Here is a 113,892-nt window from a genome sequence, read left to right as displayed (position 1 = left end):
CCGAGCATCTGGCGCTGGTCATGGGCGATGTCACCGGGCCGCAGTCGGTGCTGACGCGCCTGCATTCCGAGTGCCTGACGGGCGACGTGTTCGGCTCCTACCGATGCGATTGCGGTGAACAGCTCGACCTCGCGCTGCGCTACATCGCCGCCGAGGGGCGGGGCGTGCTGCTGTATCTGCGCGGTCATGAAGGGCGCGGGATCGGCCTGAGCAACAAGATCCGCGCCTACGCGCTGCAGGAGCAGGGGCGCGACACGGTCGAGGCGAATCTCGATCTCGGCCTGCCGGACGACGCGCGCGAATACGATTCCGCCGCCGCGATTCTGCGGATCCTGAAGGTCGAGTCAGTGCGGCTGATGAGCAATAATCCGAAGAAATTCGACACGCTCGCGCAGCACGGCATTCCGGTGTGCGAGCGGGTCGCGCTGGCGGTGCCTGTGCGCGAGGAAAACGAGCGCTATATCCGCACCAAGCAGCTCAAGTTCGGCCACTACTATTTCGACGAGAACGAGTAAGCCGGTTCGCCGCCGCTGCCCGCCCGGTGCAACTGGTACGACCCGAAGCGCTCCTGGGCGATCGGCAGGTCGAAGCGGCGCAGCATCTCCGTTTCGATCCAGTCGCACGCTTGCCGGGCGCAGTCGGTGAGCATGTCGCGGTCGGCGTGGCCGTCGATGTCGTACACGAAGCGCACCCCGACCTCGTCGCCCGTCAACCGGCGTTCCAGCTGGTTCAGGTGCAGGCGAGGCGATTTCTGTTGCGCGAGCGCGCGTAGTTCATCGAAGTGATATTCGAGCCAGTCGGCGAAGAACAGTGCATCGCTGCGATCCGCCAGCCGGAACGCGGCCGTGCGCGACAGGCGCATGCCGATCTCGGCGGGGCGCGCCGGCATGCCATCCGCCGCGGGCAAAGCAGGTACCGCGCCGCCGCAACCGGCGAGCGCGAGAGGCCAATCGGCGGGGCGCTGCTGGCGATGGTTGCGCAACGCATGCCAGAACAGCGCGTCGCCGTCGGCGGCCGACGGCTGCATCGTCAGGTCGCGCTGGCCGTCGGACAGTACGTCGATCCGGCGGATCACGAGTCGCAGCGTACACAGCGGCGCGTCGTCCGCGAACAGCGTCGCGGGCCGCGGCAGACCGTACGCCGGCGGCAACGCATCATGCGCGCGGAACACCAGGCCGCGCCGGTCAAGGCGCACGAGCGGCAGACGGCCGGCAAAATCCGGATGCGCGACGGCGATCCGGGCGGCCGGATCGCCGTCGCGTCCGGGCATCATCGCGCGGAACACCGATGAATGGTCCATCCTGTTACTCCTTCATAGACAATCTCGCCCGGCCGGGCAGCCGGCGCTCAGGCCGCCTCGACCTGATGCGGGGAGCACAGGTCCGGATCGAGATCCAGCGCGGCGAGCGTCTGGCGATCCAGGTCGATCCAGCACGCGACCACCATGCGACCGTCGATCGACTGCGCGGGCCCGGCCCGGTGGGCGTGAACGCCGATGCGGCGGAACAGACGCTCCATGCTCATGAACGTCACGCCGATCAATTGCCGCGCACCACGGCGCGCCGCGCACTCGACGACGGCGGCCAGCATCGGCTTGACAGCCCAGGCCAGATCGCCCGCGTGCGCGGGATCGTCCGTATTCGCGGCAAATCGCGACAATTCCCACACTTCGGTAGATTGCGGCGGGGGCATGTCGTCGGCGAGCAGGGTCGGAAACAGCTCCTTCAGAAGATAGGGGCGGGTCGTCGGCAGCAGGCGCGCGCACCCGCAGATGCCGTCGCGGTCGTCTCTTGCAAACACGTAAACGGTGTCGTCGCGATCGTATTGATCGCGTTCGAATCCTTCGCTCGCCGACGGCAGCTTCCAGCCCAGTTGCTCGACAAAAACGCGGTGCCGATAAAGGCCCAGATCAGCCGCCAGCCCGCTTGGCAGGCGGCCATCGCCGTGAACGAAAGTCCGCATGGTGTCCTCTGTTTATGCTTTGAATGCGCGCATTACATCGTGCGCCCAGAGGACAGGTAACTGTTAACCCTTACAGGGTGGGGTGCGCGCAGAGATACATAGGACCAGAACGAACCTATGCAAGATTCAGATTGAAAAGATCTGCTAATTTGCTTATAAATCAGCAATGTTTCAAATGATTGGACACGACGAGCCGGACGCGTGTTACTGAAGGGTGGGACCGGCCTGATAAAGCATGCTTTGACCGAGGGCGGCAGCGGCGACAGCCGTTGGCCAATTCAGTTGAGCGAGGCGGCGCAGCAGCGCCGTCGCGGTGGGCTCCATCCCGATGTCGGCGCCGTAGCGGTCGACTCCCATGACGTTGCTGCGTACGTCGCCCCAGGCGATGACGATTGCGCCGGTGGCCTTGTCGAGGTACCAATCCCAGCCGACTGTGATGTGCGCCGCGCCCGCTCGCAGCGCGCGTTCCCATTCGGTGTAGCCGGCGAGACGCGCGTCGACCGCGCAGGTGCGCAGTTCGACCAGGAGGGACGCGTCGAGTCCGGACGACACGTGGACGAGCGCAAGTTCGGCCAGCGCATGCTCGGGCATGCGCACATAGCCGTCGGCGGACGGGCCGCAGAAGCGATGAAGCAATGGCGAATTCATGCGCGGAATGTATCAGTCCGCGAGCGGGCTGAAACCTAGCAAGTATGACAGCGTGAAGTTGTCGGAGATCAAATGGAACTGCGGTGGCAAGATGCCTATCAACAATTTAGCGCTGCAGAGAACGAGCAGCAGCTGTTTCAACTCATCGCCGCCTATACGCGACGGCTCGGCTTCGAGTATTGCTGTTACGGCATCAGGGTGCCGCTGCCGGTCTCGAAGCCCGCGGTCGCGATCTTCGATACGTATCCGGACGGGTGGATGCAGCATTATCAGGAGATGGATTACCTGAGCATCGATTCGACGGTTCGCGACGGCGCGCGCAGCCCCAACATGATCGTGTGGCCGGACACCAGCAGCGCGGATGCGTCGCAGCTGTGGCGCGACGCGCGCGAGCACGGGCTCGCGGTCGGCGTGGCGCAATCGAGCTGGGCGGCGCGCGGCGTATTCGGCTTGTTGACGATTGCGCGGCATGCGGACCAGCTGACGCCCGCCGAGATCAACATGCTGACCCTGCAGACCAACTGGCTGGCGAACCTGTCGCATTCGCTGATGAGCCGCTTCATGGTGCCCAAGCTCGCACCCGAGGCGAACGTTACGCTCACGCAACGCGAGCGCGAGGTGCTGTGCTGGACGGGAGAAGGCAAGACCGCCTGCGAGATCGGCCAGATCCTCAGCATCTCCGAGCGCACGGTGAACTTCCACGTCAACAACATTCTCGACAAGCTCGCGGCCACCAACAAGGTGCAGGCGGTCGTGAAAGCCATCTCGATGGGGCTGATCGAGACGCCGTGACCCGTCGGGCCGGTGCGCGGCATCGCGCCCGGGCCCGAAACCGACCTCATTCCATCATCGGCTCGGCTTCCTTCGCGGTCCAGCTGACGCTCGAAATGCTTTTCTCCATGCTCATCCGGCTCGCGATCTGCTCGAGCTTCTGCTGATCCTTCGGATGCAGCTTGAGCGTCGCCGTCACCTTGATGCGCTCGGGCTGCTCGGGTACGTCCTCGCTCGTCAGGCTCTGGAACGACAGCGGCTTCGCGTACATCGAGTTCGACAGCAGCGTGCGGATGTGTACCTCCTCGGATGCGAGGCAGATCACCGTGACCTGGTATTCGCGCACGAGATCGGCGTTCGACACGGGCGTCGAATTGATCGCCTGGCTCACGTAGCGCAGCAGCGTGTTGGTGAGCAGGATCACGGCCGTGCCTGCGATCGCGGGCAGATAGTGGCCGGAGCCCGACAGCACGCCGACCGCGGCGGAGCACCACAGCGTCGCCGCGGTATTGATGCCCTGGATCGAGCCTTTGTCGCGCATGATCACGCCGCCGCCGAGGAAGCCGACACCCGAGACCACATAGGCCGCGATCTGCGTGACCCCGGCGACGCCGTTGCCGGTCAGTACGCCGAGGGTGACGAACAGGCACGCGCCGCTCGTCACGAGCGTGATCGTGCGCAGGCCGGCCGTGCGCTGACGCATCTGCCGTTCGATGCCGATGGCGACCCCGCAGGCAAACGCGGTGAAAAGACGAAGTGCGAATTCGAAAGTCATGTAAGTCCTGCCGTGCATGTCACGCGGCCGTGCCGGATAGGCGGCCGCGCGGCGGCCCGTTCGGGCTCGCGCGTCTTGCGTCCGCGCGGTACTTTACCGCGCGGACGGGAACGTTTGTGTGAAATGGTGAGGGCACGCGCCGCCCGCTCGAACGCGGGCGACGGCGCAGCGGGCGCTGCGGCAGGCGGGCGTTCAGGCAGCGAGGCGTGCAGGCATGGCGCTGCTACTGTCCACGACGATTCCTGATCGATTGAATGGGCGGCATTCTAGGGGCGAGACATCGGGCGCGTCAACCCGGGCCGCAGCAGGGGTGCTGACGGCCCGGCGCGGCCTGCCGCGATTCGGGGGGCGTCAGAACGTGACGGCGATCCCGAGCATGCCGACGAACTGCGAGCGGGTCGACGACGGCGTCAGCTGCTGCGAGTCGCCGACGACGGGCGCCGCGTCGATCACGTCGCCGGCTCCGTTCGCGCCGAGCGTTTCGCCGCTCGCGCGGGTGAACGCCTGCAGCGCGTAGAGGGTCGTGCGTTTCGACAGGCTGTACGACTCCTTCAGCGAATACTGCTGGTAGCGCGCCGCGCTCGAGATGCCGTTGGCCTTCGTCGCCATCGTGTACGCGACGGCGCCCGCGATCGCGAAAGCCGGTGTGAAGCGGTAGGCCGCCAGTGCGCCGTAGGTGTTGAAGATTGCCGTATCGGTGAACACCGAGTGCGCGCCGGGCAGATATTCGACGTTCGAGTAGTTGAGGCCGAGCGTCAGGTCGCCGAGCGTGTAGTTGCCGGCGGCCGCGACCTGCTGCACCGCGCGCGCGGTGATGTAACCCTGGTTGACGACCGAGACCGCGAAGCTGCCGCTTGCCGGCACGGCGGTGCTCTGGAAGCCGTTCGGCTGGCCGGAGCTGTTGATCCGCAGATAGCCGGCCGCGATGCCGAGCGGCCCGTTGAGGTAGCGCAGCGCGGCGCTGTAGGTGTTGCCCTTGCCGGCGCTGCCGGGAATGCCGCTGAAGCCGTACATCGCGCTCGCGCTCAGGCCCGCGTAGGTCGGCGACGTGTAGGTAACCGAATTATTGATGCGCACCGTCGTGTCGAGCCCGTCGATGTCGCCGGGGTGGGCGCCCGTCGCGCCGGTCAGCCAGTTGCTCGGTCCGTACTGGCCGACGAACAGATAGTACGGCGTGTACTGGCGGCCGGCGGTCAGCGCGCCGTAACGGTCGTTCTGCAGTCCGACATACGCCTGCCGGTTGAAGATCGTGCCGGACAACGCCTGCGCGCCGGTATTGAGATTGAAACCCGCCTGCAGATCGAAGATCGCCTTGGTGCCGCCGCCGAGATCCTCGCTGCCTTTGAGGCCGAACTTCGATGCGTACAGGTTGCCGTCGCGCAGATAGACGTTCGAGTGGCCCTGCTGATTGTTCACGTAGCTGATAGCGTCGTCGACGACGCCGTAGAGCGTCACGCTGCTCTGCGCCCACAGGGGGCCGGAGAACAGGGCGGTCGACGCGGCGAACAATGTGTGCCGAAGCGGGATGCGGGTCTTCATTGACTATCTCCTTGGGTTATTGTCATCCGGGGCGGTGCGGCGCCCCGGTCTGCGGGAAACGGCTTGCCGCGCGCGGCGCGGGTGGGTCATGCGCCGGCGGGATCGAGCTGCAGCGTCAGCGTGCGCCATCCGTGCTCCGTCGAATCGCCGACGATGCGGGCGCCGTCGGCGTCGAACGGGCGCGGCTCCGACGCGGGCACGCGGATCTCGAGCCGGTCGAACGGCCGGCGATATCCGCCGCTCCACCCGATCGACGCCACGAGCCGCCCGGCCGCGTTCGCGCGCGTCGCGATCTTCCAGATGCCGAACGCGCCGTCTCGCCAGGCTTCCGATTCGCCGTCGTCCTCCACGCATTCGCCCTCGGCGCAGCCGTCGTCGGCGCGGGGCACGACGACGAACGTGCGCGCGTCGCCGCGCGACCCGAAGTGCTGTTCGGCGCTGTTGAGCGGCAACGCGTGACCTTCGCGCACCAGCATGACCGGCCGGTCGAGCGGTGCGTCGAGCGTGACGGCGGCGCCGCCGTCGAAACGTTCGCCGCTCCAGTAGCAGACCCAACGCGCGCCGTCCGGCAGGTAGACAGTGCGCGCCACGCGGCCCGGCTCGACGACGGGCGCGACCAGCAGCGCGCGGCCGAGCAGCAGGTCGTCGCTCGGCGCGTGGCAGCGGCGGTCGCGCGGGAATTCGGCGAAGGTCGGGCGCAGCACCGGTTCGTAGCGGGTCGTCGATTCCCACAGCAGATGGTAGAGATAGGGCAGAAGCCGGCAGCGCAGCTTGATGAGATCGGCGATCCGGCGCGTCGCGTCCGGATACATCCACGGCTCGTTGACGGTGCCGTCGTCGTTCCAGGAATGGATGCTGAAGCGCGGCATGAACACGCCGAACTGCACCCAGCGCAGCAGCAGCTCGGGGCCGGGAGCCGGTCCGGAGAAGCCGCCGATGTCGTGGCCGAGATTCGACACGCCCGACAGCGCCAGTCCCAGACCCATCTTCAGGTTGTAGCGCAGCGTCTCCCACGACGTGGCGTTGTCGCCCGACCAGGTCTGCACGTAGCGCTGCATCCCGGCGCCGCCCGAGCGCGACACCAGGAACGGCCGCCGCTCGGGTGCATGCGCGCGCTGCGCGTCACGGGACGCGCGCATCATCAGCATCGTCTGCAGCACCTTGGCCTCGCGCACCGGATACGGCGAGCCGAACCCGTGCGCGAAGGCGTCGGGCGACCACACCTCGTATTCGTTGTTGTCGTTCCACGTCGACGCGATGCCGTGACGCAGCAGCGCATCGGTCACGTGTTCGCGCCACCAGCGCTGCGTGTCGGGATTCGTGAAGTCGAGATAGGCGCCGACTTCATCCCAGAACTGGACCCACGCAGGCTCGCCGGCCCGGGTGCGGATCAGCAGGCCGCGGCGCTGCGCGTCGTCGAATTCGGGGTGATCGCGCAGCAGGCAGGGCTTGATGTTCGCGCACAGGCGGATGCCGTGCGCGAGGTAATCGGCGACGAAGCCGTCGACGTCGGGAAACTTGTCGCGGTTCCAGTTGAACACGTAGCGCTTCGCGCCGATCGACGTATAGCCCGACGACAGATGGAACGAATCGCACAGGATGTCGTGTTCCCGGCAGCGCTCGATGAATTCGTTCATCCGCTGCTGCGCGTCGGGCGCGTCGGTGTAGCTCATCGTCGAGCCGGAATAGCCGAGCCCCCAGCGCGGCATCCGGGCGGGGCGGCCGGTAAGCCAGGTGAAGCGGCGCGTCGCGGCGAGCGGGCTGCCGGGTGACGCGATGAAGTAGTAGTCGAGGTCGCCGTGCTGCGCGCGGAAGTAGCGATAGTGGCCGTGGTAGTTGTCGAGCTCGCGGCCCATGTCGAACGTGCAGTCGGCGAGCGTATCGTAGAACAGACCGAAGCCGAGCGCGTCGTCGGGGCGCCAGGCGATGTAGAACGGGATGTGCTTGTAGAGCGGGTCGGTGTGCCGCGCGCTGTAGCCCATCGCGTCGACGTTCACCATGTCGTAGCGTCCGCCGCTGCGGTCGAGCTCTCCCGCGCGTTCGCCGAGGCCGAGCAGCATCTCGCCCGGCTGGCGGGCGACATAGTGGTAGACGCGCTCGTCCCACCAGCGGAAGTTGTACGCCTGCGTCGCGCGGTCCGCCAGCACGGTGCGCCATGCGCCGCTGTCGTCGCGCAGTTGCCAGGTGAAACGGCCGCCTTCCGGCGCGATGTCGACGCGAATACCGGCGGTTTCCACGCGAATCCGTCCGGCGTCGGTCGTCACCGCATAGCGGGGCAGCGCGAAGCCGCTCAGGTCGAGCCGGTCGCGGCCCTCGGGTTCGACGTCGTCGCCGCCCGGCGCGATCGACCAGGTGCGCGGGGTGGTCGCCTGGCCGTCGGGCAGCACGCGCACGCGGATCACGTCGTCCTCCAGCACGAACAGGTCGATGCGCGCGCCGTCGTCGCTTTGCAGTTGCACGCGATTGTGCGTGTCGGCCGCGAGCCGGAATGAAGGAGGGGAAAGCAGCGAAGCCATGAATACCAGTCCTCTGAGACGGCGAAGTAATGGGGAGCGTCAGGCGGCGGCGAGCGCGCGCTCGTCTCTCGACTGGCCGCGAATCAGCAGCGCGAGCAGCGTGACGCCGATCAGGTCGAATACGCCGAGGCACGCGAACAGCGGCCCGTAGCCCACCTTGTCGGCCAGCGCGCCGACCACGAGCGAAAAGCCGAGGCCGCCGGTCCACGCCGCCATGCCGGCGAACCCGCTGGCGGTGCCGACTTCCTCCGGGTCGAACACGTCGGCCGCGAGCGTGTTGACGAGCGCGGAGATCATCTGGTGCGCGAAGCCGCCGACGCAGAACAGCGCGATCGCCTGATACGGCGACGCGACGAGCCCGATCGCGGCCGGCCCGATCATCATCACCGCGCCGAGCGCGACGCCCGCGACGCGGGAGCGCACGAGCGGCATCCGGAACCGCTTCATCAGGAACGGCGACAGGTAGCCGCCCGCGATGCCGCCCAGATCGGCGGCGAGAAACGGCATCCACGCGAAGATCGCGATGTGCGCGAGATCCATCTTGCGTTCGGTGGCGAGGTAGAGCGGAATCCAGAAGCTGAAGGTCTGCCAGGCGGGCTCGGCGAAAAAGCGCGGCAGCGCGATCGCCCAGAAGCGCCGCGCGCCCAGCACGTCGCGCACGCGGCGCTTGCCGCGCGGCGGAAAGACAGTCTGGCCGTCGCGGATCAGGTCGAGTTCGCCGCGACCGATCCTCGGATGGCCGGCCGGCGAGCGGTAGAACGCAAGCCACAGCGTGGCCCACACCAGGCCGATCGCGCCGGTGGCGACGAACGCCGCCTGCCAGCCGAAGCGCATCGACAGGAACACGACCACGGGCGGCGCCAGTGCCGCGCCGAGCGACGTGCCGGCGTTGAAATAACCGACCGCGACCGATTTCTCGCGGTCCGGAAACCATTCGGCGACCGCCTTCATGCCGGCCGGAATGGCGGCGGCTTCGAACAGCCCGAGCAGGCCGCGCAGGATGCCGAACGACAGCCAGCTCGTGGCGAGGCCGTGCGCCATTCCGACAATCGACCAGAGCGCGGCGAAGATGGCGAAACCGATCCGCAGCCCGATCACGTCCATCACGATGCCGCATACGGGCTGCATCAGCGTGTAGCCGATCTGGAACGCGGCGACGATATACGAATACTGCTGGGTGCTGAGCGAGAACAGGTGCTTGAGCTCGGGCGCGAGCACCGCGAGCGAGTTGCGCGCGAGATAGTTCATGATCGTGCCGGTGCATACGAGCACGATGATCCACCAGCGCAGGCCTTTGATCGTCTTCAACGTTGTCTCCACCATGATCGTCCGCCGCATCGCTGGATTGGCAGGACTTATTTTGTCAGTCGTCAGACAAGACAATTTAAAAATCGGCTGCCCATTGCCGCATTTTCGGAATTCGTCTGATTATTTCAAGAGAATTTCCGATTGAGCGGCGGCTTTGTTATCTGATGACTGACTTCAATCGAGTGGGGGAATCGTATGTTCGCAAACGAGCGCGGTCAAGCGGAAATTGCGTTCGTTCGAACGCAATCGCGGGAGGAGGGGCGGCGGGCGGCTTACTCGCCGGGACGTCGGACGAGCCTTACCCGGGTAATCTCGGACGGCGCGCCGAACCGCTTCGGCGGTCCCCAGTAGCCGGTTCCGCGGCTGGTGTAGACCCACAGCCCGTTCAGCCGCGCGAGGCCGGCGGTGAACGGCTGCTGCAGTCGCACGAAGAAATTCCACGGGAAGAACTGCCCGCCGTGGGTATGGCCGGACAGCTGTAGCGTGAAGCCCGCGTCGGCCGCCGCGCTCGCGCTGCGCGGCTGGTGCGCGAGCAGCACCCGGATCCGGACGTCGGCGGGCGCGCCCGCGAGCGCGCCGCTCGGATCGCTTCGGTGGGCGGGATCGAAGCCCGCCGCCGAGTAATCGGTGACGCCGGCGATCACGAGCCGGCCGTCGCCGTGCGCGAGCGTGCGGTGCTCGTTGAGCAGCACTTGCAGGCCGAGCCGGCGGAATTCGGCGATCCACGCGTCGGCGCCCGAGTAGTACTCGTGGTTGCCGGTGACGACGTACACGCCGTGCCGCGCCCGCAACGCGCCGAGCGGCGCGGCGTGCCCGGCGAGCTGCTCGACCTTGCCGTCGACGACGTCGCCCGTCACCGCGACGAGGTCGGGCTGCAGCGCGTTCACCGCGTCGACGATCGCTTCGACGTAGCCGCGCTTGATGGTCGGGCCCACGTGGATGTCGCTGATCTGGACGATCGTGAAGCCGTCGAGCGCGGCGGGCAGGTCGTCGATCGGCACGTCGACGGTCACGACGCGCGCCCGGCGGCGCGCATTGACGAAACCGATCGCGCTGACCGCGAGCGCGAGCAGCGGCACGCCGGCGGCCGTGAGCATGCGCCAGCGGGCAAGCGACAGCGCGCCGGGCGCGAGCGCGTCGACGGTCAGCAGCGACGCGAGCAGCACGTCGCGCGCGAGCGTCAGGACGAGCAGCGACGAGAAGAAGCCCATCGCGAGCAGGCCGACCCATGCGACGCGGTCGCCGAGCGGCTGTTGTTCGAAAGTGCGCGACAGCATGCCCAGCGGGATCAGGAAACACGACGCGACGAGCCATATCGCGGCGGCCCAGCGCGCGGCGGGCGCGGCGAGATCGGGCGCGATCCGGAAGCCGACATAGAGATGGAGCAGCACGCCGATCAGCGTGAGGCGCAGCAGGAAGGCGGAAATGCGTCGCATGGGCGAACCGGGGGCAGGCTGGCGTGGGGCAGCGCGTCCGCTGCGCGGCGTGCGCAACGAACGCGTCGAGGAGGCGCGTTACTCGATGCGGGCGAATTCGTCGAATTCGAAACGCGGGCTGCGCGGGAACAAGCCCTTTTCGTCGCCGTAGCCGAGATTGACGAGGAAGTTGCTCTTGATCGACGTGCCGGCGAAGAACGCCGCGTCGACCAGGGCCGGATCGAAGCCGGACATCGGGCCGGTGTCGAGGCCGAGCGCGCGCGCCGCCAGGATCAGGTACGCGCCCTGCAGCGACGAGTTGCGGAACGCGGTGGCTTCGATCAGCGCCGGGTTGCCGGCGAACCAGCTGCGGGCATCGGCGTGCGGGAACAGCTTCGGCAGATGGTCGTGGAACGCCAGGTCCATGCCGACGATCACGGTGACGGGCGCGGCGAGCGTTTTCTCGAGGTTGCCTTCGGACAGCGCGGGCTTGAGCTTCGCCTTCGCTTCCGGCGATGTCACGAACACGAAGCGCGCGGGACTGGAGTTGGCCGAGGTCGGGCCGAACTTGGCGAGATCGGCGAGCTGGCGCAGCAGCGCATCGTCGACCGGCTTCGGCAGCCAGGCGTTGTGCGTGCGTGCCGTGCGGAACAGCTGATCGAGGGCGGAATCGGAGAGGGGCATGTCGAGGTCCGGTTGCGCGCGCGAACGGACGGGCCGTCGCGCGACTAGAATTTCGAAAGAAGCGGCATCGGACGCGGGGCGAGCCCGGCGGATGCCATGCCGCGATGATAGCCGGATGTAGGGATTTTCACCGATGACGCTCGATTTGTTCGATGACCGGCCCGCGCCCGACGTCGACTGGCACCCCGACTGGCTGCCGCCCGACGAAGCCGACCGGCTGCTCGCGCGGCTCGTCGACGAGGTCGCGTGGCGGCAGGATGCGATCCGCACGCCGCGCGGGTTGCTGCCGCTGCCGCGTCTCACGGCCTGGCAAGGCGAACCGGACGCGGTCTACGTGTATTCGGGCATCCGCAACGTGCCGGCGGCCTGGACGCCCGCGGTGCGGCAGCTCGCGCTGGCGGCCGAGGCTGTCTGCGGCGCGCGCTTCAACAGCGTGCTGCTCAATCGCTACCGGAGCGGCGCCGACGGGATGGGCTGGCATGCCGACAACGAGCCGGAGCTGGGCGCCGAGCCGGTGATCGCGTCGGTGAGCCTCGGCGCGACCCGGGTGTTCGACCTGCGCCACACCGCGACGGGCACGACGCACGCATACCGGCTGACGCACGGCAGCCTGCTCGTGATGCGCGGACGCACCCAGGACGACTGGCGGCACCGGGTGGCGAAGGAGCCGGGCGTGCAGCGCGAACGGATCAACCTGACGTTTCGCTGGGTGACGCCGAGGACCGGCGACGCGCGGCCGCCGCGCTAGCGCGCGGGATGCGCGCCGGCCGGCGGGCGCCGGAACGGGGTGTCCTTCGCGCTATGATTCGGTTTCTTTTCCGCTCAACCGTAGCCGACATGGCCAAGACAACCACCACCGACACAGCGAAACGCGCCGCCGCGTCCGCGGGCGCGCCGCAACCGGGCGCGGACGCGGGCATGGCGGGGGACGACGAGGCCGCGGGCGCGTCGTCGTATCTGGTGCCGGGGCTCGAGCGCGGGCTGCGGATCCTGGCCGAATTCTCCGCGCGCGAGCCGGTGCTGGGCGCGCCCGAGCTGTCGAAGCGCATCGGCATCCCGCGCACGACGACTTTCCGGCTCCTGCAGACGCTCGAAGCGCTGGGCTTTCTCGAACGCGTCAACGGCGACCGCCATTTCCGGCTGAGCGTCGGCGTGCTGCGGCTCGGCTTCGAATACCTGAATTCGCTCGAATTGACCGATCTCGGCGGCGCGGTGCTCGAGCGCCTGCGCGACGCAACCGGCCTGACGACGCACCTGCTGATCCGCGACCAGCGCGATGTGGTGTTCGTCGCGAAGGCACAGAGCCAAGGATCGATGTTCGGTTCGGTGAAGGTGCACGTCGGCACGCGGCTGCCCGCGCATGCCACGGTGCACGGCCATGTCCTGATGGGCGACCTGACGCGCGACGCGATGCGCCAGCTCTATCCGGAGAAGCGGCTCGAAGCCTTCACCGAGCACACGCCCGCGACCGTCGACGCGCTGTACGAGCGGGTTCGCCAATACGCGCGGCTAGGCTATGCGGTGAGCGAAGGCGCGTTCGAAAGCGGCATCTCCGCCGTGACCGCGCCGGTGCGCGACCAGTCCGGCTCGATCGTCGCCGCGATCACGGCGACCGTGCCGCGCTCGGAGATCGGCGAAGCCGGCGAGAAGGAGCGGCTCGTCGAGACGGTATGCGGCGCGGCGGTCGACCTGTCGCTGCGCCTCAACTACCGGCCGCTCGACAGCGATCCGACCGTCGCGCACGCGCGGCACAGGGTGGCGATGTTCTGAGCGGCGTCCGCGAGCGCGCTGCTTCTGGCGTTATCGCGCGCCCCTGGCCCGCCGTTCGTCCAGCTCAGAACGAGTGATGGATGCCCGTCAGCAGGATCAACTGGTTCGCCGAACTCGACACGCCCGCGGTGAAGAACGCCGCCTGCGCGCCGCCGTTCGCATGCTGGTACAGCACGTTCGCATAGAGCTGCGTGCGCTTCGACAGCGCGAAGATGTCGCCCAGTTCGAACTGGGTCCAGCGACGCCCCGCGAGCGTCGAGGTGGCCGCGCCGCCCGCCACCGTATTGGCCGCCGTCGTCCGGTAGTTCACGCCGGCGTCGTAGCTCTGGAACGTGTCGGAGAAGCCGTTCGACTGCATTTTCGTCCGCGTGTAAAGCGCGTGCACGAGCAGCGCGCCGAATTCGTACGATGCACCGGCGCCCATGTTCTCCACCTTGTCGGCCAGATAGCCGTTCGCCGTGTTCTGCCCCTGGAAGCTGGCGATGCCGGTCTGGCTGATCAGCAGCGACCGGTTGTGCTCGGACGAATACACCGCGGAGGCCTTGAACGGCCCGTTCACGTATTGCAGGCCGAAGCCCAGTGACTTGCCGGTCGAGAAGTCGGTCGTATTGCCCAGCGCGATCGTCGCGGCGGCGGTGAAGCCCGCATAGGTCGGCGAGCGGTACTTGACCGCGTTGTTGTACGGCACGTTGCCGGTGGCGGCGAGGCCGTCGATGTTGCCCGGGTGGAACGCATACCAGCTCATCGCCAGATAAGCGGTGCTGAGCGGATCGAGCCAGTCGAAGCTGAGCGGCGTCTGGCGTCCGAGCGTCAGCGTGCCGTAGCGCTCGGAACTGAGGCCGACGTAGGCGGCACGGTTCCACAGCGTATTCGCGGTGGCGAACTGGCCGTTGTTCGTATAGAAGCCGTTTTCGAGCTGAAAGATCGCCGACAGCCCGCCACCCAGGTCCTCCCTGCCTTTCAGTCCCCAGCGATCCGGCTGGGTATTGCCCTGAATCATCAACCACTTCGCGCTGCCGCCGACGTTGTTCACGTAGGCCACGCCGGCGTCGACGCTGCCGTACAGCGTGACGCTGCTTTGCGCGCAGGCGCTCGTGATGGCGCCTGCGCCCAGTAATGCCGCCAATGCTTGCTTGACCATCGGATCTCCTTACTTTCGTTTTGAATGTGAAAACGGGCGGTGGCGGCGCGCGAAAAAAGTGGCCACGCGCATTTCCACAGCAAAAACAGGCGTCTTATTTGTTCCATATATGGAACCTTGTACCTTTGGTGGAATGGAGTATAGGGGCGTCGGTCCAGTGGAAAAAAATAAATCTGACGGGTGATTCGGCTGACGAATCCGTTGAGCGAGTCTGTGTGCAACACATTGAAAGTTCTGGGAAAAACGTGACATATCGAGGCGTTGCGTCGACGATGGGGCGCAGCCATTTGGCTGCTCGACAGCCGGTCGGTGTTTTCCCTAGGACACGCCGCTTTTTATTTTTCTTCTCGAAAGTCGCTCCTATAATCACCATACATAAACTGACGTTCCTTATGTGGAACATTCAACGTGTCGATCTGAAGGAAGGGTGTGAGATGTCTGAACAATGGGTTTGCGCCGGACACGCCGGCGCGTTGTCCGAGGATTCGCCGATCGAGTTCAAGCGCACCGACGGCGTCGAGATCGGGATCTATCGCATCGGCGCCGACGTCTACGCGCTCGAAAACGTATGTCCGCATGCGTATGCGCTGCTGACGCAGGGCTTCGTCGACGAGGGCACGGTCGAATGCCCGCTGCACGAAGCGGTGTTCGATCTGCGTACCGGCGAGTGCCTGAAGGGGCCGGGCGGCCGCGCGCTCAAAACCTATCCGGTGCGGCTTGCCGGGGACGACATCCAGATCAAGGTGGACTGACATGCAAGAAAAGACCGTGAACTTCAACCCGCACCTGAAGCCGTGGCGGGCGCCCGAGCCGAACAATGTCGCCGGCAAGGGGCAGATCGAGATCCCGGGGCAGATGCCGAACCAGGTGTGGCAAACCCGCAAGGCCGAACCGACCCAGTACGAGAACGATCTCGGCGACGCGCTCGAGCGCGTGTTCGACACCGGAGCGACCGAGTTGTCCGACGTGGTCGACGGCTTGAATCGTCTCGGTTTTCGTACGCCCGACGGCACGGCCTGGACCGCCGAACGCTTCCGCGCGGAGCTGGCCGCGCTCGCCGAATAACGCCGCCGAACCCAACCGCATCCGGAGTACACAGATGACGTCCCCCACCCGGTCGACCGCCCACGGCGACCCGATTCGCGATTATCTCGATCGCGGCCTTTGCAATTACTGGTATCCCGTCGCGCCCAGCTGGCAGGTGTCGAATGCACCCGTCGGCATCACGCGGCTGTCCGAGCAGATCGTGCTGTGGCGCGACCAGGCCGGCCGCGTCCACGCGCTCGAGGATCGTTGCCCGCACCGCGGCGCGCGCCTGTCGCTCGGCTGGAATCTGGGCGACCACGTCGCCTGCTGGTATCACGGCGTCGAGGTGAACGGCGGCGGCACGGTCACGAAAGTGCCGGCCGTGTCGAACTGTCCGCTCGAAGGGCAGACCTGCGTGAAGTCGTATCCGGTCGAGGAACGGGCGGGCGCGATCTTCCTGTGGTTCGGCGACGACGCGCATCGCGAGCCCGAGCCGCTGCGGCTCCCGGACGAACTGGTCGCGCCGGAGTACGCGCAGTTCGTCTGCGTGTCGAACTGGACCTGCAACTACCAGTACGCGATCGACAACGTGATGGATCCGATGCACGGCGCATACCTGCACGCGACCTCGCATTCGATGGCGGACGGCGACAAGCAGGCCGACATGCGCGTGCGCAAGACCGACACCGGTCTGATGTTCGAGAAGGTCAACCAGCGCGACGTGAATTTCGACTGGGTCGAACTGGGTGAAACCGGCTGTCTGTGGCTGCGTCTCGCGATTCCGTACAAGCAGAAATTCGGCCCCGGCGGCAACTTCGGCATCGTCGGCTTCGCGACGCCGATCGATCAAGAGCACTGCCAGGTGTATTTCTGGCGCACCCGCAAGGTCGAGGGCTGGCAGCGCGACGTGTGGCGCTTCATGTACCGCAACCGCCTCGAGGGGCTGCACTGGGCCGTGCTCGAGCAGGATCGCTACGTGCTCGAAAGCCTGGCGCCGAACGCGCGCGATCACGAATACCTGTACCAGCACGACGTCGGCATCACGCGCGTGCGCCGCCTGCTGCGCCAGCGCGCGCAGGAGCACGTCGCCGCGCTCGACGCGCACCGCGCCGCGCGGGCGGCCGCGACGGAGCACGCCCATGACTGAGCGCACGCAGCCCGTGGCGCTGGACGGCCGCCGCGTGCTCGTGACGGGCGGCGCGCGCGGTCTTGGCGCGGCTTTCGTCGAGGCGCTGACGGCCGCCGGCGCGCGCGTCGTGTTCGGCGATCGGCTCGAAGCGGAAGGGCGCGCGCTCGCGCAGCGACTGGGCGCCGGCGGCCGCGATGCGCACTTCGTCGCGCTCGATCTCGCGGATCCCGCGAGCATCGAGGCGTTCGTCGCCGAAGGCGCGCGGCGGCTGGGCGGTATCGACGGGCTGATCAACAACGCGGCCATCACGAATTCGGGCGGACGGCTCGCGACCGAACTGGATATCGGCACCTGGGACGCGGTGATGAACGTCAACGTGCGCGGCCTGTGGCTCGCGTGCGGCGCGGCGCTGCCGCATCTCGCATCGTCCGGCCGCGGTGCGATCGTCAACCTCGCGTCCGACACGGCGCTGTGGGGCGCGCCGAAATTGCTCGCGTACGTCGCGAGCAAGGGCGCGGTGATCGCGATGACGCATGCGCTCGCCCGCGAATTCGGCGGCGCGGGCGTGACGGTCAATGCGATCGCGCCCGGGCTCACCGAGGTGGAGGCGACCGCGTATGTGCCGGCCGCGCGTCACGAGTTCTACCTGCAGGGCCGTGCTTTGCCGCGCGCGCAGGTGCCGGGCGATGTGACGGGCCCCGTGCTGTTCCTGCTGTCCGACGCGGCGCGTTTCGTCACGGGCCAGCTGCTGCCGGTCAACGGCGGCTTCGTAATGAATTGATGCTTGCTTCGACTCACAAGGAGATGACGATGGCGGATGCAGATATCGAGCGCAAATCGTGGGATCAGCCCGCGGAAGCGAGTTTCGGCGACTGGATGGAGGGCCGCGTCGCGCGCCTGCAGACCCGGCGCTACGACTGGGATGCGCTCAAGTTCCAGGCCGATTTCGATCCGAAGTACCGCCGCGCGCAGATGCGCTATGTCGGCACGGGCGGCACCGGGGTGGCGAAAGACGTGAACACGGTGCCGGCGGGCGGCTTCACGTTTTCGACGATGGTGATTCCGGCCGGCAACATCGGGCCGAGCCACATCCATCGGGATGTCGAGGAAATCTTCTTCGTGCTGCGCGGCAGGATCAAGGTGATCTGCGAGCGCGACGGCGAAAGCTGGGAGGCGACGCTCGGCGAGCGCGATCTGATCTCGGTGCCGCCCGGCGTGTACCGGACGGAGATCAACATCGGCGAGGAGGATGCGCTGATGTGCGTGATGCTCGGTTCGCCGAAGCCTGTCACGCCGACCTATCCGCCCGATTCGCCGCTGGCGAACATCAAGCGCTGAGCGGATGGCCGAAGCGATGAACGCGATCGATACACCGAAGCGGGAGACCGGCGCCGCGCCGTTCGCCGCGCTGCTCGACACGTATCCCGAGCAGCGCGCGGCGACGGGTGCCGCCGGAGTCGTCGGCTACCGCGAGGCGGGCGGCGGGCGGGCCGGTACCGAGTATCCCGTCGTGCTGCTGCACGGGATCGGTTCGGGCGCGGCGTCGTGGATCGGCCTGCTCGATACGCTCGGCACCGCGCGGCGCGTGCTCGCGTGGGATGCGCCGGGGTACGGCGCGTCCACGCCCGTGTCCGGCGCGTCGCCCGGCGCCGCCGACTACGCGGCCGCGCTCGCCGCATGGCTCGACGCGCTCGGGATCGGGCGCTGCGTGCTGGTCGGTCATTCGCTGGGCGCGCTCGTCGCGGGCGCCTGCGCGCGCCGCGCGCCCCGACGGGTGGCCGGACTGCTGCTGATTTCCCCGGCGGGCGGCTACGGCGGCGCGTCTGACGAGATCCGCGCCGCGCGCCGCGACACGCGGCTCGCGATGCTGGCCGAACTCGGTCCGCGGGGGCTGGCCGAGCAGCGCAGCGCAAACATGCTGTCCGCGCACGCGAGCGACGCCGCGCGGGACTGGGTCCGCTGGAACATGGCCCGCATCGTGCCCGCCGGTTATGCGCAAGCGACGCACCTGCTGGCGAATGCCGATCTGGCCGCCGATCTGGCCGCGTTTCGCGGCCGGATCGCGGTCGCGGTCGGCGCCCTCGACGCGATCACTCCGCCGGAGGCCTGCGAGCGGATCGCGGCGGCCGCCGGGGTCGGCCTGCAGGTCATGCCGCAAGCCGGACACGCCGGCTACGTCGAGGCGCCGGGCGCCTATGCCGGCCTGATCGATGCGTTCTGCCGCCAATGCGACACCCAACGGGAAGCCGGATGAACTCACCGATGCACAACGATAGGGATGACCCGAAAAACGACGCCAGCTACGTGGTGCCCGGGCTCGAACGCGGGCTGCGGGTGCTCGCGGAATTCTCGCCGCGCGAGCCGGTGCTGGGCGCGCCGGAGCTGTCGAAGCGGCTCGGCATTCCACGCACCACGGTGTTTCGTCTGCTGCAGACGCTCGAATCGCTCGGCTTTCTCGAGCGGGCGGACAAGGACCGCAACTACCGGCTCGGCGTCGCGGTGCTGCGGCTCGGCTTCGAGTACCTCAGCTCGCTGGAGCTGACGGATCTCGGCTTGCCGGTGATCGAGGGGCTGCGCGACGTGACCGGCTTCACGACCCACATCGTGATCCGCGACGGCCGCGATGTCGTCTTCGTCGCGAAGGCGCAAAGCCAGTCGCCGGTGTTCAGCTCGGTGCGGGTCAACGTCGGCACCCGGCTGCCCGCGCACGCGACCACGCACGGCCACGTGCTGATGGGCGACCTGTCGCTGCAGGCGCTGCGCGCGCTGTATCCGGAGGCGCGTCTCGAACGCACGGCGAAAGCCACGCCCGAGACGGTCGAGGCGCTGTATGCGCTGATCCGCGACGACGTGGAGCGTGGCTACGGCATCAGCAACGGCTCGTTCGAGCGCGGCATCTCGGTGGTCACCGCGCCGGTGCGCAACGACACCCGGAAGATCGTCGCCGTCATCACGGTGACGGTGCCGCGCGCCGAAATCGACGCGACGCTGATCGCCGGCGGCCTGATCGACAAGGTCGTGCGGGCGGCGGCCGAGCTGTCGCGGCGGCTGAACTACCGCTCGGCCGAAGAAAACACTTATTTGAAGTCATTGGGACTGCGATGATCCAGATCGATTTGACCGGCCAGGTCGCCGTCGTGACGGGCGGCTCGTCCGGCATCGGCCTCGCGACGGCCGCGCTGTTCCTGCAGGCGGGCGCGTCGGTGGCGATCTGCGGCCGCGACGCCGAGCGCCTGGCGCGCGCGAACGCGCTGCTCGGCGAGCGTTTTCCGCGCGGCGAACTGCTGGCCGCGCAATGCGACGTGCTCGACGAAGCCGCCGTGACGGCGTTCGCCGATGCGGTCGCCGGCCGCTTCGGCGGCGCGGGGATGCTGGTCAACAACGCCGGCCAGGGGCGCGTGTCGACCTTCGCGGATACGAGCGACGACGCATGGCGCGACGAACTGGAACTCAAGTATTTCAGCATCATCCGGCCGACCCGCGCGTTCCTGCCGCTGCTGCGCGCCGCCGCCGCGCCGTCCGTGACCTGCGTCAATTCGCTGCTCGCGCTGCAGCCCGAGCCGCATATGGTCGCGACGTCGTCGGCGCGAGCCGGGGTGCTGAGCCTCGTGAAATCGCTGGCGACCGAACTGGCGCCGCAGCGCATCCGCGTCAACTCGATCCTGATCGGCATCGTCGAGTCGGGGCAGTGGCGGCGCCGCTACGAAGCGCAGGCGCAGCCCGGCGAAACCTGGGACGCATGGACCGCCGCGCTCGCCGCGAAGAAACACATTCCGCTCAACCGCTTCGGCCGGCCCGATGAAGCCGCCTGGGCGCTTTTCCACCTTGCCACCCATCTGTCGTCGTATACGACGGGCAGCCATATCGACGTATCCGGAGGCTTTGCGCGCCATGTCTAATCAAACCAGAACCACGGTGGGCGAACTGATTGCCGCCTTCCTCGAACAATGCGGCGTCCAGACCGCGTTCGGCGTGATCTCGATTCACAACATGCCGATCCTCGACGCGATCCATACGCGCGGCCGCATCCGCTATGTCGGTGCGCGCGGCGAAGCGGGCGCCGTCAACATGGCGGACGGGCTCGCCCGCGTGTCGGGCGGCCTCGGCGTCGCGTTCACCAGCACCGGCACCGCGGCGGGCAACGCGGCGGGCGCGATGGTCGAGGCGCTGACGGCGGGCACCGCGCTGCTGCACATCACCGGCCAGATCGAAACGCCGTATCTCGACCAGGATCTCGCCTACATCCACGAGGCGCCCGACCAGTTGTCGATGCTCGGCGCGATCTCGAAGGCCGCGTACCGGGTGCGCACCGTGGAGACCGTGCTGCCGACGATCCGCGAGGCCGTGCGCGTCGCGCACACCGCGCCGAGCGGGCCGGTGTCGGTCGAAATCCCGATCGACATCCAGGCCGCCGAAATCGATTGGCCGGACGATCTGGCGCCGCCGCACGTGTCCGTCTGCGGGCATGACGGCGCGCGCGTCGAACGCCTCGCCGATCAATTGGCGCAAGCCCGCCGGCCGCTGCTGTGGCTGGGCGGCGGCGCGCGCCACGCGCGCGCCGAGGTCGAACGGCTGGTCGCGCTGGGCTTCGGCGTGGTGACGAGCGTGCAGGGGCGCGGCGTGCTGCCCGAGGATCATCCGGCGACGCTCGGCGCATTCAACGTGCATGCGGCGGTGGAGGATTTCTATCGGACCTGCGATGCGCTCGTCGTGGTCGGTTCGCGGCTGCGCGGCAACGAGACGCTGAAATACCAGCTCGCGCTGCCGCGGCCGATGTTCCGGATCGACGCCGACGCGCTCGCCGACAATCGCGGCTATCGCAACGACCTGTTCGTGCATGGCGACGCGAAGCGCGTGCTGGGTGAACTGGCCGACCGGCTCGAAGGGCGGCTGAAGATCGATCCGGCGTTCGCCGGCGATCTCGCGGCGGCGCGCGAGTGCGCGGTCGCCGACGTCGCGAAAGGGCTCGGTCCGTACCAGCACCTCGTCGAAGCCCTGCAGCAGTCGGTCGGCCGCGACTACAACTGGGTACGCGACGTCACGATCTCGAACAGCACGTGGGGCAATCGCCTGCTGAAGATCTTCGAGCCGCGCGCGGGCGTGCATGCGCTCGGCGGCGGCATCGGCCAGGGCATGCAGATGGCGATCGGCGCGGCGCTGGCGGACGTGGCGGCCAAGACCGTGTGCCTGGTCGGCGACGGCGGCCTGATGGTCAATGTCGGGGAACTCGCGACGGCCGTCCAGGAAAACGCGAACGTGATGATCGTGCTGATGAACGACCAGTGCTACGGCGTGATCCGCAATATCCAGGATGCGCAGTACGGCGGCCGGCGCTGCTACGTCGATCTGCATCAGCCGGATTTCGCGCAGTTCTGCGGGAGTCTCGGCCTCGCGCACCACCGGATCACGTCGATCGACCAGATGGATGCCGTCGTGCGCGAGGGCATCGCACAGGACGGGCCGGTGCTCGTCGAGGTCGACATGCTGTCGGTCGGCGCGTTCGCCGCCGCGTTCGCCGGGCCGCCCGTCAAGAAGGACGAGCCCGAGGAGCGTCAGTATGCGTAACGACCGGCCGGCCGGGCACGCGCCCGTCGACGTCGCGATGATCGGCTTCGGCGCGATCGGCGCGGCCGTCTATCACGCGGTCGAGCACGATGCGGCGCTGCGCGTCGCGCACGTGATCGTGCCGGCGCACCAGTGCGACGCGGTGCGCGACGTGCTGGGCGCGGGCGTCGAGGTGGTGTCGTCGGTGGCGGCGCTCGCGCGTCGTCCGCAGTTCGCGCTCGAATGCGCGGGTCACAGCGCGCTCGTCGATCACGTCGTGCCGCTGCTGCGGGCGGGCACGGATTGCGCGGTGGCGTCGATCGGCGCGCTGTCCGATCTCGCGCTGCTCGACGCGCTCTCGCAGGCCGCCGACGCGGGCGACGCGACGCTCACGCTGCTGTCCGGCGCGATCGGCGGCATCGATGCGCTCGCGGCGGCGCGGCAAGGCGGCCTCGACGAGGTCCTGTACGTCGGCCGCAAGCCGCCGCTCGGCTGGCTCGGCACGTCGGCGGAAGCGCTATGCGACCTGCGCGCGCTGAGCGCCGAGCGCGTCATTTTCGAAGGCAGCGCGCGCGATGCGGCCCGGCTCTATCCGAAGAACGCGAACGTGGCGGCGACGGTCGCGCTCGCGGGACTCGGCCTGGACGAAACCCGCGTGCGATTGATCGCCGACCCCGCGACGACGCGCAACGTGCATCGGATCACCGCGCGCGGCGCGTTCGGCGAGATGTCGCTCGAAATGAGCGGCAAGCCGCTGCCCGACAACCCGAAAACCTCCGCATTGACGGCGTTCAGCGCGATCCGCGCGCTACGCAACCGTGCGGCGCGCTGTGTGATCTGAACCGGCCACGGACTTCCCCATCATGACTGCATTCGATTCCTCCCTCGTCCCGACGGGCGACATCCTGATCGGCGGCGAGTGGCGCCACGGGCGCGGCGCGGTCACGCCGAGCCGCTATCCGGCCGATCAGACGCTCAACGCGGAAATCCACATGGCCGACGCGGCCGACGCGCACGACGCGGTGGCCGCCGCCGATGCCGCGTGGCGCCGCGCCGACTGGGCCGGGTTGAAACCGCACCAGCGCGCGGGCGTGCTGTACCGGATCGCGGAACTGGTCAATGCGAACCACGAGGCGCTTGCGCAACTGCAGCGGCGCGACAACGGCAAGCCGATCAACGAAACGCGCGCGCTGGTGACGAGCGCCGCGAACACGTTCCGCTATTTCGCGGCGTGCGCGGAAACGCTCGACGACGAATTGACGCCGCCGCGCGGCGACTACCTGACGATGAGCGTCCACGAGCCGCTCGGCGTGGTGGCGGCGATCACGCCGTGGAATTCGCCGATCGCGTCGGATGCGCAGAAGCTCGGGCCGGCGCTCGCGGCCGGCAACGCGGTGGTGCTGAAGCCCGCCGAGGCGACGCCGCTCGCGTCGCTGGCGCTCGCGCGGCTGTGCGAGCGGGCCGGCGTGCCGCGCGGCGTGCTGTCGGTGATCCCCGGCAAGGGTTCGGTGATCGGCGACGCGCTGGTGCGCCACCCGCTCGTGAAGAAAGTGTCGTTCACCGGCGGCACCGACGTCGGCCGGGGGATCGCCCGGCTCGCCGCCGACAAGCTGATGCCAGTGTCGCTCGAACTGGGCGGCAAGTCGCCGACGATCGTGTTCGACGACGCCGATCTCGATCACGCGGTCAACGGCGTGCTGTTCGGCATCTTCAGCTCGTCGGGCGAATCGTGCATCGCGGGCTCGCGGCTGTTCGTGCAGCGGTCGATCTACGACACGTTCGTCGCGCGGCTCGTGGAAGGCGCGCGACGGCTGCGGGTCGGCGATCCGGCGAGCGAGCGCACGCAGATGGGGCCGCTCATCAGCGGAGCGCACCGCGAATCGATCGAGCGCTATGTCGCGCTCGGCCGCGACGAAGGCGGCCGCGTGCTGTGCGGCGGCGAACGGCCGGTGGGCGAAGACCGCGAACGCGGGTTCTTCTACCTGCCGACGATTCTCGACGGGCTCCATAACCACGCCCGCATCTGCCGGGAGGAAATCTTCGGCCCGGTGCTGGTCGCAATGCCGTTCGACGACGAAGCATCGCTAATCGCCGACGCGAACGACAGCGTGTTCGGCCTGGCCGCCGGCATCTGGACGCGCGACTACCCGCGCGCCTGGCGGGTAGCGCGCGCGCTGGACGTCGGCACCGTCTGGATCAACACCTACAAGCAGTTCTCGATCTCGACGCCGTTCGCGGGCTGGAAGGAGAGCGGGATGGGCCGCGAGAAGGGGCGGCTCGGGATTCGCGAGTATCTGCGCCAGAAGAGTCTGTACTGGGGTTTGAACGACGCGCCGCTGCCCTGGGCGAACTGAGCGAAAAGGATTAGCAATGAGCATTCTTGGCATCGAACAGATCAGCTACGGCGTCGCCGACCTGGCGGCCTGCCGCCGTTTCTTCACCGACTGGGGCCTGCGAGAGATCGCGCACGACGCGACGCACGCGCGCTTCGAGACGCTGAACGGCTGCACCGTGTTGCTCGTGGACGCGAACGACCCGGCGCTGCCTCCGGCGTTCGAAACGGGGCCGACGCTGCGGGAAGTGACCTGGGGCGTTGCGACGGCGGCCGATCTGGACGCGCTGCGCGGCCGGCTCGCCGGCCAGCCGGGCCATTACGAGACCGACGACGTGCTCGGCTGCATCGATCCGAACGGCATGGCGATCCGCATCGAGGTGACGCGCAAGCGCGCGCTGGACATCAAGGGCTCGCCGTCGAACGTATGGGGCGAAACGCTGCGGGTCGACCGGCCGAGCCCGATCTACGAGCGGGCGGAACCGGTCGAGGTCGGCCACGTGGTGTTCTTCACGAACCGGCTGGCGGAGCAGGAGGCGTTCTATCACACGCTGCTCGGCTTCGAGACGTCGGACCGCTATCCGGGGCGCGGCGCGTTCATGCGCTGCGCGCCGCACGGCGGCCATCACGACCTGTTCCTGCTGGCGCTGCCGAACGGCAAGCGCGGGCTCAATCACGTCGCGTTCACGGTGCGCGACATCCACGAGGTGTTCGGCGGCGGGCTGCACATCAGCCGATGCGGATGGGAGACCCAGCTCGGACCGGGGCGTCACCCGGTCTCGTCGGCCTATTTCTGGTATTTCCAGAACCCGGCGGGCGGCCTGATCGAGTACTACGCGGATGAGGACATGCTCACGCCCGACTGGCAGCCGCGCGATTTCGAACCCGGGCCGACGGTGTTCGCCGAATGGGCGATCGACGGTGGCATCGACGGCCACACGCGCCGCCAGAAGAGCGCGCGGGCGCCGGAAGGCGCGTTCATGACGGAGCGCAAGCATGACTGATCCGGCAACGGCGGGGCCGGGCGCCGCACCCGGCACGATCGTCGTGATCGGCGGCGGACAGGCGGCGGGGTGGGCGATCAGGACGCTGCGCGCCGAAGGGTTCGCGGGCCGGATCGTGATGATCGCGGAGGAGGCGCATTTGCCGTACGAGCGGCCGCCGCTGTCGAAGGCCGTGCTGGCGGGCGAGGCGGATATCTCGACCGTGCGGCTGGTGCAGCCCGATGCGTTCGCCGCGCTCGACGTGGACGCGTGGCAGCCGGAGCGCGCGGTGTCGATCGATCGGGCGCGGCGCATCGTGCGTACCGCATCCGGCCGCGAGGCCGCCTACGACCGGCTGGTGATCGCGACCGGCGGCACGTCGCGGCGCTTGCCGGATACGCTGGTTCGTACCCCGGCGCTGCACTACCTGCGCACGCTCGACGAGGCTGCCGCGCTCGGCGAGACGCTGCGCGCGAGCCGCCGGGTGCTGGTGATCGGCGGCGGCTGGATCGGGCTCGAGGTGGCGGCTACCGCGCGCAAGCTCGGCGTCGACGTGGTGGTGGTGGAGGGCGCGCCGCGGCTGTGCGCGCGCTCCGTGCCGGACGCGGTGTCGGATTTCCTGCTGGCCCTGCATCGGTCGCATGGCGTCGACGTACGGCTCGGCGCATCGCTGGCGATGCTGGCGCCGCATCCCGACGATCCCCGCCGGGTGTGCGCGACGCTCGCCGACGGCTCGACCGTCGATGCGGATTGCGCGGTCGCGGGAATCGGTCTCGCGCTCAATGCGTCGCTCGCGAGCGACGCGGGACTCGAGGTCGACGACGGCATCGTCGTCGACGAGTACGGCGCGACCAGCGACCCCGACATCTTCGCGTGCGGCGACGTCGCGAACCACCCGAATGCCTGGCTCAAGCGGCGCGTGCGGCTCGAATCGTGGGCAAACGCGCAGAACCAGGCGATCGCGGCGGCGAAGGCGGCGCTCGGGGTGCGCGCGGCCTATGCGGAGATTCCGTGGTTCTGGTCCGATCAGTACGACGTGAACCTGCAGATTCTCGGCGACCTGCCGGCCGACGCGCAGCGGGTCGTGCGCGGCAGCCTGGCGGAGCGGCGCGCCACGCTGTTCTTTGTCCGCGACGGCCTGCTGTGCGGCGTGATCGCGATCAACACGGCGCGCGACCTGAAACTCGCGCGCAAATGGATGAACCAGGGGCGCGCGGTGCAGATCGACGCGCTCGCCGACACCGGCAAGGCACTCGCCTGACATCCGGCGCGTCATCATGGAGATTCGAATGAGCACAGTAGAAAGCGTGGTGGCCGGCCAGCCCGAGGCCCCGACGGGGGCGTCCACGCCGGGCGCGATCATCGCGCGGCTCGAGCGGCTGCCCGCGAACGCGATGCAGATCCGCGCGCGCGTGCTGATCGGCACCGCGACGTTCTTCGACGGCTTCGACGTGATCACGATCGCCGCGACCTTGCCGCTGCTGATCCACAAATGGGGGCTGTCGCCGACGCAGATCGGTTTCCTGATCGCGTCGGGTGCGATCGGGCAACTGATCGGCGCGTTCCTGTTCCCGGCGCTGGCGGAACGTCACGGACGGGTGCGGGCGATCGCGTGGAGCTCCGCTGTGATCGGCATCACGAGCATCGCGTGCGGCTTCGCGCCGACCTTCGAGATCTTCGTGCTGCTGCGGATCGCGCAGGGGCTCGGTCTCGGCGGCGAGCTGCCGGTCGCGGCGACCTACATCAACGAAATCACCCGCGCGCACGGGCGCGGCCGCTTCGTGCTGCTGTACGAGATCGTGTTTCCGATCGGCCTGCTGGCCTCGATGGCGCTCGGCGCGTGGCTCGTGCCGCGCTACGGCTGGGAGGTGATGTACTTCATCGGCGGGATGCCGCTCCTGCTGTCGTTCGCGCTGACGCGGCTCGTGCCCGAATCGCCGCGCTGGCTGGCCGCGCGCGGACGGCTCGACGACGCGGGGCGCGCGATGAACACGTTCGAATCGACGGTGAAGGGCACGCTGCCGCCCGTCACGCAGGCCGACGAGTTCGACGAGATGGTACGCCGTCACCCGAAGCGCAAAATGGCCGATCTGTTCAGTGCCGCCTACCGCAAGCGCACCATCGCGATCGCGACGCTGTGGGCGACCTGCGGGTTCATCCAGTACGGACTGTCGACCTGGCTGCCGACGATCTACAAGAATTTCTATCATGCGCCGCTGCAGCTCGCGTTGAATCTGGCCGTGCTCGGCTCGGTGATGGGCGTGCTCGGCTCGCTCGTGTCGGCCTTGACCGTCGATGTGTTCGGGCGCAAGCCGGTGATCACCGGGTCGTTCGTGCTGTGCGCGGTGTCGCTGGCGCTGGCGGGCGTCTATCACGCGTCGTCGGTGTACGTGGTCGCGGCATTCTGCTCGCTCGCGGTGGGGCTGATGGCGTCGGGCTTCATCACGGCCTACGTGTACACACCGGAACAGTATCCGACCAGCATTCGCGCGTCGGGGTGCGGACTGGGCAGCGCATGGCTGAAGGTCGCGTCGTTCGTCGCGCCGATGGTGGTGCCGCACGCGATCGTCGGCGGCGATCTGAGCCCGGCGTTCTATCTGCTCGGCGCGGTGCCGCTGATCGCGGCGCTCACGGTGCACTTCATCGGCATCGAGACCAAGGGGCAGGTGCTGGAGAAGCTGGAGGCGTGATGTCGCGGCGGCCGGCGGCGTGCGGGGCCGCGCGTTCGATGCGCCGCGAGCGACAACGGCCCGCGCGTCGCGCCGGGCCGTGGGCGGGCTTCGTTCGCGAGCAGGCTTACTGCACGGCGGTGACGGGCACGTTGGAGATGCGCACCAGGCGATCGAGCACGCTCTGGTGGAAGAAGTGGATCATGGCGTGGAGCGGATCGCGGCGCGGCGCGACGACGACAATCTCGTCGCAGCCGTTTTCGGCGGCGCAGGCCGCGATCGTGTCGGCGACCGGGCCGACCTTCATCGCGACCGAGTATTTGACGTTAGCGTCCTTGAGGATGCTGATGGCTTTTGCCAGTTCGCCTTCGGAGAAATCGTGTTCGATCTGGCGCAGCTTGGCAAGCGGATGGAAGGCTTCGAGGCGGGTGGATTCGAGCGGAGGTTGGACATTGACCAGCACGACTTCGGATGCGCATCGCTCGTGGTACAGAAAAACGGCGTGCCGGACGGCCTGCAGCGAGCGCAGAGATCGGCTGACCGGAACCAGTAGCTTGAGCATGGCGGTACTTCCTGTCGGGTTGAAAGCGATGACGACAGGCTAATCGCGTTGCGGTCCGTCTGGTCTAAAGAGATGCGGGCGGGATGTAAAAAAGACGTAAACACGCGGGAAGGCGGGCATGCGGGGCGCCTCGGCGCCGTTGCCGAGGGGCGTGCACACGATGACATCCGGCAAGCGGATGTGTCACCAGACGGCGCTCCGGGTTCGGGGGGACGTCGAGCGCACGGGCAACCGCGGCCAGACTCGGATCGCGCACCCGCGACCGATCATGCGCAAGGGTGCCCGGCGCGGCAATCGACTGCCCCGGCCGTACCATGCGTCCGAGGCGGCGAGCATCCATTGCGATGGCGTGCAGCGCGGCCTTCAATCGTTCCCCGGGACACATCGTCGACGCTGCGCGGACTTCCCATATCGATGCTGGCAGGGGGGCCTTCATCTCATGGGGGGGCGTGCCGGATTTCGCGGGCCTTGCGCGATACGCCGCGCCGCGCTCATGCCGGCAGCAACGCATGCTGCCGGCAGATCAATCTGCTTCACTCATTGCTATCGTTGATGTTTTCACGATAGCAATTTCAGTATCGTACCTGTATGAACATACAGTATAGTACCCGTTCGAAACTAGGCTGAACGCCCCGTGAGTCCGCATGGCGGCACGGGCGTCCGGCCGCCTTGCGGCACCGTGACCCCTGGCCAACTCATTCAGACGGGCAGATAAATTGTCATCCAGCAATCTGATCCGCATTCGCGGAGCACGTCAGCACAATCTCAAGCATCTCGATCTCGATTTGCGCACCGGCGAAATGACGGTCGTGACCGGCCCGTCGGGTTCCGGCAAATCGAGTCTTGTATTCGACACCCTGTACGCGGAAGGCCAGCGGCGCTACGTCGAAACGTTCAGCGCGTATGCGCGGCAGTTTCTCGACCGGATGGACCGGCCGCTGGTCGATCGCGTTGACGGCGTGCCGCCCGCGATCGCGATCGACCAGACCAATCCGGTGCGCAGCTCGCGCTCGAGCGTCGGCACGATGACCGAGCTCAACGACCACCTGAAACTCCTGTACGCACGCGCGGCGGAACTGTTCGACCGGCGCAACGCGCAGCCGGTGCGGCACGACACGCCGGAGACGATCTACGCGGAACTGGCCGCGCGCACGGCGGATGGCGATCCCCGGCTCGTGGCGACATTCCCGGTCGAATTGCCGGACACGGTGACGGCCGAGGAGGTCGAGCAGTGGCTGTCGGCGAGCGGCTATACGCGCGTGCAGGCGCAGCGCGAAATCGCGTCGGCCACCGGGCCGCGCAAGGTGCTCGACGTGGTGGCGGACCGCTTCCGCGTGCATCAGGTCGACAAGGTGCGCGTGATCGAGGCGATCGAAGCGTCGCTCAAGCGCGGCGGCGGGCGGGTGAACGTCTACGTGCTCGCGCCGCAGGCGGACGGCGCGGGCGACGCGGCGGCGGAATCCCAGGTGTGGCGCTTTTCCACCGGGCTGCATAACCCGGACAGCGATCTGCGCTACGCGGACCCGCAGGCGGCGCTGTTCTCGTTCAACTCGGCGTACGGCGCATGCGAAACCTGCCGGGGCTTCGGTCGCGTGATCGGCGTCGATCTCGGCCTCGTGATCCCGGACGAACGCAAGACGCTGCGCGGCGGCGCAATCAAGCCGATGCAGACGCCCGCATGGAAGGAGTGCCAGGACGACCTGATGCGCTATGCGTCGAAGGCGAACATCCGGCGCGATACGCCGTGGGCCGAACTGTCGCGGGAGGAGCGGGACTGGGTCGTCAACGGCTCGCCGGACTGGAACGGCAAATGGCAGAGCCAGTGGTACGGCGTGAAGCGCTTCTTCGGCTACCTTGAGTCGAAAGCGTACAAGATGCATATCCGCGTGCTGCTGTCGAAATACCGCAGCTACACGCCGTGCGAAGCGTGCGGCGGCGCACGCCTCAAGACGGAGTCGCTGCTGTGGCGGCTCGGCACGAAGGCGAACGCCGACGCGGCGCTCGCGCCCGCCGGCCGTTTCATGCCGCGCGGCGTCGACTGGACTCGCGCTCAGCTCGAAGCGCTGCCGGGCCTGACGATGCACGACCTGATGCTGTTGCCGATCGAGCGGATTCGCCGCTTCTTCGACGACGTCAGCCTGCCGAGCGCGCTGCTCGACGACGCGCTGAAGCTGTTGCTCGCGGAGGTGCGCACGCGGCTGAAGTATCTATGCGACGTCGGGCTGGGCTACCTGACGCTCGATCGGCAGAGCCGCACGCTGTCGGGCGGCGAAGTGCAGCGGATCAACCTGACGACCGCGCTCGGCACCTCGCTGACCAAGACGCTGTTCGTGCTCGACGAGCCGAGCATCGGACTGCATCCGCGCGACCTGAACCGGATCGTCGAGGCGATGCTGCGCCTGCGCGACGCGGGCAATACGCTGGTGGTCGTCGAACACGATCCCTCGGTGATGCTCGCGGCCGACCGGCTGATCGACATGGGGCCCGGTCCGGGCGAGCGCGGCGGCACGATCGTCTACGACGGCTTGCCCGGCGACATTCGGTCGGCCCGCACGCTGACGGGCGAGTATCTCGGCGGCCGCAAGCATGTCGCGCATGCGTCGAACTGGTCGCGCCGTCCGGTGGATGCGCACACGCCGCGCATCGTGCTCGAAGGCGCGAGCGAACACAATCTGCGCGACGTGACGGTCGAGATCCCGTTGCAGCGCCTCGTTTGCGTGACGGGCGTGTCGGGTTCCGGCAAATCGACGCTGCTGCAGGACGTGCTCTATCCGGCGATGGCGCGGCAACTGGGCCGCGCCACCGAGTCGCCGGGCGCGTACCGCCGCCTGACGGGCGCGGAGCAGGTGGGCGATGTCGTGTTCGTCGATCAGTCGCCGATCGGCAAGACCACGCGCTCGAACCCGGCAAGTTATGTCGGCGCGTTCGACGAGATTCGCAAGCTGTTCGCGAAGGTGCCGCTCGCGCTGCAGCGCGGCTACGGCGCGGGCACCTTCAGCTTCAACTCCGGCGACGGCCGCTGCCCGACGTGCGGCGGCTCCGGCTTCGAGCACATCGAGATGCAGTTCCTGAGCGACGTCTATCTGCGCTGCCCGGACTGCGACGGCCGGCGCTACCGGGCGGAGATTCTCGACGTGCGGATCGAGCGCGACGGCCGCGCACTCAGCGTTGCCGACGTGCTCGATCTGACCGTGAGCGAAGCCGCGGCGTTCTTCGCCGCCGACGCCGAGGTGCTGCGCGTGCTGCAGCCGATCGTCGACGTCGGGCTCGAATACGTGAAGCTCGGCCAGCCGGTGCCGACCCTGTCGGGCGGCGAAGCGCAGCGGCTGAAGCTGGCGGGCTTTCTCGCGGAATCCGCGAAGACCGGCGGCGGGCGCCGTATCGTCACGGAAGAGGCGCGTGCCGCGCGGGCGCGTCTGTTCATGTTCGACGAACCGACCACGGGGCTGCACTTCGACGACATCGCGAAGCTGATGCAGGCGTTCGACAAGCTGCTTGCGAGCGGCCATTCGCTGATCGTGATCGAGCACAATCTCGACGTGATCCGCGCGGCCGACTGGCTGATCGACCTCGGCCCGGAGGGCGGCGACGGCGGCGGCCTCGTGCTGTGCGTGGGCACGCCCGACGACGTGAAAGCCTGCGCCGGGTCGCATACCGGCGAGGCGCTGCTGCAATACGACCGCGCGATGGACGCCGCGGCCGCGCCCGACGAAGCGGGCGTGCCGCTGCAGGCCGCGTTGAGCGCGGCGCGCGCGCGGCGGGCGATCGAGGGCGAGGACGTCGTGCGGATCGTCAACGCGCGCGAGCACAACCTGAAGGCGCTCGACGTCGATATCCCGCACGGCAAGTTCAACGTGGTGACCGGCGTGTCCGGCTCCGGCAAGTCGACGCTCGCGTTCGACATCCTGTTCCACGAGGGCCAGCGTCGCTACCTCGAATCGCTGAACGCGTACGCGCGCTCGATCGTGCAGCCGGCGGGGCGCCCGGAAGTCGATGCGGTGTACGGCATTCCGCCGACCGTCGCGATCGAGCAGCGGCTCTCGCGCGGCGGCCGCAAGAGCACGGTCGCGACGACTTCCGAAGTCTGGCACTTCCTGCGGCTGCTGTATGTGAAGCTCGGTCTGCAGCATTGCATCCACGACGGCACGCCGGTGACGTCGCAAACCGTCGAGTCGATCGCCGCGCAACTGCTGCGCGATCATCGCGGCGAGCACGTCGGGCTGCTCGCGCCGCTCGTCGTCAATCGCAAGGGCATATACACGGATCTCGCGAAGTGGGCGAAGGCGCGCGGCGGCACGCATCTGCGCGTCGACGGCGAATTCGTGCCGGTCGACCCGTGGCCGAAGCTCGACCGTTTCCGCGAACATACGATCGAGCTGCCGGTGGCGGACCTGGTCGTGTCGCCGGACAACGAAGCCGAGCTGCGGCAGCGGCTCGACGAAGCGCTCGAACTCGGCAAGGGCGTGATACACCTGCTCGCGCCGCTCGACGGCCTGCGGCAGGCGATGACGAACGGCGACTCGAGCGCGCGGGTCGGCGCGGTGAAGGTGCTGTCGGTCAAGCGCGCGTGCCCGGTGTGCGGCACGAGCTATCCGGAGCTGGACCCGCGGATGTTCTCGTACAACAGCAAGCACGGCTGGTGCACGACCTGCGTCGGGACCGGCCTTGCGCTCACCCGCGAGCAGCGCGCGGCCTACGACGACACGGTGCTCGTCGAGGACGGCCGGGGCCGCGAGCAGACGTTGCCTTCCGACGAGCTGGAACCGGAGGGCGTCGGCGATACGCCGTGCCCGGATTGCGGCGGCACGCGGCTGAATCCGTCCGCGCGTGCGGTGGCCTTCGAAGGCCAATCGATCGTCACGGTCGCGCAGTGGACCGTGTCCGATACGCGGCGCTGGATCGACAGCCTGCAGCTCGCCGGGCGCGACGCGCAGATCGCGCGCGACATCGTCGGCGAGATCGGCAGCCGCCTCGCGTTCCTGGAGGAAGTCGGGCTCGGCTACCTGAGCCTCGATCGCGCCGCGCCGAGCCTGTCGGGCGGCGAGGCGCAGCGCATCCGGCTCGCCGCGCAACTGGGCAGCAACCTGCAGGGCGTCTGTTACGTGCTCGACGAGCCGACGATCGGCCTGCATCCGCGCGACAACCAGATCCTGCTGAACGCGCTGCGCAAGCTGGGCGACAAGGGCAATACGCTCGTCGTCGTCGAGCATGACGAGGACACGATTCGCCGCGCCGATCACATCATCGATATCGGCCCGGGCGCCGGCAAGCGCGGCGGCACGCTGGTCGCGCAGGGCGGGGTCGCGGCGCTGTCCGCGCAGGCCGACTCGCTGACCGGGCGTTTTCTCGCGCAGCCGATCGTGCACCCGCTGCAGCCGCGCCGCGCCGTGGCGCCGCCGAGTGCGGCGAAGCGGGCCCCGGCGGTGCCTGCGGTGCCGGAGCACTGGCTGACGGTGCACGGCGGCAAGCTGCACAACCTGCGCGACGTCACGGTCGGCATTCCGCTCGGGCGGCTCGTCGCGGTGACGGGCGTGAGCGGGTCGGGGAAATCGACGCTCGCGCGCGACGTGCTGATGACGAACCTGCTCGACGCGGTCGGCCGTTCGGTGCTGTCGTCGCCGGCGACGCGCCGCGCGCGCAATGCCGCGCGGCAGGAAGCGCCGGCGGCGAACCGCCGGGCGAGCGTGCTGGCGCGCAGCGCGCCGCGGCCGCCGCTCGACGTCACGCATGCGTGGCAGGGCTGCGAGTCGATCAGCGGCTGGGCGCCGATCGATCGTGTGCTCGAAGTCGATCAGACGCCGATCGGCAAGACGCCGCGCTCCTGCCCGGCGACCTATATCGGCGTGTGGGACACCATCCGCAAACTGTTCGCGGATACGCTGGAGGCGCGTGCGCGCGGCTATACGGCGTCGCGCTTCTCGTTCAACACCGGCGACGGGCGTTGCCCGGCCTGCGAGGGGCAGGGCGTACGCACGATCGGCATGAGTTTCCTGCCCGACGTGAAGGTGCCGTGCGACGTGTGCCACGGGCAGCGCTTCAATCCGGAGACGCTCGCGGTCACGTGGCGCGGCAGGAACATCGGCGATGTGCTGACGATGGAGATCGACGAAGCGGTCGAGTTCTTCGCGCCGATCTCGAACATCGCGCATCCGCTGCAGTTGATGAAGGATGTCGGCCTGGGCTACCTGACGCTCGGCCAGCCGTCGCCGACGCTGTCCGGCGGCGAGGCGCAGCGGATCAAGCTCGTCACCGAGCTGAGCAAGGTGCGAGACGACATCGGGCGGCGCGGCCAGAAAGCGCCGCATACGCTATACGTGCTCGACGAGCCGACCGTCGGCCTGCACATGGCGGACGTCGCGAGGCTGATCCGCGTGCTGCACCGGCTCGTGGACGCGGGGCACAGCGTCGTCGTGATCGAGCACGACCTCGACGTGATCGCGGAGGCGGACTGGATCATCGATCTCGGCCCGGAGGGCGGCGCGGGGGGCGGCACGATCGTCGCGGCGGCGTCGCCGGAAGCGCTCGTGCGGGTGAGCGCGAGTCATACGGGGCGAGCACTCGAACCGGTGCTGGCGCGTGGCGGCGAGTCGAAGTGATCCGCTCGCGGCTTTCCGCGAAATACGTCTGGCGCGGCACAAGGCGCCGCGGTCGTGAGCCTGCCGCGTTCGTCGGGTGCGGCAGGCGTGTTGCTGAGACGGGGTGCATGGCGCCGCACCGGCGGCGGTAAGCCGGCCGCGCGCCGTCTCGTGCGATCGGCGAAGGGGACGCGCGTCCTGGTGCCGTGCTTCGGCCAGCGGCCCATCCTCGACCAGGACGCGCTCCACGTGCGAAGGATCGACTCCGTCGAGAGGGGGCACGTATAGGATGCCCAACGATCTCGGCGCGAACGCTGATGATCGCAAGCCGCTCGAGTTCGACGGCGATCACTATTTATTGCGCGTTGGCCGAGACGCGATGCCGCCGTCCGGCCTGAAACCGGGTGGCCCGATATTTGTCGCACAATAAAAATTATAAAAAATATAAGTTTATGCGCATAAATCACCTCGATCCAGGGTATGCCGCATATTGGAAATAATTGGCCAGGCGATATTTGCTCCGGCATGGAGACGCTGACGATATCGCGCGGACCCGTCACGCCGGGCACAGCGACATGCATGAGGGCCGCCGGAATCCGCGTGCCGAATCCGCGTGCCGAATCGGCGGTCGAGCGGGATTCATCGGGATTCGAAATAGATCGTCGCCGGCAAAATCATGAATAAACAGCGGGCGTTCGAGCGCGGCGATCGGTCTGCGTTCATATAATCGAGCGCAAGATGCCGACGCCGCCGCGCCTCCGGCGCATCCGCCACCGCCCGCGCGGCGTTGCCCTCCCGCCAGATCAAGATATCGGAGACCTCATGCCCGCCGGTACGTCCTTGCCTTCCCGTTCCTCTCCCGCGCCGCTCGACCCGATCGTCGAGATGCCGGCCCATGCGCTGTCCGATGCGATCCGGCGCAAGGCGGTGTCGTGCGTCGAGACGATGCGGGCGTATCTCGATCACATCGAGCGCGTGAACGGTGCGATCAATGCGATCGTCGCGCTGCGCGACCGCGCGGCGTTGCTCGACGAGGCCGCGGACAAGGACGCGGCGCTCGCGCGCGGCGATGCCGCCGGCTGGCTGCACGGCGTGCCGCAGGCACCCAAGGATCTGGCGATGACGCGCGGCATCGTGACGACGATGGGCTCGCCGATCTTCCGCACCATGATGCCGTCGGCCGACGGCGTGTGCGTCGCCCGCATGCGCGCGGCGGGCGCCGTGTTCATCGGCAAGACCAATACGCCGGAGTTCGGGCTGGGGTCGCACACGTTCAACGAGGTGTACGGCGCGACCCGCAATCCCTACGATCCGACGAAAAGCGCGGGCGGCAGCAGCGGTGGCGCGGCGGCGGCGCTCGCGGCGCGGATGCTGCCCGTTGCCGACGGCAGCGATTTCGGCGGCTCGCTGCGCAATCCCGCCGCGTTCTGCAACGTCTACGGCTTTCGCCCGTCGCAGGGACGCGTGCCGCGCTGGCCGAGCCTGGACGTGTTCGTGCAGCAGCTCGGCACCGAAGGCCCGATGGGCCGCACCGTCACGGACGTCGCGCAACTGCTCGCGATCCAGGCGGGCTACGACCGGCACGATCCGCTGTCGCTCGACGAGGACCCGCGGCGCTTCGCGCAATCGCTCGAGGCCGACCTGCGCGGCAAGCGCATCGCGTGGGTCGGCGACTGGAACGGTTATCTCGCGACGGAGCCGGGCGTGCTCGATCTGTGCGAAGCGAGCTTCGATGCGTTGCGCGCGATCGGCTGCGACATCGACGCGGCGCTGCCGCCGTTCGAGCCGGAACGCATCTGGCGGATCTGGCTCGCCCATCGGCATCTGCTGTCGGGCGGCGGTCTGCTGATGCACTACCGCGATCCGGCGCGTCGCGCCCTGCTGAAGCCCGAGGCGATCTACGAAGTCGAGGGGCTGCTCGGGATAAGCGCCGCCGACGTGTATCACGCGAGCATGGAGCGCAGCGCGTGGTACCAGGCGTTGAGTACGTTCTTCGAGCGCTACGATTACATCGCCGCGCCGGCCGCGCAGGTTTTTCCGTTCGACGTGACGGCCCGCTGGCCCGGCGAGATCGCGGGGCGCGCGATGGATACCTATCACCGCTGGATGGAAACCGTCGTGCCGTGGACGCTCGCCGGCTGTCCGGTCATGAGCGTGCCGGTGGGTTTCGGCGCGGCGGGGCTGCCGACGGGGATGCAGCTGATCGGCCGCCCGCGCGACGACTTCTCGGTGCTGCAGCTCGCGCGCGCTTACGAACAGGAGCGGGACTGGGTCGGGATGCGCCGGCCGGCGTTGACGGGAGCCTGACGCCGGCAGCCTTCGGATCGAATCGGATCGTCGCGAGCCGTTGTCCGGCCGCAGTCGCGCGGATGCGATGTCGGTTGCCGAAAGACGCGGGTCGATACGGCGCTCACGGCACGCACGGCCGCCGAAAGCGCGATGAAATACGGAGGGTGCCGCCGGACACCGCCCGAACCGCACCCAGGCGATACGTTTCCAGTTGTATCCGGGATTGCATCGCCCCTGATGTGCCGCCGACAATTTCAGTCGACCGGTTTCGACAGGGAGCAGACGGGATGACGGGCACCGCGCCAGGCAGGCGATGGGCATGGGGCTGGATCGTGGGCGGGATGCTTGCGAGCAGCGTGGTTCACGCGCAGCTCGACGGGACGGATCGCGCCGCGTCGCAGCCCGCCGGCGGAGCGGGGCCGGCGGCCGTCGCGCCGTCCGGCGCGTCGCCGTTGCTACGCGTCTATCTCGACGCGAACCGGCGGGTGCTGGCCGGGCAGTCGAGCCTTGCGTCGGCGCTCGGGCTGGCGGGCGCGGCGGGCCAGGCCCGGCAGGCCGGGAGCGTGCTGGCCGGCGGTGCGGGCGCGCTCACGCCGGCCGCGCTGTCGCAGGTCGGCGGGGCGCAGCAATCGGTGGCGCAGGCGCTGGCGCAGGCTTTCGCGAGCGGCGGCGCCGGGCTGGCGCCCATCGACCCGGCCGGGTTCAGCGAGGGGCTTGTTTCGCTGGGTCAGGGCGTCGTCGAATATGCGCAGTTGCGCTCCGGGCTCGACCATCCGGATGGGGCGAATCCGCCGCCACCGTCCTCGCAGACGCGTCTCGATCCGGGCAACCCGAGCGCGGCATCGTTCATTGCCCGGAATGCGCGAAACGAATTGCTGTCGATCGGCAGCACGCTGCGCCTGGCGGTGCGGTTCGCGGTGAGCCACGGCATGGCGGTGCCGCCCGTCGCGACGTCGGCGCTCGAACTGCTGCGCTGAGCGTGCCGTCCGCCGCCGGCGCGCGCAGGTGGCACGGGTCGCGCGCTATTCGCGCGGGGCGATCCGCGCAGTGCTAATGTGTGGCCTTCCAGCCCCGACAGCGTGGCCCCATGCGCGACCTCTTCGATCTTTCCCGCTATTTCGCCCGAATCGGCTACGACGGTCCCGTCGAGCCGACGCTCGACGTGTTGTGCCGCTTGCATCTGCTGCATCCGCAGGCCATTCCGTTCGAAAATCTCACGCCGTACACCGGCGGCCGCGTCGATCTCGACCTCGACGCGATCGCGGACAAACTCGTCGGGCACCGGCGCGGCGGCTATTGTTTCGAGCAGAACAAGCTGTTCCACGCGGTGCTGACGCGGATCGGCTTTCGCGTGTCGCCGCTGATCGCGCGCGTGCTGTGGCGGCAGCCGCGCGATGCGCGGGCCGCGCAGTCGCATATGCTGCTGCGCGTCGACCTCGGCGGCGACGCTTGGTTTGTCGACGTCGGTTTCGGCTCGGCCACGCAGACCATGCCGCTGCGTCACGTGCTGAACGAGGCGCAGGAGGCGCGGCATGGCGTGTTCCGGCTGGTCGAGTCGGGCGTGGCGGGCGAGCTGGAGAGCGAGTTCGGCACGCCCGACGGCTGGAGGACGATGTACCGGTTCGCGCTGAGGCCGGTGGAGTGGATCGATTACGACGTCGCGAACTGGTTCACGTCCACGTATCCCGCGTCGATCTTCCTGAACGAGCTGATCGTGTGCCGCGTGTTGCCGGACGGCCGAGCGAATCTCGTCAACGAGACGCTGACCGTGCGCGGGCTCGACGGCCATGCGCGAGTCGAGCGGCTGACCGATGCGACGGCGTGGGCCGCCTGTCTGCGCGAGCAGTTCGGGCTGGATTTGACCGGGTTCGATTCCGCCGCGCTGTTCGCCCGCGCGCAGGCGCGCGGCGACGAACTGGCGGAGGCGGAAGCAAGGTCGGCGCCCGTGGCGCACGTGTGAGGGCGGTGCCGTCGCCCGCGAGGGATCGTTCCAGTACAGGAGCCGGGCAGGCGATCCGAGGGCGTGGTCGGAGGCCCGCTGCGCGATCTCGTTCACGGTGCCGCGTGCGACTTGTCCGATGCGCTGCGTGAAAGCCGTGAAGTCGCGGCAAACGATGCGAGGCGCGGACCGTTAGCGGTCCTGCGACTTCGGCGGATGCGAGGCATCGCATCGACCTCGCGCATCGACCGTTGTGCGGCGCGCCGCGCCGACAGCCGCTGCGTCACTGCACGGACCGCGCCGTCGGCGAACCCGCGACGCCGGAGCAGCGATCCACACGACCCCGATCTTTCCGCACCGGCAGGCATGCATATTCAATCCGCCGTCGACGCTACCGTTCGTCGGACCACAGCTTGCCGGCCGTCGCCCAGTTCTCCTTCTTCACGTCGGTCAGGATGATGTCGACCGATCCCGGCTCGCAGCCGAGGGTGTCGCAGGTCACCCGCGTGATCGCTTCGACGAAGCGGCGTTTCTGCTCGAGCGTGCGGCCCTCGAAGAGTTCGATATGAAAAGTCGGCATGCCGGATGGCTCCTGTCGTTCGATGGTGGATCAGTTGCGATAGGACGGATCGAGCCGGTCGAGCCTGCGCAGCAGCGCCGGCCATTCCAGTTCCCCTTCGATTGCGCCGCCGTCGCGCAGCTGGTCGGCCGTGCGTCGTGCGACCGCGGGTTCGGGCAGCACGAGCGGCCCGGCGCCGGCCTGCGCGAGCAACTGGATCTCGCAGGCCTTGATGAGCGTCGCCATCAGCACGTAGGCTTCGGCGATCGTGCGGCCGACGGTCAGCGTGCCGTGATGGCGCAGCAGCATCGCGGGCCGGTCGCCGAGCTGCGCGCTCAGATGCGCGCCTTCCTCCGGCGTGAACGCGAGCCCTTCATACGCGTGATAGGCAAGCACGCCATGAAAGCGCAGCGCGTGCTGCGAAGCGGGCAGCAAGCCGTCGCGCTGGATCGACACCGCGATGCCCGCGGTATTGTGCAGGTGCATCACGCATTGCGCGTCGGCGCGCGCCGCGTGCACGGCGGCGTGCAGCGCGAAACCGGTGACGTTGACCGCGTAGCCGCTGTCGCCGATCTGTGCGCCGTCGAGGTCGATTTTCACGAGATTCGACGCGCACACCTCCTCGAAGCCCAGCCCGAACGGATTGATCAGGAAATGCCCCGGGGCGTCCGGCACGCTCGCCGACAGATGCGTGTAGATCAGGTCGTCCCAGCCGTTGAGCGCCGCGAGCCGGTAGGCGGCGGCGAGATCGACGCGGGTGCGGCGTTCGGCGTCGGACATCGGGCCGTCGGCGCGGCGTACGTCAGCGTGATGGGTGAACGACATCGGCGGCTCCGGTGAAGGGGCTCCTCGCGGCGAGCATCAGCCATGTCGCGAGCACGAAGGGGGTGGTCAGGCTCGTCACGCCGGCATGCATGGCGAGCAGTTGCAGGAGGGCGGCGGCCAGCACGCCGGGCAATGCGATCGCGAGTCCGTATCCGGCCAGCGCGATCGCCGTCAGCGCGCCGTTGAAGCCGAGCAGGCCGGCGTGCAGCGCCGCGCCGCCGGCGCCTGCCGCGACCAGCAGCGCCGATCCGGCGAGCGCGCCGCCGAGCGCGTACAGCGCGTCGCGGCGCGACGAAATCGCGATACCCGCCAGCACCAGCGCGCCGGACAGCACGCCTCGCGCGAATGCGATCTGAGCAAGCGCGGCGACGCTGCCGCCGAAGCCGCTCGCCAGCGTCCACGGCGCCGGCCCGCCGGTCGCGGGGGCCGCCGGCACCAGCGGCAGCCACAGCGCGGTGGCCGCGAGGCACGGGCTCGAATAGCAGCACAGCGCGCGGCGGCGCAGCCGGCCGGCGAACGGCCCGTACAGCAGGCCCGCCGCCGTTGCCGCGAGGAGCGCGAGACCGAACGCGGTCGATGCATCCCGCACGAAGCTGACCGCCGCCAGCGCGGCCAGTGCGCCGTTGAACCCGTGCAGGCCTTGCCGCGCGTCGTCGCGATCGCCTCCGGCGAGCAGCCCGACGATATTCGCCGCGGCCGCGCCCATCAGCGCCGCGGCGGCGGCGCGCAGGTTCGCCAGCGCGAGCGCCGCGAGCAGGCAGGCACCCGTCGCCGCGTTGGCCTGCAGCACGATCTGTCCGAGGCCGCGCAGCAGCGTGCGCAACTCGGCCGGACGGGTGACGGGAACGGCGGCGGTCATGAGGGGCGTGGCGGAAACGAGGGACGATGCGCGAGCATAGGCCACAACGGCCGGCTACGGGATAGCGGCCGCTTGATACCGGCTATTTGCGCTACGATGGCGCGGTTTCGTGCCGGGCCGTCCGGCGCGGCGCAGACGGGAGACGGAGATGCGGGAAGTGCGATGGGCGTCGCTGGAGGGCGACGGAATCGAACATCTGGCGTTCGAGCGCAGCGCGGCGGGCTTCGTCGCGGAAAGCGCGGTGGTCGGGCAACGCTACGGGCGCAGCTACGGGCTCGCGTACCGGGTGGTCTGCGATCCGCGGTGGCGCGTAACGCATGCGGTCCTCAAGGTGATGGGCGGCGGCACGCTCGAGCTGCACGGCGACGGCGAGGGCCGCTGGCGGGACGGGGCCGGCGCGCCGCTGCCCCAGCTCGACGGCTGCATCGACATCGATATCGCGGCGACACCCTATACGAACACGCTGCCGATCCGCCGCCTCGGGCTCGCGCGCGGCGAGCGCCGGCCGATCGACGTCGTCTACGTCTCGACGCCGGACCTGAAGGTGTCGCGCGTCCAGCAAGCGTATGCGTGTCTCGAGCCCGGCCGCCGCTATCGCTACGAAGGCATCTTCCGCGATTTCACCGCGGAGATGGACATCGATGCGGACGGACTCGTGATCGACTACGAAACGCTGTTCAGGCGCTTGCCCGAGGGGCGCTGAGCGGGCCGTCGGCCGGTAGCGCCGGGCGTTCGTTCGCGGCGGCGAAGCGGTCGATCCGGTCCGCGATCAGGGCGGCGTCGCGGATCACCGTCCAGTGCGAGGCGGCGAGTTCCTCGCGCCGGTGCGGACCGAGCCAGCGATCCAGATTCATCGACATCGCGGGGGTCACGTAACGGTCGTAGCGGGGTACGAGGATCTGCACGGGCGCCTGCGCGTAGCGTTCGCGCGGCCGCCGCGCGCGCTCGACGAAATTGGCCCGGTAGAGCTTGAGTCCGTGCAGGCCGTTGCGCAGCTGGTCGGGGTCCGCTTCGACGCGTACCCGTTCCGTGCGGCGCAGCCATTGCGGCCACAGTGCCGCGCCGCCGAGCCGCCACACCAGCTCCGGGACGAACGGCAGGTGAAAGAACGCGATATACCAGGATTTCAGCGACTGTCCGAGATCGAGCGGCGCGCGGAACACGTGATCGAGGCACGGTCCGGAGATCGACGTATAGGACGCGATGCGCGGCTTCACCGCCGGATCGGTGACGGCCTCCCAGCACTGGATCGATCCCCAGTCATGCCCGACCAGATGGAACGGCCGGTTGCCGCAGGCGGCGTCGGCCACGGCGAGCAGATCGCGGGCGAGCAGCGCCAGCTTGTAGTCCGCCCGGTGCGGCGGCGCGTCGGACGCACCCGCGCCGCGCACGTCGTAGGCGATCACGCGGTAGCGCGAATCCAGCTCGTCGCGCACACGGTCCCACACGCGCGCCGAATCCGGATAGCCGTGCACGAGGATCAGCGGCGGCGCGTCGCGCGGTCCGCTCAGGTAGACGGCGAGCCGCACGCCGCCGGATTGGACTGTGAGGGTCTCGCGCACGGCGGCCATCGCGTTCAGGCCTGCTGCGCCGGATGCAGCGGCACGCGGCGCGGCGCGGCTTGCGCGGCGTAGCGCGCGTTGGTCTGGTCGATCTTGGCGATCAGGCCGTCGATGCGCGCCAGATGCTGACGATTGTCGTGATCCCACGGATGAAAGCCCGGTTTGAAAAAGCGCAGCCATTCGAGCGCGATGCCCGGGAACACGCCGCCCGGCGCGTAGAGGAATTTCAGCAGCCGCCACATGCCGCCCGGTTTGCCGCGACCGCGGCGGTGCGCGATCATCAGGCGCACGTGAAAGTCGAACACGATCACCCAGAACAGCACCGTCGTGAGCAGCATCGTGCCGGTGCGCATCAGGTAGCGTTTCACGCCGGGCTCGACGACGAGATTCCACACGTCGAACGATACCGCCTTGTGTTCGGTTTCCTCGAGCGCATGCCACATCCACATCTGCGTGTAGCCGTCGACCGAGCCTTCGATCCGCTTGCCCTGGTCGGCGAGCAGCAGGTCGGCGAGCATCGCCGTGTAGTGTTCGAGCGCGACGGTCTGCGCGAGCTGCAGCGACGGCGGCAGGATCTTGCGCGCCATGCCCAGGATCCACCACAGGCGCGCGTCCAGCTTGTGCGCGGGCAGGCCCGCCGACTGCAGCAGGTCGTTGTATTCGACGTGCTCGCGGGTATGCATCGCCTCCTGGCCGATGAAACCGTGCACCTGCTTCTTCAATTCGGAATCGTGGATCCGGTCGCGGTAGTGACGGACCGAATCCATGAAGAAGCGCTCGCCCGCCGGAAACAGCAGCGACAGCGCGTTGAAGAAATGCGTGACCGGCGCGCCTTCGACGTGCCAGTCGCACGCGCGCTCGGGCGGTAACGCGAAGCGGATGTCGCGACGGATCGGCATCATGATGTTTCTCCCTGTTTGCCTGTGTCGTTGTAGTTGGCATGCGCCGGCGCGGGCACGGGCGTCGCGCCCCCCGCGCGGCGGCGCGCCTTCGCGCGCTCGCGGCGGGTGGCCATCACGACCAGCACCTGATAGGCGGCGGGCAGCGTGCGCGCGAGCCAGTCGGCGCCGCGCGCGTCGCGTCCGATCAGCACGCGGCGCTGGTTCTGGCGCACGCCGCGCAGGATGGTGCGGGCGGCGTCGTCCGCCGTCGTGATGAAGAATTTCTCGAAATCGTCCCGGCCTTGCTGTTCGCTGTCGACCATGAAACCGAGCATGCTCTGCGAGATGCGGCTCGACTGCGCGATGTTGGTGCGGATGCCGCCGGGGTGCACGCAGGTGGCCGACACGCCGCATTTCATCATGTCGAGTTCCTGGCGCAGCGACTCGGTGAAGCCGCGCACCGCGTACTTGGTCGCGTTGTACGCGCTCATGCCGGGCTGCGCGAAGATGCCGAAGATGCTCGAGGTGTTGACGATGTGGCCGTCGCCGGATGCCTTCAGGTACGGCAGGAATGCCTTGGTGCCGTACACCACGCCCCAGAAGTTGATGTTCATGATCCACTCGAGATCGCTGTATTCCATGCCGTCGATCGTGCTCGACAGCGCGACGCCCGCGTTGTTGAAGATCAGGTTGACGCGGCCGTGCTCGGCCGCCGTGTCGTCGGCCCATGCATACATCGCGGCGCGCTCGCCAACGTCGAGCACGCGCGTCGTCACGCGCACCGACGGCGCGAGCGCGCGCACGATCCGTTCGGTTTCGGCGAGGCCGACCGCGTTCTTGTCGGCGAGCGACAGGTGGCACTGCGCCTGCGCGAGCTGCAGCGCGAGCGAGCGGCCCATGCCCGAGCCCGCGCCCGTGATCGCGGCGACCTTGTTGGCGAAATCTTTCATGATGACGAGTTCCGTATCCGTGTCGTGGTCAGGCGGCTTCGGCCGAGCGCGCGGGGGCGGCGGCGGGCGCGGCGAGGGCATCGCGGCGCGGCGCCGCATAGGCGTGGTAGTCCGCCATCGAGAAGCGGGCGGTGGCCTGCCGGAAGCGCCAGGTGAAGCCGGGCCAGAGCGTCGTGTTCTTGCCGGTGCGCGGGTCGAGATACCAGCTCTTGCAACCGCCCGTCGACCAGATCGCGCGCTTGAGCTTCTGCTGCAGCTGGTTGTTGTATTCCGCCTCGACGAGCGGCCGCACCTCGATCGCGTCGGCTTGCCCGGTGCGCATCGCCTTCAGCGCGCCCAGGATGTATTCGATCTGCGATTCGATCATGAACACCATCGAGTTGTGACCGAGGCCGGTGTTCGGCCCGACGAGCATGAAGAAGTTCGGATAGCCCGGCAGCGTGGTGCCGAGGTACGCGTGCGCGCCGTCGCGCCAGGTATCGACGATGTCGACGCCGCCGCGGCCGCGGATCACGCCGCGCGGGAACGGATCGGCGACCTGGAAGCCGGTGCCGTAGATCAGGCAGTCGACTTCATGGCGCACGCCGTCCGTCGTGACGACGGCGTTCGCGTCGATCCGCTCGATGCCCGTCGTGACGACGTCGACGTTGTCGCGCGACAGCGCCGGGTAATAGTCGTTCGAGATCAGCACGCGCTTGCAGCCGAGCGTGTAGTTCGGCGTGACGGTCTCGCGCAGCACCGGATCGGGCACCTGGCGGCGGATGTGTTTCACCGCGAGCTTCTGCACGTTCTTCATCAGCGACGGATGAATCGCGAAACCGAGCACCCGCGACTCGAGCATCCAGTACAGGCCGCTGCGGATGATCTGCTGCGTGAACGGCAGCGCGCGGAACATCCATTGCTCGAACCGCGACAGCTGCCGGTCGGGCTTCGGCATGATCCACGGCGGGGTGCGCTGGAACAGCGCCAGTTGCGCGACGCGCGGCGCGATCTGCGGGACGAACTGGATCGCGCTCGCGCCGGTGCCGATCACGGCGACGCGCTTGCCGTCGAGCGGATAGTCGTGATCCCATTGCTGCGAATGGAAGGCCTTGCCGGCGAACTGCTCGACGCCGGGAATCGCCGGCATCGCGGCCCGCGACAGGCCGCCCATTCCGGAGATCAGCACGCGCGCATCGAGCCGTTTGCCGTTCGCGAACACCAGGCGCCAGCGATGCGCGGCTTCGTCGTAGGCCGCGCTCGCGAGTTCGTGGCCGAAGCGCAGGTGCTGGCCGATTCCGAAGCGCTCGACGCAGCGGTTCAGATACGCGCGGATCTCCGGCTGCGGCGCGAACATGTGCGTCCACAGCGGGTTCGGCGCGAACGAGAAGGAATAGACATGCGATTGCACGTCGCATGCGCAGCCGGGGTAGTGGTTGTCGCGCCACGTGCCGCCGACCGAATCGGCTTTTTCCAGCACCACGAAGTCGGTCACGCCGCTCTGGCGCAGACGGATCGCCATCCCGAGACCGGCGAATCCGGTGCCGATGATCGCGATGTCGATGGATTCGTCAGCGCCGTCGCCGCCGGGCGGGGCGAAAGGCGGGGTGCGCGCATTCATCCAGGTGTCTCCGTTCTGGCTCATTTTTAACTGTTACATTGAATGATGTAACAATAGGCTGCCGTAACGGAATTCGCAAGAGGGTAGACGTCTCCCTCTAGGGCGCGAGCGGGCGGCGAGATCGACCGGGTCGGGGTTTCGTAAGAGATTGAACGGGAAGGAGAATTGGCGTTCTTGTCCGGCGGCGCCGGCGGCGCCGGCGGCGGCCGGGCGCGGTCGGCGCGCCGCCGTTTGCGTACCTCCGTCCTGGCCGACGCGCACCGGACGGCGGTTCGCGGACCGCGCTGCCGCGCACGATCCGGCCCGAAAACTCATTTCATTCAGGGGATCGCGCGCTTCCGCGCGCCGCGCGTCGGCCTCGCATTGATCGGTCATGCCGAATAATCGCGTCCTGCCTTGTGTGCGGCCGGTGCGACGCTCTATGCTGATCCGTTGTCGAGCTGAGGGGGAAACATGGACCGGATTCAAGCGATGGAAGTCTTTACGCGCGTGGTCGACGCCAACAGCTTCACGCGGGCGGCCGAGACGCTCGCGATGCCGCGCGCATCGGTGACGACGATCATTCAGAACCTCGAGGCGCTGCTCGGCGTGCGCCTGATGAACCGGACGACGCGCCGGCTGTCGCTGACGCCCGACGGCGCCGCCTATTACGAGCACTGCATCAAGATCATGACGGAAATCTCGGAAGCCGACGCGAGCTTCCAGGCCGGCAACCGCAAGCCCAGCGGCACGCTGCGGATCCACATGCCCGGCGCGATCGGGCGCCGGCTCGTGATTCCCGCGTTATCGGTGTTTCACCAGCGCTACCCGGACATCGAACTGGATCTCGGCCTGTCGGACCGGCTCGTCGACCCGGTGGAGGAAGGGCTCGACTGCATGATCCGGGTCGGTCCGCTGGAGGATTCGTCGATGGTCGCGCGGCGGGTCGGGATGTTGAAGCGGGTCACCTGCGCGTCGCCCGGTTATCTGGCGAAGTACGGCGAGCCCCGGGAGATCGCCGACCTGGCCGGGCACCGCGAGGTCAGTTACCGGGCGAGCCACACCGGCCGCGCGGTGCCGTGGATTTTTCTGGTCGACGGCAAGCCGGTCGAGGTGAAGATGAATAGCCTCGTCACCGTCAACGATTCGGATGCGTACGTCACCTGCGGCGTCGAGGGGTTCGGCCTGATCCAGCCGACGCTGTTCATGGTGTTGCCGTCCCTGCTCGACGGCTCGCTGCAGGAGGTGCTGCCGGCGTACAACCCGAAGCCGAAGCCGATTTCGCTCGTCTATCCGCACAACCGGCATTTGTCGACGAAGGTCAGAGTGTTCGCCGACTGGCTCGCGGAACTGTTCGGTTCGATGCCGGCCGTCGAGGGCGAGCCGCGCCCGCGCAGCGAACCCGCGCCGAAGGCGAGCGGTACGAGCCGTCGCGTCGCGACGGCCTGACCCGATGTCGCGGGCGGGTCAGGCCGGCGCCTGCCGGCGCAGCACGCCCGCGACGATGGTCAACTGCGCGAGCGCGTAGCAGAACCAGATCGCATAGTCGCTGCCGCCGAATGCGCCGAGAAAGCGGTCGATGCCGATCAGCGCATCGGACGCGACGAACACCAGTCCGCCCAGCGCCACCTGCGCGCCGGGCGTCCGCGCGCAGAGCGCGAAAGTCGCCATTGCGCACAGCACGAAGATATAGACCGCGACCGGCACCGCCAGCGCGAGCAGATGCGGAAAGAATGCGGCGTACAGCGCGGGCGCCGCGAGCCACAGCGCGACGAGCGCCGCCGCGCGCCAGCCGCGCGGGGCGGCGCGCCACGGCGCGAACAGCCCGCAGTACGCGAGATGCGTCAACAGGAACGCGCCCAGGCCGCCGACGAACGACAGCGGCCACTGCGGGATCGCGAGCAGCACGTCGCCCAGCACGGCGGTCGCGAGCGCGACGGCGAGCCAGGCGCGCTCGCGCGCGGGGGCATGCCGCCACGCGGCCCACAGCAGCAGGACGCCCATCGCCGCCTTGGCGGCCGGCTGGCCCGCATAGGGCGCGACGCGCAACGAGAGTCCGTAGAGCAGCGCCGCGAGCACGGCGGCGAACCACGGGCCGCGGGTGCGGCCGGGCAGGGTGGGCAACATGGCGGGAGGGGTCTCCGGGCGCGGATGCGTTAGAGGGTTGCGCGGGGTTGCGCGCGCCACATCCGGGCGCTGGGGCCGGGCGCGGCGCGGTAACGCATTATGGAGAAGAAGCCCTTGGGGCGAACCGGCGAATCCTTCTAAACCGATACCGCGCGATGTCGCGTCGCGCGGTATCGGGCGGCCCGTCCGTCCGTCGCGACGGTCGAGCCGTCGCTCACATATGCCATTTCACCGCCGCCGTCAGCGTGCGCGGCTCGCCCGGCATGTTGTACAGATCCGCGTTGCCGTGCGCGGAGATGAAATACTTGCGGTCGAACAGGTTGTCGAGCGTGAGCGTCACGTCGACCCGTTTGCTGCGATAGCCGGCGCCGAGATTGAAAATCATGAACGACGGCAGCGTGACGGCATCGCTCGCCGATGCGTAGCGCGCCGACTGGAATTGCGTACCCGCCGCCGCATAGAAGCCGTACGGCAACTCGCGCTTGAGCCAGAGACTGGCACTGTGGCGCGGCATCAGCCCCGGCGTGTTGCTCGCGAGCGCGACGCCGGCCGAGGTTGCCTGCGGCGAGCCGTCGACCGTGCCGTTCAGGTACGCATAGCCCGCGTACACCGACCACTTCGGCGCGAATTCGCCGGAATAGCCGAGCTCGAAACCGTGCACGTGCTGGGTGCCGATCGGCAACGCATAGCCGGGATGGAACGGATCGCCGATCTGCTGGCTGGTCTGGCGCATGTCGAACAGCGCGACGCTCGCCATCGACTTGCCGCCGAGATCGAATCTCGAGCCGACTTCATACGCGGTGGTTTTCTGCGGCGCGAGCGCGGCGCCGTTCGCGAACGCGCCGGCGCTGATCAGCGTGTCGGCGAGCGGCGAGAACGACTGGCTGTACGACGCATACAGCGTCATCCAGTCGAACGGTTCGTAGATCAGGCCGACGCGCGGGCTCCATGCGCGGTCGCTGCGGTTCAGGTTGAGGTTCGCCGTGGTGTAGTCGTGACGGATCTGGCTCAGGTAGTCGAAGCGCAGGCCGGCCAGCAGTTTCCATTGCTCGGTCAGCGATACGAGATCCTGCGCGTAGACGCCGACGAGGCCCGTCACGGTCGCCGCGTTGGTCTTCGCCGGCGCGCCGGCTGGCACCCCGGGGAGATCGACGAGCTGCGGGTTGTAGAGGTCGTAGGTCGCAACCTTCGAGACCGAGTAGATCGTGTCGAACTTCTGCTGCTGCGACAGCTCGATGCCGTACAGCAGTTCGTGCTTCATGCCGAACAGCGAGGTTTTCTGCGTCAGCTCGAACACGCCGTCGATGCCGTGGTCGGTGCGCTGGCGGGTCGACTGGTCGATCGTGACGGTCGGTCGGACGGCGGGCTTGATCGGCGCATAGGTCGGGTAGTTCTTCCGTTCGAGCGAGAAGTCGTACGCGCGGATCGCGCCGTGAAACGACAGCTTGTCGTCGAAGCGGTGATCGAGCGACACGGTTGCGCTTTTCGCCGATACGTCGTTGTACGACGTATCGGCCGCGTTCGCCGAACCGTAGTACGTGCCGATCGGGACGTCGACCGGCCGCCCCCGGTACGCGGGCAGCCCTTGATCGCTGGTGCGGCGGTCGTGCAGATAGTCGAATTCGACGTTGAGCACGGTATCGGCGTCCAGCCTGAACTGCGCGGACGGCGCGATCGCCTGGCGATTCAGGTGGAACGGGTCGCGGAAGCTGGTCGAGTTTTCGGTCGCGCCCGTCATGCGAAAGCGCGCCGCGTCGTTCGCGTTCCAGCCGAGATCGAAATCGGCGCGCCGCTCGCCCTCGGTGCCGAGCGTGACGCCGACGTCGCGCACCGGGTTCGCGAGCGGCCTTTTCAGCACGCGGTTGACGAGGCCGCCCGCCGAGCCGCGCCCGTACAGCACGGCGGCGGGGCCTTTCAGCACTTCGATGCGCTCGACGTTCGACAGATCGCGATAGTAAAGCGCATCGTCGCGGATGCCGTCGACGTACTGATCGGTGATGCTGTTGAAGCCGCGGATCGTGATCTGGTCGCGCTGGCCGTCGCCGAGCGAGAAGCCGACCCCCGGCACGTTGCGCAGCGCGTCTTGCAGCGAGCTGGCGTTCTGGTCCTCGATGAGCGCGTGCGGCACGACGTTGACGGTCTGCGGCACGTCCATCAGCGACATGTCGGTCTTGGTCGCGGCGCGCGAGCGGCTCGCATCGTAGCGCGCGCGCTCGGCGGCGGCGCTGACGGCGATCGACGGCAGGGTTTTCTCGGTCGAAGCAGGCGTCTCGGCGAGCGCGCCGCGGGTGCCGGCGAGCGAGGTGGCGATCACGAGGACGTGGCAGGCTTGCTGTTTGATTTTCTTGAACTTCATGGGGCTGCGGGCGATGGGTTGGCAATGACGGAACGACGGACGGCAGCGGATGACGCGCCTTCCGGCGCGCCCGGCCGGGCGGTAAAAACGGCTGGGATCCTTTCTCGAAACGGGTTCGGACAAGCGGTTGAAACAGCCGCGCGCCCGGCTGCCCGCAACGGACGGGCACGACACCGGCTGCCGCGGGACGGGCATGCGAAGTGGGAAGGGAAGTGAGACGCGCTCGCGAGTTCGGCGCGCCGCCGCGTCAGCCGCGCGGGTTGTAATATTTTGAAATAATAATCGAGAATGATTCTCGATACGCAATTCTCGGGGTGCGTGTAGGGATATCGACGGCCTGGGGTCGGCCGTTTGTTATAGAGATGAAATTTTCCCGCCGCTTTCGGTTAGAGTCGTTCTCACCAGGACATTTGCCATGACGACGACTCATTTCGACACGCTTCAGTATGCCAACCGGCTCAAGGCGGCCGGCGTCGCGCCCGAGCACGCGGAGGCCGAAGCCATCGCGTTGCGCGAGACGCTCGACGCGCAACGCGCGGCGTGGTCCGTCAGGCTCGATCAGCAGCGCGCGGCGGTCGAAACGATGTGGAAGCGCGATCTCAACGGTTCGGAACAACGGATGGATGCCATGTTCGCCAAGCTCGATACCCAGACCGGCAAAGCACTGCTTTCGTTCGAGAGCAAGATGGACGGCGCCTTCGCCGCCGTCAGGGGCGAACTGACGCTGCTGAAGTGGATGCTGGGCATCCAGGTGACGGGCATCGTGTCGCTGGTCGTCAGGACTTTTTTCTGACCCCGCCTGCCGCTTGCTATCATCGCAGCCGGGATCCCCGATCCCACTCGGCTGCGCTACAGGATTCGCAAGCCAGCGCGACGGCAGCAGCGCCTCATCCCGCTCCGCGCGTTCCCAATGAATCCGGTGCCGGCGCGCCGCGCGCCCCACACTATCGTTAGCGCGGCCCCGGCTTCATCTGGCAGGTTCAACGATGACCGAACTCCTCCATGGCGACGGTGCGATCCGCCGTTCGTCCCTTTACGGTTCCTCGATCGAAAATACTTACGCGGGCGTGCTGTCGTTCATGCGCCGGACGTACACGCGCACGCTCGACGGCGCCGATGTCGTGATTTCCGGCGTGCCGCTCGATCTATCGACCACGTTTCGCTCGGGCGCGCGTCTGGGGCCCGCGGCGGTGCGCGCGGCCAGCGTGCAGTTGTCGGAGCTGAATCCCTATCCGTGGGGTTTCAATCCGTTCGACGATCTCGCCGCGATCGATTACGGCGATTGCTGGTTCGACGCGCACAATCCGCTGACGATCAAGCCCGCGATCGTCGAGCACGCGCGCACGATCCTGCGCTCCGGCGCGAAGATGCTCACGCTCGGCGGCGACCACTTCATCACCTATCCGCTGCTGATCGCGCATGCGGAGCGCTACGGCAAGCCGCTGTCGCTGATTCACTTCGATGCGCATTGCGATACCTGGGCGGACGACGAACCCGACAGCCTGAATCACGGCACGATGTTCTACAAGGCCGTGAAGGACGGCCTGATCGATCCGCATACGTCGGTGCAGGTCGGCATCCGGACATGGAACGACGATTTCATGGGCATCAACCTGCTCGATGCGCCGTGGGTGCACGAGCACGGCCCGCGCGCGGCGGCGGAGCGGATCGCGCAGATCGTCGGCGGCCGGCCCGCGTACCTGACCTTCGACATCGACTGCCTCGACCCCGCGTTCGCGCCCGGGACGGGGACGCCGGTGGCGGGCGGCCTGTCGTCCGCGCAGGCGCTGTCGATCGTGCGCGGGCTCGGCGGCGTGAACCTGATCGGCGCGGATGTCGTGGAAGTGGCGCCGGCCTACGATCATGCCGACATCACGGCGATCGCCGCCGCGCACGTCGCCTGCGATCTGCTGTGTCTGTGGCGGCAGAGGAAGGTGGGTGCGCGCTGAGCGCGAGGGCGGACGGGGCGGGCCTCGCCCGGCGCGCCGCCGGCGCGGGGCCCGCGCGGCATAGGGCGCGCCGATAAAAAACGCCCGCTTCAGGTCCGGGCCTGTAGCGGGCGTGGTCGTCGACGGAGGCGGCGCGCGCCTACTTCGCGGCCAGTGCCGCCGCAACGTTGCGATCGGTCCAGACGTTGTCGCCGACGGTGAGTTTTTGCGGGATCAGCTTCACGCCGTAGAACGCATCGGCCACCCCTTGCTGGGACGCGGCGATCTGGTCGTTGATCGGCACCGCGCCGAACGGCACGCGCTTCACCCACTTCTCGACCAGCGCCGGGCTCAGGCCGACTTTCGGCGCGAGCAGCGCGGCGGTTTCGGCGGGATGCGCGTTGACCCACAGTCCGGTCGCGCGCGCCTGCTGCAGCACCGCCCCGACGATCTCCGGGTGGTTCTGCGCGAAATCGCGGGTCGCCTCGTAGAAATTGTATGAGCCGGCGAGACCGGTGTAGTCGGACAGCGTGCGCACCTTCAGCGTGTCCTGCGCGGCCGCATAGTAAGGATCCCACACGACCCACGCATCGACGTCGCCGCTTTCGAACGCGGCGCGCGCGTCGGCGGGCGGCAGGTAGACCGGGCGGATGTCCTCGTAGCGGACGCCGGCCTTCTGCAGCGCCTTCAGCAGCAGATAGTTCGCGCTCGACCCTTTTTGCAGCGCGACCTTCCTGCCCTTGAGCCCCGCGACGTCCTTGATCGGCGAATCCGCTTTCACGAGCACCGCCTCGTTATGCGGCGCGGGCGGCTCGGCGCCGACATAGACGAAGCGCACGCCGCCCGCCTGCGCGAACACCGGCGGCGGCGCGCCCGTGTAGCCGAAGTCGATGCTGTTCGCGTTCAGCGCTTCGAGCAGCTGCGGTCCGGCCGGGAATTCGAACCACTTGACCGAGTAGCCGAGCGGCTTCAGCCGTTGTTCGAGCGAACCCTGCGCCTTGACGATCGACAGCAGCCCCGCCTTCTGATAGCCGATGCGCAGCACCTTGTCGCCGCTCTGCGCGAAGGCGGACACGGCGACGATCGAGACGAGCGCGGCGGCTACGGTTCGGGGAATCCAGCGGGCAAGGCGAAGCATCGGCACACTCTCCAGTCACGTTCAACGAAACGAGCGGCGTCAGGCGGCCGCTCGGGTCGAAGAATCGTCGCACGAGCAGCGGCTCGCGCAAACGAAGCATTGCCGATATGAATATGACGCTCGCGCGCCTATCGTTTCTTGCGCGCGGGTTTCTCGGTCGCGCCGCCGGGGGCGGGCGCGGCGGCGTCGCGCGCGGCCTGGTCGCTCAGCTTCTTGTCGAGGATGGTCGCGACCCGGCCGCCGAGATACGCGCTCGAAGCCGCTTCGAGCGCGCGGTTCATCTCGCCCTCGACGAACACCGCGGACAGCGGCCGCAGCCGCCAGATCGCGTCGACCAGCTCGGGCACGTCGGTGGGGGGCGGCAGCGTGTCCGCATCGTAGCGGTCGAGACGGCGCACGACGAGCTCGACGAGCGCGCGCGCGATCGCGTCGAAATGCGGGCGGGCGATGCTCATCGCGTCGAGCAGTTCGCGGGCGGGGATGCCTTCGCGAACCATCGCGGCGGCGGCCTCCAGCATCGTGGGGCTTTTCGCAACGAACGAGAGGCCGCGCCGCTCCAGCAGCCCGAGATCCGCGACCCGGGACAGCGACGTGGGCGTCTGCGGACCGAACATCTGGATCAGTTGCGCGAGCGAGTAGGTTTGCGGGCGCTCGTGCGACCAGCGCCCGCCGATCGCGTTTTCGAGGCCGAGGATCGAGCGCAGGTCGTGGCCGTCGTCGATCGCCTTGATGAGATCCTGGATGTTCGACAGCGTGTAGCCGCGCGCGAGCAGGTGATTGATGACCTTCAGCCGGGCGACGTGCGTGTCGTCGTAGATGCCGACCCGTCCGCGCTTTTCCGGCGGCGCGAGCAAGCCGCGATCCTGGTATGCGCGGACGTTGCGCACGGTGGTGTCGGACACGCGTGCGAGTTCGTCGACTGTGTATTCGTTGATCGTTGCCGCGTCGGGCGCGGCGTCGGCGGAGAGGGGCTTGGGCGATTTCGGCATGCGGCGATTTTAGCGCGAGCCGGCCGCGCGGTGCGCGGAGTCGGCGGGCGGATGGCCCGCGCCGCCGCCCAGCGCGCGCTGCAGCAGCGCGGTGTCGATCCAGCGGCCGTGCTTGAAGCCGACCGCTTTCAGCGTGCCGACCGGCTCGAAGCCGAATGCCTGGTGCAGCGACGTGGAGCCGCCCGCGCTGTCCGCGATGACGGCGATCATCTGCCGCCACGGGCCGCCCTCGCAGCGTTCGAGCAGCGCGGCGAGCAGCGCCCGTCCGACGCCCCGGCCACGCTGCGCATCGGCGATGTAGATCGAATCCTCGATCGTGTAGCGGTAGGCGCTGCGCGGCCGGTAGGGCGTCGCATACGCGTAGCCGGCGACTTCGCCGTCGATTTCCGCGACGAGATACGGCAGCCCGTGCTGCAGCACGGCGTCGCGCCGGGCACGCAGCGTCGCGGCGTCGGGCGGGGTTTCTTCCAGCGACGCGACGCCCGTCAGCACGTGGTGCGCGTAGATGGCCCGGATCGCATCGAGATCGTGGTCGGTGGCGTCGCGGATGACGCAGGCGAGGGGTGCGGCGGCGGTAGGCATGGCGAAGCGGGGACAGCGTGTTGGAACCGTCACTATGCCCGTGTTCAAAAATTCCCGCAAAACGGCGTCGGTGCGGTGCCGCCGGCATGCCCGCTATCCGGACGGACGGGCGCGTCGGCGACGGCGGACGCTGAGAGCCCGCCATCGGGGGCATCGGCCATGCGGCCGGGGCCGGCGGGACCGGCCATTGAGTAGCGGGGGCCAGAACCGAAACGAAGCGGGTCTCGCGGAATCGGCGCGCCGCCCCGGATCGTCGATTCCGCGCTTCAGTCCGCCTTCCTGAACGGAATGTCCTCGACGAACCACGCGAGCGCGAACGCAATCGCGATGATGGCCGCGGCGGCCAGGTACACGGTATGCAGCGAGCCGGCGAACGCGTGCAGGTACTGATCGCGCAGGGCGTCGGTCAACTGATGCACGGCGCCCGGTCCGAGCGACGCCGGCAGCGCGGCGCCGGGGGGCAGCAGCGCGGTCAGCCGCGCGTGCAGGCCGTTCGAGAACAGCGCGCCGAACGCGGCGACGCCGAGCGAGCCGCCGATCGAGCGGAACAGCGTGGTGCCCGAGGTGGCGACGCCCATATGCCGGAACTCGACCGCATTCTGCACCGCGAGCACGATCACCGGCATCACCATCCCGAGCCCGAAGCCGAGCAGCGCCATGTACAGGTACATGGTGGAGAGCGGCGTGGTCAGCGACAGGGTCGACAGCAGCAGCATCGCGACGCCGGCCAGCGCCGTGCCGGCGATCGGGAACAGCCGGTATTTGCCGAGCCGCGTGATGAGCCGCCCGCTCGCGACCGACGTAACGAGCATCCCGCCCATCATCGGTAGCAGCTGGATCCCGGCCTGGGTGGGCGTCGAGCCCTTGACGACCTGCAGGTACAGCGGAATGAAGGTTACCGACCCGAACAGCGAGATGCCGACGACGAAGCCGATCAGGCTGCACAGCACGAAGGTGCGGTGCCGGAACAGCATCAGCGGGATGATCGGCTCGGCGGCGAGCCGTTCTTCGTAGACGAACCCGGCGACCGCGACGAGGCCGAGCGCCAGCGTGAACCACAGCTGCGGCGACGACCACGGCAGGATCGCTCCGCCCTGGCTGGTGAACAGGATGACGCAGGTGAGCGCGGTGGCGAGGAAGCCGGCGCCCAGGTAGTCGATTCGGTGGCGCACGTGCGCCGTGCGGGGCCGGAACGCGGCGCCGATCACGACGAGCGACAGCGCGCCGAGCGGCAGGTTGATGTAGAAGATCCAGCGCCACGACAGGTGCTGGACGAGAAAGCCGCCGAGCAGCGGCCCGATCACGGTCGCGAGGCCGTATACGCCGCCGAACATGCCCTGGTAGCGGCCCCGCTGGTCGGGCGGGATCAGGTCGCCGATCGCGGCCATCGTGATCACCATCAGGCCGCCGCCGCCGAGGCCCTGCAGCGCGCGCAGCACGATCAGCTGAGTCATGTCCTGCGCGAGCCCGCACAGCGCCGAGCCCGCGAGAAACAGGGCGATGGCGACCTGCAGCACGATCTTGCGCCCGTACAGGTCGCCGAGCTTGCCGTACAGCGGCAGCACCACGGTCGACGCCAGCAGGTACGCGGTGACGACCCACGACAGCTGTTCGAGCCCGCCCAGCTCGCCGACGATGGTGGGCAGCGCGGTCGACACGATGGTCTGATCGAGCGCCGACAGCAGCATGACCAGCAGCAGCGCGGCGATCGTCAGTCCGACGGACGCGCGCGGCCGGACCGGCTCGACGTCCGCGGGCGACACGGAGGATGAGGTTTGCATGGGGGATGGTTGTCGTGTCATTTGATTTGCTCGGAAATGTAGGAGCAATCACTTGACTAGTCAATATCTGCCCTGTCACAAAATATTCACGGCGTAACCAAGCATGACAGCGCGGGCAGCACGCGGCGGCGGGGCTGCGACCGCCTGCCGCGGGCGGTCGTCTCAAGTTTTACGTAGGCGGACCGTAAACGCCGGAGACGTCCCACGACTTTCCTTATTGCGCCCGTCCCGCCATGAATGCTCTGTTTTCCCGTTTTTCAATTCGTACCCGGATCTTCTCCACGCTCGGCCTGGCCGCGGCGCTGCTGGTGATGATCGGCCTCGTCGGGCTGTTCGGCATGCAAAGCTCGAACGATGCGCTCGAGGAGGCCTACACGCAGCAGCTCGCGTCGAAGACCGCGCTCGCCGCGTCGAACCTCAACCTGACCATCGTGCGCACGACGCTCGACCGCGCGATCCTGCACCCCGAGGCCGCCGACCTGGCCGATACCGTCACCAAGGCGGAACGTTATCTCGCAACGTCGGAGCGCGCGTGGCGCGACTACGATGCGCTGCCGCACGACGGCGACGAGAAGTCGCTGGCATCGCAGACGGGCGCCGCGCGACGCGCGTTCGTCGACCAGGCGATCCGGCCGATGATCGACGCGGTCAAGGCCGGCGGGCACGGTGAAGCCGACCGGCTGATGATGACGGTCGCGCCTCCGCTGTCGGTCGCGCTGTCGAAGGCTACCAACGCACTCGACGATTTCCAGACCGCGCGCGGCAAGGACGTGTTCGACACCGCGCAGCAGACCTTCAAGTGGCTGCGGATCGGCATGGCCGCCGCGATCGTGTTCGGGCTGGCTGCCTGCGTCGGTTGCGCGATCGGGCTGCACTTCGCGATCACGCAGCCGCTCGGGCGCCTGCTCGGTCATTTCCGCCGCCTGTCGGAAGGCGACCTGACGGCCGAACTGCGCTGGACCTCCCGCGACGAAATGGCCGAACTGGTGAAGGGCGTGACGGGCATGCAGCGCAGCCTCGCGCAGACGGTGCGTCAGGTGACGAACGGCTCCGAATCGATCGCGACCGCGACGCGCCAGATCGCGGCGGGCAATACCGATCTGTCGCAGCGCACGGAAGAGCAGGCATCGGCGCTGCAGGAGACCGCGGCGAGCATGGAGCAGCTCACGGCGACCGTGAAGCAGAACGCCGACAACGCGCGCGAGGCGCAGCACTGCGCGGACAGCGCGTCCGACATCGCGACCCGGGGCGCGACCGTGGTGGGCGAGGTGATCGGCACGATGACGGAGATCGACCAGAGTTCGCAGAAGGTGGCGGACATCATCGGCACGATCGAGGGCATCGCGTTCCAGACCAACATCCTCGCGCTGAACGCGGCCGTCGAGGCTGCGCGCGCGGGCGAGCAGGGCCGTGGCTTCGCCGTGGTGGCGGGCGAGGTGCGCACGCTCGCGCAGCGTTCGGCCTCGGCGGCGAAGGAGATCCGCACCCTGATCGGAGAATCGGTCGAGCGGGTGGCGACGGGGTCGCGCCTGGTCGGCTCGGCCGGCAACACGATGCAGGAAATCCAGCGTGCGATCGGCCGCGTGACGGGCATCATGTCGGAAATCGCCGCCGCGTCCAACGAGCAGCGCGACGGCATCGAACAGGTGAATCGCGCAGTGTCGCAGATGGATCAGGTGTCGCAGCAGAACGCGGCGCTCGTCGAGCAGGCGGCCGCCGCGGCCGCGTCGCTGGAAGAACAGGCGGACGGGCTGCGCCGCGCGGTGGGCGCGTTCCAGGTCGCGTGAGTGGCGCGGCGCGCGGGCGCCGGCCAGGCCGTCAGGCCGGGCTCAGGTGCGCCGCCGCGCGCTGCGATGCGACCACGATGAGCTTCATCGTGGCGCGCGTCGCGCCGACGAACAGCTTGCGCGCCGCGCGTTCGTCGAATGTATCGAAGTCCACTTCCGTCAGGATCACGCACGGCGCGGCCTGTCCCTTGAAGCGGTAGATCGAATCGAGCAGCACGTCGCCTTCGCGGTATTCGGGGTTGCCGAACAGGTCGTACTTGCCGGTGAAACTCCTCACGCGGTGCGGGCCCAACTGGTCGAGTGCCGCGAGCGCGGAGCCTTCGCGGCCCCGGAACGACAGCACCGCGATGTCCTGCTTGCGAAACCCCAGCGACAGCGCCTGCGTGATCGCGCGCTTGGTCGCGTCGATGCACGCCTGTGCGGTGGGGTCCGCATCGGGATAGGGATTGACGGCGATCTCGGAGCCGTCGAACGGCCCGCCCGCCCGCAGCTCGGCCGCCAGCGGCTCGACTCGGCCGACCACCGTTCGCACGTAGTCGAGGATGTCGCGGGGGCTGCGATGATTGGTCAGCTCGCGGATCGTCACCCAGCCCGGCAGCGCCACCGGCGCGCGCATGTAGAGGTTCTGCAGCGGATCTTCCAGCCACCACCACGCGCCGTCGGGGGCGAGCACGCGTTCGAGCGCGGCGGCCCAGGGCGCGTGGAAATCCTGCCCCTCGTCGACGATCACCACGTCGAAGGTCCAGCGCGCCGAGACCGGCGCGTCGGCGAAGCGCGCCTCGAGCTGCGCGAACGCGTCGGGCGCCTCGAAGTCGGGCACGTGGCCGCCGTCGCGCGCGACCCAGTCGCACAGCTGATGATAGTTGGCGATCTTCGCGCCGGGCGGCGCGATGCGCGCGATGTAATCGGCGAGCGGGCGGTTGAAGCAGACGTAGAGCACCCGCCGGCCCGCCGCGACCGCGTCGCGCATCACCTGCACCGCGAGCTGGGTCTTGCCGGAACCGGCGGTACCGATCACGCGCAGCCGGAACGGCGCGAAATCCAGCCGCCGCGCCCAGGTCGCGAGGCCGCCGGACAGCCGCGTGACGAGCGTGTCCGCCTGGCCGACGAGCGCGCTCGTATCGGGCGTGAGCGCGAGTTCGTCGGCGAGGAAATGATGGATCTTCGGGGCGCCGGCGAAGCGCGGCTCGTCGGCGGGCAGCGCGGCCACGATGATGTCGGCCAACTGATGCTTGCGCGTCGCGTCGACGATCCGGTCGGGCGGAACGCCCGCGATGGCCGCGTTCCTGACCGTGTAGTCGGGACAGTACAGCAGCGCTTCGATGCCGTACGCGCCCGCGCCGAACGACGCGGTGAAGCGGCGGTGCAGGCTTTCCAGCGTGCGGGCGAGCTGGATCGACACGTTGCGTTCGGTTTGCAGGTAGACCTTGACGAGCCCCTTGTGCGTTTCGCGCAGGAAGCCGGCTTTCTGCTCGATCAGCAGCACGCGTCCCGCCGGGCTCACGATCACGAAATCGGCTTCGCCGAATACGGAGAAACTTTGCTCGGCGCGCGTCCAGTGCACGCCGTGATAGACGGTGTAGCCGTCGGGCAGCGCCTGCTCCAGCGCGGCCAGCGTTTCGCGCTCGCGCTCGGCGGCGCCCGTGGCGGCCAGACTCTTCCAGTCGTCGGGGATGATGCGGGCCATGTCGGGTCCTTGCAGTACTTGGCGATGGCGGAGAATCGCCGGCTATTGTACGCAGGACGCGCGAGGCGGGAGGAATCGGGACGGGCCGGCGTCAGCCGCGCGACAGGCGCTTGGCCAGGTCGGCGCTCAGGATCGCCATGCGGGCGGGTTTCTCGTAGCAGACGACGTCGAACGAGCGGATCACTTCGCTGATCTCGATTTCGCTCGCGCGGCCGGTCAGGAGGTCGCCCGTCAGCACGAACACCGGCGCGCCCGGATTGTCGGACGCCCGCACGGCCTTGACCGCGGCGGCGGCGGTGCAGTCGTCGAACACCCATTCGGTGACGACCGCGTCGAAAGCCTGGCCCTGCAGCGCGTCGATGAAGGCGGGCAGGCGGTCGAAATGGGCGGTCGAGAAACCCTGTTCGTCCAGGTAGCGGCACACGTCGTCGGCATCCTGCCGGTCGGCGTCGATCACCGCGACGAGCAGCTTGTCGTTCTCGGCGCGGCGCGGGTAGATCTCGATCTTGTGCACGTCGTACGCGTTCTGATACAGCACGCCGGTGTGACGCAGCACGCGCCAGCGGCCCTGCTGCTCGTAGGCGACGAACTCGGGGCGCGCGCCGGGATCGAGCGGCGCGCCGATCCACGCGGTGCACGGCATTTCGGCGATGCCCGCATACAGCACCGCTTCCTGCGAGCACGCGCCCACCATGCCGGGATCGAGCGCCTGCGCGCCGAACAGCTGGGCGGCGGGTTCGCCGTATGCCTCGGCGACCTTCTTCAGCTGCGCGAGCGTCCATGGGCTGCTGCCGCGCAGCTTGCGGTGCCCTTGGGAAAAGCTCAGGTCGAGAATCCGGCACAGTTCGGTGGTCTGCTGCCGTTTCCCGATGCCGTTGCGGCTCATCAGCTCGCGCACGCGCTCAGCGACCGCGAGGGAATCCGTGGTGATTGCTTCATTGGCCATGCTACGGGGGCGGATCGGGTCGAATGACGTTCAGGATGGGGCCTTGCGGCGCCGGGTTCGGCATCGTGGCGATACCATCGGGGCGAGCCGACCGGCTACGCGCGAAAGAGATAACTTTACCGCAAAACGGGCTCCGTTCCGCGCTCCGGCCTCGCACGTTTCTGTGAAAGGTGTATCTCGACGTTACTGGGAAACGCCGGCCGGCCATGTGCAACAAGGCTCGCGCGGCGCTCGATCCACGTCCGGGGCTGGCAAGGCGCCGCGTTCGAGAGTCCTGGCGGCGTGCCTGCACGCGCAGCCGGGGCGGGAGGGCGCAATGCGCCGGCCGACAGTGCCGCGCACGCGCACCGCGTGCGTCGCCGAGGCCATTACCCGGCCGTACCGGTCGAATCGGCGGCCGAGATCGCCTGCCCCAGCCGGACCAGATGCCGCTTCGCGGCCGCGGTGTCGCCGCGCGACAGCCACTTGATGCAGTCGAGCAATTCCCAGGCCAGCCACGGGTCGCCGCCGTGATACACGGGCAGCGCGTCGCGGCCGGGCGCGGGCGATGCGCAGACCCGGCCGGCCAGACAGCCGTCGCGGCTGAGGAGTTCGACATACGGCTGTTTCAGCGCGAACGGCAGCGTGGGCGGGATCACGTGGAATTCGCACGACGTGAAATCGTTGAAGATCAACGCCCGATACGGGCTGTCCGGCGCATGCCGACCGTCGAACGTCATCAGCGTGTCGGACGGCGCGATCTGCGCGCCGATCGCGTCGAATACGGCCTGGCTGGCGCCGTCCGCGCAGAACACGACGAGATCGAGATCCGACAGGCGGTCCGCGCTGCCTTTCGCGAACGATCCCAGCAGCGCGGCCCCCAGGCAGCCGGGCGTTGCGCGCAGGGCCGCCGCGAGGCGCTCGAGCCGCGCGATCTGGGACGTGGTGGCGGGGTTGCCGCGCCATCGGTCGAGGAATTCGGGCAGGCGCGGCGCGGCGGGGGCGACGGAGGTCATGGGCAGGGCGCTCGGGTTCGGGAGACGGCCGCTATCATCGCCTGATTCGGCGGGGAAGGCACGGTCGTTTCCGATCGGCCCGGCGGCACGATGCGCATGGCGACGGTATCGCGCCTGCCGCATGGCGTCGAGTGGCGCGTGTTGTGAGACGATGTCGGCCCGGCCCGGCGCGACCCGGCGCCGTCGCGAGGCGGCCCGTGCGCGGTTTCCCGCCCGACGCTTTTTCTTCGTTTCGGAACTTGCCAGCATGACGACCACCTATCCGCTTCATGGCGCCTTCTCCCGCGCCGACGAGCCGTTTCCCGAGCGTGCCGACGTGGTGATCGCGGGCGCCGGCATCATGGGGTGCGCCGCCGCCTACTACCTCGGCTTGCGCGGTCTCGACGCGGTGGTGCTCGACAAGTCGCGGATCGCCGGCCAGCAGTCGACCCGGGCGTGGGGCTTCGTGCGCCAGCAGGGCCGCGAAGCCGCCGAGGTGCCGTTGATGATGGCCGGCATGCGCCTTTGGGAAACGCTCGAACGGGAGCTGGGCGCCGATCTCGAATGGCGCCAGGGCGGTTGCCTCTACCTGGCCGGCGACGACGACGACCTGGCGTCGTTCGAGCGCTGGATGGAGGTTGCCCGCGCGCACGGCCTCGATACGCACACGCTGACGCCCGCGCAGATCGGCGAACGCGTGACGGGCCTCGCGGTGCCCGCGCGCGGCGGCCTCTATACGGCGAGCGACGGACAGGCCGAACCCCGCCGGGTTGCCGCCGCATTCGCGGCGCGGGCGGCGGCAGGCGGTGCGCGCTTCGTCGAGGGCTGCGGCGTGACCGCGATCGAGACGGCGGGCGGCGCGGTCACGGGCGTCGTGACCGAACGCGGCACGATCCGCGCGTCGCGGGTGATCTGCGCGGCGGGCGCGACCAGCTATCGGCTGCTCGACGGGGTCGGTGTCCGCCTGCCGCAGCAGTCGGTGCGGGGCACCTGCATGCGCACCAACGTGCTGCCCGCGGTATCGGCGGCGACGCTGTGGGGGCACGGGCTGGGTATCCGGCAGCGTGCGAGCGGCGCGATCAATCTCGCCGACGACATGCAGGTGGACGTCGACATGACCCTCGGCCATCTGCGCGGACTGAGCCTGTTCTGGCCGGAACTTTGGGCGCAGCGCGACAAGTTCCGCTTTCACCTGAACGGCGCCGCCTGGCGCGACGCGTGCAAGCGGCTCGGCGGCGGGTGGCATCCGCTCGAGCCGCGCGATCCCGGTCCGCAGCCGAACCCGGCTCATGCGCCGCGCGCGCTGGCGAAACTGAAGGCGATGTTCCCGGCGCTCCGGGATGCGCAGATCGTCGAGGCGTGGGCCGGGCTGATCGACGTGGTGCCCGACGGCATTCCCGTGATCGATGCGCCGGGCTCGCTGCGCGGGCTCACGATCGCCACCGGATTCTGCGGACACGGATTCGCGATGGGGCCGATCGTCGGACGGCTGCTCGCGGAATGGATCGATACCGGCGCGACGTCGCTCGACCTGTCGGCGTTTCGCGCGGCGCGCTTCGTCGACGGAACCATGAAGCGGCCGACCAGCATGCTGTAGCCCGTTCATGCCGGCACGGTTGCGCGGCATGCGCATCCATCGGGATGTGCATGCCGCCCGCGCATCCGGCCGGCACCGGTGCCGCGGCATCGTAGAATCACCCGGCTGTCACTCTGGAGAAACTCGTTGGCGTCGCCTTCCGATCACCGCAAGTCGCTGCGTTTCCGTCTGCGCCGGGCGCGCAATCCGTGGCAGGCGCCGCGTTCCCGCACGCTGTTCACCCGGCCCGTCGCGTCGCCGCAGCGCACGCTGATATTCCGCCTCGGGCTGGTCGTCGGGCTGTGCGTGCTCGCGTTCCTGGTGCTGTATCTCGACCGCGACGGCCTGCGCGATTCGACCAAGAGCACGCCGATGGGCATCGCCGATCTGGTCTATTTCACGATGGTCACCGTCGCGACGGTCGGCTACGGCGATATCGTGCCCGTGACCGCGCGGGCCCGCCTGCTCGATGCGTTCTTCATCGTCCCGATCCGTATCGGCATCTGGTTCATCTTCCTGGGCACGGCTTACCAGTTCGTGATTCAGCGCGTTATCGAGGAATACCGCATGAAGCGTCTGCAAAAACAATTGTGCGATCACATCGTCGTCTGCGGCTACGGGCTGAGCGGGTCGATCGCGGTGCGCGAACTGCTGGAAAGCGGCGTCGATCCGGCCACGATCATCGTGATCGACGCGCAGGAACAGACGTTGGAAGCGGCCTCGGTGCTGGGCGTCACGGGGCTGTGCGGCGATCCCGCGCAGGAGGATCTCCTGCAGCAGGCGCAGGTGCGCACCGCGAAGGCCGTGATCATCTCGGTGACCGACGATCCCACCGCGATCCTGCTCACGCTGTCGGTGCGCAGCATCGCGCCGGATACGAAGATCGTCGTGCGGATCCAGGAGAACCTGTATCAGCGCCAGTTGCGCCAGGCCGGCGCCGACGTGATCGTGTCGTCGACCAAGATCGGCGCGCTGCTGCTGGCCGATGCGGTCAGCAGCCGCTACATCGTGCCGTTCGTCAACGACATGCTGTCGACCCGGGGCCGCGCGACGCTGGTCGAGCGCCCGGCCACGAAGCAGGAGATCGGCTGCATGTCGAACGCGGTCGCGGGCGCCATCGTGATCGGGCTGGAGCGGACGGGGAAGACCCTGTCCTTCTACGAGGATCCGCCGTGCCGGATCGAGGCAGGGGATACGCTGGTCGTGATCCAGTCGGCGCGGATCATCGATCCGGGCAATCTCGACAAGGCGGACTGAGCGCGCGGCGGGCGCGGGCTGACGGCGGATTGCGATTGCGCCTGCCGCCGGCGAGGGCTTTGGGCGACTCATTTGCTCCCGCCTGAAGCCCTTAGAGCCTTATTCAGCCTGCGATTTGTGGGTGTCGTTGTTCTTGTGGACCGGCTAGCCTTTCGTAGGCATCTTCGAGCCATCATTTACGGCAACCGGGGAGGTCAGCATGAGCGGCAAGCGGCACACGGATGAGTTCAAGATCGCCACGGACGTGAAGGTCTACTTCTGCGACCCGCGAAGTCCTTGGCAACGTGGTACCCACGAAAACACGAACCGACTCCTGCGTCAGTACTTGCCCCACGGTACGCAACTTGATCAATACTCGCAGGCGGAATTGAACAAGATCGCAGCGCAACTCAATGAAAGACCCAGAAAGACATTGGGCTTCATGTCTCCGACCGATAAGCTACGCGAGGCTGTTGCTGCGACTCATTGAACCTACCGCGGCTTTTTCTAGAATGTCGCTCGCGTTCCTCGGTCATGCGCTTGAGCTCGGCCTTCAGTCGCCGAACCTCGGCGCTCTGATCCAGCTCCGCCTGCCGCACGACGTCGGGCCTGCCGAACTTCAGTTTCCGTGCGTAAAGGCTCTGGGTCGCGATACCCAAACGCTGGGCCACCTCTGCCACCGAATGACCCCGTTCGGTTACCTGTTTGACTGCCCCGATCTTGAACTCATCCGTGTACCGCTTGCCAGCTCATGCTGGCCTCGGTTGCCGTAAATGATGGCTCGATGATGTCTACGAAAGGCTGGCCGGTCCACGGTCGACGAGATGACGGCGGGGTATTAGGGGGCATGCCGGCTCAGAATGTCGTGACGACTGATGCTTTTGCCGAATTGTGGGTAGAGTGAAATTCCAAACATGGAATCCTTACCTGTAGCGGCTCCCCGACGAGGTGTTGGAGTCGGCTGCCTGCCGCGCGCGGGCCGGGCGGGGCGCCGGCGCCCCGGCTCAGCCCGCCAGCTTCCTGAACGTCTCCAGCACCGCGTCGCCCTTGAACGGCTTGACGATCCAGCCCTTCACGCCGGCCGCCTTGCCGCGCTCCTTCATCGCCGGGCTGCTTTCCGTCGTCAGCATGATCACGTTGACCGACTGGTTGCCGAGTTCTCCGCGAATCTTCTCGACCATCGTCAGCCCGTCCATGTTCGGCATGTTGACGTCGCTGATCACGAGCCGGATGCCGGCTTGCGCCTTCAGCTTCGCGAGGCCGTCCTTGCCGTCGATCGCGGTGTCGACGTCCAGTCCGTTTTTCTTCAGGAAGCCCGCGACCTCGTCGCGCACCGTGCTCGAATCGTCCACCACCAGGATCTTGCCCATGATTTTTTCCTTGTCGCGCCGCCTCGGGCGCATTCGTCAAAACAATTCCAGTTCGCCCGCGTCCACGAGCGCGTCGACGGCGTTCGCGTCTTCCGCCGCACTTGCCTGAGCACTGGCAGCCGCCTCGAATTCCTCGGGCGACCAGCGCAGGCTGAAAATGAAGCGCTGATCCAGATGCACCGACCGGCCCGTCGCTTCGTCGGTGAGCCGGTACTTGAAGCAGAGCTGCGGATTGTCCGAGCCGAACGAGATGTAGCGGTGCTTGTGGTTGATCAGCAGCGGCACCTGCACCCGGCTCGACGGCGCGGCGCGCCCGTCGCCGAGATAGCGGTCCTTGAACGCGCCCCAGATCAGGTTGGTGAGTTCGCCGAGCACGCTGTTCAGGTCGCGGAAATCCGCCGCGCCGTGCCGGCCCGGCTGCTCGGCGAGCAGCTCGAGCAGCGGCTGCTCCTCGGCCTGCATCATCATGTAGCCGCGACACCACGCGCTTTCGAGCGCCATCAGGCTGAATACCTCGCCGAAGATGATCCGGTCGCGCACGATGCACGGCGTGTCCCAGCTGACGCCGAGATGCCGGAACAGGCTGCCGAGCCGCGCCTCGGTGATCTCGGAGATGCCGCGCACCAGCGCGTTCGGATAGTCGAGGCTGAAGATGTATTCGTCGACGACGGTGCGCAGTGCGGCCATGTCGTGCGCGACGTAGGTCGCGCAGATCACTTGCTGCAGCGCCGCCGGCAAGCCGTCGCGCACCGCTTCGGCGTCGCGCCTGAGAATGATCGGCAGTTCGGGACGCAGCGCGTCGATGCGCGTCGCGATCGCCGCGCAGTCGGCGAGCGATCCGCCGTAGTGTTCGCCGAGCAGGATCGCGCTCAGGTCGATGTTCGAACGCAGCACCGCCATCAGGCGGTTCTTGCGCACCTTCAGCCCGATCAGGTTGTGATCGTCGCAGAACCGCTTGATCGCTTCCGCGTGCGCGGGATGGTCGTCCAGCACCAGTACCTTGCTGACCGGCTTGCTCATGTTCATCGCTGTGGCTCCGCTCGATGCCGACGCATCAGAAAAGTTCGAGTTCGCCGACGTCTTGCCGGACGTCCGACAGGTTCGCGACGAAGTCGAGCGGTGCGTGCGAACACACGCACAGCGTCGCGCCGAGCCGCACCGACGAACCGACCGTCAACCCGTACGCCGACACGTAGCCGGGCCGCAGTTCGTCGAGATGGCGCACGCTGCGGCGGTTCAGCAGATACGGCGTCGACATGCCGAGATCGGGAAAGCATTCGACGAGCAACTGGTTCATCGCGCCGCAGCACAGGTTCGCGACCTCCATCAGCGTGTCCCGCAGCGTGCGTCCGGCGGTGTCGGCGAGGTAGTAGTCGCGGGTCGCGTCGTCGTCGGCGAAATGCAGCGCCAGCAGCAGCCTGAACGTCATCGACGAGATGGTCAGCACGACCACGTCGTCGCCGGGCAGCGCGCTGGCGTCGCGCGGGTCGAGCGGCGCGATGTTGCACGGATCGCCGTCGCGTACCGGCAGGCGCGTGAGCGCGGCTTGCCGGAAGATCCGGTCGAGACTGTCGCGGGCCTGCGCGCTGATCACGCCGGCTCCCGTTCCAGCTGCGCCTGGAATTGGTGGGCGAGCGTTTCGACGCTGCCCAGCGACGCGGTGATCATCTTGCCGCCCGCCTGGATGTCTTGGAACGTCGCGGTGGTGACCAGGTCGTTGCGGTGCAGGCTGTCGCGATAGCTTTTCGACAGTTCCTGCGAGCGCGACGCGAGCGCGCGCACCTCGCCCGCGACGATCGAGAAGCCCCGGCCGGCCGCGCCCGCGCGCGCTGCCTCGATCGACGCGTTGAGCGACACGATCAGCACGTGGCTGACGATCGACGACAGTTCGTGATTCTTCACGTGCATGTCGCGGTTCTGCGACATCAGCGAGATCATCTGCTCGTGCCAGCGTTCGAAGGTGGCCGCGAGCCCCTTCAGCCGGGCCGCTTCCGTCGCGATGCGCTCGGCCTGCTGCCGCCAGTCCGCCCGGCTGCCGCCCGCCGCGTCGAGCGCGGCGCGCAGCGCCCGGGCTTCATTCGCCTGTTGCGCGAGATCCTCGCGCAGGCGGCCGACAAGCGCGTCCAGTTCCAGCCGTTCGTGCGCGAACTGCTCGTGTGCCGCGTGCAGCCGCGCGTCGGCTTCCGCCTGCGCATCCCGTTGCGCCGCGTTCAGCGCCTGGCGTTCGTGCAACGCGCCGGCGCGTGCCGTCCGCGCCGAAACCCAGGCGAGGAGGGCGACCAGCGCCGCGCCCGCCAATGCCGCCAACAGATACCGTTCCACCACAGCCCGTTCCTCCGGTCGTTCAGTCGGACAGCGCGTCGAGCGGCAGCGGCCGCGCGGCCGCTGCGCCGACGCTGTCCACCGCCCAGCTTTCCGGCAGATGGACGATGGTCTGGAAGCGGCGGTACGCCGCGCCGGGCTGATCGTCGGTGAAGCGCAGTTCGATGCGGCCGTGCGCGCGCGCGAGGAAATCGCGCACCGCGTCCATCCCGACGCCCCGGCCCGATACTTCGGTCACCTGTTCGGCGGTCGAAAAGCCCGGCCGGAAAATGAATTCGGCGATCGTCTCGTCGCTGGCGGCGGCGTCCGGCGCGAGCCAGCCGCGTTCGATCGCGACGCCGCGAATCCGTTCGAGTGCGAGCCCGCGGCCGTCGTCGCTCAGCGTGAGCTGCAGCGCGCGATGATCGACGCCGACCTCGATGTCGATCGCGCCGGCGGCCGGCTTGCCCGCCGCGCCGCGCTGCTCGACCGTCTCGATGCCGTGGTCGACCGCGTTGCGCAGCAGATGCATGAAGACGTTCTTCAGCGTGCTCTCCGCGTGGCTGCGCAGCCGGTAGCCGTTGTCGGCGATGCGCACGGCGGGCGGCGCCTTGCCCAGTTCCTGCGCGAGCGAGGGCAGCGAATCGAGCACGCCGGACAGTGCATCGGCGAGCGTCCCGGTATCGAGCAACCGCAGTGTGCGGCGCACGGAGTCGTGCATCGTCAGCAGCGCGCGCGGATCGGCGGGGTCGACCGAATCGAGCAGCGCCAGGCTCTCCTGGATCTGCTTGCGCTCGACCCGCAGATAGCCGTCGGCGTCGCGCTGGCCGGCCGCGCCGCGCCGCCCGAGGCTGCCGGCGCTGATCTGCGCGTAGTGTTCGAGCGCTTCCTTCACGCGCGCGAGATCGGCGATCAGCACCTGCTGATCCCATGCATGCTCGGCGGCCTGGCGGCGCAGCTGATCGTAGCGCTGCTCGGTTTCGTGAACCACGCTGGTCAGATGCTGCAGGCTGTAGGTCCGCGCGTTGCCCTTGATCGTGTGCATGTTGCGGAACAGTTCGTCGACGGCCGCGCGGTCCGCGTGCGTGTACTGGCGGATGATCCGTTCGTTGTCGTGGATGAAACCCGACGCGCTGGCCACGAACTGATGGAATTTCTCCTCGCTGACGGCCAGGATCTCGCCGATCATTTCCAGCCGGCGCTTCTGCTCGCCCGCCTCGGCCGCGAGCTGGCGCAGTTCGGTGACGTCGCGCACGCACAGCATCAGCCGCATCACGACGTCGTGATCATCGGTGATCGCCGACCAGCTCAGGTCGAGCGTCTTGCGGCGGCCGTCGGGCATGGTCTTCACGATTTCGTTCAGCAGCAGGTGCTGGTTGAACGCGAAATTGATGCCGTCCTCGCCGATGCACGCATGGACGGCGGCATCGATCTGCGACAGGGTGTCCGAGCCCAGATCGGTGTGGTCGAACACGAGATCCATCAGCGGCCGCCCGGCGATGTCGCCGGTCTCGAAGATCGCCTCGAGGTAGGTCGAATATTCGGCGTGGACCACCGCGCCGTCCACCACGGTCAGAATGCCTTGCTGCATGTTCTGCAGCATCGCCTGGATGTCGGCGGTCTTCTGCTTCAGCTGCGCGGAACTGTGCTGGATCCGCTCGATCATGCCGTTGAACGCGACGATCGAATGACCGATCTCGTCCATCCGGCCGACCGGCACGCGGCGCGTGAAATCCTGACTCGATGCGATCTCGCTCATCATCGACTGCATGCGGCTCAGCGGCCGCGTGATCTGCCGATACAGCAGCGCGCCGATGACCGTGAGCAGCAGCACGGCCGCGCCGGTCACACTCGCGATGGCTGTGGTGGTGGTCGACAGCATGCCGTTCAGCGTGCTGATCGCGTCGTCCTTCTGGCGATTCTTCTCGACGCGCAGCGTACCGACGATGCCTTCGAGTTCGTCGCGGTACTGCGCGACGTTCGCGAACAGGTAGGCCTGCGCGAGCGCGTCCTTGCCGGCCGCCTTCATCTGCGAGATATCGCCGATCGCGTTGAAGTAGTTCGCGAGGCTGTCGCGCGCCTGCGCGACGAGGCCTTCCTGAGCGTGGCTCGCCGCGGCTTTCGCTTGCACGTCGAGCGCGCCGCGCAGCGTCTGTTCCTTCGCCTTCAGCTCGTTGCGCGCCTGTTCGACCATGTTGCTGTCGGGCGCATAGACGAGCGTCATCGTCGCGAGCTGCACGTCCTTTACCTGGGAGACGAGATCGGCGGAGGCGAGCGCGCTGGGCACGACGCCCTGCGTGACTAGCCTGACGTCCGCGGCGCTGCGGCGGGTTTGGTAGACGGCGTATCCGCCGATCGCCGAGAGGGCGACGAACATCAACACCACGAGCAGGGTGATACGGTGACGAATGGTCATGTTGAAAATTCCCCGGGCCAAGCTGGTCATTCGCGCCTCTGATGCGGCGGCACGCTCTTGCATGTTTTGTCGGATAAAAGAGCGACTGGATTATCGTGGGCGGGATGTGACGAAGCGATGACTCGACGCGGTTTTCCGGCCTTTCTCTGCGGAAATTCCGCACGGAGAAACGAAAGTGAAATGCCGTCGTTCGAATTGATCGGAGGAGCCTAAAGTCGGCTGAAAAAATGCCGTTAACTCCCGTCGCCGGATGGTGTCGGCACGCATTGCGTCGGACCGACGGCAGGCGACGAATCACGCGTCCGGATCGTGTCGCGCGCAACGCTGGAGCGAGCGCGGACGTCGTGTGATTCAGGTGATCTGTCGCTTGCGTTCGGCGAAATTCGGCTTGGCCTGCTTCTCAACCGGCAGCCGGTACGCCGCCGGCCGGACGCGGCGAGTCCGTCGCGGTCGCGCCGCCGCGCATTGCGCGTCGCGCCGGCTGCGACGCGTATTGCATGCGGCATCCGGTGAGCGGCGTGGCGCATGCCGCGTCGTCGGAATGGGGGCCGCCGCGTCTGAGCGCCGGCCTTCCCGTACGGGCTCCGCGGGTATCGAACCCTCGAACCGATCGCCGCCGCGCGGGTCGAATGACGCGTTGCCACTCCGGAAGACACGATGAAACGCTTTACGACGCGGCTGCGAAGCGCCGTCGCCGCGGCCGGCCTGTTGCTCGCCGCGCAGTGCTGCTACGCGGCGGACGCGAGCCCGGCGCCGCAGAATTTTCTCTACACCAGCTCGGACGATCTGCGTGCGCTGGCACCCCTGATCCAGCGGCCCGACATCGCCGGCGTGCAGGTCGTCTACAACTGGAAGATGCTCGAGACGTCGCCCGGCCGCTACGACTTCTCGCGCATCGACCGCGATCTGGCTTACCTGCAGGGCTTGCGCAAGCAGCTGTTCATCCAGATCCAGGACCGCTTCTTCGAACCGCAGGCGCGCTATGTGCCGCAATACCTGCTCGAGGATCGGGTCTACCAGGGCGGTCTCGTGCCGCAGTTCGACCATCCCGGCGAAGGGCGGCCGATCGGCAACGGCTGGGTCGCTCAGCAATGGAATCCGGCGGTCCGGGGCCGCTATCAGCGGCTGCTCGCCGCGCTCGCCGACCGGTTCGACGCTCGGGTGGCCGGCATCAATCTGCCGGAAACCGCGATCGATCTCGACATGAAACGCGACAACCACGGCTTCAGCTGCGACCGCTACTTCGCCGCGACACTCGACAACCTGGGTTTCGCGAAGCGGGCGTTCCGGCGGTCGCAGGTGGTCCAGTACGTCAATTTCTGGCCGTGCGAGTGGAACGACGATCATCGCTACATGTCGCGGCTCTTCGCATTCGCGCAGCAGAACGGGATCGGTCTCGGCGGCCCGGACATCGTGCCCGGCAAGGCGAGCCAGATGAAGAACGCCTACCCGTTCTTCCATCGATACAAGGGCAAGCTTGCGTTGGTCGCGATGGCGGTGCAGGAGCCGACGCTGACCTATATCGATCCCCAGACCGGCAAGCCGTTCACGCGGGAGGCGTTTACCCGCTATGCGCAGGACTATCTGGGCGCGGGCATCATCTTCTGGAGTGCGCAGTCGCCGTGGCTGCGATGATTCGCGCGAGCCGGCGCGCCGCCTGCCGGTCCGGCGGATCGCGTCGGCGGGATCGGCGGATGGCGGGTGCGGAAGAACCCATGCGCATCCGGACGCGCGGCACTCCCGCGCGCCCGGATGGCGGCGTGCTCAGCGCGCGGCGGCGTCGGGCGGTTCTTCGATCGCGTCGACGCGATCCGGATAGAACGCGAGATGTCCGCGAATGGGCTCGACGGCTTCGTACGGATGCTCGTAGGTCCACACCGCGTTGACCGAACGCTCGCCGCCCGCCGGAATCGAGTAGTACGCGCAGTCGCCCTTGTACGGGCAATAGGTCGCGTGGTGGGTGCGCTCGAACAGCGTCATGTCCGCGTCGGATCTCGGGATATAGAGCACGGGCGGGTAGTTCGCTTCGCGCAGCGACAGCGCGGCGCGCGTATCGGCGACCACCTTGCCGGCGACCGTCACCACGACGCGCGCCGGGTGGCGTTCGATCGTGATCGGATGATCGGGACCGGGAATGCGGACCGGCCGGGGGGCGTTGCGTGCATCGTTGGACATGACGGCGCTCCTTGCGAGGATCTCGCGGATACGGTGTTGTACACCGTCGGCCGGTTTTCTGTATGTCCCCGTTTCGAAGGCCGCGGCGGGCGAGGCGACCGCCCGAAGGGCGCGCAGGAAGGCGACGCGGGACACGAGCGCCTGCCCGAGCAGGAGGACGAGCGAGGCCGCGACCCGGGTTCCGAAGGTATCGATATGCATGGGCAGGCCCGGGGCGCGTTGAAGAAAGCGGCGGCGGGCGAAGACCGGGGACGGCCGGGCGGACAGATCCGCAATCGCGCGCCGCGTGTCGCGCGATTGTGCCCGAACCCGGCCCCCCTCGGGCGCAACCTTCAACGCAGGCGCCGGCCGGCGCACGGCCCTCGACCGGGACGAACCGGCCGCCTCGACGAAAGAGGTTGCCGTGGCGGACCGGCTCGCTTAATTTGTACGCGATCGAAGCGGCACCCCATGAGAATCGAACCCAGGAGGCGCGATGGCGATGGCAGTGTTGGATGCGACGCAGACGGCGGCCCTGACGCCGTTTGCCGCGCTGGTCGAGGCGCTGGCCGCGGCGGCCCAGGAGGCCGCGCAGGGCGGGATCGTCAGTCCCGCGCGGCGCTCGGTGCCGCTGAACGAGGGCGGCGTGATGCTGTCGATGCCCGCGTCGGCGAGCGATATCGCGATTCACAAGCTGGTCACGGTCTGCCCGCGCAACCGCGCGCACGGACAGCCGACGATCCAGGGGCAGGTGAGCGTGCACGACCCCGCGAGCGGCGCGACGCTGTTCGCGCTCGACGGTCCGACCGTTACCGGGCGGCGCACCGCGGCCGTTACGCTGCTCGCGATCCGCACGCTGCTGCCCGCCGCGCCGCGCGACGTGCTGCTGTACGGCGCCGGCACGCAGGCGGCGCATCACGTGGCGGCGCTGGGCGCGCTGTTTCCGGGCGTCCGGGTGTGGGTCGGCGCGCATTCGGCTGCGCAGGCCGCCGCGTTCTGCGCGGCGCGCCGCAGTGTCCCGGCGCTGCTTGCACCGTTCGATCCGGCGAAGCCGCCCGCCGCGCTCGACGTCGTCATCGCGGCCACCACCAGCAAGACGCCCGTGTATGACGAAGCCGGGCGCGCCGGCCGTCTCGTGATCGGCGTGGGCGCGTTCACGCCCGACGCCGCCGAGATCGGTGCGCGCACGGTGGCGGACAGCGCGCTGTTCGTCGACGACCCGCAAGGCGCGCGCCATGAGGCGGGCGACCTCATTCAGGCCGAGGTCGATTGGGGCCGCGTGGGTTCGCTGGCCGAGGCGTTGCGGGACGGCCGGGGGCGCGCGGCGGACGAGCCGGTGCTGTTCAAGAGCGTCGGCTGCGCGGCCTGGGATCTCGCCGCGGGCCGGGTCGCGCTTACTTCACGCACTCGAGGGTGTACTTGAGGCCGGGGCCGATCAGGCGGCGCCACACGTCCCACGTATGGGCGCCGTCGATGATGCGCAGCGCGGCCGGGTTCTGCGCGCGCCGCAGGTGCGTATAGAGGGAACCGGCTTCCGCCTGGATCGTCAGGTCGTCGTCGCCGGCGGCGATGAACATCGGCAGGCGCCACCCCTGTGCGAAGTAGCCGCGCCACAGCGCCGGATAGTTCAGTTCGTGCCACACCTTCGGATCGAACTGCCGCTCGCCGAACACGCCGACATAGCGGGCGGCCGACGTGGGCGGCGGCTCGTTCGCGTACACCGCCGGGCTGAGCAGCATCGCACCGCAGAACAGGCCGGGTTCGAGCAGCGCGAAGCGCAGCGCCCCGTAGCCGCCCATCGACACGCCGCCGATCGCGCGGCCGGCACGCTGGTTCGAGACCGCGTAATGCGCCTCGACGTCGGGCAGCAGTTCGTCGAAGAACGCGGTCTGCATCTTCTCCTTGCGGTCGACGTACCAGTCGGTGCCGCCCTGCGGCATCACGATCACGACGGGCGGGATCTCCCGGCGCTCGATCAGCGCGTCGGCCGTGATCTGCAGGTGACCCTGGGTGATCCAGTCGTTCGCGTTGCCCGCGTTGCCGTGCAGCAGGTACAGCACCGGGTAGCGCGCGCCCTCGGGGTTGTAGCCGGGCGGCAGATAGACGGTATAGGACCAGTCGCGGTGCAGCGCGGCGGAGCGGAACGTGCGGGTGACGATGCTGCCGGGCGCGGCCAGCGCGCTGAGGGGGATGGCCGCGAGCAGCGCGGCGGCGACGGCGACGGCGAGAAGGAATCGGCGCATGAACAGGGTGTCGGAATAATGCCCGACATAGGCTAGCAGCAGCCGATGACGGGCACAGCGCGTTTTCAGCGCCGGGATTTCGTGAACGGCAGGCGGGCCATCAGCGGCTCGTAGACTTTCGCGACCAGATACAGCAGACCGATCGCGGCGACGTCGGCGACGAGACCGAGCGGCACGTTCAGATAGCCGTCGGTCGCCGCGTACAGCAGCGAGTCGACCGCGAGCGAGATGCCGGTGCCGGCGACGAAGCACAGCAGCCCCTGCCGGCCGATCGTGCCGATCCACGGCATCGCGTGCGCGATCTTGTGCATCCAGCCGAGATGCACGAGTTTCGCGGCGAGCCAGGCGATCGCGAGGAAGTTCAGCAGCCGGAGCGCGCCGAGATTCTGCTTGATCGACGGATCGGTCGGGAAGGGCTCGACCCGCAGCCGGTAATACGCGCCGGCGGCGACCATCGCGATTGCCGCCGCCGTGACGATCCATCCCACGGGCCGCTTCGACAGTATCGGGTACACCGGCTGGCAGCGCGACACGACGCCGATCACGAACAGCAGTTGCCACGCGAACGGATTGAAATCCCAGGGGATGTCGTCGACGGTCGGCAGATAGCCCGCGATGCGGCGGGCGGACACCCACAGCAGCACGCTGACCGCGAGCAGCAGCCACGGCTTGCTGCGCGCCAGCGGCAGCGCGAGCGGCACCAGCAGCGCGAAGAACGCGTACATCGGCAGCACCGACGCGAGATACGGCTGCCGGCGGAACAGCAGGATGTCGCGCAGCGCGATCAGCGGCGCGTGCAGCAGGCCTTCGAGATCGTTGGTCGGCAGGTTCGGGCCGTCGATCGCGAGCGCGCTCAGCACCGCCGTGATCAGCAGCATCAGTCCGGCGGTCACGAGGAACGCGCGATAGATCTCGAACGAGCGTTTGATGAAGCGTTGCCGCGCGGCGGCCTCGGTCCGGCGTTCGGCGAGCGAGTTGTAGGCGATCGCGGTCGCGAAGCCGCCGAGAAACACGAATACCTCGGCGGCGTCGCACAGCGCGTACGCGTGCAGCGTGACCCGCGACAGGATGCTGCCGCCGATGTGATCGACCACGATGACGAGCAAGACGAGACCGCGAAAGAAATCGAGTTCCGCGTACCGCTGAGGTGGGGGTGCCGCCGCGTTCATGCGCGGCCGTCTCCGCGCATCGGACAGGCAGCCGGATCAGCGGCGGCGGGAGCGGGCGTGGCCGCGTCGGGCAGAGGGCGCATGGCGGGGACCGGGTTGCGTGACGAAATGATGATGGTCGCGCATTGTGCCATCGAAGGCGCGGGTGCCGGGTTTACTCGAATAGCAACTGCTCCGGCCCCATCACGTAAGGCCGGCACGGAATGATTGTTTACAAGCCAGTTGGCAATACGCAACAAATTGTAAAAAAAGCGCTGCACCAACATGGACGTTTCATTTTATGCATGACAGTATTGCGCCCAATGCACGAATCCCGTGGGGGTACGGGACGTGTAGCTCGAAAGGGCGGCAATACCAAGAAAACGCGTCAAAGGCCTCGCCAGAGGCTTCTAACTATTAGGTCTGGAGATTTTCATAATGAAAAAACACGTCATTTCCGCAGCGGCTTTGCTCGCATTCGCTGCGCCGGTGTTCGCCCAAAGCAGCGTCACGCTGTACGGCGTGATCGACGAAGGCTTCAACTACACGAACAACGTCAGCGTCAACGGCCTGGGCAAGACCAGCTACAAGCTGGCCAGCGGGTTCGCGCAAGGCAGCCGCTGGGGCCTGCGCGGTTCGGAAGATCTGGGCGGCGGTCTGAAGGCGATCTTCACGCTGGAAAACGGATTTGACGTGAACAACGGCGGCCTGGGTCAAGGCAGCCGCATGTTCGGCCGCCAGGCATTCGTCGGCCTGTCGCATGCGCAGTACGGTACGCTGACGCTCGGCCGCCAGTACGACTCGCTGGTCGACTACCTCGCGCCGCTGACCGCGAACGGCAACTGGGGCGGCACGCTGTTCTCGCACCCGTTCGACAACGACAACACGGACAACTCGTTCCGCGTGAACAACACCGTGAAGTACGCGAGCCCGGACTGGAACGGCCTGTCGTTCGGCGGCACGTACAGCTTCAGCAACAACACCGGCTTCTCGAACAACCGTCAGTACAGCCTCGGCGGCCAGTACCAGATGGGCGGCCTGCAACTCGCGGCAGCCTTCCTGCAGGCGAACAACCCGGGCAAGACGACGGACGGCGCGATCGCGACCAACGATGCGAACTTCACGGCTGATCGCCTGCGCATCTTCGGCGGCGGCATCAACTACACGTTCGGCCCGGCAACCGTCGGCTTCGTGTACACCAAGACGGACCTGAAGAACCCGACCTCGACGGTCTATCTGCCGGGCCTGAACTTCGCGGGCCTCGGCGTCACGGCGACCAAGTTCCAGAACTTCGAAATCAACGGCAAGTATCAGCTGACGCCGGCGTTCTTCGTCGGTGCGCAGTACGTGTACACGGACGGCAAGTTCGATGCGACGGGCGGCAGCGTGAAGCCGAAGTACCACACCGTCGGCCTGATGGCGGATTACAACCTGTCGAAGCGCACCGACGTGTACCTGCAAGGCGCATGGCAGAAGGTCGCGGGCGACAAGACCAACACGATCGCCGACGGCGGCTACGTGGTCGGCACGGACGGCCCGTCGGCTTCGTCGAACCAGTTCGCGGTTCGCGCGGCTATCCGCCACAAGTTCTAAATCGGCGCCTGCGTGCGATGCGCGATGCATCGCACGCCGCAAAAACCGATGCCGTTCCGCTCAGCCGGCCCGCGAAGGCCGGCTGAGCACATCCGCCACCCAGTCGATGAAGATCCGCACGCGCGGCGCCAGATGCCGGCCATGCGGAAAGACCACCGACATGGGCAGCGGCGCCGCATTCCATTCGGGCAGCACTTCGATCAGCTGTCCCGCCGCGAGCGCATCCTCCATGCTGTCGCGCGGCGCCTGGATCATCCCCAGCCCCGCCTCGCAGCACGCCAGATAAGCCTGCGAACTGTTGACCGACACCACGTTGCGCATTTTCACCGCGCGCACCTCGCCGGTATCCATATCCGCATATTCCCAGTCCAGCTCGCGCCCGGTGCGGCTCGAGAAATAGCCGACGGCGACGTGGTCGGGCAGATCGTCCGGCGAGCGCGGCATCCCGTATCGGGCGAGATAGTCGGGCGACGCGCAATTGACCTGGGTCATTTCGCCGATCCGCCGGGCGACCAGCGACGTATCGCTCAGCATGCCGATGCGGACCGCGCAGTCGATGCCGTCCGAAATCAGGTCGACATAGCGGTCGCTCGCGCTCAGCACGACCCGGACGTCCGGGTAACGCGCATTGAACGCCGGCAGCGCCGGAATCACCTTATATAGCGCGAGCCGTTCCGGCAGATCGACCCGGATCACGCCGCGCGGCGCGGCGCCGGCGTCGGCGAACAGCGTCTCGGCATCTTCCAGATCGGCCAGCAGCCGCATGCAGCGTTCGTAGTAGGCCGCGCCTTCCGGCGTCAGCGCGACTCGCCGGGTCGTGCGTTGCAGCAGACGGATACGGAGGTGTTTCTCGAGGTACTGCACGGCGTTGCTGACGGTCGGACGCGGTAGCTGCATCTGCTCGGCGGCTTTCGTGAAGCTGCCGAGATGCGCGACCCGCGCGAAGATTCGCATCGATTGGAGATGGTCCATGCGTAATGGCATTCAGCCGGTGACGAAGAGCCTCCATTGTTAACCGATGTCGAATTATTTGGTTGGGCAACGTGCGTTTATCCGTGTGCGCAATCTCACCAAAATGCGATTCATCACCTCCATCGGAACAGGATCGCCTCATGAATACTCGACAACTCGGCCGGACCGGCCCGCGCGTCTCCGCCGTCGGCCTAGGCTGCATGGGCATGTCGGACCTCTACGGCCCGGCTGATCGCGACGAAAGCATCGCGACGCTGCATGCGGCGCTCGACGCCGGCATCACGCTGCTCGACACCGGCGACTTCTACGGCATGGGCGCGAACGAGATGCTGATCCGCGACGCGCTGCGGGGCCGGCAGCGCGAAAACGTCAGGATCAGCGTGAAATTCGGCGCGCTGCGCGATCCGGCGGGCGGTTTCGCCGGCTACGACGCGCGCCCGGCGGCGTTGCGCAATTTCCTTGCCTATACGCTGAAGCGGCTGGGAACGGATTACGTGGACGTGTACCGTCCCGCCCGCGTCGATCCGGCGGTGCCGATCGAGGAGACGGTCGGCGCGATCGCGGATCTGGTGAAGGCGGGCTACGTGCGCCACGTCGGCTTGTCTGAAGCGAGCGCGGAGACCGTGCGCCGCGCGGCGGCCGTCGCGCCGATCAGCGATCTGCAGATCGAGTACTCGCTGCTGTCGCGGGGCATCGAGGCCGACATCCTGCCGGCGTGCCGCGCGGCCGGGATCGGCGTGACCGCGTACGGCGTTCTGTCGCGCGGCCTGCTGAGCGGACAGTGGTCGCAGGCGCGCGGGGGCGAACGGGATTTCCGCGCTGCGAGCCCGCGCTTTTCCGGCGCGAATCTCGAACACAACCTGCAACTGGTGGAGGCGCTGCGGGCGATCGCCGCCGAAAAGGGCAGCAACCCCGCGCAGGTGTCGATCGCGTGGGCGCTGTCGCGCGGCGACGACGTCGTGCCGCTGGTCGGCGCGCGGCGCCGCTCGCATCTCGTCGATCTGTTCGCGGCGCTCGACCTGGCGCTGACGGACGGCGACCGCGCCCGCATCGAAGCGGCGATTCCCGCCGGCGCGGCGGCGGGCGAGCGCTATCCGAGCGCGCAGATGGCGCATCTCGACAGCGAGCGCTCAGCGCATCGAGCGGGGCCCGAAGGCGCTTGACGGGAGGGCGGGCGGCGGCTTGCGGCGGCGTCCGGTTGCACGCGCATTCGGGGGCGCCTCACCCGGGATCAGGCAAAGACAGAGGGTCCGTCCGCGCGAAGCTTGGCACTATCGGGGCATTCATGACCGGTGGAGGTGCGCATGCACGGTGACCTGACGGCGATCGTCGCGGGGGTGTTCCTGTTGGCGGGCGTCGTGAAGGGACTGATCGGCCTCGGACTGCCGACCATCGCGATGGGGCTGCTCACCTTCGCGATGCCGCCGTCGGCCGCGGCGAGCGTGCTGCTCGTGCCGTCGTTCGTCACCAACGTCTGGCAGCTGCTGCTCGGCCCGTCGGTGCGGGCGCTGGCCCGGCGACTGTGGACGCTGATCGCCGGGCTCGTCGCGGGCACGCTGATCGGCGGCCTGCCCACGCTGGCATCGGCGGCGTCCTGGACTCACGCCGCGCTCGGCTGGGTGCTGGTCGCATACGGCGGATGGGGGCTCGCGGCGGCCCGGCTGCCCGCGCCGGGGCGTCACGAGGCATGGCTGTCGCCCGTGATCGGCTACTTGACGGGCGCCGTCACGGCCGCGACCGGCGTATTCGTGATTCCGGCCGTGCCGTACCTGCAGTCGCTGCAGCTTGGCCAGGAGGAGCTGATCCAGGCGCTCGGTTTGTCGTTTACCGCGTCGACGCTCGCGCTGGCCCTGCAGCTCGGTCTCACGTCGAACCTGCAGCCGGTGGATCTCGGCGTGTCGGCGCTCGCGCTCGCGCCCGCGCTGCTCGGCATGTACGCCGGGGAGTATCTGCGGCGCGTGATCAGCGAGCGCGCGTTTCGCCGCTGCTTCTTCGCGGGGATCGCCGCGCTGGGCCTGTACATGGCGCTCGCGGCACACGCATGAGCGAGGCCGCCGCGGCTACGCGGCCTCGTCGCGCGGCGCGCTGTCCGACAGGAACGCGATGAAGTCGCGCGTGTATTTCGGCAGCGTATCGAAGCGGCGGGCGCAGATCGTGAGCTTGCGGTGCGCCCAGTCGTCGGCTATTTCGATCAGGCGGATGTCCATGGTCTTGAGCGCGCGCAGCGCGGCGTGGCGCGACACCACGCCGATCCCGACGCCGCTCTCGATCAGCCGGCAGATCGCATCGAAACTCTTCAACTGCACCCGGTAGCGGAGCCGCTTGCCGAGCGCCTTCGCCTGTTCGGCGAGATGCACCTGCAACGCGCTGCCGTCCGTCATGCCGATGAAGTCGGCGTCGACGATCTCCGCGAACGCGACCTGGCCGCGCGCCGCGAGCGGATGGCCGCTGGCCGTAACGGCGATCAGCCAGTCCTCGCGAAACGGAATCTGTTCGAGTCCGTCGAGCCCGACCGAGTCGGCGACGATGCCGAATTCGGCCGTTCTGCTGCGGATCGCGTGGACGATCTCCTGGCTCGAACGCTCCTCGACGCTGATCGACAGTGTCGGATGACGGGGCAGATAGGCGGCGAGCGCATCGGGCAGGTACTCGCTGAGGGCGGCGGTATTGCACAGCAACCGGATGTGCCCGCGCAGCCCCGCGCCGTATTGCTGCAGCTCGCCGCGCATGTGGTCGATCTGCTGCAGCACGGTGCGCGCATGATGTTCGAGCGAACGCCCCGCCTCGGTGGCCTGCGTGCCGTTCTTGGTGCGATGCAGCAGCGGGACGCCCAGTTCTTCCTCCATCCCGCGGATCCGCTCGCTCGCGGACTGCAGCGTGATGTGGGTGCGCTCCGCGCCGCCCGTGATGCTGCCTGCCTCGCAGACGTGCAGGAACAGGCGCAGGTCGGTCAGATCGAATCGCATGATGGGGCGGCCGGGCAGTCTCGTTGTAATGGGCGATACGGTAGCAGGAATGCGGCGAGTCAAGCTCAGTCTCTGCCTGAGCGTCGCTTCGAGGTTTCCGCATTGGCCGCGCGGCCGCCGGTGCGCATCATGGCGATTCGTCTGTCGGCTTGGGGAGACCACTATGCGTGACGATCCGTCCTGGTTCGCGTCGTTCAAGATCGCGCTGCACCTGTTCTTTCTGTGCGTGGGCGTCGTCTTTGCCTATTCTGTGTTGATCGCCCCTTATCTTTGAACGGCGGCGCGCGGCGGCGGTTCGCCGCCGCGCGCGTGAGCACTATAAGCAAACCGGTAAGCCCGGGATGCGGAAAAAGACATAGCCGTCCGGCAGTGTGCCACGCGATAATGCGCCGCTTTGCGAGCCGGCCCACAACGGCTCGTGTTTCTGACAGACGGCCGCCCGGACCAGGCGGACGCGGCGCGCGTCGCGCGCCGCACTAGGAGGACTCCATGAGAAAACACGGCCTGTCACGGCGTGGTTTTCTGAAAGCCAGCGTGCTGGCGGGCGTGACGGTCTACGTCGCGCCGATCGGCAGCCGCGCGTTCGCGGCGCTGTTCGAAGACAAGATCCTGACGCCGGTGCAATGGGACAGCGCGACCGGCGAGCCCAAATTCCGTATCGATGGCATCGCCAAGGTCACCGGCTCGAAGGTCTTCGCGCGCGATATCCGCGCGTCCGACATGCCGCACTGGCCGCAGCAGCAGGCACATGCGCTGGTGCTGCGCGCGACGCAGGCCGACCGCGTGTACGAGGGGGTCGACCTCTCGATGCTCGGCGATGATCTTCAGCCCGACCGGATCGTCACGGCGGACGACCTCGTGCGCGACGGCCTCGTGTTTCCCGCTTTCTACGGCGACGACATGCTGCTGCCCGCGGGCAAGACGCCCGCGTATCTCGGCCACGCGGTCGCGATCCTGATCTATCACGATTTCGCGCGCTTTCGCTTCGCGAAGAACCTGCTCAAGTTCCGCGACGACGTGATCCGCTACGGCGCGGTGACGGGGCCGCTCGAACGGGATCCGTGGGGCACGTTCCGCTTCGTGCGGGTCGGCGGCAAGACGCCTTACGACGACGACGTGTTCTCGAGCCTTAAGGATGCGCCGGTGTTTCCGAGCATGATGCGCAAGCACGAGCCGGTCTGGCCGGACGGCAAGGAGCACGGCAAGCTCGACGAGCAAGGCATGTTCCATGCCGACCGGATCGCGCAGGAGCTGGCAAATCCCGACGCGGACTGGCTGGTGTTCGACCGCGAGTACAACACGCAGTCGATCGATACCGCCGCGCTCGAGCCGGACAACGCGAACGGCTGGTACGACGCCGCGACCCAGTCGCTGCATCTCGTCGTGCCGACCCAGTCGCCGCTCGAAGTGGCGGAGAGCGCGGCGGGGATGGCGGCGAAATGCCGGTTCCCGGTGAAGCAGCTGTTCGTGCATCCGTGCTACACGGTCGGCTACGGCTCGAAGGACCATTTCAACGTGCCGTTCTACGGGCTGGTCGCCGCGATGTACGGCGACGGCCGCCCGGTGCGCCTCGCGAACGATCGCTACGAGCAGTTCCAGACCTCGCTCAAGCGGCATGCGTTCAAGATGCGCTACCGCATCGCGGTCGATCGCAAGACGGGGCTTCTGCAGTCGTTCAAGGGCGACTTCGAGGCGAACGGCGGCGGCCGCTGCAATTTCTCGCCGTCGGTCGCGATGGTGGGAGCGACGGCGGCGCAGTCGATCTATTACTTTCCGAAGAACGATTTCGCGTCGGTGGCGATCGCGTCGCGCGCGATCGATGCGGGTTCTGCGCGCGGCTACGGCACGCTGCAGAGCATGGCCGCGACCGAGATGGCGATCGACGAGATCGCCGCGCAGCTGCAGCTCGATCCGATCGAGTTCCGGCTCAGGAACGCGCTGCGCTCCGGGATGAAGAACACGCAGGGCGCGATTCCCGCCGGCGCGGTGCGGGTGGACGAAGTGCTCGCGCGGGCTCAGGCGCACCCGCTGTGGACGCAGCGCACGAAGAAGAAGGCCGATTACGAAGCCGCGCATCCGGGCAAGCGCTACGGTGTGGGCTTCGCGTGCGTGCAGAAGGACTTCGGCACCGGCGCCGAGGCGTCCCTCGCGAAAGTCGAGTTCGACGAGAACGGGGCGATCACGCTGCACCACACGGCTGCCGAGATCGGCACCGGGATGTCGACGTCGCAGGCGGTCGCCGTCGCGAAATGGCTCGGCAAGCCCGCGTCGGAGGTGCGGGTCGCGGTAACCGAATGGCCCGATCTGCCGGTCGTGACGAGCGGCGATCCCTACTTGATGTCGCAGGCCGACCAGGACCGGTTGAGCGCGAACCCGCGCTGGACGCCGAACGATGCGTCGCCGTCCAGCGCGACGAATTCCGCGTTCTACTTCACGCACAGTACGCAGGAGGCCGCGCGCGCGGTGTTCCGCTACGGCCTGTGGCCCGCCGCGCTCGCGATCTGGGGGCAAGGCATCGGCGGCGGGCAGGCCGCGCCGCTCGTCGTGCGCTTCGACGATGCGCGCTGGGTCGACGGCAAGCTGACGGCTGCCGGGCTGGAAGCGCTGCCGTTCCAGCAGCTGGTGAAGAAGGCTTATGAGCTGGGCCTGCCGACGGGCGCCGTCGTGCACGTGTTCAACCGCTGGCAATGGGCCGAAGCCGAGTTCGAGATCGGCGGCGCGCTGGAGCGGCTGCCGGTGGACGGCCTGTCGCTGCGCTACGGTGCCGGCAACGGCGCGGCGCCGGTCGTACCGGCGCCGCCCGCGTCGCGCAAGCCCGCGCCCGCCGCCGCTACCGCGAAAGCCACGCTGCCGCCGACCGCGAACGGCTATCGCGTGCTCGACCGCAAGCGCGTGTTCATCCCGCCGGTGCAGCGCAATAATGCCGCGGTGACGTACTACAGCGCGGTCGGCACGCTGGTCGAGCTGGCCGTGCACGAGGCGAGCGGGGAAGTCGAACTGCTCACCCATCACTCGATCATGGAGTGCGGCAACCAGATCTCGCCGCAACTCGTGTCGGGACAACTGCAGGGCGGGCTGGCGATGGGCATCGGCCATGCGCTGCACGAATACCTGCCGCTCTACGAAGACGGCCCGGGCAACGGCACGTGGAACTTCAATCGCTATCGGCTGCCGCGCGCGACGGACGTCGCGGTGTGGTCGCAGACAGGCGAAGTGCTGCCGCCGCTGTCCGAAACCGATCCGCCGAAGGGCATCGCCGAAGTGGTGATGATTCCGGTCGTCGGCGCGATCGTCAACGGCATCGCGCACGCGATCGGCCACCGCTTCACCGATCTGCCGGTGACCCCGCAACACATCCAGGAGGTACTCGCATGACGGCCGCCCAGTCAGCCGCATCGGCGGCCAGCGCATCGGCGGCGAGCCCGAGCGCCGCCGCGTCCAATCCCGTGGCGGGCGCCGCCGCGCCCGCGAGCGCGGCCGCCGTGGAACGGCCGCTCGTTCAGTACCGGCCGCAGCCGATTGCGCTGACGGTGAACGGTAAATCGGTCGGCCCGATCCCGGTGCCGGTCGGTCTGATGATGATCGATTTCCTGCATGAGTATCTCGACCTGACCGGCTCGCGGCTCGGCTGCGGGCAGGGCATCTGCCATGCGTGCGTCGTGATCCTCGATCAGCCGGACGGCAGCAGCGAAGAGGTCCGCACCTGCATCACCGGCGCGCACTTCTTCGACGGCAGGAAGATCCGTACCGTCGAAGGCCATGCGAAGCGCAACGACGCGGGTCAGGTGGTCGAACTGTCGCCGGTCCAGCAGAAATTCCTCGAGCATTTCAGCTTCCAGTGCGGCTACTGCACACCCGGCTTCGTCAACGCGGCGACGATCCTGATCGAACGCCTCAAGCTCCAGCCGGTCGCGAAGGCGGATGTCGAAACCGCGATCACCGCCGCGCTGAATCCGCACATCTGCCGCTGCACGGGCTACGTGCGCTATTACGAAGCCGTGAAGGACGTGGTGCTGAACACGCCCGGGCTCGTGAAGGACGCCGGATGATGGCTACGCGCATTTTTCAGCTCGCGCGCAACGGTGCGCTGCTCGCGTTGTGCGCGGCCGCGCTGGCGGCATGCGGCGGCCACGATGCGCCGACGATCGCCGCGGCGCCGACGCCGGAGCAGATCGCCCGGGGCCGCTACCTCGTCAAGGCCGCCGACTGCGCGGCGTGCCACACGGCGAAGGACGGCGCGCCGTTCGCGGGCGGCGTGAAGCTCGAATCGCCGTACGGCGCGTTCTACGGATCGAACATCACGCCAGACAAGGATTACGGGATCGGCAAGTGGAGCGCGGGCGAATTCTACGATGCGCTGCACGACGGCAATGCGCCCGACAAGCGGCTGTATCCGTCGATGCCGTACACGTCGTATCGCCAGCTGACGCGCGCGGATACCGACGCGATGTACGCGTACCTGATGTCGGTGAAGCCGGCGGCCGTCGCCAATCGCGCGCACGAACTGAAGTTTCCGTACAACCTGCGCTTCGGCATGGCGGTGTGGGATGGGCTGTTCCTGAAGGACACGCTGCCCGACGCGTCGCAGGGCCGCTCCGCCGACTGGCAGCGCGGGCGCTATCTGGCGAACGCGCTCGGCCATTGCGCGGAATGCCATACGCCGCGCGGCCTGTTCGGCCAGCTCGACGGCGCGAAGCCGTTGCGCGGCGCGGCGCTCGGCCGGGTGGTCGCGCCCGACATCACGCCCGCCGGGCTGGCCGCGCGCGGCTGGACCGGGCCGGACCTGCAGGCGCTGTTCGGCGTCGGCATCGCTGCGCAAGGCTCCGCGTTCGGCGAGATGTACCCGGTCGTGCATCTGAGCACGCAGTACCTGACGAAGGACGATCTGCGCGCGCTGTCGGTCTACCTGCTCGGCGATGCGCCGCCCGCGCCGCAACCGCTGAAGCCGGTGTCCGCGGACGCGGCCCAGCTCGCCGCCGGCCGCTCGGCGTACGTCGCCGTATGCGCGGGCTGCCACGGGCTGGCGGGCGAGGGCAAGCCGCACGTCGCGGTGCCGATGAACGGCAACTCCATGCTGCGTCAGGCCGATCCGCGCAACCTGCTGGTCGCGATGCTCGACGGGATCGACGAGCAGCGCTTCGCCGGCCTCGAGAACATGCAGGCGATGCCGGGCTTCGCGGGCACGCTGAGCGACCAGGAACTGGCGCAGCTGGCGAATTACCTGCGCTCGGGCTGGGGCGGTCAGCCGGCGGACGTCACGGCGGCCGACGTGAAGGCGCTGCGTTGAGCGTCTGAGTCTCGGCTGCGGCCACCTTCGCCGGACGGATCACACGGCGGCGTTCCTCGCGGGACGCCGCCGTTTTCGTTGGCGCGGCCGATCCGACGCGGCGGCGTTCGGCGCAGCGACGAGTCAGACTTACCGGGGATCGCTAAAGTTTTTGCCGATTCGGCCGTATTCATGGAGATCAGGCGTCCGATCCGGCGCGCATGTACGGAATTGTCATCAACGCTTGCATCCGGTTACATGTGCGCCGCCTTATTTTTGAGATGCTTGACGGGTTGAACGTCGGGAGTCGGATCGAGCATGAGGAAGAGCGAGATCAACCGGAGCGTCGCATGGCTGTCGAGTATGGCGGCGGCGCTCATCATCGCGGGCTGTGCCGGCCCGCAGACAGTACCGCCGAGCGACACGCTCGCGGGTTCCACCCCGCCCGCCGCGCCCGCGCCGATGGCCGGCGCCCCGGCGGCGGATGCCGCGCCGGACCGTGACGCGGCCCCCGCCGCGCCTGCGACCGCACCCGCCGTGTCGCGTTACGTGGTGAAGCGCGGCGATACGCTATCGAGCATCGCCAGTGCGAACGGTTGCACCGTCAACGACTTGCGCGGATGGAATCGGCTGGGCCGGCGCGGCAAGCTCGCGATCGGGCAGGTGTTGAGGATCGCGCCGCGGGCCGCCGCGCAGGCCGGCGCCGCGCCGGCCGCCGCGAATCCGCCGTCGGAATCGGCCGTGCCGGCCGCGCAGACGCAAGCCGACAGCACGTCGGACCGTCAGGTGGCGAAGGAGACGAAGCGTCATGCGCAGCGCGTGGTGCTGGCGTGGCCCGCGAAGGGCGCGATCGTCGAAATGTTCGAACCCGGACGCAATCGGGGCATCCAGATCGCCGGCCGGGCGGGCGACCCGGTGCGCGCCGCCGCGTCGGGCCGCGTGATGTACGCGGGCGCCGGCTTGAACGGCTACGGTACGTTGATCCTGGTCCAGCACAACGCCGATTTCCTGACCGCGTACGCGCACAACCGCAAGCTGCTGGTCAAGACCGGCGATATCGTCCAGCAGGGCGACGCGATCGCGGAGATGGGCGACGTCGACAATGCGCGCGTCGCGGTGCTGTTCGAGGTCCGGCGCGACGGCAAGCCGGTCAATCCGCTGCCTTATCTGCCGAACCGGCAAGGCTGACGCGGCCGGGCGCGGCCGTCTCGCACAATCTCGCGGTTTGGCTTATCGTGACAGTCCCTGCGTGCGCCGCGGATGCGGCGCGCGACTCGATTCACGACGTGCCGACCCACCGCCATGCGCCGCCTCCCACCGCTGAACGCCCTGCAGATCTTCGTCATGGCGGCCCGCCATCGCAGCTTCACGCGCGCCGCCGATGCGCTCTGCATCACGCAGGGCGCGGTCAGCCGCCAGATCCAGTCGCTCGAGGCGCATTACGGATTTCCGCTGTTCAGGCGGCGCGCGAAAGGCCTCGCGCTGACGCCGGAGGGCGAGCAGCTGCTGCCGGTCGTGACCGAGAGCTTCGCGCGGATCGAGGAGATCTCGCTGAAGCTCACGCGGCAGCGCACCGGGCTGGCGTTGAAGGTGCCGACCTGCCTGATGCGCTGGGTGCTGCCGAGGATCATGCAGTTCCAGGGCGAACATCCCGATCTGCACGTGCAGATGACCACCAGCTGGCAGCACGACATCGATTTTCACAGCGAGCCGTTCGACGCGGCCATCATCTATGCGACGTCCGCCGGCGCGGGCCTGCACGCCGTGCCGCTGTTCGACGAACGGCTCACGCCGGTGTGCTCGCCGGAGTTGCTCGACGCGAAGCCGCTGGCGAGTGCGGCCGACCTGGCCGCGCAGACGCTGCTGCACCCGACGCGCGACCATCGCGACTGGCGAATGTGGCTCGACCATGCCGGATTCGAGGGCGTCGATCCGGAGCGGGGGCCGAGCTTCGAGACGCTCGACCTCGCGACCAACGCGGCGATGCAGGGTTTCGGCGTGGCGATCAGCGACGTGACGCTGATCGTCGACGACGTCGCCGCGCGGCGCCTCGCGACGCCATTCGATATCGTGCTGAAAACCGGCGCGCGTTATTACTTCGTCTATCCGGAAAGTGCCGCGCAACAGCAAAAAATCGAATTGCTCAGCGACTGGATTTCCGCGCACCGGGATTAACGCTGTTATTTCACGCCGTTACTGGTAAGTGACGATCGCGATCATCGCGGAGGGCGAACCGCCCTTGCCGGCCGGCAGGCCGATCGACTTGGTGAGCTGGGTGAAGCGCACGGTGCGCAAGGTCGTCCGGCTGCCGGGGTCGACGAGCGAGACGTCGCCGGTCGCCGGGCGCGGGCAATCGGAGCGCAGCTGCGGCCGGCCCGGCTGATCGGCATCGAGGCTGAAACTGCAGGGCGGCTCGACGATCATGCCGCTGAAACGGATGATCCCGCTTTGCGCGCCGGCCGCGCAGCAGAGGGTCAGCAGCGAGGCGGCGAGGACAGCGTGCGCGAGAATCGGGCGGCGTGGCATGAGAAGCTCCAGTTGAGTGAGCGCTGCGCGGCGTGGCCGATCCCGCAAACGGCGTCAGATACGCTGCGAAGCTCAATGCGTAAACGACAGTCCATGTGAAAACTTAAATCCGGATCGAATGGAATGGCGATCGATCAAATTCACCGGCATTCCTATTGGGAAGATAGAAATGCGAATGATCGAAAGCAAGTGAGGAGAATACGTACTCGTTTAATCTGGGCGGCGGTTCGTCATTACGCGGAAAGAAAAGCGTAAAAAAAGCCGGCCTTCGAGATTCGAAGGCCGGCTGTCCGGTTGCCCCTTCCGCGAGGGGCGATGCGCGGGTCAGCTTGCGCGCTTGCGGAGCATGCCGTAGACGAACAGCAGCACGATCGCGCCCACGATCGACGCGATCCAGCCCGCGCCCTGGCCGGGCTGGTACCAGCCGGCGACGCGGCCGACGTAGCCGGCCACCAGCGAGCCCGCGACGCCGAGGACGATCGTCATCAGGAAGCCCATCTTGTCGTCGCCCGGCTTGATCGCGCGGGCCAGCAGGCCGACCACGAGTCCGACGATCAGCGTTTCGATAAATTGCATCATAAAAGCCCCCTTGATTGACAGAATGCGAATGGTCATAGACCCGCGCGGCCGCGCATGGTTCAGCGGCGCTTGGTTCGGATGCCTTGATACCCGGCCGTTCCGGCCGGCCCGAACCGCGCGCCGCCGTCATTCATACCATGAACCGGCTTCGCCGCGATGTCACGCGGGCGACACGGCGGCCGGATCGGGGCGCCGATAGCCCTGCGTCGCGCGCAGCAGGCCGCGCGTATAGTCGCTCGCGACGCGCTCGGCGCGGATCTCGTCGATGCCGAGCTGTTCGACGATTTCGCCGTTGCGCATCACCGCGACACGCTGGCAGAGGAATCCGACCACCGCGAGATTGTGGCTGACCAGCAGCATCGTCAGCGCGCGCTCGCGATGCAGGCGGCGCAGCAGGTTGAGAATTTCCGCCTGTACCGACACGTCGAGCGCGGAGGTCGGCTCGTCGAGCAGCAGGACGCGCGGCTCGACGATCAGCGCCCGGGCGATCGCGACGCGCTGCCGTTGCCCGCCCGACAGCTGGTGCGGGTAGCGGAACCGGAAGGCGAGGTCCAGGCCGACCTCGGCGAGCGCACGCGCGATGCGCGCGTCGGCGTCCGCGATCCGGTGGATCGCGAGCGGCTCGCGCAAGGTTTCGTCGACCGTGAAGCGCGGGTGCAGCGACGCGTACGGATCCTGGAACACCATCTGCACGTCGCGGCGGAACGCGCGGTCGAGCTTGCCCTCGAGCGGGCGCGCGTCGATCGACATCGTGCCCGCCGCGAGCGGCACGAGGCCGGTGAGCGCCCGCAGCAGCGTCGACTTGCCGGAGCCGGACTCGCCGACGAGGCCGAACGCTTCGCCCCGCGCGACGGCGAGACTGGCGTCGCGCACGGCGTCGACGTGGCCGGTGCGGGTGGGGAAACGGATCGATGCATGGCGAATGTCGATCATCGCGCGGCCTCCGTCAGCCAGGCCGGATCGCGCCGCAGCACCGGCAGCTCGTCGGGCGGGTTCGCGAGCGGCGGATTGGCGGCCAGCAGGCCGCGCGTGTACGGATGGCTCGCCCGCATCAGGTCGCGCGCCGAGCAGGTCTCGACGACGCGTCCGGCGTACATCACCGCGACGCGGTCGCAGAACGACATCACGAGCGGCAGGTCGTGGCTGATGAACATCAGGCCGGTGCCGTGGCGGGCGATCATCGCGTCGAGCACCGCGAGCACCTGCATCGACACGGCGACGTCGAGCGCCGAGGTCGGTTCGTCCGCGATCAGCAGGCGTGGCCCCGTGGATACCATCATCGCGATCATCACCCGCTGGCCCATGCCGCCCGACAGCTCGTGCGGATAGGCGCCGGCGACGCGGCGCGGATCGCGGATCTCGACCGCGGCGAGCGCCTCGACGATCCGCTCGCGCAGCGCGGCGCCCCGCAGGCCCGGCTCCTGCAGCCGGAACGCTTCGCTCATCTGCGCGCCCACCGTCATCACCGGATTCAGCGAGTATTTCGGGTCTTGCAGGATCATGCCCATCTGGCTGCCGCACAGCCGGCGCCGTTCGCGCGCCGGGAGCGCGAGCAGATCGCGGCCCGCGAAGCGCATCCGGCGCGCCCGCCATTGCGCGGCGTCGGGCAGCAGGCCGAGCAGCGCGCGGCCGGTCAGCGACTTGCCGGAGCCGGATTCGCCGACGATGCCGAGCCGTTCGCCCGGTTCGAGCGTGAGCGACAGGTCGCGCACGGCGTCGACGACGCGGCCGTCGTGGCCGCGAAAGCCGATCTGGAGCCCGTCGATCTCGCAGAGCGGGGCCGGGGTGGAAAGGGTGGCGCACATGTCAGGCTCCGTGACGCGGGTCGAAGACGTCGCGCAGACCGTCGCCGAGCAGGTTGAAGGCGAGGCTCACGAGCAGGATCGCGCAGCCGGGCAGCGTGGCGACCCACCACGCATCGAGCAGCACGTTGCGGCCCGACGCGACCATGAACCCCCATTCGGGGCTCGGCGGCTGCGCGCCCAGGCCGAGGAAACCGAGGCCCGCGACGGTCAGGATGATGCCCGCCATGTCGAGCGTCGCGCGCACGATCACCGACGACATGCAGAGCGGCATGATGTAGCGCAGCAGGATGCGAGGCCCCGACGCGCCCTGCAGCCGGGCGGCGTGGATGAAGTCGGCCTGCACGATGCGCAGCGTCTCGGCGCGGGCAAGGCGCGCGTAGGCGGGCCACGCGGTGATCGAGATCGCGATCACCGCGTTGAGCACGCCCGGCCCGAGCGCGGCGGCGAACGCGAGCGCCAGCACGATCTTCGGGAACGCGAGCGCGACGTCGGTGATGCGCATCAGCACGCTGTCGACGAGGCCGCCGCAATAGCCGGCGGTGGTGCCGATCAGCAGCCCGATCGGCACCACGATCACGACGACCAGGATCGCGATGCCGAGCGTGATCCGCGAGCCGGCGATCACGCGCGACAGAAGATCGCGGCCGAGCTGATCGGTGCCGAGCCAGTGAGACGGCGAACCGGGCGGCAGCAGGCGGTCGGACAGCACCTGCTGCAACGGATCGTGCGGCATGATGAACGGGCCGACGATCGCGACCGCGACGAGCGTCGCGAGGATCGCGAGGCCGAACAGGTTCAGCGGATTGGCGCCGAAGCGCCGCCAGCGCCGGTACGCGAGGCCGAGCGACGCCTGCGGGCGCGAGCGCGGCGCGTCGCTCAGCAGCCACGCGCGCAGCCCGGCGCGCGCCGCGTTCGAGGTGGGGTGGTCGGGGGAGGAAGCCATGTCGGGAAGCCGTGGAAAGGAGTCGGGTGCCGGCGCGCGGCCGGATCAGCGGGCGCGCGGATCGAACACGCGGTACAGCGCGTCGGTCAGCAGGTTGAGCGTGATGAACATGATCCCGATCACGAGCGTGCAGCCGAGCACCGCATTCATGTCGGCGTTCAGCAGCGCGCCCGTGAGGTACGAGCCGATGCCGGGCCACGCGAACACGATTTCGGTCAGCACGGAGCCTTCGAGCAGGTTGCTGTAGGTCAGCGCGATCACGGTGAGCAGCGGCACCGCGATGTTGCCGAACGCGTGCCGCCAGATCACGCGGCGCTCGGACAGGCCCTTCGCGCGCGCCGTGACGATGTACTCCTGGCTCAACTGGTCGAGCATGAACGAACGCGTCATCCGGCTCAGGTAGGCGACCGAGTAGTAGCCGAGGATCGCGGCGGGCAGCGCGATGTGCGACAGCGCGTTGCGGAATACGTCCCACTCGCCGGCGAACGCGGCGTCGATCAGCAGGCTGCCGGTGCGCGGCTCGACCATGCCGTCGTACAGCGGGTCGAGCCGGCCCGGCCCCGCGACCCAGTGCAGCTTCGCGTAGAACAGCAGCAGGCCCATCAGGCCGAGCCAGAAGATCGGCACCGAGTTGCCGATCAGGCCGACGAAGCGCGCGAGGTGATCGACCGGACGGTTGTGCCTGACGGCCGCCGCGACGCCGAGCGGCACGCCGATCGCGATGCCGATCAGCGTCGCTAGCGTCGCGAGTTCGAGCGTCGCGGGAAACACGCGCTTGATGTCGTCGAGCACCGGATTCGCGGTCAGCAGCGAGATGCCCAGGTTGCCGCGCAGCACGTCGCGCACGTAGATCAGGAACTGCGTCGCGAGCGGCTTGTCGAGTCCGAGCGCGAGCCGCTGGGCGGCATACGCTTGCGCCGACGCGCGGTCGCCGAGGATCGCGAGCACGGGATCGATCGGCACCTTGCGGCCGATGAAGAAGGTGAGCGCCAGCAGGCCGGCGAAGGTGACCGCGAGCGTGACGACCCAGCGCAGGATGCGCAGCGCCCAGCGCACGCCCGGGCGCCGGGCGGGCAAGGTGCGCAGGGCTTCGACGGAAAGGGCTGGCGTGGACATGATGCGCTCCGGTGTCCGGGTCATTGCTTCTTCAGGTTCCGGTACGACACGAGGTCGTTGATCGGACCCACTTCGAGGCCGCTCACGCCCGGCCGGGTCGCGACCTGCGCGACCTTCTCGAACAGGATGACGAACGGCGAGCGCGCGAGCACCGCTTTCTGCATCGCCTGGTACAGCTGCGCGCGCTTTTCCGCCGACGGCTCGGCCAGCGCCGCCTGGGTCTGCGCGGTGAGCTGCGGAATATCCCACGCGTTGCGCCAGGCGAGCATCTTGTAGGTTGACTGATCGGCGTTGTCGGGGTTCCACGCGAAGCCCTGCGCGTTGCTGTGCGGGTCGATGTAGTCGGCCGACCATTCGCCGATATAGATGTCATGCTGGCGCGCGCGGTACTTGGCCAGGGTCTGCTTGTTGTCGCCGGGGATCAGCCGCACCTTGATGCCCGCCTGCGCGAAGTTCGCCTGCACGGCCTGCGCGATGTCGGTGTACGGATAGTCGTTGCGCACGTCCATCGAGACCGTGAAGCCGTTCGGCACGCCGGCCTTCGCGAGCAGCGCCTTCGCCTTCGCGATGTCGAGGCGGTACGGGTTGCTGTCGAGCGTGCCGAGGAAGCCCTCCGGCAGGAAGGTCTGATGCACCTTGTAGGTCGTCTTGACCACATGGCTCTGGATGCCGCTGTAGTCGACCAGCCACTTCAGCGCTTCCTGTACTTCGGGTTTCGCGAGCGTCGGGTTCTTCGTGTTCAGGCCCAGATAGAGCAGCGTCGCCTGCGGCGACTGCGTGACCTTCGCCTTGCCGCTTTTCACGACGGCCGCGAGATCGTCGGGGCTCAGGTCGCGCGCGGCGTCCACGTCGCCGTTTTCGAGCAGCAGGCGCTGGCTGGCCGCCTCGGGCACGTGGCGCAGCACGATGCGCTTCATCGCGAGCGGCAGCCGGTAGCCGTCGAAGCGCTGCAGCACCAGGCTGTCGCTCGCGGTCCACTTGACGAGCCGGTACGCGCCGGAGCCGGCCTCGTTGGTTCTGAGCCAGCCGTTGCCGAAATCGCCGCCCTGCTGGTGCGACAGCAGCAGCTTCCGGTCGAGCACCGACGCGGGCCACGAGCCGAGCACGTTCAGCACGAAGGTCGGCGCGTATTTCCGGTCGGTTTCGATCGATACGGTCTGATCGTCGAGCTTCCTCACCCGCTGCAGCACGTTCGCGCGGGTGAGCCCCAGGCCCGCGAGCACCGCCGCCGGGCCTTTGTCGAGCAGCACGGTGCGCTGGATCGACCATGCGACGTCGTCCGCCGTCAGCGGGTTGCCGGAGTGGAACTTGAGGCCGGGCCGCAGCTTGAACGTGTAGGTGACGCCGTCGGGGCTCACGGTCCAGGATTGCGCGATATCGCCGTTGAATGTCGACGGATCGCTCAGATCGACGCGGATCAGCCGGTCGTAGGTGTTCGCGACGTATTCCTCGGGCACCAGCTCGTAGATCTCGCCCGGATCGAGCGTCGTGAATTCGTCGAGCAGCGTGGCCATCACGAACATGTCCTTCGGCGTGGCGGCCCGCGCATCGAACGCCGGCACGGCGGCACAGACGGAGGCGGCGGCGAGCGCGGCGACGAGCTTGGGCAACAGGGGTTTCATACGGGCTCCAGGGATCGGTGGAATCGTCGGGAAGAGGGCAGTCCGGTGCGTCACATCAGCCGCCGCGGGCCGCTGTCGGCGTTGTCGATCTGCGGCAGCGCGCGCGAGCCGGGCAGCTCGTAGTGCCACCATTCGCCGGCGATGTGCATGAAGCCCGCCGCGTGCATCACGCCGAGCAGCAGCAGGCGGTTGCGTTGCACGGCTTCGGGCAACCCGTCGTGGAAGTGCCGCGACGCGCGAACCATCTCGTCGAAGCCGGTGCCCATGTCGAGCGCGCGTCCGTCGGCGCCGACCAGCGTCAGGTCGAGCGCGGTGCCGCGGCTGTGGTTCGAGCCGCGCCCCGGATCGGCGATGAAGTCGGGGTCCGGCAGGAAGTCCCACAGCACCTGCTGCGCTTGCGGCGGCCGGTATGCGTCGTAGAGGCGCAGCCGCGCGCCGGTCTGCGCGGCGATCCGCACCGCGCGGCGCAGCGCCGCCTCGGCGGGTTCGAGCAGCAGGCAGTGCGCGCGCCGGTAGATCGGCTTGCCGGTCAGATTGCGTTCGGTCGCATAGACGAGATCGAGCTCGACATCGTGCGTGTCCGGCGTGATTTCGACGAGGCGCGGCGTGGTCATGGGGCGGGGCATCAGGGTTCGAATTGATCGAGCGCGTGCTGCAGGGCGCGATTGCGGGCGACGCGTTCGTCGATGGCGGGACCGAGCCGGTTCACCACGGCGGTGATCAGCAGGTTGAAGAGGCAGGTGAGCGGCGCGAGCGAATCCCAGAACTGGCCGACGTCGGTCTTGACCTGCAGCAGATCGCAGCGCAGCTCGCGCGCCCACGGGCAATAGAGATCGGTGACAAGCGCGAAGCGCACGTCGCGCTCGGCGGCGGCCGCGCAATAGCGGCGCGCGATTCGGGAGTACGCGCGGGTGTCGGTCACGATGCAGTAAGGGTTCGCGAATTCGGAATTCAGCGAGTCGACGTACGAGCCGGACATTCCGTCCGAGTAGAACACGCGCGGGCGCAGATATTCGAGGTAGCTGTGAAACGCGTTGCTGACGCCGCGCGTCGACTGGATGCCGAGAATGAACACCGCGTCGGCCTGGGCGATCCGGTCGGCGACCTGCGCGAACGCGGCGCTTTCCGCGAGCCGGTACACGTGACGGATCGCGTCCAGTTCGCGGTCGAGCGCGTCGCCGAGCGGGCGGCCGGCGCGGGGCGCGGTACGGCGGTATTCGTCGAGCCGGTCGGTGATCATCCACGGGCGGTCCGCCGCGCCGCGCAACTCGCGCTTCAGGTCGTCGAGATTGCGGTAGCCGACGCTGCGCAGAAAGCGGCCGACCGAAATGCCGCTGGTGCCGGTCTGCTGCGCGATCTGATCCGCCGTTTCCAGTCCCAGGCGATCGAGGTTCGCGAGCATGTAGCTCGCGATGCGCTTCGCCGTGGGCGTCAATTCGGCAAAGCGGATTTCGACGGTCTGGACGAAGGCGGGGGACATGGACGCGTGTGTTAGATCGTTGTCGTTTGGTGGTCGATTGTCATCTATCTAACAAAATCAAAATAACGAACGCTATCTTAAAAAAACTATCGACTCCCTCCGTCAATAGTGTCGAGACGCTCCGGTGATGAGCGCAGGGCGGGCCGTTTGGCCGTGCGAGGTATTGCGCGGATGATTTTGTTCATGTCTTATTCGGCTCTACATTACGCGGGATTACAGAAAAATGAATAAATCCAATCTGTTTAATGACGAGATGTAAACAATAAACGAGGCGGAGTACCGATCCGAATCCGAGGGCCGTCAGCCGCGTGCGCCGGATGCCCGGCGTCACGGCGGCGTGGCGAGCCGCGCGCGTATCGCGTGGGCGAAACGGAAGGAGGGGGCCGCCGATAACGGAGAGACAGCGATGCGTGGCATTAGGACTTCTAATAATCTGAATAACGAGGAGCGACGCGATGTCCAGGCGTAAATATTCAGGAACGATGCCCGGCGCGGGCTCGAAGCTGCTGTTCCCGCTGATGGTCGCGGCGGCGGTCGCGGCCCGGCCCGGCTGGGCCCAGACCGCGCCGCCCGCGCCTTATCAGGATCCGGGCCGGCGCGGCGATCCGGCCAGCTGGCGGACGCCGGAATTCGTGAAGGAATGGGGGCTCGGCGCGATGCATGCGGAGTATGCATACGCGGCGGGCTTCACCGGTGCCAATATCACGATCGGCGTGCTGGATTCCGGCTATTACGCGCAGCATCCCGAACTGCCCGCCGGACGCTTCATCCCGGTGTCGTCGGACGGCGTATCGGGCATGCTGAATTCGCGCAACAACAATCACGGCACGCTCGTGGCCGGCGTCGTCGGCGGGGCGCGCGACGGTGTCGGCATGCAAGGCGTCGCGCCGGACGCGAAGGTGTTCTTCGGCAATACGAACGCGACCGACGGTTTTCTGTTCGGCGTGTCCGATCCGAAATTTCCGACCTCGGATGCGAAGTATTTTTCCGATGTCTACGATGCGCTGGCCGCGAAGGGCGTGAAGATCATCAGCAACAGCTGGGGCTCGCAGCCGTCGAACGAAAACTACAGCACCGCCGAGAAAGTGATCGACGCGTACAAATTGCACGAAGGCGTACGCAGCAAAACCGGCCAGGGCACCTGGCTCGATGCGGCGGCCAAGGTGTCGCGCGACGGCGTGATCAACAATTTCAGCTCGGGCAATTCCGGCTACGACAACGCCAGCCTGCGCGGCTCGTATGCGTATTTCCATCCGGAACTGGAAGGGCACTGGATGACGACGACCGGCTACGATCAGCTGAGCGGGCAGGTCTACAACCGGTGCGGCATCGCGAAATGGTGGTGCGTGATGGCGCCGACGGGCGTGCCGTCGACGTCGTATTCCGGTCCGTCATCGGCGCCGACCGGTGCGACCTACGCGAACTTCAACGGCACGTCGGCCGCCGCGCCGCACGCATCGGCGGCGCTCGCGCTGATCATGGAGCGGTTCCCGTACATGACGAGCGAGCAAGCGCTGTCCGTGATGTTCACGACGGCGCAGAACATGGTGCCGGACCCGAGCCGCCAGGATTACACCAACAATTCGCTGTATTCGACGATCCATCCGGCGAAGCCGGGCGACAGCGGCGTGCCGAACACGTTCGGCGGCTGGGGGCTCGTCGACTTGAGAAAGGCGATGAACGGCCCGGGGCAACTGCTCGGCACGTTCAACGCGGCGTTGCCCGCGGGCGTCGCCGACGTCTGGTCGAACGACATCTCCGACGTGGCGCTCGCCGCGCGCAAGCAGGAGGACGACGCCGAACACCGGGCCTGGCTCGGCACGCTGAAGGCGAAGGGCTGGGAGCGCGGGCTGCCCGCGGGCGCGAGCGACGGCGATCGGGTCGACTATGCGGTCGGCGCCGCGCGCGAAGCCGCTTATCAGGCACGCGAATACCAGGGCAGCCTCGTCAAGTCGGGCGACGGCGCGCTGACGCTGTCCGGCGCGAATACCTATCGCGGCCTGACGACGGTCGACGGCGGCGAACTGAGAATCGACGGCTCGATCGCGGCGGGCGCGGTCGTCAACGCGGCGGGCCGGCTCACGGTGAACGGCCGCGCGGCCGACATCGCGGTCAACGGCGGCGTCGCGACGATCGCGGGCACCAGCGCGAACCTGTCGGTCGACCGGCAGGGCAAGGCGGCCGTGACCGGCACCACCGGGGACGTGCGGGTCGCGAGCGGCTTCGCGTCGCTTGGTGGCACGAGCGGCAACGTGGCGGTTCAGTCGCTCGGCATCGCGGCGATCACGGGCAGGACCGGCGACGTGACGGTCGACGGCGGGCGTGCGTCGCTCGACGGCACGAGCGGCGGCGTGTCGGTCGGCAACGGCGGTCTCGTGAACGGCAACGGATCGATGCGGACGCTGAATGCGGCGGCCGGCGGCACGGTCGCGCCGGGCCATTCGATCGGCACGCTGACGGTCTCCGGCGACGTGCGTTTCGCGGCGGGGTCGACCTATGCGGTCGAGCTGTCGCCGGGCGGCGCGAGCGACCGGATCGACGCGGGCGGCCGCGCCCAACTCGCGGGCGGGGCGGTGACGCTGGCGCTCGAGAATACGCCGCCTCCGCTCAGCCCCGATCAGTCGCGCTCCGTGCTGGGCCGGCGCTTCCAGATCCTCAACGCGGCGGGCGGCGTGCAAGGCCAGTTCGTCGCGCCGGGCGGCTATCTGTTCGTCAGCCCGGTGCTGGCCTACGGCGCGACGGACGTGAGCCTGACCGTGAATCGCAACGCGACGCCGTTCGCGAGCGTCGCGCGGACCGACAACGAGCGCGGCGCCGCGCGTGCGCTGGAAACGCTGAATCCGGGCAGCGCGCTCTACAACAGCGTACTGTTCGCCGCCTCGCCGCAAGCGCCTCAGGCCACGCTCGCCCAACTGACGGGCGAGATCTACCCGGCCGCCTACGCCACGCTGATCAACGAGAGCCGCCAGGTGCGCGACGCGGTGCTGGAGCGCTTGTCGGCGGCGCGCGACGCGCCCGGCCGGCCCGGGGCATGGGCGCGGCTGCTCGGCTCGTGGGGCAGCGCGAGCGGCGACGGCGTCAACGGCTATACGAGTTCGACCGGCGGCTTGCTCGCGGGCGCGGACGCGGCCGTAGCGGGAGACTTCCGCGCGGGCGGGCTCGCCGGCTACAGCCACAGCGGCGTGACCTTGAAGAATCAGCCGTCGTCCGCATCGTTCGACAGCTTTCATCTCGGCGCGTATGCGGGCTGGCAGCCTGGCGCGCTCGGCGTGCGCGTGGGCGCGGTGCACGCCTGGCATCGCGGCGGCATCGACCGGTCGGTTCAATACGGCGGGACGGCGGAAAACGAGACGACCACGCTCAATGCGGAGTCGACCCAGGTGTTCGGCGAAGCCGGCTATCGTTTCGCGCTGGGCGGCGACGCGACGGTCGAACCGTTCGGCCGCCTCGCGTACGTGCACTTGAAGAACCACGGCGCGACCGAGACCGGCGGTGCGGCGGCGCTGCGCGTGCAGGAAGGCAATCACGACGTCACGTTCTCGACGCTCGGGGTACGCGGCGCCACGGGGCTCGCGCTCACGTCCGCGCTGCAACTGACGCTGGAGGGCAGCGCGGGTTGGCAGCACGCGCTGACGAGCGGGCGCCCCGTCGGTTCGCTCGCGTTCGCGACCGGGAGCAGCGTGTTCACGGTGTCGAGCGTGCCGGTCGCGAAGGACGCGGCCGTCGTGAGCCTGAACGCGGGGCTGGCGCTCGGCAGGAACGGGCGCCTGAGCGTCGGTTACTCGGGATCGCTCGCGAGCCGCCAGTCGGATCACGCGGTGCAGGGCAGCCTGAACTGGAAGTTCTGACGCGGGCGCGGCGTGCGGCTCGGAACTCGGGCCGCGCTCCGCGCGCCGGAGGCGGTATCCTCGCGTCAAGCGGGCGGCGCGTCGGTGGCCGCCCGCATCAATTTCGGGAATGAGATGGACACTTTATCGCAGCCGGGCGCCGCCCGCGCGTGGCAGGACATCACGATCGTCGACGATCTGCTGCCGCCGGCCGAACAGGCGGAGATCGCGCAATGGCTGTCGTCCGGCCCGTGGCACCACGGCTGGCGTTCGCACAACGGCGCGGGCGCGCAGCCGTTCTGGAACCGGCATTTCGCCGGGTCGCGGGACCCCGCGCAGCCTCCCGGCCCGGGCGCGGAAGATGCGCTGGCGAGCGCCGCGCCGCTGTTGTACGGCTGCTGGCGGCGTCTGGCGCAAACCTATCTGCAGCGGCACGCGCTGCAAAGCTGCTATGCGAACGCGCTCCCGTACGGCACCGACGGCGCCGTGCATACCGATTCGCTGGCGGTCGGCGCCTGCACGGCGGTGTATTACCCGCATGCGCACTGGGACGCCGACTGGGGCGGCGAGACGCTGCTCTTCAACAAGGACAAGAGCGACATCCTGGCGGCGGTCTATCCGAAGCCGAATCGGCTGCTGATTTTTCCGGGTTTCGTCCATCACGTCGCGCGCGGCGTGTCGCGCGCGTGCCCGACGATGCGAATCACGCTGATGTTCAAGACGCAGTTGCCCGCGTGACGCGGGCGGCGCCGGACCGGCGGCCCGGCGCCGAAACCGGTCCGCTCGAATCGATCCCGCCTATTGCTTCTTCAACGTCTCATACGAGACCAGGTCGTTGATCGGCCCGATCTCCGGTCCCGTCACGCCCGGCCGGGTCGCCACCTGCACGACCTTCTCGAACATGATGATGAACGGCGAGTGGTCGAGCACCGCCTGCTGCAGCGACTGGTACAGCTTCGCGCGCTTGGCCGGCGCCGGCTCGACGAGCGCCGCCTCGGTCTGCGCGGTCAGCTGCGGGATGTCCCAGCTGTTGCGCCACGCGAGCATTTTCGATGTCGACTGCTCCGAATTGTCCGGATTCCACGCGAAGCCGCGCGCGTTGCTGTTCGGGTCCATGTAATCCGGCGACCATTCGCCGATGAAGATGTCGTGCTGGCGCGCGCGGTACTTGCCGATCGCCTGCTTCGCGTCGCCGGGCAGCAGCTTCACCTTGATGCCGGCCTGCGCGAAGTTCGCCTGCAGCGCCTGTGCGATCTCGACGTACGGATAGTCGTTCGGCATGTCCATCGTGACCGCGAAGCCGTTCGGCACGCCGGCCTTCGCGAGCAGCGCTTTCGCCTTCGCGACGTTCTGCTGGTACGGGTTGGCGTTCAGCACGCCGAGGAAGCCGTCGGGGAGGAAGGTCTGGTGCACCTTGTAGGTCGTGCTGATGATGTTGCGCTGGATGCCGTTGTAGTCGACGAGCCACTTCATCGCTTCCTGCACTTCGGGTTTCGCCAGGTTCGGGTTCTTCGTGTTGAGGCTCAGGTAGAGCAGCGCCGAGACGGGCCACGACGCCACCTTGATCTTGCCGGCCTTCGTCAGCGCATCGAGGCTGTCGGGGCTCAGGTTGCGCGCGGCGTCGACGTCGCCGTTCTCGAGCAGCAGCCGCTGCGCCGAGGCCTCGGGCACGTGACGCAACACGATGCGCTTCATCGGATACGGCGTGCGGTACGCGTCGAAGCGCTGCAGCACGATGCTCTCGTTCGGCGTCCACTTGACGAGCCTGTACGGCCCCGAACCCGCGTCGTTGTTCTTCAGCCACGCGTTGCCGAAGTCGCCGTTCTGTTCGTGCGAGCGCAGCAGCTTCCGGTCGAGGACCGAGGCGGGCCCCGCGCTCAGCACGTTCAGCACGAAGCTCGGTGCGTACTTGCGGTCGGTTTCGAGCGACACGGTCTGGTCGTCGATCTTCCTTACCTTGCGCATCACGTTGTCTTTCGTCAGGCCGAGATCGGCGAGCACGCCCGCCGGCCCCTTGTCGAGCAGCACCGTGCGCTGCAGCGACCATGCGACGTCGTCGGCGGTCACCGGATTGCCGGAATGGAACGTCAGGCCGGGGCGCAGCTTGAACGTATAGGTGACGCCGTCGGCGCCGACGCTCCACGATTGCGCGATCTTGCCGTTGAACTTGGCCGGATCGCGCAGATCGACGCGCACGAGGCGCTCGTAGGTGTTCGCGACGTACTCGGACGGCACCAGCTCGTAGATCTCGCTCGGGTCGAGCGTCGTGAATTCGCCGATCTGCGTGGCGATCACGAAGATGCCGGGCGGAGTGGCGGCCCGGGCGGGGAAGGCGGGCGTCAGCGCGGCAACCGCGGCGATGACGACGAGCAGGGACAGCAAACGCTTCATGCAGGCTCCGACGGGAAAAGAGGACACCCCGCGATTCTCTCATCGCCGCTCCGGTTTCAGAAAACGGTGCGTCGCGCGGCCGCACACCGCCGGCGGCGTCGCTGCGCCGCAATAGATTACAGAGTTAAAGCGAATCAGATTAACTCATCGCTTCATCTGAACAAGTCATTTAATTTTCAGGCGAATCTGTATTTAACTGAGCGGGTGGATCGGACGATTTCAGGAAAATCGCCCCGGTATTCCGCAAAGCGCATGAATTTCATTAATCGACAAAGAGGCGTTCATGACGAATCTATCCAGGCGAAAAATGCTGGCGGGCACGGCGGGCGCGATCGCCGCGGCCGGGATCGCGGTATCCGCGAAGGCTGCATCGTTCGGCAATCCCGATAGCCCGCCCGAAGGCGCGGTCAATGCCCGCAATCCCCAAAGCCTGACCGATCCCGGCCCGCAAAACCGGGCCTTGATGAATCAGTTTCCTTCGTTTCAAAATCCGCCGGCCACCGATATTAACGGGATGCCGTTATTCTGGGCGTCGTTCAATAATGCGCATAAACGCATTCAGAACGGCGGCTGGGCGCGCGAGGTCACGCAGGACGACTTCGCGATTTCCGAAACCATCTCGGGCGTCAATATGCGGCTGACGCGCGGCGGGATTCGTGAAATGCATTGGCATCAGCAGGCGGAGTGGGCGTTCATGCTGGACGGACGCTGCCGGATCACCGTGCTCGACGAGGCGGGCCGGCCTTCGGTGCAGGACGTGAAGCAGGGCGACCTGTGGTATTTCCCGCCCGGCCTGCCGCATTCGCTGCAGGGAATCGGCACCGACGGCGCGGAGTTCATGCTGGCGTTCGACAACGGCCGCGCATCGGAATTCAACACGCTGCTGCTGACCGACTGGATCGCGCATACGCCGCCGGACGTGCTGGCGCTGAACTTCGGCGTGCCCGCCGACGCGTTCCAGCGGATTCCGCTCGACAATCTATGGATCTTCCAGGGCGGCGACCCGGGGCCGCTCGCCGAAGCGCAGCGCGCGTCGGCATCGTCGCGCGGCGCGCCGAAGCAACCGTTCATCTTTTCGATGGGCGACATGGCGCCGAACGTCAAGACGCGCGGCGGCGAGGTGCGGATCGTCGACAGCGGCAACTTCAACGTGTCGAAGACGGTGGCGGCGGCGCTCGTTACCGTGAAGCCGGGCGGGATGCGCGAGTTGCACTGGCATCCGAATGCCGACGAGTGGCAATACTACATTCGGGGCGAAGCGCGAATGACCGTGTTCGACACCGGTCCGAAGGCGACCACCGCGGATTTTCGCGCGGGCGACGTCGGCTATGTGAAGAAGAGCCTCGGCCACTACGTGCAGAACACCGGCAGCACGGATCTGCAGTTTCTCGAGATCTTCAAGTCGGACCACTACGCGGAGGTGTCGCTGTCCGACTGGCTCGCGCATACCCCGCCGCGACTCGTCGCCGAGCATCTGAATCTGGCGCCCGAGATCATCCAGCAGATTCCGCGCAATCGGCCGGACGTGGTGCCGGTTTGACGGGCCGGCCCGGTACGCCGGGCCGTTTCAGACGCGGCGCACCCGCCGCCGCGCATCGCTATCGAACGGAACTTCATCATGCTTTCCACGTTGAGCAAATCTTTTGGCAGTGCGTCGTCCGCAGGCACGGCCACCCTGCGCACCGCCGACGCGGCGCGCGCCGCGCTCGAAGGACGCCGCACCGGCTGGGCGGCGATGCTGCCGTTCGTCGGACCGGCCGTCATCGCGTCGATCGGCTACATGGACCCCGGCAATTTCGCGACCAATATCCAGGCGGGCGCCGCGTACGGCTACCAGCTGTTGTGGGTCGTGCTGATCGCGAACGTGATCGCGATGCTGTTCCAGGCGATGTCGGCCAAGCTCGGCATCGTGACAGGCCGCAACCTCGCCGAACTGTGCCGCGAGCATTTTCCGCCGGCAGTCGTCTGGGGCATGTGGGTGGCGTCCGAAGTGGCGGCGATGGCGACCGATCTCGCCGAATTCCTCGGCGGCGCGCTCGCGTTCGGATTGCTGCTGCACGTGCCGCTCATCGTCGGAATGGTCGCGACGGCGGTGGTCACGTGCGCGATCCTGATGCTCGAGAAGCGCGGCTTCCGGCCGCTCGAAGCGGTGATCGCGGCGCTGGTCGGCGTGATCGGCGCGAGCTATCTGGGCGAACTGCTGATCGCGCCGCAGGACTGGCACGCGGCGGCGTTCCACCTGGTCGTGCCGCAGATCAGGGATCACGCGGCGCTGACGCTCGCGGTGGGCATCATCGGCGCGACCATCATGCCGCACACGCTCTATCTGCATTCGGGGCTCACGCAGGGCCGCACGGTGCCGCGCAACGACGGCGAGCGGCGACGCCTGCTGCGCTTCTCGAATCGCGAGGTGGCGGTTGCGCTCGGTCTCGCGGGCCTCGTGAATCTGGCGATGGTGATGATGGCGTCGTCGGCGTTTCATCGCGCCGCGCCGGGCATGACCGATATCGGCGACGCGTATCACACGCTGATCCCGGTGCTCGGGCCGGCGGCGGCGGCCTTGTTCCTGATCGCGCTGATGACCTCGGGCATTTCCAGTTCGGTGGTCGGCACGATGGCGGGGCAGGTCGTGATGCAGGGCTTCATTCGTCGCCGCGTGCCGATCTGGGTACGGCGGGCCGTGACGATTGTGCCGGCGTTCGTGGTGGTCGCGCTCGGCTGCAACGTGACGAATGCGATGGTGCTGAGCCAGGTCGTGCTGAGCCTCGTCCTGCCGCTGCCGATGGTCGCGTTGCTGCTGCTGTCGAGCCGCACGGACCTGCTGGGCGGCTATGCGATGCGCTGGCCGATGCGGGCGGTCGCGGGAGCGGCCACGGTGGTGATCGTCGCGTTGAACGGGTATCTGGTCTGGGCGACGTTCAATTGAGGCGGGCGATATCGAACCGGGTGCGCGGCGCAGGCGCGGATGCCCGGCGGCGGATCAGCTCAGTTCGTAGTGGCCGTTGGCCTGAATTTCCTCCGGCAACGCGTCGCCGTTCAGCGCGAGCACCGAGCGCTCGATCTGCCGCGTGATCGCATCGAGCGCGATCAATGTGTAGGACACGAACACGGTGACGAACGGCGTCGCGATGCCGATCGAATCGACGAGGCCGAACGGCAGCATCATGCAGTACGCGTAGATGGTCCGGTGCAACAGCACGTGGTAGGCGAACGGGATCGGCGTCGACTGGATCCGCTCGCAGCCGGCCACCATCGCGCCCAGCTCGTTCAACTGCGCGTCGAGCATCCACAGCCGGGTGTCGGTCAGCGCGCCCGCGCGGTGCTGGACGGCCAGTTCGCCGCGCAGCGCATGAAGCATCGCGATCGGCTGGTAGCGCGCGGCGGCGACGGCCGGCAGCGCGTCGGCCGGCAGGTAGCGGGCGAGGTCCGCCGAAGGATCGGTGCCGCGCAGCTGATGCTTGAGCGCGTAGACGAAGCCCACCGTCGCGCGGACGAACCCGGCGCGGTCGAATTCCGGCGCCTGCGGCGCGACGTAGCACAGCATCTGCGAGGTCAGCGCCCGCGCGGCCTTCAGCACGCCGCCCCACAGCGTGCGCGCTTCCCGATAGCGGTCGTAGCTCGCGTTGTTGCGAAACGCGGCGAAGATCGCGAGCGCGAGGCCCGCGAGCGTGAACGGCGTCGGGTTGAGCGGTACCTTTTCGCCGAGAATCCGGCCGTCGGTCAGCAGTGCGAGCAGGCTGATGCCGAACATCAGCCCGAGCTGAGGCAGGATCGATTGCAGCACCGAACCGTTCCAGATGAACAGCATCCTGAACCAGTGCTCGCGAGGTCTGACGATCATCGGGGTTTCCGCGCGCTCAAGCCGCCGCGCCGAGCGCCGAGCGGTGCAGCAGCACCGGAATCGACTTCGACGTCGGCGTGTTGCAGACATCGCCCACGCTGTCGAGCGGCACGAGCGGATTGGTTTCCGGGTAATACGCGCCCAGGCAGCCGCGCGGAATGTCGTAGGCGACCAGCAGGAAGCCGTTGGCGCGCCGCTCGATGCCGTCGTCCCACACCGTTTCGAGATCCACCCACTCGCCGGCCGCGAAGCCGAGCATCGCGAGATCGTCGGGGTTCGCGAACACCACGCGGCGCTGGCCGTACACGCCGCGGTAGCGATCGTCGAGCGCGTAGATGGTCGTGTTGTACTGGTCGTGCGAGCGGGTCGTCATCAGCGTCATCAGGCGCTCGCCGTGCAGCGCGCGGGCGCGCTGGATCGGCGTGTCGGCGGGCAGCGCGTGCGCGATGAAGTTGGCCTTGCCGGTCGGCGTGAGCCAGACCCGCTCGCGCGACGCCACGCCCAGGTGGAAGCCGCCCGGCCGGGCGATCCGCGCGTTGTAGTCGGCGAAGCCGTCGAAGGTCCGCTCGATCGCGTCGCGTATATGCGCGTAGTCGTTCATGTAGCCGAGCCAGTCGATCTTGTCGCCGCCGAACACGGCGTGCGCCATCCGCGCGACGATCGCGGGTTCCGACAGCAGGTTCGGCGATGCCGGCTGGTTCATCCCGTACGACACGTGCACCATGCTCATCGAATCCTCGACCGTCACGCCCTGCGCGACGCCGTTCTGCAGGTCGATCTCGGTGCGGCCGAGCGTCGGCAGGATCAGCGCCTCGCGGCCGTGGATCAGGTGGCTGCGGTTCAGCTTGGTCGTGATGTGCACGGTCAGGTCGCAGTTGCGCAGACCTTCCCAGGTGCGCGGCGTGTCGGGCGTCGCCATCGCGAAGTTGCCGCCGAGCCCGACGAACACCTTGATACGGCCTTCGAGCATCGCCTCGATCGTTTCGACGACGTCGTAGCCGTGGCGGCGCGGCGGCTCGAAGCCGAACACGCGCCCGAGCCGGTCGAGGAACGCCTGGGTGGGCTTCTCCTCGATGCCCACCGTGCGGTTGCCCTGTACGTTCGAATGGCCGCGCACCGGACAGAGTCCCGCGCCGGGCCGGCCGATGTTGCCGCGCATCAGCATCAGGTTCGACAGCATGTGCACGGTCGCGACCGAATGCTTGTGCTGCGTGATGCCCATGCCCCACGTGACGATGGTGCGCCGGCCGCGCGCATAGATCTGCGCGAGCGTGTCGATCTGCTCGAAGGATACGCCGCTCTCGGCGCTCAGCGCTGCCCAGCTTTCGGCGCGCAGGTCGGCGGCGAACGCGTCGAAGCCGCTCGTGTGCTCGGCGATGAACGCGAGATCGAGCACGCGCTCCGCGCCTTGCTCGCGCGCGGCGTCGTCGAATTCGAGCACGCGTTTCGCGACGCCCTTGATCAGCGCGAAATCGCCGCCGATGACCGGCTGGATGAAGGTGGTCGCGATCGGCGTGCTCGACATCGTCAGCATTTCCACCGGGTGCTGCGGACTCGCGAAGCGTTCGAGGCCGCGCTCCTTGAGCGGATTGATCGACACGATGGTCGCGCCGCGCTTCGCGCATTCGCGCAGTTCGCCGAGCATCCGCGGGTGATTGGTCGCGGGATTCTGGCCGAAGATCAGGATCGTGTCGGCTTCCTCGAAGTCGCCGAGCGTGACCGTACCCTTGCCGACGCCGACGGTCGCGGGCAGGCCCCGGCTGGTCGCCTCGTGGCACATGTTCGAGCAGTCGGGGAAGTTGTTGGTGCCGTAGAGGCGCACGAACAGCTGGTAGAGAAACGCGGCCTCGTTGCTCGCGCGGCCCGACGTGTAGAACGACGCCTGGTCCGGATCGCCGAGCGCGCGCAGATGCCGCGCGATCAGCTCGAATGCGGCGTCCCACGAGATCGGCTCGTAGCGGTCGGTGAGCGGGTCGTACGCCATCGGGTCGGTGAGGCGGCCGTGCTGTTCGAGGTCGTAGTCCGACTGGTCGAGCAGCGACGTCACGGTGTGTTCGGCGAAGAACCTCGGTGTGACCCGCTTCGTGGTGGCCTCCGCCGCCACGGCCTTCACGCCGTTCTCGCAGAACTCGAAGGTCGACGCGTGCTGGCGGTCGGGCCACGCGCAACCCGGGCAGTCGAAGCCGTCGGGCTGGTTCTGGCGCAGCAGCGCGCGGTAGTTGCCGCCCGACACCTTCTCCTTGATCAGGTTGATCGCGACGTACTTGAGCGCGCCCCAGCCGGCGGCCGGGTGGGTGTACGGTTCGATGCGTGCGGCGGAAGCTTTCTTTTTCATGGTGCGGCGATGGTCGGGGTGCCGCTCGGGACGGCGATGCATCGAGCGTAAACGCCCGTGGGCGCGGGCTGTACGCACACCTCCCGATCTGGAAAAAGAGTACAGTTTTGAATTCTGGTGCAACGCATCAGTAAACTGTACTTTCGAAAGATATTTGAAAGGGTTCGACGTGAAGCTCTACGAGAAACTGGCGGACGACATCGACGGCATGATCCGGCGCGGCGTGTACCGGCCGGGCGAGCGGATTCCGTCGGTGCGGCACACCAGCCGCCAGCAACAGGTCAGCATCACGACCGTGGTGCGCGCGTACCTGGTGCTGGAAAGCCGGGGCGCGATCGAAAGCCGGCCGCAGTCCGGCTACTTCGTGCGGGCGCGCGCGCGCGATGCGGCGGCGCCCGAGCTGCATGCATCGGCGCCCGTCGCGGTGTCCGCGCAGGTCGACGTGAGCCGCCTCGTGCTGTCGACGCTGCGCTCGATCGCGCGGGACGACGCGGTACCGCTCGGCTCGCCGTATCCCGATTCCACGGTGTTTCCGTCGCAGCGGATCGCCCGGCACGCGCAGGCGATCGCGCGGCGGCGCACGCGCTGGGGCGTGATCGACGATCTGCCGCCGGGCAATCCGGACCTGATCCGCCAGATCGCGCGCCGCTACCTGGAAAACGGCGTGCCGGTCGAGCCGGACGAGATCGTCGTCACGATCGGGGCGACCGAGGCGATTAATCTGTGCGTGCAGGCGGTCGCGAAGCCGGGCGACACGATCGCGGTGGAATCGCCGACCTTCTACGCGATGCTCCACGCGATCGAGCGGCTCGGCATGCGCGCGATCGAGGTCGCGACGCACCCGGGCGAGGGCATCGATCTCGGCGCGCTCGAGCAGATCCTCGCGCGCGAGCGGATCGCCGCATGCATGGTGATGCCGAATTTCCAGAATCCGCTCGGTTTCCAGATGCCGGACGACCGCAAGCGCGCACTCGTCGAGCTGCTGGCGCGTCACGACGTGCCGGTCATCGAGAACGACGTGTATCACGAGCTGTATTACGGCGACGGCCGGCCGAGCGCGCTGAAGACGTTCGACCGGCGCGGGCTGGTGTTGCACTGCGCGTCGTTTTCGAAGAGCCTGTCGCCCGCGTACCGGGTCGGCTGGGCGATGCCGGGGCGGTACCGCGACCGGGTCGAGAAGCTCAAATTCCTCAACACGCTCGCGACTCCCGCGATCGACCAGCTCGCGATCGCCGAATATCTGCGCCATGACGGCTACGATCATCATCTGCGCAAGATCCGCCGGATCTATGCGCAGCAGGCGAGCCTGATGAGCGCGATGGTGCGGCGCTTCTTTCCCGACGGCACGCGGCTGTCGCAGCCGATGGGCGGCTACGTGCTGTGGGTCGAACTGCCGGCGCAGGTGGATTCGATGCAACTGTACCAGCTGGCGCTCGCGCAGCGGATCACGATCGGCCCCGGGCAGATGTTTTCGACGACGGACGGCTACCGGCATTTCATCCGGCTCAATTACAGTTATCCGTGGTCGCCGCAGATCGAGCAGGCGATCAAGACGCTCGGCAAGCTGGCCGCGCGCTGCGCGCGCGGATGAGCGGCCGCGCATCGCCCCCCGGGACAAAAGAGGAGAGACACGATGAACCCAGCAACGGAGCCGAACGGCGGCGAGGAGGCGGCGCTCGATCCGGCGCTGTCCGCGCTGCTGGCCTGCCTGCACGAAGCGGCGGCGGAGCCGGCCGGCAAACCCTGGTCGCTCGCCAAGCTCAGCAAGCGTGCGCAAACGCCGATGAGCAGCCTGCGCCGCACGCTGACGCAGCTCGACGCGGCCGGGCTGACCGTTACCGTGGTCCGGGACGACGGCACCGGCAGCGCGACGCTGACGGAGGAAGGGCGCGCGCTGTGCGGCGCGCTGTTCGACGGCGCGCCGCCGCCCTGAAACGTAGCGGGCGGCCCGCGGGCCGCCCGATCGTTGCCGCTCCGTGGCGTGCGCTACCAGCGCGCGGTCAGGCCCGCCATCAACGAATGATCGTAGGTCTGATTGTTCAGCCCGCGCCGGTAGCCGATGTCCAGGTCGAGCCAGTTGCGCGGCGAGTAGATCGCGCCCGCGATCAGGAAGGCCGGGTTCGCGTGATGCGAGCGGTCCGGGTTGCGCGACGTGCCGATGTCGACCGTTAGATGGAGCGTGTCGGTCACGTGATAGAGCGCCGCGCCGGACACCTGCCAGAGCGACGTCATGTCGTCGTGGCTGTTCGGCTGATAGTTGACCCCGGCATTCGCGAGGAACGTGAACGATCCGGCGTCGTACTGCGCGAGCAGGGTCGCGCCCGCATTGACGCGGCCGTTGCCGAGCCCGTGGTGATCGTCGCCCGTCGGCACGTTGATGCGCGGTTTCAGCGCGAGGCTGAACGGGCCGCGCTCGAGAAAGCGCCACTTCGCGCCGATCTCGATGTCCCCGAAGCCGGAACCGGCTTCGTCGGAGCGGGTTTGCACGTGCGTGTAGGGCGCATTCACATACAGGTCGACCGATGGGCCGAAGCCGCGTGTCAGCGTGGTGTTCCACAGTTGCTGGCGGCCGGTTCCTTCTTCCTTCGAGGTTTGTTCCATGTTGAGTTCGTACTGCCAGTTGCCGTCGCCCTGGGTGCCGGTGTCGTCGGAGACGAGCGGATGGGCGGCATGGGCGCCGAACGGTGCGATCAGCGAGCACGCGGTCGCGAAAGGGAGAATCTTTTTCATGTCGATGACGTCGGTGCGAGTCGGCAAGACCGGCCCGCGCATCGCGCGGGCCGGAAGCGCATCAGGAGGAGGGCGTCAGAACCACTGCCGGTAACGCTTCACGTAGACCGTCTTCACGATCTGCGCGAGCGCGATGTAGCCGACCATGGTCGCGATCAGCCAGAACCAGTAGCTGCCCGGCAGATGGATGAAACCGAGCGCCTCGGCGAACGGAGAGAACGGCAGCCAGCAGCCGATCCCGATCGCCACCGCCGTGGACAGCAGCACCGGCAGCGCGGCCGTGCTTTGCAGAAACGGTATCTTCTGCGTGCGCAGCAGGTGCACCACGAGCGTCTGCGACACCAGCCCTTCGATGAACCAGCCGGAGTT

Annotated in this window: 97 protein-coding genes and 2 pseudogenes (1 of these 99 only partly in view); 47 read left to right on the top strand and 52 right to left on the bottom strand. The window is 68.1% G+C overall.

Annotated elements, in window-relative coordinates; genetic code table 11:
- Positions 1-515: the 3' portion of a GTP cyclohydrolase II gene (ribA, locus tag RZR99_RS18470; RefSeq protein WP_407655471.1), read on the top strand. The gene continues 148 nt to the left of window position 1, outside the view; only the last 515 of its 663 coding nucleotides appear in the window; its start codon lies off the left edge, out of view; the stop codon is at positions 513-515.
- On the opposite strand, the gene RZR99_RS18465 is transcribed toward ribA, so the two are convergent.
- From RZR99_RS18465 to RZR99_RS18455, 3 genes are all read right to left on the bottom strand, one after another.
- Entirely contained in the window at positions 494-1,300 is an 807-nt protein-coding gene (locus RZR99_RS18465) for a hydroxymethylglutaryl-coenzyme A reductase (protein WP_407655470.1), read from the bottom strand. The two genes, ribA and RZR99_RS18465, sit on opposite strands and share 22 nt — an antisense overlap.
- A gap of 47 nt (positions 1,301-1,347) precedes the next feature.
- The gene (locus RZR99_RS18460) at positions 1,348-1,962 is read right to left on the bottom strand and encodes an acyl-homoserine-lactone synthase (protein ID WP_323121210.1); all 615 of its coding nucleotides are present in this window, start codon (positions 1,960-1,962) and stop codon (positions 1,348-1,350) included.
- 204 nt (positions 1,963-2,166) lie between these two features.
- Positions 2,167-2,610 carry a DUF4902 domain-containing protein gene (locus tag RZR99_RS18455; protein WP_323121209.1) on the bottom strand — a complete coding sequence of 148 codons (444 nt, stop codon included), beginning with the start codon at positions 2,608-2,610 and terminating at the stop codon, positions 2,167-2,169.
- A 72-nt stretch (positions 2,611-2,682) separates the two neighbouring features.
- On the opposite strand from RZR99_RS18455, the gene RZR99_RS18450 reads away from it, so the two are divergent.
- Positions 2,683-3,402 carry an autoinducer binding domain-containing protein gene (locus RZR99_RS18450; RefSeq protein WP_323121208.1) on the top strand — a complete coding sequence of 240 codons (720 nt, stop codon included), beginning with the start codon at positions 2,683-2,685 and terminating at the stop codon, positions 3,400-3,402.
- A gap of 46 nt (positions 3,403-3,448) precedes the next feature.
- Here the strand turns inward: RZR99_RS18450 and RZR99_RS18445 are convergent, their stop codons facing one another.
- From RZR99_RS18445 to RZR99_RS18420, 6 genes are all read right to left on the bottom strand, one after another.
- Positions 3,449-4,156: an MgtC/SapB family protein gene (locus tag RZR99_RS18445; protein ID WP_323121207.1), complete on the bottom strand. Its 708-nt coding sequence runs from the start codon at positions 4,154-4,156 to the stop codon at positions 3,449-3,451.
- 351 nt (positions 4,157-4,507) lie between these two features.
- Positions 4,508-5,695 carry a porin gene (locus tag RZR99_RS18440; protein WP_323121206.1) on the bottom strand — a complete coding sequence of 396 codons (1,188 nt, stop codon included), beginning with the start codon at positions 5,693-5,695 and terminating at the stop codon, positions 4,508-4,510.
- Positions 5,696-5,781: 86 nt separating this feature from the next.
- The gene (locus RZR99_RS18435) at positions 5,782-8,211 is read right to left on the bottom strand and encodes a glycoside hydrolase family 31 protein (RefSeq protein WP_323121205.1); all 2,430 of its coding nucleotides are present in this window, start codon (positions 8,209-8,211) and stop codon (positions 5,782-5,784) included.
- 39 nt (positions 8,212-8,250) lie between these two features.
- Entirely contained in the window at positions 8,251-9,519 is a 1,269-nt protein-coding gene (locus RZR99_RS18430; protein ID WP_323121204.1) for an MFS transporter, read from the bottom strand.
- 272 nt (positions 9,520-9,791) lie between these two features.
- Positions 9,792-10,955 (bottom strand): metallophosphoesterase, encoded by a 1,164-nt coding sequence (locus RZR99_RS18425; protein WP_323121203.1) that lies wholly within the window; start codon positions 10,953-10,955, stop codon positions 9,792-9,794.
- Between the two features lie 78 nt (positions 10,956-11,033).
- Positions 11,034-11,618: a malonic semialdehyde reductase gene (locus RZR99_RS18420; protein WP_323121202.1), complete on the bottom strand. Its 585-nt coding sequence runs from the start codon at positions 11,616-11,618 to the stop codon at positions 11,034-11,036.
- 133 nt (positions 11,619-11,751) lie between these two features.
- Between RZR99_RS18420 and RZR99_RS18415 the strand changes: the two genes are divergently transcribed.
- Both RZR99_RS18415 and RZR99_RS18410 read left to right on the top strand, forming a co-directional pair.
- Positions 11,752-12,366, top strand: a complete 615-nt coding sequence (locus RZR99_RS18415; RefSeq protein WP_323121201.1) for an alpha-ketoglutarate-dependent dioxygenase AlkB family protein — start codon at positions 11,752-11,754, stop codon at positions 12,364-12,366.
- An 89-nt stretch (positions 12,367-12,455) separates the two neighbouring features.
- Positions 12,456-13,388, top strand: coding sequence for an IclR family transcriptional regulator (locus RZR99_RS18410; protein ID WP_323121200.1), 933 nt, complete (start codon positions 12,456-12,458; stop codon positions 13,386-13,388).
- Positions 13,389-13,452: 64 nt separating this feature from the next.
- On the opposite strand, the gene RZR99_RS18405 is transcribed toward RZR99_RS18410, so the two are convergent.
- A complete protein-coding gene (locus RZR99_RS18405; RefSeq protein ID WP_323121199.1) occupies positions 13,453-14,529 on the bottom strand; it encodes a porin in 1,077 nt (358 codons plus the stop codon).
- Between the two features lie 434 nt (positions 14,530-14,963).
- Between RZR99_RS18405 and RZR99_RS18400 the strand changes: the two genes are divergently transcribed.
- From RZR99_RS18400 to RZR99_RS18335, 14 genes are read left to right on the top strand one after another with little or no spacing between them, the layout of a single operon-like run.
- Complete coding sequence (locus RZR99_RS18400; protein WP_323121198.1) at positions 14,964-15,281, top strand: non-heme iron oxygenase ferredoxin subunit; 318 nt, start codon at positions 14,964-14,966, stop codon at positions 15,279-15,281.
- A gap of 1 nt (position 15,282) precedes the next feature.
- Entirely contained in the window at positions 15,283-15,594 is a 312-nt protein-coding gene (locus tag RZR99_RS18395; RefSeq protein ID WP_323121197.1) for a recombinase-like helix-turn-helix domain-containing protein, read from the top strand.
- Positions 15,595-15,628: 34 nt separating this feature from the next.
- Positions 15,629-16,702 carry an aromatic ring-hydroxylating dioxygenase subunit alpha gene (locus tag RZR99_RS18390; protein ID WP_323121196.1) on the top strand — a complete coding sequence of 358 codons (1,074 nt, stop codon included), beginning with the start codon at positions 15,629-15,631 and terminating at the stop codon, positions 16,700-16,702.
- On the top strand, positions 16,695-17,465 hold the full coding sequence (locus tag RZR99_RS18385) for an SDR family oxidoreductase (RefSeq protein ID WP_323121195.1): 771 nt from the start codon (positions 16,695-16,697) through the stop codon (positions 17,463-17,465). Before RZR99_RS18390 ends, RZR99_RS18385 begins: the two co-directional genes overlap by 8 nt.
- Positions 17,466-17,494: 29 nt before the next feature.
- A complete protein-coding gene (locus tag RZR99_RS18380; protein ID WP_323121194.1) occupies positions 17,495-18,022 on the top strand; it encodes a cupin domain-containing protein in 528 nt (175 codons plus the stop codon).
- A 16-nt stretch (positions 18,023-18,038) separates the two neighbouring features.
- On the top strand, positions 18,039-18,938 hold the full coding sequence (locus RZR99_RS18375; RefSeq protein ID WP_323121193.1) for an alpha/beta fold hydrolase: 900 nt from the start codon (positions 18,039-18,041) through the stop codon (positions 18,936-18,938).
- A gap of 8 nt (positions 18,939-18,946) precedes the next feature.
- Positions 18,947-19,789, top strand: a complete 843-nt coding sequence (locus tag RZR99_RS18370) for an IclR family transcriptional regulator (protein ID WP_407655469.1) — start codon at positions 18,947-18,949, stop codon at positions 19,787-19,789.
- Positions 19,786-20,583 carry an SDR family oxidoreductase gene (locus RZR99_RS18365; RefSeq protein WP_323121191.1) on the top strand — a complete coding sequence of 266 codons (798 nt, stop codon included), beginning with the start codon at positions 19,786-19,788 and terminating at the stop codon, positions 20,581-20,583. Before RZR99_RS18370 ends, RZR99_RS18365 begins: the two co-directional genes overlap by 4 nt.
- Positions 20,576-22,249, top strand: a complete 1,674-nt coding sequence (locus tag RZR99_RS18360; protein ID WP_323121190.1) for a thiamine pyrophosphate-binding protein — start codon at positions 20,576-20,578, stop codon at positions 22,247-22,249. The genes RZR99_RS18365 and RZR99_RS18360 overlap by 8 nt, the downstream gene beginning before the upstream one ends.
- Positions 22,242-23,069: an aspartate dehydrogenase gene (locus tag RZR99_RS18355; protein ID WP_323121189.1), complete on the top strand. Its 828-nt coding sequence runs from the start codon at positions 22,242-22,244 to the stop codon at positions 23,067-23,069. Before RZR99_RS18360 ends, RZR99_RS18355 begins: the two co-directional genes overlap by 8 nt.
- A gap of 22 nt (positions 23,070-23,091) precedes the next feature.
- Positions 23,092-24,582, top strand: a complete 1,491-nt coding sequence (locus tag RZR99_RS18350; protein WP_323121188.1) for an aldehyde dehydrogenase — start codon at positions 23,092-23,094, stop codon at positions 24,580-24,582.
- Positions 24,583-24,598: 16 nt separating this feature from the next.
- A complete protein-coding gene (locus RZR99_RS18345) occupies positions 24,599-25,564 on the top strand; it encodes a VOC family protein (protein WP_323121187.1) in 966 nt (321 codons plus the stop codon).
- Positions 25,557-26,804, top strand: a complete 1,248-nt coding sequence (locus RZR99_RS18340; protein WP_323121186.1) for an NAD(P)/FAD-dependent oxidoreductase — start codon at positions 25,557-25,559, stop codon at positions 26,802-26,804. The genes RZR99_RS18345 and RZR99_RS18340 overlap by 8 nt, the downstream gene beginning before the upstream one ends.
- Before the next feature lie 28 nt (positions 26,805-26,832).
- On the top strand, positions 26,833-28,233 hold the full coding sequence (locus RZR99_RS18335; RefSeq protein WP_323121185.1) for an MFS transporter: 1,401 nt from the start codon (positions 26,833-26,835) through the stop codon (positions 28,231-28,233).
- A 106-nt stretch (positions 28,234-28,339) separates the two neighbouring features.
- Here RZR99_RS18335 and RZR99_RS18330 read toward each other — a convergent pair whose 3' ends face one another.
- The gene (locus RZR99_RS18330; RefSeq protein WP_323121184.1) at positions 28,340-28,774 is read right to left on the bottom strand and encodes a universal stress protein; all 435 of its coding nucleotides are present in this window, start codon (positions 28,772-28,774) and stop codon (positions 28,340-28,342) included.
- 716 nt (positions 28,775-29,490) lie between these two features.
- On the opposite strand from RZR99_RS18330, the gene uvrA reads away from it, so the two are divergent.
- The 5 genes from uvrA to RZR99_RS18305 all read left to right on the top strand — a co-directional run bounded on the left by uvrA (position 29,491) and on the right by RZR99_RS18305 (position 39,598).
- Positions 29,491-35,370: an excinuclease ABC subunit UvrA gene (gene uvrA, locus RZR99_RS18325; RefSeq protein WP_323121183.1), complete on the top strand. Its 5,880-nt coding sequence runs from the start codon at positions 29,491-29,493 to the stop codon at positions 35,368-35,370.
- A gap of 268 nt (positions 35,371-35,638) precedes the next feature.
- Complete coding sequence (locus RZR99_RS18320) at positions 35,639-35,779, top strand: hypothetical protein (protein WP_323121182.1); 141 nt, start codon at positions 35,639-35,641, stop codon at positions 35,777-35,779.
- 392 nt (positions 35,780-36,171) lie between these two features.
- Positions 36,172-37,656, top strand: coding sequence for an amidase (locus RZR99_RS18315; protein WP_323121181.1), 1,485 nt, complete (start codon positions 36,172-36,174; stop codon positions 37,654-37,656).
- Positions 37,657-37,979: 323 nt separating this feature from the next.
- On the top strand, positions 37,980-38,615 hold the full coding sequence (locus tag RZR99_RS18310; protein WP_323121180.1) for a hypothetical protein: 636 nt from the start codon (positions 37,980-37,982) through the stop codon (positions 38,613-38,615).
- A 110-nt stretch (positions 38,616-38,725) separates the two neighbouring features.
- Positions 38,726-39,598, top strand: coding sequence for an arylamine N-acetyltransferase family protein (locus tag RZR99_RS18305; protein ID WP_323121179.1), 873 nt, complete (start codon positions 38,726-38,728; stop codon positions 39,596-39,598).
- A gap of 370 nt (positions 39,599-39,968) precedes the next feature.
- Here the strand turns inward: RZR99_RS18305 and RZR99_RS18300 are convergent, their stop codons facing one another.
- Genes RZR99_RS18300 through RZR99_RS18290 form a run of 3 tightly spaced genes read right to left on the bottom strand, consistent with a single transcriptional unit; the run spans position 39,969 to position 41,820 of the window.
- The gene (locus RZR99_RS18300) at positions 39,969-40,157 is read right to left on the bottom strand and encodes a 4-oxalocrotonate tautomerase (protein WP_323121178.1); all 189 of its coding nucleotides are present in this window, start codon (positions 40,155-40,157) and stop codon (positions 39,969-39,971) included.
- Between the two features lie 30 nt (positions 40,158-40,187).
- Complete coding sequence (locus RZR99_RS18295; RefSeq protein WP_323121177.1) at positions 40,188-40,961, bottom strand: class II aldolase/adducin family protein; 774 nt, start codon at positions 40,959-40,961, stop codon at positions 40,188-40,190.
- A complete protein-coding gene (locus RZR99_RS18290) occupies positions 40,939-41,820 on the bottom strand; it encodes an urea transporter (protein WP_323121176.1) in 882 nt (293 codons plus the stop codon). The genes RZR99_RS18295 and RZR99_RS18290 overlap by 23 nt, the downstream gene beginning before the upstream one ends.
- A 148-nt stretch (positions 41,821-41,968) precedes the next feature.
- Here RZR99_RS18290 and RZR99_RS18285 point away from each other — a divergent pair, with 148 nt between their 5' ends.
- Positions 41,969-42,523, top strand: a complete 555-nt coding sequence (locus RZR99_RS18285; protein WP_323121175.1) for a putative glycolipid-binding domain-containing protein — start codon at positions 41,969-41,971, stop codon at positions 42,521-42,523.
- Here RZR99_RS18285 and RZR99_RS18280 read toward each other — a convergent pair.
- Genes RZR99_RS18280 through RZR99_RS18265 form a run of 4 tightly spaced genes read right to left on the bottom strand, consistent with a single transcriptional unit; the run spans position 42,498 to position 46,813 of the window.
- Complete coding sequence (locus tag RZR99_RS18280) at positions 42,498-43,391, bottom strand: alpha/beta fold hydrolase (RefSeq protein ID WP_323121174.1); 894 nt, start codon at positions 43,389-43,391, stop codon at positions 42,498-42,500. The two genes, RZR99_RS18285 and RZR99_RS18280, sit on opposite strands and share 26 nt — an antisense overlap.
- A gap of 5 nt (positions 43,392-43,396) precedes the next feature.
- Entirely contained in the window at positions 43,397-44,284 is an 888-nt protein-coding gene (locus RZR99_RS18275; protein WP_323121173.1) for a metal-dependent hydrolase, read from the bottom strand.
- On the bottom strand, positions 44,281-45,213 hold the full coding sequence (locus RZR99_RS18270; protein WP_323121172.1) for an SDR family NAD(P)-dependent oxidoreductase: 933 nt from the start codon (positions 45,211-45,213) through the stop codon (positions 44,281-44,283). The genes RZR99_RS18275 and RZR99_RS18270 overlap by 4 nt, the downstream gene beginning before the upstream one ends.
- A 28-nt stretch (positions 45,214-45,241) precedes the next feature.
- Entirely contained in the window at positions 45,242-46,813 is a 1,572-nt protein-coding gene (locus RZR99_RS18265) for a flavin-containing monooxygenase (RefSeq protein WP_323121171.1), read from the bottom strand.
- A gap of 453 nt (positions 46,814-47,266) precedes the next feature.
- Between RZR99_RS18265 and RZR99_RS18260 the strand changes: the two genes are divergently transcribed.
- Entirely contained in the window at positions 47,267-48,241 is a 975-nt protein-coding gene (locus RZR99_RS18260; protein ID WP_323121170.1) for a LysR family transcriptional regulator, read from the top strand.
- Between the two features lie 18 nt (positions 48,242-48,259).
- Here the strand turns inward: RZR99_RS18260 and RZR99_RS18255 are convergent, their stop codons facing one another.
- Together RZR99_RS18255 and RZR99_RS18250 are read right to left on the bottom strand one after the other, a co-directional pair.
- On the bottom strand, positions 48,260-48,919 hold the full coding sequence (locus tag RZR99_RS18255; protein ID WP_323121169.1) for a lysoplasmalogenase: 660 nt from the start codon (positions 48,917-48,919) through the stop codon (positions 48,260-48,262).
- Positions 48,920-49,133: 214 nt separating this feature from the next.
- Positions 49,134-51,275 carry a TonB-dependent receptor gene (locus RZR99_RS18250; RefSeq protein WP_323121168.1) on the bottom strand — a complete coding sequence of 714 codons (2,142 nt, stop codon included), beginning with the start codon at positions 51,273-51,275 and terminating at the stop codon, positions 49,134-49,136.
- Positions 51,276-51,690: 415 nt separating this feature from the next.
- On the opposite strand from RZR99_RS18250, the gene RZR99_RS18245 reads away from it, so the two are divergent.
- Together RZR99_RS18245 and speB are read left to right on the top strand one after the other, a co-directional pair.
- Complete coding sequence (locus tag RZR99_RS18245; protein ID WP_323121167.1) at positions 51,691-52,068, top strand: hypothetical protein; 378 nt, start codon at positions 51,691-51,693, stop codon at positions 52,066-52,068.
- 193 nt (positions 52,069-52,261) lie between these two features.
- Entirely contained in the window at positions 52,262-53,224 is a 963-nt protein-coding gene (gene speB / locus RZR99_RS18240) for an agmatinase (RefSeq protein WP_323121166.1), read from the top strand.
- A gap of 139 nt (positions 53,225-53,363) precedes the next feature.
- On the opposite strand, the gene RZR99_RS18235 is transcribed toward speB, so the two are convergent.
- The 4 genes from RZR99_RS18235 to RZR99_RS18220 form a co-directional block, all read right to left on the bottom strand.
- Positions 53,364-54,341, bottom strand: a complete 978-nt coding sequence (locus tag RZR99_RS18235) for a sulfonate ABC transporter substrate-binding protein (protein WP_323121165.1) — start codon at positions 54,339-54,341, stop codon at positions 53,364-53,366.
- A 128-nt stretch (positions 54,342-54,469) separates the two neighbouring features.
- The gene (locus tag RZR99_RS18230) at positions 54,470-55,330 is read right to left on the bottom strand and encodes a MerR family transcriptional regulator (protein ID WP_323121164.1); all 861 of its coding nucleotides are present in this window, start codon (positions 55,328-55,330) and stop codon (positions 54,470-54,472) included.
- 9 nt (positions 55,331-55,339) lie between these two features.
- Positions 55,340-55,912: a GNAT family N-acetyltransferase gene (locus tag RZR99_RS18225; protein ID WP_323121163.1), complete on the bottom strand. Its 573-nt coding sequence runs from the start codon at positions 55,910-55,912 to the stop codon at positions 55,340-55,342.
- Positions 55,913-56,178: 266 nt separating this feature from the next.
- Positions 56,179-57,693 carry an MDR family MFS transporter gene (locus RZR99_RS18220; protein WP_323121162.1) on the bottom strand — a complete coding sequence of 505 codons (1,515 nt, stop codon included), beginning with the start codon at positions 57,691-57,693 and terminating at the stop codon, positions 56,179-56,181.
- A gap of 233 nt (positions 57,694-57,926) precedes the next feature.
- On the opposite strand from RZR99_RS18220, the gene RZR99_RS18215 reads away from it, so the two are divergent.
- Positions 57,927-59,480, top strand: coding sequence for a methyl-accepting chemotaxis protein (locus RZR99_RS18215; protein ID WP_323121161.1), 1,554 nt, complete (start codon positions 57,927-57,929; stop codon positions 59,478-59,480).
- A 31-nt stretch (positions 59,481-59,511) separates the two neighbouring features.
- Here RZR99_RS18215 and RZR99_RS18210 read toward each other — a convergent pair whose 3' ends face one another.
- From RZR99_RS18210 to RZR99_RS18200, 3 genes are all read right to left on the bottom strand, one after another.
- Entirely contained in the window at positions 59,512-61,167 is a 1,656-nt protein-coding gene (locus tag RZR99_RS18210; RefSeq protein ID WP_323121160.1) for an ATP-binding domain-containing protein, read from the bottom strand.
- Positions 61,168-61,258: 91 nt separating this feature from the next.
- A complete protein-coding gene (locus RZR99_RS18205; RefSeq protein WP_323121159.1) occupies positions 61,259-62,113 on the bottom strand; it encodes a helix-turn-helix domain-containing protein in 855 nt (284 codons plus the stop codon).
- A 368-nt stretch (positions 62,114-62,481) separates the two neighbouring features.
- Positions 62,482-63,108, bottom strand: coding sequence for a nucleotidyltransferase domain-containing protein (locus RZR99_RS18200; protein WP_323121158.1), 627 nt, complete (start codon positions 63,106-63,108; stop codon positions 62,482-62,484).
- Positions 63,109-63,355: 247 nt separating this feature from the next.
- Here RZR99_RS18200 and RZR99_RS18195 point away from each other — a divergent pair, with 247 nt between their 5' ends.
- The 3 genes and pseudogenes from RZR99_RS18195 to RZR99_RS18185 all read left to right on the top strand — a co-directional run.
- A complete protein-coding gene (locus RZR99_RS18195) occupies positions 63,356-64,684 on the top strand; it encodes an NAD(P)/FAD-dependent oxidoreductase (RefSeq protein ID WP_323121157.1) in 1,329 nt (442 codons plus the stop codon).
- 126 nt (positions 64,685-64,810) lie between these two features.
- Entirely contained in the window at positions 64,811-65,920 is a 1,110-nt protein-coding gene (locus RZR99_RS18190) for a potassium channel family protein (protein WP_323121156.1), read from the top strand.
- Between the two features lie 214 nt (positions 65,921-66,134).
- Positions 66,135-66,389, top strand: a pseudogene (locus tag RZR99_RS18185) (IS30 family transposase); the annotation flags it as partial.
- A 28-nt stretch (positions 66,390-66,417) separates the two neighbouring features.
- On the opposite strand, the pseudogene RZR99_RS18180 reads toward RZR99_RS18185, so the two are convergent.
- From RZR99_RS18180 to RZR99_RS18155, 6 genes and pseudogenes are all read right to left on the bottom strand, one after another.
- Positions 66,418-66,618, bottom strand: a pseudogene (locus RZR99_RS18180) (transposase); the annotation flags it as partial.
- 285 nt (positions 66,619-66,903) lie between these two features.
- Entirely contained in the window at positions 66,904-67,269 is a 366-nt protein-coding gene (locus RZR99_RS18175; RefSeq protein WP_323121155.1) for a response regulator, read from the bottom strand.
- Between the two features lie 36 nt (positions 67,270-67,305).
- Positions 67,306-68,295 (bottom strand): chemotaxis protein CheX, encoded by a 990-nt coding sequence (locus RZR99_RS18170; protein ID WP_323121154.1) that lies wholly within the window; start codon positions 68,293-68,295, stop codon positions 67,306-67,308.
- Positions 68,296-68,323: 28 nt separating this feature from the next.
- On the bottom strand, positions 68,324-68,863 hold the full coding sequence (locus RZR99_RS18165; protein ID WP_323121153.1) for a hypothetical protein: 540 nt from the start codon (positions 68,861-68,863) through the stop codon (positions 68,324-68,326).
- On the bottom strand, positions 68,860-69,594 hold the full coding sequence (locus RZR99_RS18160; protein WP_323121152.1) for a methyl-accepting chemotaxis protein: 735 nt from the start codon (positions 69,592-69,594) through the stop codon (positions 68,860-68,862). The genes RZR99_RS18165 and RZR99_RS18160 overlap by 4 nt, the downstream gene beginning before the upstream one ends.
- A 19-nt stretch (positions 69,595-69,613) precedes the next feature.
- Positions 69,614-71,986, bottom strand: a complete 2,373-nt coding sequence (locus RZR99_RS18155; RefSeq protein ID WP_323121151.1) for an ATP-binding protein — start codon at positions 71,984-71,986, stop codon at positions 69,614-69,616.
- Positions 71,987-72,643: 657 nt separating this feature from the next.
- Between RZR99_RS18155 and RZR99_RS18150 the strand changes: the two genes are divergently transcribed.
- Positions 72,644-73,621: a hypothetical protein gene (locus RZR99_RS18150; RefSeq protein ID WP_323121150.1), complete on the top strand. Its 978-nt coding sequence runs from the start codon at positions 72,644-72,646 to the stop codon at positions 73,619-73,621.
- A gap of 129 nt (positions 73,622-73,750) precedes the next feature.
- On the opposite strand, the gene RZR99_RS18145 is transcribed toward RZR99_RS18150, so the two are convergent.
- Positions 73,751-74,161, bottom strand: coding sequence for a DUF427 domain-containing protein (locus tag RZR99_RS18145; protein ID WP_323121149.1), 411 nt, complete (start codon positions 74,159-74,161; stop codon positions 73,751-73,753).
- 475 nt (positions 74,162-74,636) lie between these two features.
- On the opposite strand from RZR99_RS18145, the gene RZR99_RS18140 reads away from it, so the two are divergent.
- On the top strand, positions 74,637-75,563 hold the full coding sequence (locus RZR99_RS18140; RefSeq protein WP_323121148.1) for a delta(1)-pyrroline-2-carboxylate reductase family protein: 927 nt from the start codon (positions 74,637-74,639) through the stop codon (positions 75,561-75,563).
- On the opposite strand, the gene RZR99_RS18135 is transcribed toward RZR99_RS18140, so the two are convergent.
- Both RZR99_RS18135 and RZR99_RS18130 read right to left on the bottom strand, forming a co-directional pair.
- On the bottom strand, positions 75,535-76,383 hold the full coding sequence (locus RZR99_RS18135) for an alpha/beta hydrolase (RefSeq protein WP_323121147.1): 849 nt from the start codon (positions 76,381-76,383) through the stop codon (positions 75,535-75,537). The genes RZR99_RS18140 and RZR99_RS18135 overlap by 29 nt on opposite strands.
- Before the next feature lie 65 nt (positions 76,384-76,448).
- Positions 76,449-77,552 carry an OpgC domain-containing protein gene (locus RZR99_RS18130; protein ID WP_323121146.1) on the bottom strand — a complete coding sequence of 368 codons (1,104 nt, stop codon included), beginning with the start codon at positions 77,550-77,552 and terminating at the stop codon, positions 76,449-76,451.
- Positions 77,553-77,969: 417 nt separating this feature from the next.
- Between RZR99_RS18130 and RZR99_RS18125 the strand changes: the two genes are divergently transcribed.
- Entirely contained in the window at positions 77,970-79,124 is a 1,155-nt protein-coding gene (locus RZR99_RS18125; RefSeq protein WP_323121145.1) for a porin, read from the top strand.
- Positions 79,125-79,184: 60 nt separating this feature from the next.
- Here RZR99_RS18125 and RZR99_RS18120 read toward each other — a convergent pair whose 3' ends face one another.
- Positions 79,185-80,096 carry a LysR family transcriptional regulator gene (locus RZR99_RS18120; protein WP_323121144.1) on the bottom strand — a complete coding sequence of 304 codons (912 nt, stop codon included), beginning with the start codon at positions 80,094-80,096 and terminating at the stop codon, positions 79,185-79,187.
- 140 nt (positions 80,097-80,236) lie between these two features.
- On the opposite strand from RZR99_RS18120, the gene RZR99_RS18115 reads away from it, so the two are divergent.
- Both RZR99_RS18115 and RZR99_RS18110 read left to right on the top strand, forming a co-directional pair.
- A complete protein-coding gene (locus RZR99_RS18115) occupies positions 80,237-81,259 on the top strand; it encodes an aldo/keto reductase (RefSeq protein WP_323121143.1) in 1,023 nt (340 codons plus the stop codon).
- A gap of 141 nt (positions 81,260-81,400) precedes the next feature.
- Complete coding sequence (locus RZR99_RS18110; protein WP_407655468.1) at positions 81,401-82,141, top strand: sulfite exporter TauE/SafE family protein; 741 nt, start codon at positions 81,401-81,403, stop codon at positions 82,139-82,141.
- A 15-nt stretch (positions 82,142-82,156) separates the two neighbouring features.
- Here RZR99_RS18110 and RZR99_RS18105 read toward each other — a convergent pair whose 3' ends face one another.
- Positions 82,157-83,062 (bottom strand): LysR substrate-binding domain-containing protein, encoded by a 906-nt coding sequence (locus RZR99_RS18105; RefSeq protein ID WP_323121141.1) that lies wholly within the window; start codon positions 83,060-83,062, stop codon positions 82,157-82,159.
- 489 nt (positions 83,063-83,551) lie between these two features.
- Here RZR99_RS18105 and RZR99_RS18100 point away from each other — a divergent pair, with 489 nt between their 5' ends.
- The 5 genes from RZR99_RS18100 (at position 83,552) to RZR99_RS18080 (ending at position 90,503) form a co-directional block, all read left to right on the top strand.
- Positions 83,552-86,437, top strand: coding sequence for a xanthine dehydrogenase family protein molybdopterin-binding subunit (locus tag RZR99_RS18100; protein WP_323121140.1), 2,886 nt, complete (start codon positions 83,552-83,554; stop codon positions 86,435-86,437).
- Positions 86,434-87,111, top strand: coding sequence for a (2Fe-2S)-binding protein (locus RZR99_RS18095; RefSeq protein ID WP_323121139.1), 678 nt, complete (start codon positions 86,434-86,436; stop codon positions 87,109-87,111). Before RZR99_RS18100 ends, RZR99_RS18095 begins: the two co-directional genes overlap by 4 nt.
- Positions 87,108-88,349, top strand: coding sequence for a cytochrome c (locus tag RZR99_RS18090; protein WP_323121138.1), 1,242 nt, complete (start codon positions 87,108-87,110; stop codon positions 88,347-88,349). Before RZR99_RS18095 ends, RZR99_RS18090 begins: the two co-directional genes overlap by 4 nt.
- Before the next feature lie 297 nt (positions 88,350-88,646).
- Positions 88,647-89,516 carry a peptidoglycan DD-metalloendopeptidase family protein gene (locus RZR99_RS18085; protein ID WP_323121137.1) on the top strand — a complete coding sequence of 290 codons (870 nt, stop codon included), beginning with the start codon at positions 88,647-88,649 and terminating at the stop codon, positions 89,514-89,516.
- A 114-nt stretch (positions 89,517-89,630) separates the two neighbouring features.
- A complete protein-coding gene (locus RZR99_RS18080) occupies positions 89,631-90,503 on the top strand; it encodes a LysR substrate-binding domain-containing protein (RefSeq protein WP_323121136.1) in 873 nt (290 codons plus the stop codon).
- Between the two features lie 18 nt (positions 90,504-90,521).
- Here RZR99_RS18080 and RZR99_RS18075 read toward each other — a convergent pair whose 3' ends face one another.
- The 9 genes from RZR99_RS18075 to sapR form a co-directional block, all read right to left on the bottom strand.
- Positions 90,522-90,854 carry a type 1 fimbrial protein gene (locus tag RZR99_RS18075; protein ID WP_323121135.1) on the bottom strand — a complete coding sequence of 111 codons (333 nt, stop codon included), beginning with the start codon at positions 90,852-90,854 and terminating at the stop codon, positions 90,522-90,524.
- Positions 90,855-91,178: 324 nt separating this feature from the next.
- Positions 91,179-91,433, bottom strand: coding sequence for a GlsB/YeaQ/YmgE family stress response membrane protein (locus RZR99_RS18070; protein WP_323121134.1), 255 nt, complete (start codon positions 91,431-91,433; stop codon positions 91,179-91,181).
- Positions 91,434-91,592: 159 nt separating this feature from the next.
- Positions 91,593-92,366: an ABC transporter ATP-binding protein gene (locus tag RZR99_RS18065; protein ID WP_323121133.1), complete on the bottom strand. Its 774-nt coding sequence runs from the start codon at positions 92,364-92,366 to the stop codon at positions 91,593-91,595.
- Positions 92,363-93,238: an ABC transporter ATP-binding protein gene (locus RZR99_RS18060; protein WP_323121132.1), complete on the bottom strand. Its 876-nt coding sequence runs from the start codon at positions 93,236-93,238 to the stop codon at positions 92,363-92,365. The genes RZR99_RS18065 and RZR99_RS18060 overlap by 4 nt, the downstream gene beginning before the upstream one ends.
- Before the next feature lies 1 nt (position 93,239).
- On the bottom strand, positions 93,240-94,181 hold the full coding sequence (gene nikC, locus RZR99_RS18055) for a nickel transporter permease (protein ID WP_323121131.1): 942 nt from the start codon (positions 94,179-94,181) through the stop codon (positions 93,240-93,242).
- A 45-nt stretch (positions 94,182-94,226) separates the two neighbouring features.
- A complete protein-coding gene (locus tag RZR99_RS18050) occupies positions 94,227-95,297 on the bottom strand; it encodes an ABC transporter permease (protein ID WP_323121130.1) in 1,071 nt (356 codons plus the stop codon).
- Between the two features lie 20 nt (positions 95,298-95,317).
- Positions 95,318-96,919 (bottom strand): ABC transporter substrate-binding protein, encoded by a 1,602-nt coding sequence (locus RZR99_RS18045; RefSeq protein WP_323121129.1) that lies wholly within the window; start codon positions 96,917-96,919, stop codon positions 95,318-95,320.
- Between the two features lie 50 nt (positions 96,920-96,969).
- Positions 96,970-97,533, bottom strand: coding sequence for a D-alanyl-D-alanine dipeptidase (gene ddpX, locus RZR99_RS18040; RefSeq protein ID WP_323121262.1), 564 nt, complete (start codon positions 97,531-97,533; stop codon positions 96,970-96,972).
- An 11-nt stretch (positions 97,534-97,544) separates the two neighbouring features.
- The gene (gene sapR, locus RZR99_RS18035) at positions 97,545-98,399 is read right to left on the bottom strand and encodes a sap1 transcriptional regulator SapR (protein WP_323121128.1); all 855 of its coding nucleotides are present in this window, start codon (positions 98,397-98,399) and stop codon (positions 97,545-97,547) included.
- 482 nt (positions 98,400-98,881) lie between these two features.
- Between sapR and RZR99_RS18030 the strand changes: the two genes are divergently transcribed.
- Together RZR99_RS18030 and RZR99_RS18025 are read left to right on the top strand one after the other, a co-directional pair.
- Complete coding sequence (locus RZR99_RS18030) at positions 98,882-102,247, top strand: autotransporter domain-containing protein (protein ID WP_407655474.1); 3,366 nt, start codon at positions 98,882-98,884, stop codon at positions 102,245-102,247.
- Positions 102,248-102,361: 114 nt separating this feature from the next.
- Positions 102,362-102,964 carry a 2OG-Fe(II) oxygenase gene (locus tag RZR99_RS18025; protein WP_323121126.1) on the top strand — a complete coding sequence of 201 codons (603 nt, stop codon included), beginning with the start codon at positions 102,362-102,364 and terminating at the stop codon, positions 102,962-102,964.
- A gap of 60 nt (positions 102,965-103,024) precedes the next feature.
- Here the strand turns inward: RZR99_RS18025 and RZR99_RS18020 are convergent, their stop codons facing one another.
- On the bottom strand, positions 103,025-104,617 hold the full coding sequence (locus RZR99_RS18020) for an ABC transporter substrate-binding protein (RefSeq protein ID WP_323121125.1): 1,593 nt from the start codon (positions 104,615-104,617) through the stop codon (positions 103,025-103,027).
- 283 nt (positions 104,618-104,900) lie between these two features.
- Between RZR99_RS18020 and RZR99_RS18015 the strand changes: the two genes are divergently transcribed.
- Both RZR99_RS18015 and RZR99_RS18010 read left to right on the top strand, forming a co-directional pair.
- Positions 104,901-106,157 carry an oxalate decarboxylase family bicupin gene (locus RZR99_RS18015; RefSeq protein WP_323121124.1) on the top strand — a complete coding sequence of 419 codons (1,257 nt, stop codon included), beginning with the start codon at positions 104,901-104,903 and terminating at the stop codon, positions 106,155-106,157.
- Positions 106,158-106,235: 78 nt separating this feature from the next.
- Positions 106,236-107,543 carry an Nramp family divalent metal transporter gene (locus tag RZR99_RS18010; RefSeq protein ID WP_323121123.1) on the top strand — a complete coding sequence of 436 codons (1,308 nt, stop codon included), beginning with the start codon at positions 106,236-106,238 and terminating at the stop codon, positions 107,541-107,543.
- A 54-nt stretch (positions 107,544-107,597) separates the two neighbouring features.
- Here the strand turns inward: RZR99_RS18010 and RZR99_RS18005 are convergent, their stop codons facing one another.
- Entirely contained in the window at positions 107,598-108,458 is an 861-nt protein-coding gene (locus RZR99_RS18005; RefSeq protein ID WP_323121122.1) for a bestrophin family protein, read from the bottom strand.
- 16 nt (positions 108,459-108,474) lie between these two features.
- Positions 108,475-110,793, bottom strand: a complete 2,319-nt coding sequence (locus tag RZR99_RS18000) for an FdhF/YdeP family oxidoreductase (protein ID WP_323121121.1) — start codon at positions 110,791-110,793, stop codon at positions 108,475-108,477.
- A 169-nt stretch (positions 110,794-110,962) separates the two neighbouring features.
- On the opposite strand from RZR99_RS18000, the gene RZR99_RS17995 reads away from it, so the two are divergent.
- Entirely contained in the window at positions 110,963-112,384 is a 1,422-nt protein-coding gene (locus RZR99_RS17995; protein ID WP_323121261.1) for an aminotransferase-like domain-containing protein, read from the top strand.
- Between the two features lie 42 nt (positions 112,385-112,426).
- Positions 112,427-112,726, top strand: a complete 300-nt coding sequence (locus RZR99_RS17990; protein WP_323121120.1) for a transcriptional regulator — start codon at positions 112,427-112,429, stop codon at positions 112,724-112,726.
- 53 nt (positions 112,727-112,779) lie between these two features.
- On the opposite strand, the gene RZR99_RS17985 is transcribed toward RZR99_RS17990, so the two are convergent.
- Together RZR99_RS17985 and RZR99_RS17980 are read right to left on the bottom strand one after the other, a co-directional pair.
- Positions 112,780-113,523 (bottom strand): transporter, encoded by a 744-nt coding sequence (locus RZR99_RS17985; RefSeq protein WP_323121119.1) that lies wholly within the window; start codon positions 113,521-113,523, stop codon positions 112,780-112,782.
- 75 nt (positions 113,524-113,598) lie between these two features.
- Positions 113,599-113,892, bottom strand: a 294-nt coding sequence (locus tag RZR99_RS17980) for a cation transporting ATPase C-terminal domain-containing protein (RefSeq protein ID WP_323120201.1), incomplete at its 5' end; no start/stop codon positions are given.

Origin of the sequence: Burkholderia alba (genome assembly GCF_034721475.1) — a bacterium.
In the GTDB taxonomy this organism is placed as follows: Bacteria; Pseudomonadota; Gammaproteobacteria; order Burkholderiales; family Burkholderiaceae; genus Burkholderia; species Burkholderia alba.
Note: the sequence above shows the minus strand (reverse complement) of the source record. Positions and strands in the feature narration are given on the sequence as shown.

What these genes read in the sequence shown, in the direction of transcription:
- RZR99_RS18400 (WP_323121198.1), top strand. Translation starts at nt 14,964, where the DNA reads ATGTCTGAACAATGGGTTTGCGCCGGACACGCCGGCGCGTTGTCCGAG.
- RZR99_RS18215 (WP_323121161.1), top strand. Translation starts at nt 57,927, where the DNA reads ATGAATGCTCTGTTTTCCCGTTTTTCAATTCGTACCCGGATCTTCTCC.
- RZR99_RS18200 (WP_323121158.1), bottom strand. Translation starts at nt 63,108, where the DNA reads ATGACCTCCGTCGCCCCCGCCGCGCCGCGCCTGCCCGAATTCCTCGAC.
- RZR99_RS18130 (WP_323121146.1), bottom strand. Translation starts at nt 77,552, where the DNA reads ATGAACGCGGCGGCACCCCCACCTCAGCGGTACGCGGAACTCGATTTC.
- RZR99_RS18250 (WP_323121168.1), bottom strand. Translation starts at nt 51,275, where the DNA reads ATGAAGTTCAAGAAAATCAAACAGCAAGCCTGCCACGTCCTCGTGATC.
- RZR99_RS18345 (WP_323121187.1), top strand. Translation starts at nt 24,599, where the DNA reads ATGAGCATTCTTGGCATCGAACAGATCAGCTACGGCGTCGCCGACCTG.
- RZR99_RS18080 (WP_323121136.1), top strand. Translation starts at nt 89,631, where the DNA reads ATGCGCCGCCTCCCACCGCTGAACGCCCTGCAGATCTTCGTCATGGCG.
- RZR99_RS18440 (WP_323121206.1), bottom strand. Translation starts at nt 5,695, where the DNA reads ATGAAGACCCGCATCCCGCTTCGGCACACATTGTTCGCCGCGTCGACC.
- RZR99_RS18230 (WP_323121164.1), bottom strand. Translation starts at nt 55,330, where the DNA reads ATGCCGAAATCGCCCAAGCCCCTCTCCGCCGACGCCGCGCCCGACGCG.
- RZR99_RS18370 (WP_407655469.1), top strand. Translation starts at nt 18,947, where the DNA reads ATGCACAACGATAGGGATGACCCGAAAAACGACGCCAGCTACGTGGTG.
- RZR99_RS18210 (WP_323121160.1), bottom strand. Translation starts at nt 61,167, where the DNA reads ATGGCCCGCATCATCCCCGACGACTGGAAGAGTCTGGCCGCCACGGGC.
- RZR99_RS18015 (WP_323121124.1), top strand. Translation starts at nt 104,901, where the DNA reads ATGACGAATCTATCCAGGCGAAAAATGCTGGCGGGCACGGCGGGCGCG.
- RZR99_RS18000 (WP_323121121.1), bottom strand. Translation starts at nt 110,793, where the DNA reads ATGAAAAAGAAAGCTTCCGCCGCACGCATCGAACCGTACACCCACCCG.
- RZR99_RS18020 (WP_323121125.1), bottom strand. Translation starts at nt 104,617, where the DNA reads ATGAAGCGTTTGCTGTCCCTGCTCGTCGTCATCGCCGCGGTTGCCGCG.
- RZR99_RS18120 (WP_323121144.1), bottom strand. Translation starts at nt 80,096, where the DNA reads ATGGACCATCTCCAATCGATGCGAATCTTCGCGCGGGTCGCGCATCTC.
- RZR99_RS18150 (WP_323121150.1), top strand. Translation starts at nt 72,644, where the DNA reads ATGAAACGCTTTACGACGCGGCTGCGAAGCGCCGTCGCCGCGGCCGGC.
- RZR99_RS18060 (WP_323121132.1), bottom strand. Translation starts at nt 93,238, where the DNA reads ATGTGCGCCACCCTTTCCACCCCGGCCCCGCTCTGCGAGATCGACGGG.
- RZR99_RS18170 (WP_323121154.1), bottom strand. Translation starts at nt 68,295, where the DNA reads ATGAACATGAGCAAGCCGGTCAGCAAGGTACTGGTGCTGGACGACCAT.
- RZR99_RS18435 (WP_323121205.1), bottom strand. Translation starts at nt 8,211, where the DNA reads ATGGCTTCGCTGCTTTCCCCTCCTTCATTCCGGCTCGCGGCCGACACG.
- RZR99_RS18295 (WP_323121177.1), bottom strand. Translation starts at nt 40,961, where the DNA reads ATGTCGTTCACCCATCACGCTGACGTACGCCGCGCCGACGGCCCGATG.
- RZR99_RS17990 (WP_323121120.1), top strand. Translation starts at nt 112,427, where the DNA reads ATGAACCCAGCAACGGAGCCGAACGGCGGCGAGGAGGCGGCGCTCGAT.
- RZR99_RS18145 (WP_323121149.1), bottom strand. Translation starts at nt 74,161, where the DNA reads ATGTCCAACGATGCACGCAACGCCCCCCGGCCGGTCCGCATTCCCGGT.
- RZR99_RS18115 (WP_323121143.1), top strand. Translation starts at nt 80,237, where the DNA reads ATGAATACTCGACAACTCGGCCGGACCGGCCCGCGCGTCTCCGCCGTC.
- RZR99_RS18225 (WP_323121163.1), bottom strand. Translation starts at nt 55,912, where the DNA reads ATGCCTACCGCCGCCGCACCCCTCGCCTGCGTCATCCGCGACGCCACC.
- RZR99_RS18410 (WP_323121200.1), top strand. Translation starts at nt 12,456, where the DNA reads ATGGCCAAGACAACCACCACCGACACAGCGAAACGCGCCGCCGCGTCC.
- RZR99_RS18065 (WP_323121133.1), bottom strand. Translation starts at nt 92,366, where the DNA reads ATGATCGACATTCGCCATGCATCGATCCGTTTCCCCACCCGCACCGGC.
- RZR99_RS18235 (WP_323121165.1), bottom strand. Translation starts at nt 54,341, where the DNA reads ATGCTTCGCCTTGCCCGCTGGATTCCCCGAACCGTAGCCGCCGCGCTC.
- RZR99_RS18330 (WP_323121184.1), bottom strand. Translation starts at nt 28,774, where the DNA reads ATGCTCAAGCTACTGGTTCCGGTCAGCCGATCTCTGCGCTCGCTGCAG.
- RZR99_RS18365 (WP_323121191.1), top strand. Translation starts at nt 19,786, where the DNA reads ATGATCCAGATCGATTTGACCGGCCAGGTCGCCGTCGTGACGGGCGGC.
- RZR99_RS18125 (WP_323121145.1), top strand. Translation starts at nt 77,970, where the DNA reads ATGAAAAAACACGTCATTTCCGCAGCGGCTTTGCTCGCATTCGCTGCG.
- RZR99_RS18155 (WP_323121151.1), bottom strand. Translation starts at nt 71,986, where the DNA reads ATGACCATTCGTCACCGTATCACCCTGCTCGTGGTGTTGATGTTCGTC.
- RZR99_RS18275 (WP_323121173.1), bottom strand. Translation starts at nt 44,284, where the DNA reads ATGATGCCGATCCGTCGCGACATCCGCTTCGCGTTACCGCCCGAGCGC.
- RZR99_RS18415 (WP_323121201.1), top strand. Translation starts at nt 11,752, where the DNA reads ATGACGCTCGATTTGTTCGATGACCGGCCCGCGCCCGACGTCGACTGG.
- RZR99_RS18010 (WP_323121123.1), top strand. Translation starts at nt 106,236, where the DNA reads ATGCTTTCCACGTTGAGCAAATCTTTTGGCAGTGCGTCGTCCGCAGGC.
- RZR99_RS18460 (WP_323121210.1), bottom strand. Translation starts at nt 1,962, where the DNA reads ATGCGGACTTTCGTTCACGGCGATGGCCGCCTGCCAAGCGGGCTGGCG.
- RZR99_RS18380 (WP_323121194.1), top strand. Translation starts at nt 17,495, where the DNA reads ATGGCGGATGCAGATATCGAGCGCAAATCGTGGGATCAGCCCGCGGAA.
- RZR99_RS18265 (WP_323121171.1), bottom strand. Translation starts at nt 46,813, where the DNA reads ATGAATGCGCGCACCCCGCCTTTCGCCCCGCCCGGCGGCGACGGCGCT.
- RZR99_RS18255 (WP_323121169.1), bottom strand. Translation starts at nt 48,919, where the DNA reads ATGTTGCCCACCCTGCCCGGCCGCACCCGCGGCCCGTGGTTCGCCGCC.
- RZR99_RS18420 (WP_323121202.1), bottom strand. Translation starts at nt 11,618, where the DNA reads ATGCCCCTCTCCGATTCCGCCCTCGATCAGCTGTTCCGCACGGCACGC.
- RZR99_RS18425 (WP_323121203.1), bottom strand. Translation starts at nt 10,955, where the DNA reads ATGCGACGCATTTCCGCCTTCCTGCTGCGCCTCACGCTGATCGGCGTG.
- RZR99_RS18310 (WP_323121180.1), top strand. Translation starts at nt 37,980, where the DNA reads ATGCTTGCGAGCAGCGTGGTTCACGCGCAGCTCGACGGGACGGATCGC.
- RZR99_RS18290 (WP_323121176.1), bottom strand. Translation starts at nt 41,820, where the DNA reads ATGACCGCCGCCGTTCCCGTCACCCGTCCGGCCGAGTTGCGCACGCTG.
- RZR99_RS18305 (WP_323121179.1), top strand. Translation starts at nt 38,726, where the DNA reads ATGCGCGACCTCTTCGATCTTTCCCGCTATTTCGCCCGAATCGGCTAC.
- RZR99_RS18385 (WP_323121195.1), top strand. Translation starts at nt 16,695, where the DNA reads ATGACTGAGCGCACGCAGCCCGTGGCGCTGGACGGCCGCCGCGTGCTC.
- RZR99_RS18205 (WP_323121159.1), bottom strand. Translation starts at nt 62,113, where the DNA reads ATGGCCAATGAAGCAATCACCACGGATTCCCTCGCGGTCGCTGAGCGC.
- RZR99_RS18270 (WP_323121172.1), bottom strand. Translation starts at nt 45,213, where the DNA reads ATGAAAGATTTCGCCAACAAGGTCGCCGCGATCACGGGCGCGGGCTCG.
- nikC (WP_323121131.1), bottom strand. Translation starts at nt 94,181, where the DNA reads ATGGCTTCCTCCCCCGACCACCCCACCTCGAACGCGGCGCGCGCCGGG.
- RZR99_RS18395 (WP_323121197.1), top strand. Translation starts at nt 15,283, where the DNA reads ATGCAAGAAAAGACCGTGAACTTCAACCCGCACCTGAAGCCGTGGCGG.
- RZR99_RS17985 (WP_323121119.1), bottom strand. Translation starts at nt 113,523, where the DNA reads ATGAAAAAGATTCTCCCTTTCGCGACCGCGTGCTCGCTGATCGCACCG.
- speB (WP_323121166.1), top strand. Translation starts at nt 52,262, where the DNA reads ATGACCGAACTCCTCCATGGCGACGGTGCGATCCGCCGTTCGTCCCTT.
- RZR99_RS18360 (WP_323121190.1), top strand. Translation starts at nt 20,576, where the DNA reads ATGTCTAATCAAACCAGAACCACGGTGGGCGAACTGATTGCCGCCTTC.
- RZR99_RS18315 (WP_323121181.1), top strand. Translation starts at nt 36,172, where the DNA reads ATGCCCGCCGGTACGTCCTTGCCTTCCCGTTCCTCTCCCGCGCCGCTC.
- RZR99_RS18220 (WP_323121162.1), bottom strand. Translation starts at nt 57,693, where the DNA reads ATGCAAACCTCATCCTCCGTGTCGCCCGCGGACGTCGAGCCGGTCCGG.
- RZR99_RS18100 (WP_323121140.1), top strand. Translation starts at nt 83,552, where the DNA reads ATGAGAAAACACGGCCTGTCACGGCGTGGTTTTCTGAAAGCCAGCGTG.
- RZR99_RS18465 (WP_407655470.1), bottom strand. Translation starts at nt 1,300, where the DNA reads ATGGACCATTCATCGGTGTTCCGCGCGATGATGCCCGGACGCGACGGC.
- RZR99_RS18045 (WP_323121129.1), bottom strand. Translation starts at nt 96,919, where the DNA reads ATGAAACCCCTGTTGCCCAAGCTCGTCGCCGCGCTCGCCGCCGCCTCC.
- RZR99_RS18355 (WP_323121189.1), top strand. Translation starts at nt 22,242, where the DNA reads ATGCGTAACGACCGGCCGGCCGGGCACGCGCCCGTCGACGTCGCGATG.
- RZR99_RS18445 (WP_323121207.1), bottom strand. Translation starts at nt 4,156, where the DNA reads ATGACTTTCGAATTCGCACTTCGTCTTTTCACCGCGTTTGCCTGCGGG.
- RZR99_RS18195 (WP_323121157.1), top strand. Translation starts at nt 63,356, where the DNA reads ATGACGACCACCTATCCGCTTCATGGCGCCTTCTCCCGCGCCGACGAG.
- RZR99_RS18350 (WP_323121188.1), top strand. Translation starts at nt 23,092, where the DNA reads ATGACTGCATTCGATTCCTCCCTCGTCCCGACGGGCGACATCCTGATC.
- RZR99_RS18030 (WP_407655474.1), top strand. Translation starts at nt 98,882, where the DNA reads ATGCCCGGCGCGGGCTCGAAGCTGCTGTTCCCGCTGATGGTCGCGGCG.
- RZR99_RS18375 (WP_323121193.1), top strand. Translation starts at nt 18,039, where the DNA reads ATGAACGCGATCGATACACCGAAGCGGGAGACCGGCGCCGCGCCGTTC.
- RZR99_RS18005 (WP_323121122.1), bottom strand. Translation starts at nt 108,458, where the DNA reads ATGATCGTCAGACCTCGCGAGCACTGGTTCAGGATGCTGTTCATCTGG.
- RZR99_RS18075 (WP_323121135.1), bottom strand. Translation starts at nt 90,854, where the DNA reads ATGCCACGCCGCCCGATTCTCGCGCACGCTGTCCTCGCCGCCTCGCTG.
- ddpX (WP_323121262.1), bottom strand. Translation starts at nt 97,533, where the DNA reads ATGACCACGCCGCGCCTCGTCGAAATCACGCCGGACACGCACGATGTC.
- RZR99_RS18245 (WP_323121167.1), top strand. Translation starts at nt 51,691, where the DNA reads ATGACGACGACTCATTTCGACACGCTTCAGTATGCCAACCGGCTCAAG.
- RZR99_RS18090 (WP_323121138.1), top strand. Translation starts at nt 87,108, where the DNA reads ATGATGGCTACGCGCATTTTTCAGCTCGCGCGCAACGGTGCGCTGCTC.
- RZR99_RS18280 (WP_323121174.1), bottom strand. Translation starts at nt 43,391, where the DNA reads ATGGCCGCCGTGCGCGAGACCCTCACAGTCCAATCCGGCGGCGTGCGG.
- RZR99_RS18085 (WP_323121137.1), top strand. Translation starts at nt 88,647, where the DNA reads ATGAGGAAGAGCGAGATCAACCGGAGCGTCGCATGGCTGTCGAGTATG.
- RZR99_RS18110 (WP_407655468.1), top strand. Translation starts at nt 81,401, where the DNA reads ATGCACGGTGACCTGACGGCGATCGTCGCGGGGGTGTTCCTGTTGGCG.
- RZR99_RS18175 (WP_323121155.1), bottom strand. Translation starts at nt 67,269, where the DNA reads ATGGGCAAGATCCTGGTGGTGGACGATTCGAGCACGGTGCGCGACGAG.
- RZR99_RS18320 (WP_323121182.1), top strand. Translation starts at nt 35,639, where the DNA reads ATGCCCAACGATCTCGGCGCGAACGCTGATGATCGCAAGCCGCTCGAG.
- RZR99_RS18450 (WP_323121208.1), top strand. Translation starts at nt 2,683, where the DNA reads ATGGAACTGCGGTGGCAAGATGCCTATCAACAATTTAGCGCTGCAGAG.
- RZR99_RS18070 (WP_323121134.1), bottom strand. Translation starts at nt 91,433, where the DNA reads ATGATGCAATTTATCGAAACGCTGATCGTCGGACTCGTGGTCGGCCTG.
- RZR99_RS18455 (WP_323121209.1), bottom strand. Translation starts at nt 2,610, where the DNA reads ATGAATTCGCCATTGCTTCATCGCTTCTGCGGCCCGTCCGCCGACGGC.
- RZR99_RS18140 (WP_323121148.1), top strand. Translation starts at nt 74,637, where the DNA reads ATGGCGATGGCAGTGTTGGATGCGACGCAGACGGCGGCCCTGACGCCG.
- RZR99_RS18390 (WP_323121196.1), top strand. Translation starts at nt 15,629, where the DNA reads ATGACGTCCCCCACCCGGTCGACCGCCCACGGCGACCCGATTCGCGAT.
- RZR99_RS18025 (WP_323121126.1), top strand. Translation starts at nt 102,362, where the DNA reads ATGGACACTTTATCGCAGCCGGGCGCCGCCCGCGCGTGGCAGGACATC.
- RZR99_RS18135 (WP_323121147.1), bottom strand. Translation starts at nt 76,383, where the DNA reads ATGCGCCGATTCCTTCTCGCCGTCGCCGTCGCCGCCGCGCTGCTCGCG.
- RZR99_RS18300 (WP_323121178.1), bottom strand. Translation starts at nt 40,157, where the DNA reads ATGCCGACTTTTCATATCGAACTCTTCGAGGGCCGCACGCTCGAGCAG.
- RZR99_RS18050 (WP_323121130.1), bottom strand. Translation starts at nt 95,297, where the DNA reads ATGTCCACGCCAGCCCTTTCCGTCGAAGCCCTGCGCACCTTGCCCGCC.
- sapR (WP_323121128.1), bottom strand. Translation starts at nt 98,399, where the DNA reads ATGTCCCCCGCCTTCGTCCAGACCGTCGAAATCCGCTTTGCCGAATTG.
- RZR99_RS18285 (WP_323121175.1), top strand. Translation starts at nt 41,969, where the DNA reads ATGCGGGAAGTGCGATGGGCGTCGCTGGAGGGCGACGGAATCGAACAT.
- RZR99_RS18095 (WP_323121139.1), top strand. Translation starts at nt 86,434, where the DNA reads ATGACGGCCGCCCAGTCAGCCGCATCGGCGGCCAGCGCATCGGCGGCG.
- RZR99_RS18105 (WP_323121141.1), bottom strand. Translation starts at nt 83,062, where the DNA reads ATGCGATTCGATCTGACCGACCTGCGCCTGTTCCTGCACGTCTGCGAG.
- RZR99_RS18405 (WP_323121199.1), bottom strand. Translation starts at nt 14,529, where the DNA reads ATGGTCAAGCAAGCATTGGCGGCATTACTGGGCGCAGGCGCCATCACG.
- RZR99_RS18260 (WP_323121170.1), top strand. Translation starts at nt 47,267, where the DNA reads ATGGACCGGATTCAAGCGATGGAAGTCTTTACGCGCGTGGTCGACGCC.
- RZR99_RS18340 (WP_323121186.1), top strand. Translation starts at nt 25,557, where the DNA reads ATGACTGATCCGGCAACGGCGGGGCCGGGCGCCGCACCCGGCACGATC.
- RZR99_RS18335 (WP_323121185.1), top strand. Translation starts at nt 26,833, where the DNA reads ATGAGCACAGTAGAAAGCGTGGTGGCCGGCCAGCCCGAGGCCCCGACG.